The sequence below is a fragment of the Kosakonia sp. N21 genome, from assembly GCF_050587465.1.
Classification (GTDB): domain Bacteria; phylum Pseudomonadota; class Gammaproteobacteria; order Enterobacterales; family Enterobacteriaceae.
Map to the genome: position 1 here is coordinate 56678 of NZ_JBOBHR010000002.1, position 115343 is coordinate 172020.

Below are 115343 nucleotides of genomic sequence, written 5' to 3' on the forward strand. Positions count from 1 at the left end.
ACCTCTTCGTCGAACAACTCCACGCGCAGAGCAAGATCGTCCGATTCTGCGGGGAAAATATCGATCACCTCGCCGCGAACGCGAAACGTACCGCGCTGGAAAGCCTGATCGTTACGGGTGTACTGCAACTCCGCCAGGCGGCGCAGAATCGAACGCTGATCGATAATCATCCCATTGGTCAAATGCAGCATCATTTTCAGGTACAGATCCGGATCGCCCAGACCGTAAATCGCCGAGACCGATGCCACCACAATCACATCGCGCCGCTCCAGCAACGCTTTGGTTGCCGACAAGCGCATCTGCTCGATATGTTCGTTAACCGAGGCGTCTTTTTCGATAAATGTGTCCGAGCTGGGAACATAGGCTTCCGGTTGATAGTAGTCGTAGTAGGAGACGAAATACTCCACGGCATTGTCCGGAAAAAACTCCTTCATCTCACCGTATAGCTGCGCGGCCAGCGTCTTGTTGGGCGCCAGCACCATGGTGGGACGCTGCAAATCGGCAATGACGTTGGCGACGGTGAACGTCTTTCCTGAACCGGTTACCCCGAGCAGCGTTTGGTGCGCAAGACCGTCTTCCAGGCCTTCCTTGAGACGACGGATAGCTTCAGGCTGGTCGCCGGAAGGGCGAAAAGCGGAATTCAGTTTGAACGGTTTACTCATGGATGGCTACCTGGTGAAGGAATGAGCGAGCAGGTAACCTATTTTACTCACCCTGGTTACTTTTGCCAACACATAATACTGGATGAAAAAACAGTAGCGAATGACGCAATTTGTTCTACCCGGGGTCATGGCACACGTTCGCTCCTGAAATTTCTTCGCCAGCAAGATAAAACACCAGACCTTTGCGGTTATCCCCAGAACTTTTTCTCTTTTAACAATTGTCAAGCCAGTCGGTGAAAGTTTTGTGGCGGCCAGTGACACTTTTCTTACAGGCATTGCTTTTACATAACCAGCTGATATAAAAAAGAAATCACAAAAAGCCGTGTTTCGCACCAATTCAGGCGAAAGCCGCGTCCCTTCTCGCTTGCCGTGCGTTTTCTAACTCTAATACACAAGGTTATCCACAGGAATAGTGGATAACTGCCGCCAGGCCGGATACCCCGCCCTCCGCCCAATTCCCATTTCGTCCCAGCCGGGGGGGATTAAAAAATTTTTATCACTTCTTTTTGATTATTATCAGCTAACGAAACGCGAGATCTGCATGAGATCCTTCTCACACTTCGTGGCTTTGCTGCACCACAATTCGTCACTACAAGCACTGGCAAAGTGCAGGATTTTTCCCTGCGATCTCCCTTCCCGGCATTTTAAATACCACTGAGATCGGTCGTATCCGAAAAAAAAGCCTTTTTCACGTTCTGGCAAGCCTTTTGCAATATCCCTGTGTCACCAGATCCGGAAGAAGGAGCGGACCATGTTGAGCTTACGTGCAGTGAACCAGTATTACGGTAACCAGCATACCTTATGGAATATCGATCTCGATTTAACCCCCGGCGTCTGCACGTCCGTCATCGGGCTGCCGGGGATGGGCAAAACCACGCTGATAAACTGCATTACCGGCTATTTGCCCGTTGAGAGCGGCAGCATGATCTGGCAGGAAGCGGGCGCACCGCCGCGCGACCTGCTGAATGTGCAGGCTGAACATCGCTGCGCGATGGGAATGGGCTATGTGCCGCAAGACCGGCGGATATTTTCGCAACTGACCGTCGAGGAAAATCTGCATATTGCCATGATGGCCGGAGGCGCAGCACGCAATGCGGTGAGCCAGGATATCTACGATCTCTTCCCGGAGCTATACACGCTGCGCAAGACCCGCGGCGCGGGGTTGTCGGAAGATAATCAACAGCAACTGGCGATGGCGCGAGCGCTGGTGACGCACCCGCGGTTATTAATCCTTGATGAGCCAACGCGCGGGCTGGGCCAGGCCTTTGTGCATAAACTGGGCAATCTGATCGTGCGGCTTAACCAGGACTTCGGCATCACTATTTTACTGGCCGAGCAACAGCTTGCCTTTATCCGCCGGGTTGCTGACCGCTTCTGTCTGCTTCACCGGGGACGTAGCGTTGCCGAAGGGGAAGTTAAGCAACTGGACGATCGGATGTTGTCGCACTGGATGACACCGGATTCAACACGCTGAGATCAAGATAATGACCCGTTCTCTCTTTTTCCGGCGCGTGGGCAAACCAGGGGATTTCGCCAATCAGCGGAGCCTGCATCACGCGCCGAAGCGTCGCCAGATATTCAGCATGGCGCTTACCCGGCTTCACCACATCATTCGCAATCCAGCCTGCCAGCCTTAACCCCGACTGTCGTATCGCCTGCGCAGTCAACATCGCATGATTGATACAGCCCAGTTTCACCCCCACCACAAGGATCACCGGCAATTGCTCCTGCACGACCCAGTCGGCAAAGGTCAGCGTCTCCGACAACGGCGTAAACCAACCGCCTGCGCCCTCCACCAGCAGCCATTCAGCCTGCCCTGATAGATTGCGTAACCCGGCGGACATCACCGCCGCCTCGATCGGCTCGCCCACATCTGCGCTGACAATATGCGGCGATGTTGGCTCGGCAAAGGTGTAGGGATTAACGCTGTGGTAATCCAGCGGCAGACTACTGTGCAACTGTAGCGCTAACGCATCGCTATTACGCAGCCCTTTCGCGGTCATTTCGCTGCCGGACGCCACCGGCTTGTAACCGGCACTGCGTAAACCGCGCAGATTCGCCGCCTGCAACAGCGCACAACTGGCTACCGTTTTCCCTACTTCCGTGTCTGTTCCGGTGACAAAATACCGTTCACTCACGCGTGATCACTCCCCAAAAAAGATGGTACGTCAGAGGACATTTCCCCTGCTGTTGCGGCCAGGCCAGTTGTAAACGTTGCAGTTTGCTGCGCGTCAGCCCCTGCTGCCTGCCCGCATGTAAATGTGTCGCGCCAATACCTTTTAACGAACGCAACGCCTGGGTGGCATCTTCAAAACAGAGGGTGATGCGCTCCACGCCGCTGCGCAACCGCCAGCCCTGCAATGCCTGGTGGATAGCGGGTAAAGGCAAAAAACGGTTTGCGTGTGGATGGTGATCAACCGCGCGCCACGCCAGATTCAGCTCTGGCAATGAATCCTCCACCAGCGTGGTAAATGCAATGTGTCCGCCTGGGCGCGTGACGCGGTGCAGTTCGCCAATCGCCTGGCGCAAATCCTCACACCACTGCACCGCCAGGTTGCTCCACGCCAGCGAAAAAGAGGCATCCTCAAAGGGCAATGCTTCGATATCCCCGGTCACATAACGCTGTGCACTGTGCAGGCGACGGGCTTCATCCAGCATCGTCGGTGAGAGATCCAGCGCGGTGACCTCGCTGCCCTGCCCGCGCCAGTAACGGCTCATACTGCCGGGTCCACAGCCGGCATCCAACACATGCAATGGCGAGGTGTTATTCAGTTGCGCAAGCAGCACATCCGCACTCAAACGTTGCAGCTCGTCGTGCTGGCAATAGCTCTGCGCCGCCCGGCCAAAAGCGGCGGCGATAGCCTGTTTATTCACTGCCATCCAGCGCCTCCAGCAAGCGTTCGATATCTTCAGCCTGATGCGCCGCCGTCAGGGTTAAACGCAGGCGCGCCGTGCCCGGCGGCACTGTGGGTGGGCGAATAGCCGTCACCCAACACCCGCGCTGCCGCAAACGCTCAGCCAGGCGCAATGCACGGGCGTTTTCGCCGACGATCAGCGGCTGAATCGCGCTCTGCGAATCGGTCACGTCCATGCCAAGCTGCGCTGCGCCGTGGCGAAAGCGGGCGATCAGCGCGGCCAGGTGTTGCCGACGATGATTCCCTTCCGGGCTGCGGATCACCTGCAATGCGGCACTCAGCGCCATCGCCTGGGCAGGCGGCATCGAGGTGCTGTAAATAAGATGGCGGGCAAATTGCAGCAAATAATCAGCAACGCTATCGCTACAGAGCACGGCCGCGCCGCTCACGCCAAACCCTTTACCGAAAGTGACGATCAGGATCTCCGGCGTAATGCCATGCACATGGCAACTGCCTCTACCCTGCTCGCCGACCACGCCCGTTCCGTGTGCATCATCCACCATCAGCCACGCGTGGGCGTGCCGGGCAGCAGCGGCAAGGGTACGAAGCGGTGCGCTGTCGCCATCCATACTGAAAATGCCTTCGGTGACCACCAGTTGTTGCCCGGCAATGGGTTTTGCCAGCAACGCCGCCAGGTGATCGGCATCGTTATGGGCAAAGCGTCGGAGCTGCGCCGGGCTGTGGCTGGCGGCTTCCAGCAACGAGGCGTGGCTCAGTTTGTCAGCGACAATACGATCGTCTTTGCCGGTCAGCGCCGCAATCACCGCCTGGTTGGCGGAAAAACCGGAGATAAACAGCAGCGCACGCGCGTAGCCGAGCCAGTCCGCCAGTTCGCTTTCCAGCGCCTGATGCGCCACGGTATGACCGCTGACATGGCCTGAACCGCCACTGCCGACGCCATAGCGTTCGGCCCCCTGCTGCCAGGCATGAACCACCAAGGGATGCTGGCTTAAACCCAGGTAATCGTTGCTGGAAAAGTTACAAAAGCGCCGTTCACCCACCGTCAGCCAGCGCCCAGCCCCCTGGGCAACGGGATGTCGCGTGCGCAGGGCATCTGCCGCGCGGCGTTCAGCCAGCGCGACATCGATGCGTTGTTGCCAGGTCATACGGCAGCCGCGTTGTAATACTGGTCGGTATCCGCATGCAGAAGCTGCGCTTCAAGCTGCTGCTGTTGTTCGTTATCGCCGCTGCGCACTTCGGTTTGCTGCGGGTTCATCCCCAGTTTGCGGAACAGTTGCAAATCTTTGTCCTCTTCCGGGTTTGGCGTGGTCAGCAATTTGCAGCCGTAGAACACGGAGTTCGCCCCAGCCATAAAACACATCGCCTGGGTTTGTTCATTCATCTGCTCGCGACCGGCGGAGAGACGCACGTACGAAGTCGGCATCATGATCCGGGCCACGGCAATGGTGCGGATAAAGTCGAACGCATCGACATCCTCATTGTCCGCCAGCGGCGTACCTTTGACTTTCACCAGCATATTGATCGGCACGCTTTCCGGCGGTGTCGGCAGATTAGCCAGTTGCAGTAACAACCCGGCACGATCGTTCACCGTTTCCCCCAAACCGACAATGCCGCCGGAGCAGACTTTGATCCCGGCGTCACGGACCTTATCCAGCGTGTCGAGACGCTCCTGATAGGTACGGGTGGTGATGATATTGCCGTAGAACTCTGGTGAGGTATCAAGGTTGTGGTTGTAGTAATCCAGCCCGGCACTGGCAAGACGCTGTGCCTGACTTTCATTCAACGTCCCGAGCGTCATACAGGCTTCCAGCCCCATGGCTTTTACCCCTTCGACCATCTGCTCCAGATAGGGCATATCCCGGTCATGCGGGTTTTTCCAGGCCGCGCCCATGCAAAAACGGGTGGAGCCGGCCAGCTTCGCCTTGCGGGCGGACTCCAGCACCTGCTCCACTTCCATCAGGCGTTCGGACTCCAGCCCGGTTTTGTAACGGGCACTTTGCGGGCAGTATTTACAATCTTCCGGGCAGGCGCCGGTTTTGATCGACAGTAACGTACTGACCTGAACCTGGCGCGGATCGAAATGTTGGCGGTGAACCTGCTGCGCTTCAAACAGCAGCTCCAGCAAGGGTTTTTCGAACAGAGCGGTGACTTGCGACAAAGTCCAGCGTGCGTGGTGAGCCATCGGGCATCTCCAAAAGGTGTTGTTAAATCGTTATTCGGTGTAGACTTGTAAACCTAAAACTTTTTAATTTGGTTTACAAGTCAATTATGACAGCGGACGATTTAGCTTTTGACCAGCGCCATATCTGGCACCCTTATACTTCGATGACCTCCCCGCTTCCGGTTTACCCGGTGCGCTCTGCGCAGGGTTGCGAGCTGACGCTCGACAGCGGAGAACGCCTGGTGGACGGTATGTCGTCATGGTGGGCGGCCATCCACGGTTACGGTCATCCGGCGCTGAACGCCGCCATGAAAGCGCAAATCGACACCCTGTCGCACGTAATGTTCGGCGGTATCACGCATGCTCCCGCTGTCTCGTTGTGCCGCAAGCTGGTGGCGATGACCCCCGATGCGCTGGAGTGCGTTTTTCTGGCGGATTCCGGCTCGGTCGCCGTTGAAGTGGCGATGAAAATGGCACTGCAATACTGGCAGGCAAAAGGCGAAGCGCGGCAGCGTTTTCTCACCTTCCGCAACGGCTATCACGGCGACACCTTCGGGGCGATGTCGGTGTGCGATCCGGATAACTCCATGCACAGTTTGTGGAAGGGCTATTTGCCGGACAACCTGTTCGCCCCGGCACCGCAAAGCCGCTTTGATGGCGAGTGGGATGAGCGCGATATGGTGGCTTTCGCCCGTTTGATGGCGGCGCACCGCCACGAGATCGCCGCGGTTATCCTGGAGCCGATTGTGCAGGGCGCTGGCGGCATGCGTATGTACCATCCTGAGTGGCTTAAACGCATCCGTAAAATGTGCGACCGGGAAGGCATTTTGTTGATTGCCGATGAGATAGCCACCGGCTTTGGCCGCACCGGCAAGCTGTTTGCCTGTGAGCATGCGGGCATCTCGCCGGACATTCTGTGCCTCGGTAAAGCGCTGACCGGCGGCATGATGACGCTCTCCGCCACGCTAACGACCCGCAACGTCGCAGAGACCATCAGCAACGGCGAAGCGGGCTGCTTTATGCACGGACCAACGTTTATGGGCAACCCGCTGGCCTGCGCAGCGGCAACGGCCAGCCTGACATTACTGGAAAGCGGCGCATGGCAGGATCAAGTGGCGGCTATTGAAGCGCAGTTAACCGCAGAGCTTGCGCCCGCGCGCGACGCTGAAAATGTGGTGGATGTGCGTGTGCTGGGCGCGATTGGCGTAGTAGAAACCCGCGCACCGGTAAATATGGCCTTACTCCAGCGTTTCTTTGTGCAACAGGGGGTGTGGATCCGCCCCTTTGGTCGCCTGATTTATGTGATGCCGCCGTACCTTATTACCCCGGAGCAGCTCTCGCGCTTAACCCGGGCCGTTAACGCCGCCGTCGCACGTAACGACCTGTTCGTCTGAGGCATTTCGCCCTACAGTAGCGGGGATACACTACACTTCCCGTTACTGTATCGCGAACGAAAGGAGCGCAAATGAAACTACTCAGTCATGACTTACGCGATGGAGAAAAACTCCCGCATCGCCATGTGTTCAACGGTATGGGCTACGACGGCGACAATATCTCCCCGCATCTGACGTGGGATGACGTTCCCGCAGGCACCAAAAGTTTTGTGGTGACCTGCTACGATCCGGACGCCCCAACCGGATCGGGCTGGTGGCACTGGATCGTGGCCAATCTCCCTGCGGATACCCGCGTTCTGCCGCAGGGCGCGGGGTCAGGCCTTGCCGCGCTGCCGGATGGCGCCGTACAAACGCGCACCGATTTCGGTAAAGCCGGTTACGGCGGTGCTGCGCCGCCAAAAGGGGAAACCCACCGCTATATCTTCACCGTTCACGCTCTGGATGTAGCGCATCTGGATGTCGACGAAAACGCCAGCGGCGCAATGGTTGGCTTTAACGTGCACTTCCATTCCCTGTCCAGCGCCACCATCACCGCCCTTTTTAGCTAAAAAACACGGGTTTTGAAGCCGATTGTGCAAATCGGCTTCCCGTTTCGCTCAACTTAGTATAAAAAAGCAGGCTTTGACGTAACCTTTTCAACTTTGCATAGTCTGGAGCACCCCTTGAACACATCATCGGTTTCCCGTCTGGCGCTGGCGCTCGCTTTTGGCGTGACACTGACCGCCTGTAGCTCAACCCCGCCGGCAGAACGCCCTTCTGAACAAACTGCGCCTGGCACTTCAGCGCGCCCGATCCTCAGCGCAGGCGAAGCGAAAAACTTCGTGGCGGAGCGCTATTTCACCGCGATGACGCAAAATGGCGAGTCGTGGAAACCCTTCGCCATTCGTCTGCCGCAAAAAGCGGACTTCGTTGTCGGACCGGCGGGTACGCCTGGCGTGACCCACAACACCATTCAGGCCGCCGTTGATGCGGCAATTAACAAACACTCCAGCGATCGTCAGTACATCGCCGTGATGCCTGGCGACTACGAAGGCACGGTGTTTGTCCCTGCGGCCTCCGGCAGCGTGACCATTTACGGTACCGGTGAAAAAGCGCTGGATGTGAAAATTGGCCAGGCTATCGACTCCGAAATGGATCCGAATAGCTGGCGTCGTCTGGTTAACCCGTCAGGCAAATATATGCCGGGCAAACCTGCGTGGTATATGTTCGATAACTGCCAGAGCAAACGCAGCGCGACCGTCGGTGTGATGTGCTCTGCGGTCTTCTGGTCACAGAACAATGGTCTGCAACTGCAAAACCTGACCATCCAGAACACCCTTGGCGACAGCGTTGACGCAGGTAACCACCAGGCGGTGGCGCTGCGCAGCGATGGCGATAAAGTGCAGATCAACAACGTGAATATTCTGGGTCGCCAGAATACCTTCTTCGTGACCAACAGCAGCGTGGATAACACCCTGCGTACCGATCGTCAGACCCGTACGCTGGTGACCAACAGCTACCTCGAAGGGGATGTAGATATCGTGGCCGGTCGCGGCGCAGTGGTGTTTGATAACACCGATTTCCGCGTTGTGAATTCACGGACTCAGCAGGAAGGCTACGTGTTTGCTCCGGCAACGCAGTCAAACCTGTATTACGGTTTCCTTGCGGTCAACAGCCGCTTTAACGCAGCCGGCAATGGTGTCGCGCAGTTGGGCCGTTCACTGGATGTGGACAGCAACACCAACGGCCAGGTGGTGATCCGCGACAGCGTGATCAACGAAGGCTTTAACGTGGCGAAACCGTGGGCGGATGCCAGCGTGTCTGGTCGCGCTTACGCGGGCAATACCGGTACGGTAGACGATAAGGGCAACGTACAGCGCGAGCTGAACAACCCGCAGTTCAACCGTATGTGGGAGTTCAACAACCGCGGCGTGGGCAGCAAAGTGGTCGCAGTGCCGAAGAAGTAATGCGTCGCTGATGATAAAAAACCTCGCCATGGCGAGGTTTTTTATGTCCGAAATGCAGACTCAGTACGCGTTCACCACCACCCACATCGGCCCCTGGCCAACAGCATAGCGGCCTTTCTCGGTCAGCAAACCTTGCTCACCGGCGATTTCATACAGCGCAATGTGGTGTGATTTCTGCCCGGCAGCGATCAGGAATTTACCCGTGTGGTCGACGTTAAAGCCGCGCGGCTGGGTTTCCGTCGGCTGGAAGCCCTCAATCGCCAGCACGCTACCGTCTTCAGACACGCTGAAAATGGTTAACAGGCTGGAGGTCCGATCGCAGGCATACAGGTGGCGGCCATCCGGGGTGATATGAATATCCGCCGCCCAGCGGGTGTCGGAGAAATCTGCCGGCATCATATCCAGCGTCTGCACGCAGTCGATATTGCCGTGTGCATCGCTCAGTTGCCACACATCCACCGAGCTGTTCAGTTCATTAACGCAGTAGGCATAGCGTTGATTCGGATGGAAAGCGATATGACGCGGGCCTGCGCCTTCCACGGTGGTGACTTCCGCCGGTTCCTGCGCTGTCAGATTGCCATCCTCGCCCAGCGTAAACAGGCAGATGCGATCCTGTTTCAGCGCCGGAACCCACAATGTGCGGTTATCCGGGGAGATATTCGCGGAATGACAGCCTTCCAGCCCTTCCACCACGTCCACGGTTTGCGTCGGAATGCCGTCTTCCAGGCGAGTCACGCTCACACAACCGGCATTATAGGAGCCACTAAACAGCAAACGCCCGCTGCGATCGGTAGAAATATGCGTCGGGCTACCCGGCAGCGGCGCTTCAGCAGCGAATGTCAGCGCGCCGTTTTCCGGTGCGATGCGATAAGCAATAACGCGAAACTCCGGGCGTACGCCCACGTAGAGGTAACGCTTGTCCGGGCTGACGACCATCGGCTGTACCTGGCCGGGAACATCGACCACCTGGAGAAGCGTCAAAGCGCCTTCAGGATCCAAACGCCAGACGTGGATCTGCTGACTTTCCGGGCTGGCGGTATAAACGGTTTGTTTCATGAATACTCCTTTCCTCTTGAACTTCTTCTGCGTTAAGTAACCAGGATAGCCGTTTTTGCGCGTTGATGCTGAAAAGCGCCGGGAGATTTTGCGCATCCGTCCACCCGGTGTACCATCCCCGGACATGCCAATTTCAACATCGACCACGGAAAACGCCATGACTGCACGCGTTATTGCACTGGATTTAGACGGTACGCTACTCACCCCGAAAAAAACGCTTCTGCCCTCTTCCCTCGAAGCGCTGGCTCGCGCAAAAGCCGCCGGGCATCAGCTCATCATTGTGACCGGCCGGCATCATGTTGCCATCCATCCTTTTTATCAGGCACTGGCGCTGGATACACCTGCAATTTGTTGTAATGGCACTTATTTGTATGATTATCATGCAAAAAAAGTGTTAAAAGCGGACCCGTTGCCCGTTCCGCAAGCGTTGCAGCTTATTCATCTGCTGGAAGAGCATGACATTCATGGTCTGATGTATGTCGATAACGCCATGGTCTACGAAAAACCGACCGGGCACGTCCTGCGCACCAACAACTGGGCGCAGTCGCTGCCGCCGGAACAACGGCCTACATTCCAACAGGTGGACTCTCTGGCGGACACCGCGCAGCACGTGGATGCTATCTGGAAATTCGCCCTCACCGATGAAGACACGCAAAAACTGAAAGCGTTTGCCCTTCACGTAGAGCAGACGCTGGGACTGGAGTGTGAGTGGTCGTGGCACGATCAGGTGGATATCGCCCGCAGCGGCAACAGCAAAGGAAAATGCCTGGCCGAGTGGGTAGCCTCGCAGGGGCTGTCGATGCATAACGTCGTGGCATTTGGTGATAATTATAACGACATCAGCATGTTAAAAGCGGCGGGCGTAGGCGTGGCCATGGGCAATGCCGCAGACGAGGTCAAAGCCCATGCCAATGTGGTGATTGGCGATAATACCGTCGACAGTATTGCCGGGTTTATCTATAAAGAGCTGCTGTGATCAGGCGGTAATCGACACGCTTTTGATTTGCGCATACAGCCACTGGCCGGGTTTGATGCTCAGTTCATCCCTGGCCCAGGGGCTGATACGCGCCCACAAGGTGCGACCCGCCACATCCAGTTGCACCTCAACCTGCCCATCAACATCAAAGCACTCCACGACCTTCGCCCGCAGGCTATTACGGATACTGGTATTCATCAGAGGCTGTAGCGCCAGCGAAACATCTGTTGCCTGAATACGGATACGCAACGGAGTTTGCAGGGGGCTATCCACTTTGTTGACCCAGATATGCTGATCGCCCAATGCCAGCGCCGTCATCGAATAGTGTGGGTGGTGTTCAAGTATGCTGACTTTCAGAATGCTGCTCTGCTGATCCTGCGGCAACCACGGGTTCATCACGCTACTGCCCCAGACATCCTCCAGATTGCCGAACGCTTTTACCTCCCCCGCTTCCAGCACCATCACTTTATCCGCCAGATGGAGGATCTCTTCCAGCGAGTGGCTGACATAGAGCATCGGAATATTGATCTCCCGCGCCAGACGTTGCAGGTACGGCAACAGCTCGCGCTTACGGGGAATATCAAGCGACGCCAGCGGTTCGTCCAGCAGCAACAGTTCCGGCGCGGTTAATAACGCACGCCCGATGGCGACACGCTGCTTTTCGCCTCCTGATAGACTACCGGGTAAACGGTCAAGCAACGGTTCAATCCCCAACAGCGCCACCAGCTTATCAAACTGCCCGGCCATCGACTTCGCCATGCCATAACGCAGGTTTCCCCGCACTTTATAATGCGGGAACAGGCGCGCATCCTGGAAAACATACCCTACGCGGCGTTTCTCCGGCGGCAGGCAAATCTTGCTGGCGGTATCAAACAACACGCGGTTATTCAGTGCAATCCTCCCCTCTTGCGGATGGGTCAGACCGCCAATGGCGTTAATCAGCGACGTTTTCCCCGCACCGGATACACCAAAAATGGCCGTGATACCGCTCGCGGGCACGTTCTCAGCAATGCGTAATTGATGGGTTCCCAACGTTTGGGTGAAATTCAGTTCCAGCATGACTTACCTCCCTGTCCGTTCACGACTGATACGCGCCAGCCACTCTGAAATCAGCAACGACACCAGCGCCAGAACAATGGAGATGACACACAGCCGCGCCGCCGCGCTTTCGCCGCCCGGCATCTGGATAAGCGTATACATCGCAGAAGGGATAGTGCGCGTTTCGCCCGGGATGTTGGAAACAAAGGTAATGGTCGCGCCAAACTCCCCCAGCGAGCGGGCGAAAGCCAGCACCGTACCGACAATAATACCTGGCAGCGTCAGGGGTAACGTAATGGTCAAAAACACGCGCCAGCGTCCGGCGCCCAGCGTTCGCGCTGCCTGCTCCAGTTTGGTGTCGACACCTTCCAGCGCCAGGCGAATAGCCCGCACCATCAGCGGAAACGACATCACTGCCGCCGCCAGCACTGCGCCGCGCCAGCTAAAGGCAAAGGTAATCCCGAACCAGTCGTGCAGCCATTCGCCGATCGCGCCGCGTCGCCCCATGACGATCAACAATAAGTAACCGACCACCACAGGCGGCAAGACCAACGGAAGGTGAAGAAGACTATCGAGAAGCGCTTTGCCCGGGAACGTGCAGCGCACCAGTAACCAGGCAAAGAAGATCCCAAAGGGCAAACTGAAGACAACTGCCAGGGAAGAGACTTTAAGGCTCAGCAGAACTGCCAGCCATTCGGGATCCGTTAATATCATTAGTGCGTCGTAAATCCGTAACGTTTAAAGATTTCAGAAGCCTGCGGGCCTTTCAGGTAATCATAAAACGCGGTCACTGTCGCGTTTTTATGACCGTCGATAATCGCCAGCGGGTATTCCACTTTTTGGTGCGAATCTTCCGGGAAGGTCCCGACCACTTTAACCCCTTTGCCGGCGACAGCGTCGGAGCCATACACAATGCCTAAAGGCGCTTCATTACGCTCAACCAGCGCCAGTGCGCCACGCACATCTTCCGCCGGAGCCAGTTTCGGTGACAACGTTTCCCACGCGCCCAGCTTAGTCAGTGCTTCTTTCGCATAGATGCCCGCCGGAACATGGTCCGGGTCGCCCACGGCCAGACGTCCGCCTTTCAACAGGCTGTTCCAGTCTGTTTTGGCATTCACTGTAATGTTGCCCTGCGCGCTGTTTTTCGGTGCCACCACCACCAGGCTGTTGCCCAGCAAGGTTTCACGCGTCGCGGTGTCGATGGATTTTTTCTCTACCGCGTAATCCATCCACTTCTGGTCTGCGGAAATAAACAGATCCGCAGGCGCACCGGCTTCGATCTGGCGCGCCAGCGTCGACGAAGAAGCAAACGAGGAGACGACCTCAACGTTTTTCTCTTTTTTATAGACCGCCGCAATATCCTGCATTGCGTTGGTCAGTGACGCCGCTGCAAAAACGGTAATTTTTCCTTCTTCCGCCAGTGCGTGCCCGGCAACGGAAAACGTTAATGTCGCCCCGGCAAAAAGGCGTAACCATGTACGTGCCATTCGTAACTCCTGTGAGTGTCGTTATATAGAGTGAAACATAACGATAGTACCAGAGTTTACCGGTCAGAGGATAATACCCATCAAGAATGAGGGACATATGAAAAAACTATCGGCAGGGAGGGGACAATCTTGAGAGTAAAACGCCCACTTTCGTGGGCGTTTTAGCAAATGGATTAGCGCTGCTGGCTGGTACGGTCGCGGCGGCCAACGCCGGAAAAGACGTTAAACACTTCACCCAGACCATAAATCAATCCCAGGATGATCGCCATCACCACGGGGACCATGACTACGGCAAATACCAGACTTTTCAATAACTCTAACATGGTCAACTCCAGATATTGTGGATGACGCATTCTAGCCTGAACAGGGATAAAAACACTCGCCTTTTGTGCGATTGCATCCTCAACGCTGCCATCAATCTCCGGCGTCAGGCTAGGCTTAGCGGTGCTTTTCCTTCACAATAGTCTTTTTGCCAGGACATTGCGTAATGCAGGCTGAAATTCTCCTTACTCTCAAACTCCAGCAGCGCCTTTTTGCCGATCCGCGCCGTATCGCTCTTCTGAAGCAGATTGTAGAAACCGGCTCTATTAGCCAGGGCGCGAAAAACGCCAATATCAGTTACAAGAGCGCCTGGGATGCCATCAATGAGATGAACCAGTTGAGCGAACACACGCTGGTCGATCGCGCAACCGGGGGGAAAGGCGGCGGCGGCGCAGTGGTCACCCGCTACGGCCAACGTTTGATCCAGCTTTATGATTTGCTGGGGCAGATCCAGCAAAAAGCCTTCGACGTGCTGAGCGACGATGACGCACTGCCGTTAAACAGCCTGCTGGCGGCGATCTCCCGCTTCTCTTTACAGACCAGCGCGCGTAACCAGTGGTTTGGCACTATTACCAAACGCGATCGCCAGCAGGTTCAGCAACATGTGGAAGTCCTGCTGGCGGACGGTACTACCCGCTTTAAAGTGGCGATCACCGCGCAAAGCGCTGAACGCCTGTGCCTCGACGAAGGCAAAGAAGTGCTGGTGCTGTTAAAAGCGCCGTGGGTCAGCATCACTCAGGATGCGCAGCTGGCGGCACAAGCCGATAACCAACTGACCGGGCGCATCAGCCATATTGAGCGCGGCGAACAGCAGAGCGAAGTGTTGATGACGCTGCCGGATGGCCAGACCCTCTGCGCCACCGTGCCCTCGCAGGATGTGGATAATTTGCAGGAACAGAGCCAGGTGACGGCATATTTTAATGCCGATCGCGTGATTATCGCCACGTTGTGCTGATTGCGTTGACAAACGGCGGCATTGCACGTATCCCTGAACTTCTACGCTGCAAAAAATGGGATACAACATGTCATCATTGCAAATTTCGCAAGGCACGTTTCGTCTTAGCGATACCCGCACGCTGCACCTTGAACAATTAACCCTGCGCGCCGGTGAAAGCTGGGCGTTCGTTGGCGCAAACGGAAGTGGTAAATCGGCGCTGGCCCGCGCCCTCGCCGGAGACCTGACGCTTCTGAAAGGGGAGCGCCGCTGCACGTTTGACCGTCTGACGCGCCTCTCTTTCGAGCAACTGCAAAAGCTGGTCAGCGACGAGTGGCAACGGAATAACACCGATATGCTCAGTCCTGGCGAAGAGGACACCGGGCGAACCACTGCGGATATTATTCAGGATGAGGTGAAAGATCCGCAGCGCTGCGCGCGCCTGGCGGCGCAATTTGGCATCACGTCGCTTCTTGATCGTCGTTTTAAATACCTCTCAACCGGGGAAACCCGCAAAACCCTGCTCTGCCAGGCGCTGATGGCGGAGCCGGAGCTGCTGATCCTCGACGAACCTTTCGATGGGCTGGATGTCCACTCCCGTCAGCAACTGGCTGAACTGCTCGCACAACTGAATGCGGATGGTTATACCGTGGTGCTGGTGCTCAATCGCTTTGATGAAATTCCTGCGTTTGTCCAACATGCCGGAGTGCTGGTCGACTGTATGCTGACCGAAACCGGAGAAAAATCCGCGCTGTTGCAACAGGCGCTCATCGCCCAACTGGCGCACAGCGAGAAACTTGCCGGGATCGCATTGCCCGAGCCGGATGCACCGCCAGCCCGCAACACACTAGCGCCAGATGCGCCGCTGATCGTGCTCAGGGATGGAGTGGTCTCTTACAACGACCGCGCGATTATCAACCAGCTTTCATGGACGGTGAATCCCGGTGAACACTGGCAGATTGTCGGACCAAACGGCGCGGGTAAATCAACGTTGTTAAGCCTGGTAACCGGCGATCACCCGCAGGGTTACAGCAACGATTTGACGCTGTTTGGCCGCCGTCGCGGCAGCGGCGAAACAATCTGGGATATCAAAAAACACATCGGCTATGTGAGCAGCAGCCTGCATCTGGATTACCGCGTGAGCACCAACGTGCGTAATGTGATCCTGTCGGGTTATTTTGACTCGATCGGTATTTACCAGGCGGTGTCGGACAAACAGCACAAACTGGCGCAGCGTTGGCTTGATATTCTGGGTTTTGATGCCCGTACCGCAGAGGCGCCCTTCCATAGCCTCTCCTGGGGCCAACAACGACTGGCGCTGATTGTTCGCGCGCTGGTGAAACATCCGACGTTGTTGATCCTGGATGAGCCACTCCAGGGCCTGGACCCGCTTAATCGTCAGTTAATTCGCCGCTTTGTGGACGTACTCATCAGCGAAGGCGAGACCCAACTGTTATTTGTTTCCCACCATGCGGCGGATGCGCCGTCGTGTATTACTCACCGGCTGGAGTTTGTGCCGCAGGATGACGGATACCGTTATCACCTCTCAGCGCAATAATTGCAGGGGTGCGCGCACCCCTGGCAAACGTCTGGAATATACCTTTTTGCACCCTGGGCTGATTGCCTGGCCGTCGCTGATGACTTATAACCTGCACGAGGCGATTTCCGGCTTTTGCTGATATCGGCTGCTTTGCTGCACAGCAGTAAAGGGTTTTTCGGACTTATCACAATCACCGGGCAAAGCCAGTTATTGCGGGGTTTTTCCGGCGGTTGCCAGCGAAACCGGCGAACAGAGAGCGCAGTGTAAACGATTCCACTATTTTATCCCATGTCACAGTTTTCACCTCTCTGTTATGCTAAGGTTTGTTCATACCATATGCCTAATGGAGTTAAATATGCGAGTTTTGGTTACAGGTGGTAGCGGTTACATTGGCAGTCATACCTGCGTCCAACTGCTGCAAAATGGCCATGATGTCGTCATTCTCGACAACCTTTGCAACAGTAAACGTAGCGTACTGAAAGAGATCGAACGCTTCGGGGGTAAGACCGCGCTGTTTGTCGAAGGTGATATTCGCGATGAAGCCCTGCTGGCGGAAATTCTCCACGACCACGCCATCGAAGCCGTGATCCATTTCGCCGGGCTGAAAGCCGTGGGTGAATCCGTGGCGAAACCGCTGGAATATTATGACAACAACGTAAACGGCACGCTGCGTCTGATTAGCGCCATGCGCGCCGCCAACGTGAAAAACTTTATTTTCAGCTCCTCCGCCACCGTCTACGGCGACCAGCCGAAGATCCCTTACGTTGAAAGCTTCCCCACTGGCACACCGCAAAGTCCGTACGGCAAAAGCAAACTGATGGTCGAGCAGATCCTGACTGACCTGCAAAAAGCGCAACCGGACTGGAGCATCGCGCTGCTGCGTTACTTCAACCCGGTTGGTGCGCATCCATCAGGCGATATGGGCGAAGATCCGCAGGGCATTCCAAACAACCTGATGCCGTACATTGCTCAGGTGGCAGTGGGCCGTCGCGATTCGCTGGCGATTTTCGGCAGCGATTACCCGACGCCGGACGGCACTGGCGTACGTGATTACATTCACGTGATGGACCTGGCGGACGGCCACGTTGCCGCCATGCAGCAACTGGCGGGCAAACAAGGCGTGCATATTTATAACCTCGGCGCAGGCGTTGGCAGCAGCGTACTGGACGTGGTTAACGCATTCAGCAAAGCCTGCGGTAAACCGGTGGCATGGCACTATGCGCCGCGCCGGGACGGCGATTTACCCGCTTACTGGGCAGACGCAACCAAAGCGGATAAAGAGCTGAACTGGCGGGTCACCCGCACCCTCGACGAAATGGCAGAAGATACCTGGCGCTGGCAGTCCCGCCATCCGCAGGGCTATCCCGATTAAAGGAAAGGCAATGACGCAATTTAACCCGGTTGATCATCCGCATCGCCGTTATAACCCGTTAACTGGTCAGTGGATCCTGGTTTCACCGCATCGCGCTAAGCGCCCCTGGCAGGGGGCGCAGGAGACGCCGGCGAAACAGACGCTGCCCGCTCATGACCCGGACTGCTTCCTCTGTCCGGGAAATACCCGTGTGACCGGCGATAAAAACCCGGATTACACCAGCACCTACGTGTTTACTAACGACTTTGCCGCGTTGATGACCGACACGCCGGAAGCGCCGGAAAGCACCGATCCGCTGATGCGCACCCAGAGCGCGCGCGGCACCAGCCGGGTTATCTGTTTCTCTCCGGATCACAGCAAAACGCTGCCGGAACTGAGCGTCAGCGCCCTGGAAGAGGTGGTCACCACCTGGCAACAGCAAACGGCTGAACTGGGTCAGACCTATCCGTGGGTGCAGGTATTTGAAAACAAAGGTGCGGCGATGGGCTGTTCCAACCCGCATCCGCACGGTCAGGTTTGGGCAAATAGCTTCTTACCTAACGAAGCCGAACGCGAAGATCGTCTGCAAAAAGAGTACTTTGCCGAACATCACTCGCCGATGCTGGTGGATTATGCACAACGTGAGCTGAAAGATGGCAGCCGTACGGTGGTGGAAACGGCGCACTGGCTGGCCGTTGTGCCTTACTGGGCGGCATGGCCATTCGAAACCCTGCTGCTGCCGAAAGCGCATGTGCAACGCATTACCGGGTTAAGCGATGAACAGCGTAGCGACCTGGCGCTGGCATTGAAAAAGCTGACCAGCCGCTATGACAACCTGTTCCAGTGCTCCTTCCCTTACTCGATGGGCTGGCACGGTGCACCTTTTAACGGCGAGGAGAATCATCACTGGCAGCTTCATGCCCATTTCTACCCGCCGCTGCTGCGTTCCGCCACCGTGCGTAAATTTATGGTCGGCTATGAAATGCTGGCTGAAACCCAGCGCGATCTGACAGCAGAACAAGCCGCCGAGCGCCTGCGCGCCGTGAGTGACATCCATTTTCGCGAATCCGGAGAATAACAATGAGTCTGAAAGAGATCACCCAATCCCTGTTTGCTGAAAAATTCGGCTACCCTGCCACCCACACCATTCAGGCACCGGGCCGCGTTAACCTGATCGGTGAACACACCGACTATAACGATGGTTTTGTGCTGCCTTGCGCTATCGATTATCAAACCGTCATCAGTTGCGCCACGCGCACCGATCGCATGGTGCGGGTGATTGCCGCCGATTACGCGAACCAGAGCGACGAGTTCTCGCTCGATGCGCCGATTGTCGCGCATGACAACCAACAGTGGTCGAACTACGTGCGCGGCGTGATAAAACACCTGCAAAAACGGGATGCGAACTTTGGCGGCGCCGATCTGGTGATCAGTGGTAACGTGCCGCAGGGCGCAGGTTTAAGCTCTTCCGCCTCACTCGAAGTGGCAGTCGGCACCGTGTTCCAACAGCTTTATCACTTACCGCTGGATGGCGCGCAGATTGCGCTGAACGGCCAGGAAGCGGAAAACCAGTTTGTGGGCTGTAATTGCGGCATCATGGATCAGCTTATCTCCGCGCTGGGGAAAAAAGGCAGTGCGCTGCTGATCGACTGTCGTTCGCTGGGCACCAAAGCCGTTTCCATGCCGCAAGGCGTGGCGATTGTGATCATTAACAGTAACTTCAAACGTACACTGGTGGGCAGCGAGTACAATACCCGTCGCCAGCAGTGCGAAACCGGCGCGCGTTTCTTCCAGCAAAAAGCCCTGCGCGATGTCAGTCTCGATCAGTTTAATGCCGTTGCGCATGAGCTGGATCCACTGGTAGCCAAACGCGTGCGCCACGTGCTGACCGAAAACGCCCGCACTGTAGAAGCAGCAGACGCACTGGAGAAAGGCGATTTGCAGCGCATGGGCGTGCTGATGGCGGAATCCCACGCATCGATGCGCGATGATTTTGAAATCACCGTGCCGCAAATCGACACGCTGGTGGAGATTGTCAAAGCCACCATCGGCGATAAAGGCGGCGTGCGCATGACCGGCGGCGGTTTCGGCGGCTGTGTTGTCGCGCTGGTGCCGGAAACGCTGGTTCCGGCGGTGAAAGAGGCGGTGGAGCGTCAGTACGAAGCAAAAACCGGCATCAAAGAAACCTTCTATGTATGCAAACCTTCACAGGGAGCAGGACAGTGCTAAACGAATCCTCTGCGGCGGCCCCCGATGGGCTGCCCTTTCGTCTGATCACCCTGCGCAATCGCGCGGGGATGGTGGTGACACTGATGGACTGGGGCGCAACGCTATTATCCGCACGCGTTCCTTTACAGGATGGCTCGGTGCGCGAGGCGTTGCTCGGTTGCGCGACGCCAGAGCACTACCTTCAGCAGGCGGCGTTTCTCGGCGCATCCGTGGGGCGTTACGCTAACCGCATTGCGAAAAGCCGCTTTGAACTGGGTGGACGAACTTACGCGCTGACACCAAGCCAGGGCGAAAATCAGCTACACGGCGGCCCGGAAGGTTTTGATAAGCGCCGCTGGCGCATTGAGCGTCAGAATGATAACGAAGTGGTGTTCGTGCTGAACTCACCGGATGGCGATCAAGGGTTCCCCGGTAATGTCCATGCCAGAGCGCATTTCCGCCTCGGCGACGATCACCGTCTGGCTATCGAATATCGCGCGACGACCGATCAACCCTGCCCGGTAAACCTCACCAATCACGCTTACTTTAACCTTGATGGCGAACAGTCAGACGTGCGCAATCATACCCTGCAGATTCTGGCAGATGCCTATCTGCCGGTAGACAGCATGGGTCTGCCGACCGAGGGTCTGAAAAACGTGGCGCAAACCAGTTTTGACTTCCGGGAACCGAAAACCGTGGCGCACGATTTTCTGACCGATGACGATCAGCGTGCGGTCAAAGGCTACGATCACGCATTTTTATTGCAGGCTCGGGGCGATGTCAGTCAACCGGCGGCCCATGTCTGGTCAGCAGACAAGCAGCTGGAAATGGCGGTTTATACCAGCGCACCTGCGCTGCAGTTCTATTCCGGCAACTATCTCGACGGCACCCCCGCGCGCGGCGGTAAAACCTACACGGCCTGGCAAGGTCTGGCGCTGGAAAGCGAATTTTTACCCGACAGCCCTAACCGCCCGGATTTCCCGCAACCGGACTGTGTTTTACTCCCCGGCGATGTCTACGCCAGCCTGACGGAATATCACTTTATTCCGCATTGATCCCCCGCCCTCCCGATGGAGGGCTTTTTTTTCATCATCTTGCTGAAATAAACGCCAGTTATCGACAAAATCGCAACCCCTGATTCACAAGCACCTTACACTGAGCGGCTATTTTCGCTATGGTTAAGGGTAATCGTTGCCGTGGGTCTCGCCCCGGCAATATAATGAGAATTGTTATCATTCAATCAGGCTCACAGGAGTAAGTGTATGGCTGTTACTAAGCTGGTTCTGGTTCGTCACGGCGAAAGCCAGTGGAACAACGAAAACCGCTTCACCGGTTGGTACGATGTCGATCTGTCAGAGAAAGGTGTTGGCGAAGCGAAAGCAGCAGGCAAGCTGCTGAAAGAAGAAGGCTACACCTTCGATTTTGCTTATACCTCTGTGCTGAAACGTGCCATCCATACGCTCTGGAACGTTCTGGACGAACTGGATCAGGCATGGTTGCCGGTAGAGAAAAGCTGGAAACTGAACGAACGTCACTACGGCGCGCTGCAAGGTCTGAACAAAGCAGAAACCGCTGAAAAATACGGTGACGATCAGGTCAAACAGTGGCGTCGCGGTTTTGCCGTTACCCCGCCTGCGCTGACCAAAGATGATGAGCGTTTCCCGGGCCACGATCCGCGTTATGCGAAACTGACCGATGCAGAACTGCCGCAGACCGAAAGCCTGGCGCTGACCATCGATCGCGTGATCCCGTACTGGAACGAAACCATCCTGCCGCGTCTGAAAAGCGGTGAGCGTGTGATCATCGCCGCTCACGGCAACTCCCTGCGCGCGCTGGTGAAATACCTGGACAACATGAGCGAAGAAGAGATCCTCGAACTGAACATCCCGACCGGCGTACCGCTGGTGTATGAGTTCGATGAAAACTTCAAACCGCTGAAACACTACTATCTGGGCAACGCGGATGAGATCGCCGCGAAAGCTGCCGCTGTGGCCAATCAGGGTAAAGCGAAGTAAGTTTTCAGCCATAAAAAAAGCGTGGAGAGATCCACGCTTTTTTATTGGCTCAATGATTAGCGACGGCGCGCTTTCACGGCATCCGCTAACTGGCGCAGAAGCGCATCGGTATCTTCCCAGCCAATACACGCATCGGTAATGCTTTTACCGTACACCAGCGGCTCGCCGCTCTCCAGACTCTGATTGCCTTCCACCAGGTGACTTTCAATCATCACACCGATGATGGATTTTTCCCCACCGGCGATTTGCTGACAAACGTCAGTGCCTACGTCCATCTGCTTTTTAAACTGTTTGCTGGAATTGGCATGGCTGAAGTCAATCATCACCTGCGGTTCCAGACCCGCCTTACCAAGGCCAGTTTTCACCTCAGCAACATGTTTTGCACTGTAATTCGGCTCTTTGCCGCCGCGCAGAATAATATGGCAGTCGTTGTTACCGGCCGTATTCACAATGGCGGAGTGACCCCATTTGGTCACAGACAAGAAGCAGTGCGGCGCGCTGGCGGCATTGATCGCGTCGATCGCCACTTTGATGGTGCCATCGGTACCGTTTTTAAAGCCTACCGGGCAGGAGAGACCTGAGGCCAGTTCACGGTGCACCTGCGATTCCGTCGTACGTGCGCCAATCGCCCCCCAGCTCATCAGATCCGCCATGTATTGCGGCGTGATCATATCCAGAAACTCCCCTGCCGCCGGCAAACCAGCATCGTTGATTTCCAACAGTAACTTACGGGCAATTCGCAGGCCGTCGTTGATCTGGAAACTGTTATCCATATGCGGATCGTTAATCAGCCCTTTCCAGCCGACGGTGGTGCGTGGTTTTTCAAAATAAACACGCATGACCACTTCCAGCTCGCCCTTCAGCTCTTCACGCAGCGCCAGCAAACGTGAGGCGTACTCCTTCGCAGCAACAGGATCATGAATCGAACACGGGCCAATCACCACCAGCAGACGATCATCATTACCCCGCAGGATCTTGTGAATCGCTTTGCGGGCATGCGAAACCGTATTTGCAGCCTTTTCAGTGGCGGGGAATTTTTCAAGGAGTGCTACGGGGGGTAATAACTCATTGATCTCTTTGATACGTAAATCGTCGTTCTGATAATTCATGATCTTTCCAGTGTCGCCATACTTTTTGTAATGAATGCAATCTTTCCAATCTATCTCGTCAGCCATGAAGTGTAAACGTGATTTTACACTTCGGACGGATAATTCCTGGAATCGCGCAAAAAGACGTCAGAAAGTAGCGAGCCTCTACATCGGGGCTACACTTTTTAACGGTAAACACTTTATTTTTGCACTTTATCGCTATTCCATGCTGCCGTAACGGTAAGCATTGGCATGTTCGACCACTGAGCGTGATAACTCGTTCGCGCTGCTTTTACCGCCTTACGGCATGGTAAAAACGACCAGAACAGGAGCATCATGATGAAAATGAATAAATTAGCGACGCTTTTCCTCACCACGACATTGGCCCTGTCAGGCGGCGCCGCCTGGGCTGCGGATACGACATCAGGAACCACAGACAGCAGTAACGGGCAGGCGAATGCCGCAGCCGCGGCAGGTCAGCCAGCACCGGATGCGCACCAGAACCTTGTACCGAAGGAATCCGATAGCAGCAAAATTAATACCGGCGATAGCAACAGCGGCACGATGCTGCATCCCAACGGCGGCACCTCGTCGACTCAACATATGAGCAAAGACGAGGTGCATAAAAACTCTATGTGTAAAGATGGTCGCTGTCCGGACATCAACAAAAAAGTTGAAACCGGTAACGGCACCAATAATGACGTCAATACCAAAACGGACGGCACCACGCAGTAACGCATGAAGGGGTAAAAAAGGAGAGCTTCGGCTCTCCTTTTTTATCGCCACCGCGCAAAAATCTGCAATGATGTAAGTCGCTAAGAACAACAAGGAGACGGATCACAACCATGGCGCATTCACACTCGCACGCTCCGGCGGATGCTAATGTCCGCCGCTTATCGCTGGCCTTTGGCGTAACCGCTGTTTTTATGCTGATTGAGGTTGCAGGCGGCCTTTTTTCAGGCTCACTGGCGCTGCTCGCCGATGCGGGTCATATGCTGACCGACGCTGCGGCCCTGCTTTTTGCGCTGCTGGCTGTGCATTTCGCCCGTCAGCCACCCAGCACAAAACGTACCTTTGGTTGGCTACGCCTTACCACACTGGCCGCTTTCGTCAACGCGCTTGCACTGGTGCTCATCACCGTCCTTATTGTCTGGGAAGCGTTTCAGCGCTTTTCACATCCGCAGCCTGTTGCAGGGGCAACCATGATGGTGATCGCCATTGCCGGGCTGCTGGCGAATGTGCTGGCGTTTTGGTTACTGCATCGTGGAAGCGAGGAGAAAAACCTCAATGTTCGCGCCGCCGCGCTGCACGTGCTGGGCGATTTGCTCGGCTCCGTTGGCGCAATCATCGCCGCGTTGATTATTCTGTTCACCAACTGGACGCCGATCGATCCGATCTTGTCAGTGCTGGTTTCATTACTGGTGCTGCGCAGCGCATGGCGGTTGCTGAAAGAGAGCGTCAATGAGTTGCTGGAAGGCGCACCTGGCTCGCTGGACATTGGCGCGCTCAAACGCCATCTGCACCGGGCTATTCCGGAAGTGCGCGATGTTCATCATGTTCATGTCTGGCTGGTCGGAGAAAAACCGCTGATGACCCTGCATGTGCAGGTTATCCCACCGCGCGATCATGACAAACTGCTCGGCGATATCCAGCATTTCCTGATGCATCATTATGCTATTGAACATGTGACGATACAGATGGAGTACCAGCCCTGTAACGGGCCAGACTGCCATCTGGGCGAGACGCAGCCTGACCCACACCCTTCACACCACCATTAGTGAGAAAACGCGTGAGACCCGCGCTCACGCGCGCTGTTAATCCACATCCGGCTGCCATTAAGCGCGATAAAGGTCAGCAGCATATACTCCAGCGACATGGCCCATACGCCTTGCAGCGCGAAAATCACCACGCTAATCACGTTGATAATGACCCATAGCAGCCAGTTTTCGACGTATTTGCGGGTCATCAGGATCATCGCCACAATGGAAAGCACCATCATGCTGGAGTCCCAGAACGGGAACGCATCCGGTTGTAGCGTTGGCATTGCGACGTTAATCCCCACGGTTTGCATCGCAGCCACCGCAATTTTTGTCAGCACGGCAAATACCGGGTCGATAAAAAATGTCATTAACCCGATGGCCAGTACGCAGATCGCCAGCCAGGTGATTGCTTTTGATAAGGGCAGCCAGCGGATTTGCAGCGCCGCTTCGTTTTGCGATGTCTGCCGTGACCAGGCGTACCAGCCGTAGATGTTTGCAGCAAAGAAAAAGAGCTGCAGCAGCAGGCTGGCATAGAGTTGGATCTGGAAGAAGATGATGGCGAACAACGTTACGTTGATAAGCCCGAAGGCGTAATTACTGATTTTCTCCAGGCTTGCCAGCCAGATGCACAGCAAGCCCGCCAGCGTTCCTGTCGCTTCAATCCATGAGAGATCGTACCCACCGGCGCCAATCGGAATATGCACCAGGATATTCTGTGTACTAAAAAAATCCATTCTTTCCCCAGAGCGTAATACTACGCGTGACCATCATTCATTTTAAGAACGTAGTGTAGCTGCAAAATCAAGCATGCGGTTAAGTGGTAGCAGTGCGCCTTCCCGCAAGGCGGCATCAACGTGGATCTCGTGCGCTGCACCGCCGTTTTCCAGCCCTTCCGCAATCGCTTTCAGGCCGTTCATCGCCATCCACGGGCAATGCGCGCAGCTCCGGCAGGTCGCCCCCTCCCCGGCCGTTGGCGCTTCGAGTAACTCTTTCTCCGGCACGGCCTGCTGCATTTTGTAAAAAATACCGCGGTCAGTGGCGACGATCAGTTGCTGATGCGGCAGCGTTTTAGCGGCATTAATCAACTGGCTGGTCGATCCTACCGCATCGGCCAGGTTAACTACCGATTGCGGAGATTCCGGGTGCACGAGAATAGCGGCGTCCGGGTACAACGCTTTCATCCGCATCAGCGCCTGGGTTTTGAACTCGTCATGCACAATACATGCACCCTGCCAACACAGCACATCTGCGCCCGTTTGTTTCTGCACGTAGCTTCCCAGATGACGATCCGGTGCCCAGATAATCTTTTCACCGAGACTGTCGAGGTGCTCAATCAGCTCAACTGCAATGCTGGAAGTCACCACCCAGTCGGCGCGGGCTTTTACCGCCGCTGAGGTATTGGCATAGACCACCACGGTGCGATCGGGATGCGCATCGCAAAAGGCGGTAAATTCATCAATCGGACACCCCAGATCCAGCGAACACTCAGCATTGAGCGTCGGCATCAGGATGGTTTTTTCCGGACTGAGAATTTTGGCGGTTTCGCCCATAAAACGCACGCCTGCCACTAACAGCGTTGAAGCCGGATGTTTAGCACCAAAGCGCGCCATTTCCAGAGAGTCTGAAATACAGCCGCCGGTCTCTTCCGCCAGTTGCTGGATTTCCGGATCGGTATAGTAGTGAGCCACCATCACCGCGTTACGCTCTTTCAGCAGGCGTTTGATTTTTTCGCGGTAAAACGCTTTTTCATCCTGACGCAACGGCGCGGGTTTGGGAGGGAAAGGATAGATTGCAGCTTCGGGATCGAACATTACGCTCATCATGCTTACTCGTTTTGCTTGCTTAACTAAATAACCAGAACAACGGTTCATAATGGCGTCATCGCGCCACGCGTGTTTTGTATACTAAACAAGATAGCCGATTACACAAAAAATGTCGTGGGGAATTTTCAAAAGTACGCGGTTATCATCGGGCAAGATGCACCCGTAGCCTGTAGAAGTGCTAAGCGCAGCACGCATTCCTGGTGGAGGGGGGGTTGCACATTATCCGGATAACGGTTTTTGCGGAAAACAGAAAGCAAAAAAGCGCCTTTAGGGCGCTTTTTTACATTGGTGGGTCGTGCAGGATTCGAACCTGCGACCAATTGATTAAAAGTCAACTGCTCTACCAACTGAGCTAACGACCCCTTACGGGATTGTTCTTCGAAGTTAACCATCACTAGTCAAAGTGGTGGGTCGTGCAGGATGACTCGGCTTCGCCTCGCCCTACGGGCCGTTGCTCACGCAACGTTATCCTTCACGTTCTACCCTTTCACCGATCTTTAAAATTGGTGGGTCGTGCAGGATTCGAACCTGCGACCAATTGATTAAAAGTCAACTGCTCTACCAACTGAGCTAACGACCCATACGGGTAGTGACTTCGAAGATAATTTTACTTTGGCCCACATTACGTGGTGGGTCGTGCAGAATGAGTGCCTACAGGCTTGTGGCTGAAGCAACGCTATCCTTCACGTTTAACGTCATCACAGGACGTTAAATTGGTGGGTCGTGCAGGATTCGAACCTGCGACCAATTGATTAAAAGTCAACTGCTCTACCAACTGAGCTAACGACCCGAGTGGTGGGTGATGACGGGATCGAACCGCCGACCCCCTCCTTGTAAGGGAGGTGCTCTCCCAGCTGAGCTAATCACCCGATACTACGCTGGATACTGCTTTAAGTGGTGGGTCTTACAGGATGATTCAGCTTTCGCTTCGTCTTTCGGGGCGTCGCTACGCAACGTGGTCCTTTACCTTCTGCATTACCACTACTGTTCAAAAGTTGGTGGGTCGTGCAGGATTCGAACCTGCGACCAATTGATTAAAAGTCAACTGCTCTACCAACTGAGCTAACGACCCAACTTTTGCATTGCTTCCGGTTTATGTGATATCCCGTGGCAACGGCGGCATATATTACTGATTTAAGAATTCAGCGCAACAACAATTTCGATGTAACTCACTTAACTGCTTATGATTCAGGCGACAAGACCAGAAAAAACACGATTTCTGGTCATGCGCTATGCATTACATCGAACCAAGGCGTTTTTGCGCTTGTTTGGCGCCATCGGTACCAGGGTATTTACTGACCACCTGCTGGTAAACCGCTTTCGCTTTTGCGCTGTCCCCTTTGTCCTGCATGATCACGCCGACTTTAAACATCGCATCGGGCGCTTTCGGCGACTTAGGGTAGTTCTTCACCACAGAGGCGAAGTAGTAAGCAGCGTCGTCTTTTTTACCCTTGTTGTAATTCAACTGACCGAGCCAATAGTTGGCATTCGGGATATAGGTTGAATCCGGGTATTTTTTGACGAAATTCTGGAAAGCAGCGAGGGCATCGTCCTGGCGGGATTTATCCTGCACCAACGCAATCGCAGCATTGTAATCGGTATTGGCGTCGCCGCTCTGTACCGGTGCGCCAGAACTGGTCGCCCCCGTATTTGCTGCGCCGCTATCCGCCGCTGGAGCCTGAGCGGAACCACCCTGATCGCCAGAAGCTTGCTGCGTCTGACCCGCAGCAGCACCGCTACCAAGATTGTTCATTTGCAACAGGATTTGCTTCTGCTGCTCAACAACCTGATTCAGCTGATACTGGCTTTCCTGGATTTGCCCACGAAGCGTATCAATATCGGCCTGATTATCAGAGAGTTGTTGCTGAAGTTGGGTTAAAAGCTGGCTGTGAGCATTGGAAATACGCTCGAGTTGAGTGACACGGTCTTCGACCGAGCCTGAGCCGACACTACTGATTGGCGCCTGAGCATTAGCGGCCCAGGGGGCCGCTATGCCAACCAGTAACGACAGACTCAACAGATGATGTCTGAAGTTACTGCTCATGCAATTCTCTTAGTAAACCAGTACGGCGCGACGGTTTTTAGCGTAAGCCGCTTCGTCGTGACCCAGTACTGCAGGTTTTTCTTTACCGTAAGAAACGATGGAGATCTGGTCAGCGGAAACGCCTTTACCCTGCAGGTACATTTTAACGGCGTTAGCACGACGTTCGCCCAGGGAGATGTTGTATTCCGGAGTACCACGTTCGTCGGCATGACCTTCTACGGTGACTTTGTAGGACGGGTTGCTACGCAGGAAGTTTGCGTGTGCGTCCAGCATCGCAGCGAAGTCAGAACGGATGTCATACTTGTCCAGATCGAAGTAAACAATGTTGTTCTGCTGCAGCTGTTGCATCTGCAGACGAGCTTGTTCTTCGGAGGACATGTTGCCGTTACCGTTCATGCCAGTGCCAGCACCCATCATGCCTTCGCCGCTCTGGTCGCTTGCATTCTTGTGAGAAGAACATGCAGCGATTGCCATAACAGGCAGAGCCAGCATCAGGCCTTTCAGCACTTTGTTCAGTTGCATTTCCTTGATTCCTTTTATAATCAACTATTTATTATCACAGATACGGCGACCAGGCAGGGAATTTTACCTGTCCATCAGTTGCCGGAAGACGCGCTTTGAAACGCCCATCTGTAGAAACCAGATTCAGCACGGATCCCATCCCCTGAGAAGAGCTGTAGATTACCATTGTGCCGTTTGGTGCCAGACTTGGCGTTTCGTCCAGGAACGTTGACGACAGAACTTGTACGCCACCCGTTACCAGATCCTGCTTAGCGATGTGTTGCTGACCACCTTCGGAGCTCACCATCACCATAAATTTACCGTCGCTGCTGACGTCAGCATCCTGGTTCTGAGAACCCTGCCAGGAAATACGCTGCGCGCCACCACCGTTAACACTCACTTTATACACCTGCGGACGGCCGGCCTGGTCAGACGTAAAGGCCAGGTTCTGGCTATCCGGGAACCAGGTTGGTTCGGTGTTGTTGCTGCGGCCATCCGTTACCTGGCGAATCTGGCCAGAACCGATGTCCATCACATAGATATTCAGACTACCGCTTTTAGAGAGCGCAAACGCCAGCTTAGAACCGTCCGGAGAGAATGCAGGCGCACCGTTATGACGCGGGAATGACGCAACCTGACGGATGCTGGCATTCGCCAGAGTCTGAATAACCAGCGCGGAACGACCGCTTTCGAAGGTAACGTAAGCCAGTTTAGAGCCGTCCGGAGACCATGCAGGAGACATCAGCGGCTGCGGTGACTTGTGCACCAGGAACTGATTGTAGCCATCGTAGTCGGAAACGCGCAGCTCATACGGGAACTGGCTGTTTGCGGTTTGCACCACGTAAGCGATACGGGTACGGAACGCGCCTTTAATGCCGGTCAGTTTTTCGAACACTTCGTCACTGGCGGCATGGGCCGCGTAACGCAACCACTGTTTGTTCACTTTAAAGGAGTTCTGCGCCAGCACAGTACCCGGTGCGCCACCGGTATCAACCAGCTGATAAGCAACGTTGTAGCTGCCGTCAGGATTCGGGGTTACCTGACCAACGATCACTGCATCGATGCCCAGCGCCGACCATGCGGCAGGCTGAACTTCCTGAGCGCTGCCCGGCTGCTGCGGCAGACGGGAACGATCGAGTGGATTGAATTTGCCGCTGTTGCGCAGATCTGCTGCAACAATGCCGCCTGCATCTTCAGGCGCAGCGCCAGGGCCAGCCCACTGGAATGGCACAACGCCAATCGGGCGTGCCGAGTCCACCCCCTGGGTGATCTCGATACGTACTTCTGCATGCAGCACCGCTGCCCACAGCATCAGAAAACCAAATGCAACACGTAATGCCTGCTTCATCATATCTCCCTTATCCGGGCGGAAAACCCGCGATAATTTAGCAGAATTTTAACAAACTCAATAAGACAAAACTACCCGCGTCAGGACACCCTTCGCACGATTTCCCCTCGCAGGCCGCGAGGGAAAGTGTACCTTAAGGTTTGAAGTCCAGCGGCGCATTTTTGAACACTTCGTACACTGCCTGGCTTGGCGGCTTCGGCATTTTTGCCTGTTTTGCTGCGGCAAGCGCAGCCTGGCAAAGCGCCGGATCGCCACCTTCCGACTGAATATCTAACAGCATGCCATCAGGCGCCAGCTTGACGCGTAATGTACAGGTTTTCCCCGCATAGGAGGAAGCATCATAGAAGCGGCTTTCTATCGCCGATTTAATCTGCCCTGCATAGTTACTGATATCCGCGCCGGAAGCGCCGTTATTCTTAGTGTTACCCGAACCGGCTGGCGACGCGGTGTTTCCTTTCGCGCCTCCGCCCGTTTTCGGCGCATTCTTACCGGAACTTAAATCGCCAAACAGATCGTCAACGCCTTCGGCTGCAGCCGCTTTCTCTGCGGCGGCTTTCTTGGCGGCGGCGGCCTTATCTGCTGCTGCTTTTTTATCAGCGGCAGCTTTTTCGGCGGCAGCGGCTTTCTTCTCAGCGGCGGCCTTTTCAGCGGCTGCCGCTTTCGCCGCAGCGGCCTTCTCTGCCGCAGCGGCTTTTTCTGCTGCTGCTTTTTCAGCCGCGGCCTGTTTAGCTGCTTCAGCCTGCGCTTTCTTCTCGGCGTCAGCCTGAGCTTTCTTCGCCGCCTCAGCCTCTGCCTTTTTCTTCGCATCGGCGGCAGCTTTCGCGGCTTCCGCTTCTGCTTTTTTCTGTGCATCGGCAGCAGCTTTAGCCGCGTCGGCTTCCGCTTTTTTCTGTGCATCAGCAGCGGCTTTTTTCGCGGCTTCTTCCGCCGCTTTAGCCTGCGCGTCCGCTTTCGCTTTTGCATCTGCAGCCGCTTTCGCCGCCGCTTCTTCAGCCTGTTTCTGCTGCTGTTGTGCTTTCTTCGCGGCGTCCTCAGCCTGTTTCTGCTGTTCGGCCTGTTCGCGCGCCGCTTCCTGCGCCTGCAAACGCTCCTGCTCCAGCTGTTTCAGATGCTCCTGCTCGGCGGCCTGCTTTTCACGCAGCTCTTCCGCCTGCTGTTGCGCCTGTTTTTCACGCTGTTCTTTGGCTCGTTGCGCGCTGGCTTGCTGCTGCTGTTGGCGATTGTAATTGTCAACAACAGCACCCGGATCGACCATCACCGCGTCTATCGCTGAACCGCCACCGCCGCCCGCAGAAGCATCAATATGCTCATCGAACGAACTCCAGATCAGCAGTGCCACCAAAATCACGTGTAGCACGGCAGAAATGATTATCGCTCGCTTAAGCTTGTCGTTTTGTACGGTTGCCTTTGACACTCTCGGTTCCCAAAAACTGTCCGCCTGTTATGCCGGTGATCAGATAGGCTGCGTCATCAAGCCGACCGATTTCACACCCGCGCTATGTAACAGGTTCAGCGCTTTAATGATTTCATCGTACGGCACGTCTTTGGCGCCGCCGATCAAGAACACGGTTTTCGGATTGGATTGCAGGCGACGCTGCGCCTCTGCAATCACCTGCTCTGGCGGTAGCTGATCCATACGATCTTTCTCCACCACCACGCTGTATTGCCCGACACCGGAAACCTCAATAATGACCGGAGGATCATCGTTGGTGCTGACAGTCTGCGACTGCGTCGCATCCGGCAGATCGACCTCAACGCTTTGCGTGATAATCGGTGCCGTCGCCATAAAGATCAGCAGCAGCACCAGCAACACGTCCAGCAACGGTACAATGTTGATTTCGGACTTGAGGCCACGACTGCCCCGTCCACGCGATCTGGCCATGGCTTACTCCTTGTTGCTGTCGCTGCTGGCAAATGCCTGGCGATGCAGAATAGCCGTGAACTCTTCCATAAAGTTGTCGTAATTCAGTTCCAGCTTGTTCACGCGCTGGTTCAGGCGGTTGTACGCCATAACCGCCGGAATGGCCGCAAACAGACCGATAGCCGTTGCGATCAATGCTTCGGCAATACCCGGCGCAACCATCTGCAACGTCGCCTGTTTCACCGCACCCAGCGCGATAAAGGCATGCATGATCCCCCACACGGTACCGAACAGACCAATATAAGGACTGATAGAACCGACGGTGCCAAGGAAAGGAATGTGGTTTTCCAGATTTTCCAGCTCGCGGTTCATTGAGATGCGCATCGCACGCGAGGCGCCTTCGACAATGGCCTCCGGCGCATGACTGTTAGCGCGGTGCAAACGAGCAAACTCTTTGAACCCGCTATAGAAGATTTGTTCCGAACCGCTCAGATTATCCCGACGGCCCTGGCTTTCCTGATAAAGACGAGACAGTTCAATACCGGACCAGAACTTGTCTTCGAACGCTTCGGCTTCGCGCCCTGCTGCGTTGAGGATGCGCGTTCTCTGGATGATGATAGCCCAGGATGCGATTGAAAAACCAATCAAAATCAACATGATAAGTTTGACCAGAAGGCTAGCCTTCAGGAACAAATCAAGGATGTTCATGTCAGTCACTGCTTAAACTCCGCGACAATAGACTTGGGAAGCGCACGAGGCTTCATTAAGAGTGGATCAACACAGACAATCAGCACTTCAGCTTCGTTCAGCACTTTGTTCTCTGCGTTGACGATCCGCTGCACGAAAACCATTGAGGTGCCGCGCATTGATGTAACTTCCGTTTGGACTTCGAGCATGTCGTCGAGTCTGGCGGGTGCAAAATACTCCAGCGTCATTTTGCGTACCACGAAGGCGACGCGCTCAGCCAGCAGAGCCTGTTGGCTAAAGTGATGGTGGCGCAGCATCTCAGTGCGGGCTCTTTCATAAAAAGCAACGTAGCTGGCGTGGTAAACCATGCCACCGGCGTCGGTGTCTTCGTAATAGACCCGAACCGGCCATCGAAACAGCGTTGTATTCACTTTACATCCCGGTAATGCAAAAAAAGTTAGAGCTTTTAAACTTCGCTACTATACGCGCGGGGAAGGTGCTTTGGAATGGGTTCAAGTAAACGGAGAGTAAAAATTTATGGGCTTTTGCAAGCCCATGAGGATAGCGGATATTTCTTATTCAAAAGAAGAAAAAAATTAAACCAGCCAGCAACACCAGATCGGCAATCAGCGGGCAGAAAATCCCCTGCCAGTGAATCGCGCGTGGACGAAAGCCCACTCCGTGGATCACCCCGGCGCACACTGCCCACATCAACAGCAGCCCGTGCCAGATTTCCAGTTCGCTGGTTTTGGCCGCGAATCGCGAAGGATCCCAAAAAATGCAGCCCGCCAGCAGTAATGCCATCACTAAGGAAAGGGCCCGAAGCGGGCCCTTATCCATTACCGCATACAGTTTTGCGATAATTTTATCCATCAGTGTTCTTCTTTCCCGGCTTTGGTCGCTTCAACATGTTCCAGCGCCAGCGCGGTAATCACTCCAAAAGCACAGGCAAGAAGCGTTCCTAAAATCCATGCGAAATACCACATATTCTGCTCCTTACTTAGTACATAGAGTGGGTGTTGCTTTCAATGTGTTCTTTGGTGATACGACCGAACATTTTCCAGTAACACCAAATGGTGTAGAGCAGAACGATCGGCACGAACACCAGCGCCACATAGGTCATCAGGTTCAGCGTCATCTGCGTGGATGTCGCATCCCACATGGTCAGGCTCGCTTTCAGCATCGTGCTGGACGGCATGATGAATGGGAACATCGCAATGCCCGCAGTCAGGATGATGCATGCCAGCGTCAGTGAAGAGAACACAAACGCCCAGGCGGCTTTATCCAGACGCGCAGTCAGCACGGTCAGCAGCGGCAGCACAACGCCCAGCGCCGGCACCAGCCACAGCACAGGTGCATCTTTAAAGTTGGTCAGCCAGGCGCCAGCCTGCAACGCCACTTCTTTTTTCAGCGGGTTAGAGGCGGCATGGTGATCAATAACAGACGTCACCACATAACCGTCAATGCCGTAAATCACCCAAACCCCAGCCAGTGCGAAGCAAACCAGCGTAACCAGTGCGGTAATCTGCGACGTTGCGCGGACACGCAGATGCAGCTCGCCAACGGTACGCATTTGCAGATAGGTTGCACCCTGCGTCAGAATCATCGCCACGCTGACCACGCCAGCCAGCAGGCCAAACGGGTTCAGCAATTGGAAGAAGTTACCGGTATAGAACAGGCGCATATCGTTATCGAGGTGGAACGGCACGCCCTGCAGCAGGTTGCCAAACGCCACACCAATCACCAGTGGCGGCACGAAGCTACCAATGAAAATGCCCCAGTCCCACATGCCGCGCCAGCGATTGTCTTCAATCTTCGAACGGTAATCAAAACCGACCGGACGGAAGAACAAAGATGCCAGCACGAGGATCATCGCCACATAGAAACCGGAGAAGGCCGCAGCGTAAACCATCGGCCAGGCGGCAAACAACGCGCCGCCTGCGGTGATCAGCCATACCTGGTTGCCGTCCCAGTGCGGTGCGATGGAGTTAATCATCACACGGCGCTCGGTGTCGCTACGACCCAGGAAGCGGGTCAACATCCCCACGCCCATGTCGAAGCCGTCGGTGACCGCAAAACCAATCAGCAGAATGCCAACCAGCAGCCACCAGATAAAACGCAATACTTCATAATCAATCATTTGACGACTCCTGTCTTAGCGTGCCGGCTGAGAAGCCACGGTGGACTGCTCGTAGTGATAGCGACCTGTTTTCAGGCTGCTCGGCCCAAGGCGAGCAAATTTGAACATCAGGAACACTTCCGCCACCATAAACAGCGTATAGAGGCCGCAAATCAGAATCATTGAGAACAGCAGATCGCCAACGGTTAACGACGAGTTAGCGACAGCGGTCGGCAGAACCTCACCAATCGCCCATGGCTGACGACCATACTCGGCCACAAACCAGCCTGCTTCAATGGCGATCCACGGCAACGGAATACCGTACAGCGCGGCGCGCAGGAGCCATTTTTTCTCACCGATGCGGTTACGAATCACGGTCCAGAACGAGATACCGATAATCAGCAGCATCAGCACGCCACACGCCACCATCAGGCGGAAGGCGAAATAGAGCGGCGCAACACGCGGGATAGAATCCTTGGTTGCCTGCTGGATCTGCGCATCCGTCGCGTCAGTCACGTTCGGGGTATAGCGTTTCAGCAGCAGACCATAACCGAGGTCTTTCTTCACGTTATTGAACTGGTCGCGAACAGCCTGATCGGTTGAACCGGCACGCAGTTGCTCCAGCAACTGGTACGCTTTCATACCGTTACGGATGCGTTCTTCATGCTGCACCATCAGGTCTTTCAGACCAATAACCGGAGTATCTACCGAACGGGTGGCAATAATGCCCAGCGCGTAAGGGATCTGGATAGCGAATTTGTTTTCTTGCTTATCCTGGTCAGGAATACCAAACAGCGTAAAGGCCGCCGGCGCTGGTTGGGTTTCCCATTCAGCTTCGATAGCGGCCAGTTTGGTTTTCTGCACGTCGCCCATTTCATAACCGGATTCGTCACCCAGAACGATAACGGACAGCACCGCCGCCATACCGAAGCTGGCTGCGATAGCAAAGGAGCGTTTAGCAAATGCGATGTCGCGACCACGCAGCAGGTAGTAGGAGCTGATACCCAGAATAAAGATGGCGCCGCAGGTATAGCCCGAAGCCACAGTGTGAACAAATTTCACCTGCGCAACCGGGTTAAGCACCAGTTCGGCAAAGCTCACCATTTCCATACGCATGGTTTCAAAGTTGAAATCAGAGGCGATTGGGTTCTGCATCCAGCCGTTGGCGACCAGGATCCACAGCGCGGACAAGTTGGAGCCCAGTGCGACCAGCCAGGTTACTGCCATATGCTGCACTTTGCCCAGACGATCCCAACCGAAGAAGAACAGACCTACAAATGTGGATTCGAGGAAGAAGGCCATCAGACCTTCAATGGCCAGCGGCGCACCGAAGATATCCCCAACATAGTGAGAATAGTAAGACCAGTTAGTCCCGAACTGGAACTCCATAGTCAGACCGGTTGCCACGCCCAGTGCAAAGTTGATACCAAACAACTTGCCCCAGAACTTGGTCATATCTTTATAAATCTGTTTGCCGGAAAGGACGTAGACCGTTTCCATAATGGCCAGCAGGAACGCCATACCGAGCGTCAGTGGCACAAACAGGAAGTGGTACATCGCGGTCAAGGCAAACTGTAAGCGCGACAGTTCGACTATATCTAACATCATGACTCCTTGCTCATCGCATGAAGACTCCGAGAGTAAACCCCAAAGGTGAGGTCCACACGCATGCCCCAATACAAATTTGTTGCACCCTTTTAATCACCATCCTGAAAAGCGTGGACGATGAATGAAACAAGTTACAACCAGGTTAAGAAAAAAATCTAATTGATCTCTCGAATATATTACTCCGCAAAACCCTTACAATAAAAAGGTTTTTATTGCCTTTGTTTTACGTTTTTCGACAGTGATCAATTTATAGCGAATTTACCGGTTTTCAGCCAATTTGATCGGCGACAATTTAACGATTTTTGATGCTTTTTCCAAGCTTTTAAATATTGATTTAAATCAATATTATTCTTCATTGTTAATTTTGTATATATCGTGTCTGCGCGGTAAAAACCATGTTAACGACATGTTCATTTTAGCGTCATTAATAGTTATAAATTGACGAATAAAGATAAATATTGGCGAGGTAATTTAACGTTGGTCGGCAAAAGAGAACGAAGACGTTTCAGGCCTTAATTCATCGTCTGACGAAAATTAATCTTATTTACCGCCTCGCTTATTTCACAATTATTTTACCCACTTAATTAACATACTTAACACCGCGAGGTGATTATTTGCAGAGCCACGCATGCCGTTCCGGCAATAAAAAAGGCCGCTACGGGAGCGGCCAACCATGTCGAAATGGATTTTCTGCTCCTTGAGGGGAGCTATAGATTTTACTTAATAACAGATTTCAGCGCTTCGCCGATGTCAGCCAGGCTGCGAACGGTTTTCACGCCTGCGGCTTCCAGCGCGGCAAATTTCTCATCTGCCGTGCCTTTACCACCCGCGATAATTGCCCCTGCGTGGCCCATACGTTTGCCTTTCGGCGCGGTGACGCCAGCGATGTAGCCAACAACCGGTTTGGTCACGTGATCTTTGATATACGCCGCCGCTTCTTCTTCCGCGCTGCCGCCGATTTCACCGATCATCACGATGGCTTCCGTCTGCGGATCGTTCTGGAACAGTTTCAGGATATCGATAAAGTTGGAGCCCGGGATAGGGTCGCCACCGATGCCGACACAAGTGGACTGGCCGAAACCATAATCTGTGGTCTGTTTTACCGCTTCATAGGTCAGCGTACCGGAGCGGGAAACAATGCCCACTTTCCCTGGCTGGTGAATGTGGCCCGGCATAATGCCGATTTTGCACTCGCCCGGCGTGATCACACCCGGGCAGTTCGGGCCAATCATACGTACGCCAGCTTCATCCAGTTTCACTTTTACCGTCAGCATATCCAGCGTCGGGATACCTTCAGTAATGGTGATGATCAGTTTGATGCCCGCATCGATAGCTTCGAGGATCGAGTCTTTACAGAACGGCGCCGGAACGTAAATCACGCTCGCGGTTGCGCCCGTGGCTTCAACGGCTTCGCGCACAGTGTTAAATACCGGCAAACCCAGATGCGTGGTGCCGCCTTTACCCGGCGTTACACCGCCAACCATCTGCGTACCATACGCAATGGCCTGCTCGGAGTGGAAAGTCCCCTGGCTACCGGTGAAGCCCTGGCAGATAACTTTGGTGTTCTTATCAATCAAAACAGACATTATTTCCCCTCCACTGCGGCAACAACCTGCTGTGCTGCATCCGTCAGACTTTTCGCTGCGATAATATTCAGGCCGCTGTCCGCCAGACGTTTTGCGCCCAGCTCAGCGTTGTTGCCTTCCAGACGCACAACGACCGGTACGTTTACGCCAACCTCTTCAACCGCACCGATAATGCCGTCAGCAATCAGGTCGCAACGCACGATGCCGCCGAAAATATTCACCAGCACCGCTTTCACGTTCTCATCCGACAGGATGATTTTAAACGCCTCGGTAACGCGCTCTTTGGTCGCACCGCCACCCACGTCGAGGAAGTTCGCCGGTTCGCCGCCGTGCAGTTTAACGATGTCCATGGTGCCCATAGCCAGGCCCGCGCCGTTAACCATGCAGCCGATGTTGCCATCCAGCGCTACGTAGTTCAGTTCCCAGTGTGCTGCCTGCGCTTCACGCGGGTCTTCCTGCGACTGGTCACGCATTTCGCGCAGTTCCGGCTGGCGGAACAGTGCGTTGCCATCAGCGCCCAGTTTACCGTCGAGGCAAATCAGGTCGCCCTGTTTGGTGATAACCAGCGGGTTGATTTCAATCAGCGCCAGGTCGCGCTCAAGGAAAATGGTCGCCAGGCCCATGAAAATTTTGGTGAACTGCTGAACCTGCTTGCCTTCCAGACCCAGTTTGAACGCCAGATCGCGTCCCTGATACGGCATCGGGCCGGTCAGCGGATCAATCGCAGTTTTGTGGATCAGGTGCGGGGTCTCTTCCGCCACTTTTTCGATTTCCACGCCACCTTCTGTTGAAGCCATGAACACCACGCGGCGGGAGCTACGGTCAACCACCGCGCCCAGATACAGCTCTTTGCCGATATCGGTCGCCGCTTCCACCAGAATCTGGTTGACCGGCTGGCCATTCGCGTCCGTTTGGTAGGTCACCAGGCGTTTACCCAGCCAGTTTTCCGCAAATGCGCGAATATCTTCTTTGCTGTTGACGACTTTTACGCCGCCCGCTTTACCACGGCCGCCGGCATGAACCTGGCATTTTACAACCCAGGGGCCAGCGCCAATTTTGGAGGCCGCTTCTTCTGCTTCACGCGGGGTACTGCAGGCGTAACCAACCGGAGTCGGCAAACCTGACCGGGCAAAAAGCTGTTTCGCCTGATACTCGTGTAAGTTCATGTGTTCTATCCATCCTTCATTTAATTTGTCACGCCGGATGACGGCTTACAAAGCAGGTGTTTGTTATAAACCCGGTGAACGCGTCACCGGGCAAAGGACACTACACGTCCAGCAGCAGACGCGTTGGATCTTCCAGCAACTCTTTAATCGCCACCAGGAAGCCAACGGATTCGCGGCCATCAATCAGACGGTGATCGTAAGAGAGCGCCAGGTACATCATTGGCAGGATCTCAACCTTGCCATCCACCGCCATCGGGCGATCTTTGATGGCATGCATACCGAGGATTGCGCTCTGCGGCGGGTTGATAATTGGCGTAGACATCAGGGAGCCAAACACACCGCCGTTGGTGATCGTGAAGTTACCGCCAGTCAGGTCATCAACGGTCAATTTGCCGTCACGCCCTTTCACCGCCAGCTCTTTGATTTTCTTCTCGATGTCCGCCATACCCAGCGTATCCACATCACGCAGTACCGGTGTTACCAGGCCACGCGGGGTAGAGACCGCCATACTGACGTCGAAATAGTTGTGATACACAACATCATCGCCATCAATGGATGCGTTCACTTCCGGATAGCGTTTCAGCGCTTCAACAACCGCTTTCACGTAGAACGACATAAAGCCCAGACGGATACCGTGACGTTTCTCGAACGCGTCACCGTACTGCTTACGCAGATCCATAATCGGCTTCATGTTAACTTCGTTAAAGGTGGTCAGCATCGCGGTGGAGTTTTTCGCTTCCAGCAGACGCTCGGCCACGCGTTTACGCAGGCGCGTCATCGGCACGCGTTTTTCCGTACGACCAGCCAGTTGCGGTGCTGGCGCGCTTGCCGGAGCGGCGGCCGGTTTGCTCTCTTCTTTCTTCGCCGGGGCTTTCGCCAGATGTTTTTCCACATCTTCGCGAGTGATACGACCGCCCACGCCGGAGCCGGTGATTGCACTGGCTTCGAGGTTGTGTTCAGCCAGCAGGCGACGGATGGCCGGGCTCAGCGCATCGTTGGTTTGCTCTTCCAGCGATGCCTGCTGACGCTGCGCAGGGGTAGACTCTTTGGCTTCCGATTTGGCGCTGCTCTCTTTGCCTGAGCTGTTGCCTTCACGCAGGCGACCCAGGATCTGACGCGAGGTGACCGTTGTCCCCTCATCTTCCAGTACGGCATCCAGGATGCCGTCCGCCGACGCCGGTACTTCCAGTACCACTTTGTCAGTCTCGATTTCTACCAGTACTTCATCGCGTTGGACGCTATCGCCCGGTTTTTTGTGCCAGGTTGCAACAGTCGCATCAGCAACGGACTCAGGCAGGTCGGGAACAAGAATATCTACGCTACTCATTATTTATCCTTTATTTAATCGACGTTCAGCGCGTCATTTACCAGAGCTTGTTGCTGTTTCTGGTGAACGGACAGATATCCCACCGCCGGAGAGGCGGAGGCCGGGCGTCCTGCGTAACGCAGAGCCGCCCCAAACGGAATCACTTCACGGAAATGATGCTGGCTGCAATACCATGCGCCCTGGTTGAGCGGCTCCTCCTGGCACCAGACAAAATCATGAACGTGAGCATAAGGTTTCAGCGCTTCCTGCACCGACTGGTGCGGGAACGGGTAAAGCTGTTCGATGCGGACAATCGCGACATCCTTCTGATCGTTTTTACGACGCTGTTCCAGCAGATCATAATAAACCTTACCAGAACAAAGGATAACGCGCTTCACGCCCTGCGGATCAAGATCGTCAACTTCGCCAATCGCCGGCATAAAGGTGCCATTCGCCAGTTCATCAAGCGTAGACACGGCTTGCGGATGACGCAGCAGCGATTTTGGTGACATCACCACCAGCGGACGGCGCATACCGCGCAGTGCCTGACGGCGCAGCATATGGTAGACCTGCGCTGGCGTTGACGGTACGCACACCTGCATGTTCTGCTCAGCGCAAAGCTGCAAATAACGCTCCAGACGTGCGGAGGAGTGCTCCGGCCCCTGCCCTTCGTAACCATGCGGCAGCAACATCACCAGACCACACATACGGCCCCATTTCTGTTCGCCGGAGCTGATGAACTGGTCAATCACCACCTGCGCACCGTTAGCGAAGTCGCCAAACTGCGCTTCCCAGATGGTCAGGGTACGCGGTTCTGCGGTGGCGTAGCCGTATTCAAATGCCAGTACGGCTTCTTCAGACAGCACGGAGTCCCAAACACGGAACTGGCCTTGTCCATTATGCACGTGGCACAGCGGCGTATAGGTTGAGCCGTTAGCCTGGTTATGCACGACCGCATGGCGGTGGAAGAAGGTGCCGCGACCGGAGTCTTCACCCGAAATACGGATAGGAATGCCTTCATCCACCAGCGTGGCGTAAGCCAGCGTTTCCGCGCCGCCCCAGTCGAACAGTTTTTCACCGCTCGCCATTAACTGGCGATCGCCGTAGATTTTCGCCACGCGCGGCTGCATTTCGATCGCGTCCGGTACCGTGCTGATGCGTTTTGCCAGTTCTTGCAAACGCTTCATTTCGACCTTGTTCGGGTAGCTCTCATCCCACTCGTGGTTGAGGTACGGCGACCAGGTAAAGGAGTGCATATTCATCGGACGCCACTCGTCCACAACGCACTCACCGGCATCCAGCTTGTCGCGATAGAGGTTAACCAGCTCGGTCGCATCTTCCAGGGTGATGGTTTTGTCCTGCTCCAGACGGTCTGCGTAGATCTTGCGCGGCGTCGGGTGTTTTTTGATTTTCTGGTACATCAACGGCTGCGTTGCGCTCGGCTCATCGGCTTCGTTATGGCCATGACGGCGGTAGCACACCAGATCGATAAACACATCGCGCTTGAAGGTATTACGGAAGTCGAGCGCCACGCGGGTGACGAACGCAACGGCTTCCGGATCGTCCGCGTTAACGTGGAAGATCGGCGCCTGTACCATTTTACCGATATCCGTACAGTACGGCGTAGAGCGCGCATCCAGCGGGTTAGAGGTGGTGAAGCCCACCTGGTTGTTGATCACGATACGCACGGTGCCACCCACTTCGTAGCCACGCGCTTTCGACATGTTCAGGGTTTCCTGCACCACGCCCTGCCCGGCAACGGCGGCATCACCGTGGATGGTGATCGGCAGTACTTTGTTGCTGCTCGGTTCATCAAGGCGGTCGAGGCGTGCGCGTACGGAGCCAATAACCACCGGGCTAACAATCTCCAGATGCGACGGGTTAAACGCCAGCGCCAGGTGAACCAGGCCGCCTTCCGTTTCCACGTCGGACGAGAAGCCCATATGGTATTTCACGTCACCCGTACCGAGGTGCTCTTTATGTTTACCGGCAAATTCGTCGAACAGATCCTGCGGCTGTTTACCCAGTACGTTGATCAGCACGTTCAGACGACCGCGGTGCGCCATACCCAGCACCACTTCGCGCGTGCCGCTATTACCCGCATGGCGGATCATCTCTTTCAGCATCGGCACCAGCGCATCGCCGCCTTCCAGCGAGAAACGCTTCGCCCCCGGGAATTTCGCGCCCAGGTAGCGTTCCAGCCCTTCCGCTGCGGTCAGCTCGCTTAAGAAACGTTTTTTCTCTTCCGCACTGAAGCTGGATTTACCGGCAGCAGACTCAATTCGCTGCTGGATCCAGCGTTTCTCTTCCGTGCTGGTGATGTGCATATATTCCGCGCCGATAGAACCACAATAGGTCTCTTTCAGCGCCTGGATCAGCTCGCCCAGCGGCAGCGTGTCTTTGCCGATAGCAAACGAACCGACATTAAAGGTGTTTTGGAAATCGGCTTCGGTCAGATCGTGATACGCCGGGTCGAGATCGGCAACGCGCTCTTGCTGCCACAATCCCAGCGGATCCAGATTAGCGTGCTGGTGACCACGGAAGCGGTATGCGTTGATCAGTTGCAGGACTTTGACCTGCTTAGCATTGGTGTCAGGGTCGGAAATAGAGGAAGAGTAACGTGAGGCATCTTTCGCCAGTTGCCGGAAATAATCACGTGTTTTGGAATGGAATTGATCCGGTTTGACTCCGGTGCCTGGTAATTGCTGGAACATGGAACGCCAGTTAGCATCTACCGAGTCAGGGTCGGTTAAGAAGTCTTCATAGAGCTGTTCTATCCAGCTCTGGTTAGACCCAGAGAGGTAAGAAGAGTCCAGCCAGGCTTTCATTGCGCCGTTCTGCATCGTGATCCCTTAAGCATTGTATGCTTACTTCGCCGTGGATAACTACGACGTACACTTCTTAGCGCACGTCCCAGGGTTCACTGCGGGCTCTTGGCGGCCCGCGAAGGAACCTTTAAAAACCGTTGAATAATCTGCTTCGTTCAGGCTGCGACGGCGTTGCAGCCTCACTCACTCCGGTCACATAGTTCACTATGCTCCCGGAGATTCGCTCAGCCGCGCCTTGTCTCGCTCTGAACGTCTTGATTATTCTTAATAAGACAACAGTTTTTAAAGATTTCCTGCTTCTTACTCTGTCGCCAGATGGCGCTGCGCTTACCGGGCCTACAAATAGCGTAGGCCGGATAAGCGTAAACGCCATCCGGCACCGTTCACTTATGCACTGCGTTGCAACAACATCGACTTAATATGGCCGATGGCGCGCGTCGGGTTCAGCCCTTTAGGGCATACACTGACGCAGTTCATGATGCTGTGGCAGCGGAATACGCTGAAAGCATCGCTCAACCCTTCCAGACGGCTATCGGTTTCGGTATCGCGACTGTCGATAAGGAAACGATAGGCAGCCAGCAAGCCTGCCGGGCCGATAAACTTATCAGGGTTCCACCAGAACGACGGACAGGACGTAGAACAGCATGCACACAGGATACACTCATACAAACCATCGAGTTTTTCACGCTGCTCCGGCGCCTGCAGATGTTCCCTCGCCGGAGGATTTTGCCCATTATTCAATAAGTAAGGCTTAATCTTCTCATATTGGGCATAGAATTGCCCCATGTCCACCACCAAATCACGGATCACCGGCAGCCCCGGCAGCGGGCGAATAACGATCTTCTGCTTGCCGTTACCCAGCGCGGAAATGGGTGTGATGCATGCCAGGCCATTTTTACCGTTCATGTTCAGACCATCAGAACCGCATACCCCTTCGCGGCAGGAGCGGCGGAACGACAGTGTAGGATCCTTTTCTTTCAGCTGCATTAATGCATCCAGCAGCATCATGTCACGCCCTTCTTCCCCTTCCAGCGTGTAATCCTGCATGCGCGGAGCATCATCAACGTCCGGGTTATAACGATAAATTGAAAATTCAAGTTTCATTATCCTGTCTCCGCATTAATAAGTACGAATCTTCGGCGGGAACGCCGGACGCAGTTTCGGTTCCATATTGACGCTACGACGCGTCATAGACTCCGTTTCTGGCAGATACAGGGAATGGCACAGCCAGTTTTCATCGTCACGATCCGGATAGTCGAAGCGGCTATGCGCGCCACGGCTCTCAGTACGGAAGTTTGCAGAGACCGCCGTTGCATACGCGGTTTCCATCAGGTTATCCAGCTCCAGGCACTCAACGCGCTGGGTATTAAACTCGGTGGAGGTATCGTCCAGACGGGCATTTTTCAAACGCTCGCGGATCACTTTCAACTGCTCCAGACCCTTCGCCATCGCATCGCCTTCACGGAATACCGAGAAGTTGTGCTGCATGCACTCCTGCAACGCTTTGCGAATCGTAACCGGATCTTCGCCATCACGGTTGTTGTTCCAGCGGTTAAGGCGGTCCAGAGAAGCCTCAACGTCAGATTCGCCCGCATCACGCAGTGTGCCCTGCTCGGCGATGGATTCTTGTAAGTGCAGACCCGCCGCACGGCCAAATACCACCAGGTCAAGCAGTGAGTTACCGCCCAGACGGTTAGCGCCGTGTACCGATACGCAGGCGATCTCACCCACCGCGAACAGCCCCGGGATCACCACGTCTTCGCCTTTTTCGTTCACCGTCAGCGCCTGGCCGGTCACTTTGGTCGGAATACCGCCCATCATATAGTGGCAGGTCGGGATCACCGGGATCGGCTCTTTCACCGGATCCACATGGGCGAACGTACGCGACAGCTCCAGGATCCCCGGCAGGCGTGATTCCAGCACCTCTTTACCCAGGTGATCGAGTTTCAGCTTGGCGTGCGGTCCCCACGGGCCATCACAACCACGGCCTTCGCGGATTTCGATCATGATCGAACGTGCGACCACATCACGACCAGCAAGGTCTTTCGCGTTCGGCGCATAGCGTTCCATAAAACGCTCGCCATGTTTATTCAGCAGGTAGCCGCCTTCACCACGGCACCCTTCTGTCACCAGCACACCTGCGCCCGCAATACCGGTCGGGTGGAACTGCCACATTTCCATGTCCTGCACCGGTACGCCTGCGCGCAGCGCCATACCCACGCCGTCACCGGTGTTGATATGCGCGTTGGTGGTGGACTGGTAAATACGGCCTGCGCCACCGGTCGCCAGCACCGTTGCGCGGGCTTTGAAGTAAACCACTTCACCGGTTTCGATACACAGCGCAGTACAGCCGACTACCGCGCCATCCTGGTTTTTCACCAGATCCAGCGCATACCACTCGGAAAAAATCGTCGTGTGGTTTTTGAGGTTTTGCTGATAAAGGGTATGCAGCAGCGCGTGCCCGGTACGGTCCGCTGCGGCTGCGGTACGCGCCGCTTGTTCGCCACCGAAGTTCTTCGACTGGCCACCAAACGGGCGCTGATAAATACGGCCATCATCAAGACGGGAGAACGGCAACCCCATATGTTCCAGCTCAAGAATCGCTTCCGGGCCGGTTTTACACATATATTCAATGGCGTCCTGGTCACCGATATAGTCGGAACCTTTTACCGTGTCATACATGTGCCATTCCCAGTTATCTTCATGGGTATTGCCCAGCGCAACGGTAATACCGCCCTGCGCGGAGACGGTGTGGGAACGGGTTGGAAAGACTTTAGAGAGCAGTGCACAGGTTTGCCCGCTCTGGGAAATTTGCAGCGCAGCGCGCATACCTGCGCCGCCTGCGCCAATAACAACAGCATCAAATTCTCTGACTGGCAGTTTCATTACACACCCCACACCACAACGAATCCATAAATCACGTAAGCCGCAAGCACAACGACAATCACCAGTTGCAGCACCAGGCGAATAGCCAGCGGTTTAACGTAGTCGGTCAACACCTGCCACATGCCAATCCAGGCATGGATCAAAATCGAGAACAGTGCCAGCAGGGTGAAAACTTTGGTGAAGGCGGAGGAGAAAAACCCGGTCCAGACTTCCCATGTCAGATCGCCGGTAACGGCAAAAAAGCCGACCATGTAGATGATGTATAACGTCAGGACGATGGCGGTAGCACGGACAAGAATATAATCATGTACGCCGTTGCGTCCTAATGCGGAGGCGTTGCTTACCATACGAGGACTCCTGCGAGAATTGAAAGCACGACAGTGATCACAAAAGAAAGGTTAGCGGAACGTTTTCCTGCTTCAAAGGTTTCTTCCAGCCAGCCAAAGTCCATTAACATGTGACGAATACCACCGACGGCGTGATAAGCCAGCGCGGTCAGGATGCCCCAGATAATGAATTTCGCAAAGAAGCTGCCCATGATGGCAGAGGCGGTCAGAAAGCCTTCTTGAGATGAGAGCGACAACCCCAGCAACCACAGCAGAATACCGACCGCCACAAAGGTAATGACGCCAGAAACGCGGTGGAGAATGGAAGCTATAGCCGTAACAGGAAACCGAATTGTTGTCAGATCCAGATTGACAGGTCTTTGTTTTTTCACATTTTTTATCATGAATAACGCCCACATGCTATTCTTATAGTTTCCTTCCTCCGGTCTGCGTGCGGGTCAGACAGCGTCCTTTTCTATAACTGCTCGTCATGCAAAAAATTAGCTTCCAGATGCTAAACGACAGGTTACAACGCTGGGTGGCTCGGGATTGCAGGGTATTCCGGAGACCTGGCGGCAGTATAGGTCGTTCACAAAATCATTACAATTAACCTACATATAGTTTGTCGGGTTTTATGCAGAACAGTGACGCCCATCACGATAACAACATTTTTTTAAATTTTAATCATCTGATTTGACAAAAGTTAAACACTCTTGTTACAAACTACGCCATAAAGGGCTTATAATTCGTAAAAGTTATGGGGTCTACCTTTCACCTGAGATTTAGTTATGTAACAGTGTGACGGTATTGACCGATGTAATCAGGACAGTTATTAGTGGTATACAGGTTTGATAAATTCGGATTGCTAAGACACTGATTTGCTGTTGTTTCGCTGTATTTTCAATGTGTACTTGCACGCGCCCATCGCTCTGTACCCTGGTATCTCCTCTTCAACAGAGCAGCGAGCTAAATAACAAACGGGTAACGTTGACGCGCAGATGAATGCAGATCCGGTGACGAAGTAGTCTTAAGCAATAAGGCGCTAAGGAGACCGTAAATGGCTGATAAAAAAGCAAACATCACCTACAATGGTGACGCTGCTATTGAACTGGATGTGCTAAAAGGCACGCTCGGTCAGGATGTTATTGATATCCGTAGTCTTGGTTCAAAAGGTGTGTTCACTTTTGACCCTGGTTTTACCTCTACCGCATCATGCGAATCGAAAATCACCTTTATCGACGGTGATGAAGGCATCCTGCTGCACCGTGGTTTCCCGATTGATCAACTGGCTACCGAATCTAACTATCTCGAAGTTAGCTACATCCTGTTGTACGGTGAAAAACCGACGCAATCGCAGTTCGACGAATTTAAACTGACCGTTACCCGCCACACCATGATTCATGAGCAGATTACCCGTCTGTTCCACGGCTTCCGTCGCGACTCCCATCCGATGGCGGTACTGTGTGGTGTAACCGGCGCGCTGGCGGCGTTCTATCATGACTCGCTGGATGTGAACAATCCGCGTCACCGTGAAATCGCGGCGTTCCGCCTGCTGTCCAAAATGCCTACCGTGGCGGCGATGTGTTACAAATATTCCATCGGCCAGCCGTTTATCTATCCGCGCAATGACCTCTCCTACGCCGGTAACTTCCTGCACATGATGTTCGCCACACCGTGCGAACCTTATGAAGTGAACCCGGTGCTTGAGCGCGCGATGGACCGTATCCTGATCCTGCATGCGGATCACGAACAAAATGCGTCGACCTCCACCGTCCGTACGGCGGGTTCTTCCGGCGCTAACCCGTTCGCCTGTATCGCTGCGGGCATTGCCTCTCTGTGGGGGCCTGCGCACGGCGGCGCCAACGAAGCCGCGCTGCGGATGCTGGAAGAGATCAGCTCCGTGAAACACATTCCGGAATTCCTGCGTCGCGCCAAAGACAAGAACGACTCGTTCCGTCTGATGGGCTTCGGTCATCGCGTGTATAAAAACTATGACCCGCGCGCTACCGTAATGCGTGAAACCTGCCATGAAGTGTTGCGTGAGTTGGGTTCGAAGGACGATCTGCTGGAAGTGGCGATGGAGCTTGAGCATATTGCGCTCAACGATCCGTACTTTATCGAACGCAAACTCTATCCGAACGTTGACTTCTACTCCGGCATCATCCTGAAAGCGATGGGCATCCCGGCGTCGATGTTTACCGTGATCTTTGCCATGGCGCGTACCGTCGGCTGGATTGCCCACTGGAATGAAATGCACGACGACGGCATCAAAATTGCCCGTCCGCGTCAGCTCTACACCGGTTACGAAAAACGCGAGTTCACATCAGACCTGAAAAAAGGTTGATAGCAAGCCCGCATAAAAAAACGCGCCGACTGGCGCGTTTTTTATTGCCACTAACGCTGGCATCCCGGACACCCGTAAAAAGGCCGTGACGACAAGGTGTTTTTTTCAATGATTCCACCACAGCGCTCGCACGGCTCGCCCGCCCGGTGAAACACCTTAAAGCTGAACAACGCGCCGTGATGACGATGTTCATCCACCACGCCGCGCGTCTGGTATGACAGGCGCGGAATATCCAGCAGTGTATGCGCCAGGAGATCCAACTGTTCATCGGTCAGTTGCGCAGCGTTATGCTGCGGTGCCAGCCCACACTGCCAGAGGATCTCCACCCGCAGGTAATTGCCCAGTCCCGCCAGAAAAGCCTGATCGAGCAGCAAACCGGAAAACTGACGGCGGCGAAAACGCGCCGACAAAAGACGCGCTTTCACCTGCTCTGCGGTAAGCGCCATGTCGAGCACATCCGGACCGACACGCAGTAAAAACGGGTGTTGCGCCAGTTGCTCCGGCGTCAGCAGGGCGATATCCGATGCGCTGTACAGCAGAATGGCGCGATCCGCCGTTTCTAACCGGACACGCAGCACGCGATTCGTTTGCGGTGTTTCTCCCGCCGCCGCCACGCGCCAGACACCATAAAGCTGATTATGGCTGTACAGCGTCAGTCCGCCGGAAAAGTGCGTTAACAACGCTTTGCCACGCGTTTCGATCCGCGCAATACGCTGCCCCACCAGCCCGGCGGCGTGGGTTTGCAACGCAGGGAGCGCAAACCACGCATGGGTTAACGGTTTGCCCTGGATAGCGGCTTCAAGCGTGTCTGCCGCCCGGCGGATCTCCGGTCCTTCTGGCATAAAAACTCCTTCTGTTAACGGGCGGAAATGGCGACGCCACGCCGCGCGAATTCAGCCTGTAAACGGCGGGCAAACTGCAATGCGTGTTCGCCATCGCCATGCAGACAGACGGTTTGCGCCTGCACGCTGGCATACTCGCCGCTGACGCTTTTCACCCGACCGTCCAGCACCATGTCCAGCGTTTGCGCCAGCGCCTGGTCGTCGTCATCAATCAATGCACCCGGCTCACCGCGCGGCACCAAACGCCCATCGCGGCGATAACCCCGATCGGCAAACACTTCCTGACGCGTGGCAAGGTGGTAGCGCTCCCCGGCGCGGATCAGCTCGCTTCCCGCCAGCCCAACCAGCACCAGCGCCGGGTCAACATCATGCACCGCACGGGCAATGGCATCCGCCAGTACGGCATCGTCCGCCGCCTGGTTATACAGCATACCGTGGGGTTTAACATGTTGAAGCTGTGCGCCGCAGGCGCGCACCATCGCCGCCAGCGCCCCCGTCTGGTAAAGGATCTGCCCATAAACCACATCCGGCGGTAGCTGCATCGCCGTACGACCGAAGTTCGCCCGATCCGGGAACGAGGGGTGAGCGCCCACGGCGATACCGTTACGCACTGCTTCACGCACGCAGGTCAGCATCGTCTGCGCATCCCCGGCGTGGAAACCGCAGGCAATGTTGGCAGAAGAGACCAGTTGTAACAGCGCAGCATCATTCGCACAGCCTTCCCCGAGGTCGGCATTGAGATCAATCTTCATGATTCAGCCGCCATGCCAGTTGCTCAAGATAACGGTGTTGCTCACGACGTGCAGCCAGCGCCTCATCCAGCGAACACTGAACGAAATGTACCGGCTGCCCAAGGGGGATTTGCGCCAGATGGTACATATCTGCGTCGATAATGCAGGCAATGCGCGGGTAGCCGCCGGTGGTCTGCGCATCATTCATCAACACGATCGGCTGACCATTGGCCGGCACCTGCACCACGCCGGGCAGCAAACCGTGCGACAACAGGTCACGTTCGGTGGTGCGCACCAGCGGTTGTCCCTGCAAACGGTATCCCATGCGGTTACTCTGTGGGCTCAGTTGCCACGGCAAACGCCAGAACGCCTCTTGCGAGGCCTTATCAAACTCCTGATACTCCGGCCCTGGCAGTGCACGGATGCGGTTGTGCCACAAAAGCTGTTTTACGCCACGCGAGCCCGCAAAATGCCGGGTGGCTTCGCCGATCGGCAACGTATCGCCATCACGCAATAACCGCCCTTCCAGCCCGCCGATAGCGGTTTTCAGATCGGTGCTGCGCGAGCCCATAACGTCAGGAACGGCAAACCCGCCTGCCACCGCCAGATAACTGCGCACGCCGTGTAGCGGTCTTTTCAGCACCAGACGCTGTCCGCGCTTCACGGCATAGCGCCAACCGGTCCACACCGCCTTACCGTCTAACTTCGCCTCGCAGCCTGCACCGGTCAGCGCGAACCAGCCATCGCGCCGGAATTCGACTTCACACTGCCCGAGGGTGATTTCCAGCGCGGCGTCATCCGGCGAATTCCCCACCAGCGCATTGGCTATCTGCAACGCCGGTTCATCCAGTGCCCCGCAATAGCTGATACCCGCCTGGCGGAACCCGGTGCGTTTGCCGCCCTGCAACGTGGTGTAAATCCCGGAACGAATCACTTTCAACATATACCGTCCTTGCGGGGAATAAAGCGCAGCCGATCGCCAGGACGTAACAGTGTCGGCTCCGGTAATTGCGGGTTGAAGAGCGCCAGTTCAGTGCGCCCAATCAGGTTCCAGCCACCGGGGGTTTCCAGCGGGTAAATGCCGGTTTGCGCACCGCCAATCCCCACGGAACCGGCGGGCACCCGCACGCGCGGATCGGCGCGACGCGGCGTCGCCAGCGCTTCCGGCATGCCGCCAAGGTACGGGAATCCGGGCTGAAAGCCTAAAAACCACACCACATACTCAATGGAGGCATGCAGTTCGACCACCTGTTTTGGCGTCATCGCACAGTGTCGCGCTACCGCGTCGAGATCCGGCCCGGCCTCACCGCCGTACAATACCGGGATCTCAATCGCGCGGGACGCAGGCTCCAGCGCGTCACTCTCTTCCCACCAGCGCTGTAAACGGTCGAGGGCATCCAGCGCCAGCACGTCGGGATCGCGCAATACCACCGTAATGTTATTCATTCCCGGAATGGCTTCCACCACGTCAGGCACGTCCGCCAGACGCTGCGTCAGCCGCCAAATCCGCTTTTGCGTGGCCAGCGTAACCGGCGGTTCCAGTTCCAGCACCACCGCGGTTTCGCCTAACAAATAACAACGTGCTCGCTGCACCTGCCCTCTCCTTACGCCGGGTTAGGAATATCAATAAACGTCACATCGAGAGCGGTATTTTCCGTCAACCAGTTGCTCAGTGCGCGAATACCGCCGCGCTCGGTTGCGTGGTGGCCTGCCGCATAGAAATGCAGCCCCTGCTCGCGCGCGGAGTGAATGGTTTGCTCAGACACTTCACCGGTAATAAAGGCATCCACGCCAAAACTGGCGGCTTTATCAATAAAGCCCTGCCCGCCGCCGGTACACCAGGCAACGCGGGTGATTTTCTCCGGCCCGGTGTCGCCACACCACAACGGTTTACGCCCGAGGCGCGCTTCGATCCACGACGCCAGTTCAAGCCCCGGCACCGGCATCGTCAGCTCGCCCCACGGCACTAATGGTTCGATCTCCCCCATCACCGTGATCCCGAGCAGTTCCGCCAGTTGCACGTTATTACCCAGTTCCGGATGCGCATCGAGCGGCAAGTGCCAGCCATACAGGTTGATGTCATTGGCCAACAGGGTTTTCAGGCGCTGGCGCTTCATGCCGCGAATGATCGGGGTTTCATTTTTCCAGAAGTAACCGTGGTGGACGATCACGGCATCCGCTTCCTGGCGAACGGCTTCATCCAGTAATGCCTGGCTGGCGGTCACGCCGGTAATAATTTTCTGTACGGTTTCCCGTCCTTCGACCTGTAGCCCGTTCGGGCCGTAGTCGCTGAAAGCCGCACTGTTAAGCTTCTCGTTAATCAGTTTTTCCAGTTCGGTATTTTGCATCAAAGCTCCTTTACGCTTTCCGCGCGGCTTCATAGGCCGCCAGGGTCACTGTACGCGCCTGTTTATGGTCAACAATCGGACGGGGGTAATCAAGGCGGCGGCCCTGTTTATCCGCCCACGCCCAGGGTTGATGCAGGGCGCTATCCGGCACCGCGTTCAGCTCCGGTAGCCACTGGCGAATAAACGCCCCGGCGGCGTCAAAGCGCTCGCCCTGGGTGGTCGGGTTAAAAATACGAAAATAGGGCGCCGCATCCGTACCCGTTGAGGCCGCCCATTGCCAGCCGCCGTTGTTCGCCGCCAGATCGCCATCAATCAACTGTGAAATAAAATAACGCTCTCCGCAACGCCAGTCGATAAGCAAGTCCTTGACGAGGAAACTGGCGACGATCATCCGCAAGCGATTATGCATCCAACCCGTGGTGTTCAACTGGCGCATTGCTGCATCAACAATCGGATAACCGGTTCTCCCCTCCTGCCAGGCTTGCAGGTGCTGCGGGTTATCCTGCCACTGCACGTTGTCAGTCCAGCGAATAAAGGGACGATACTGGCAGAGCGACGGGTGGAAAGTGATCAGGTGGCGATAGAACTCGCGCCAGATCAATTCGTTCAGCCAGACGGCGCCCTTGCCGCCCTCCAGCGCCTGCGGTTGTTCCGCCAGCAAACGGTGCAAACACTGGCGCGGCGACAACGCGCCAATCGCAAGGCTGGCGGACAACCGGCTGGTACCTTCAATCGCGGGAAAGTCGCGCTGCTGCTCATACTCCCCCGCCAGTTGCTGGCAAAAATGGCGCAGCCGGGCTATTGCGCTCTTCTCATCCGCCGGGAACAGCGTGTTGTCAAAATCCTGTTGCGGGTAGTTCAGGACGATCGGTTCCGCGCTGATCGATCCGCTTTGCCGCACCGATGGCGCGGCGACGCAGACAGGTAAATCCTCTTTCAGTCGGCGCAGAAAGGCATTTTTAAACGGCGTAAACACCTTGTACATGTCGTGATTACCGGTCACCACGCTTCCTGGCGCCAGCATGACGCTGTCATCAAAGCCCTGGCAGGCAACGTCTGGCAGCGCCTTTTCGACTGCCGCATCCCGCTGGCGTTCATTAAGTTCATACTGGTAGTTGTAAAACAGATGCGTGACATTTTCGCTAGCGCAAACTGCAACAATTTCCTGCACGCTGGCGGCAAAATCATCCACTTCGCGATAAATCAGTTCAATGCCCTTGTCCGCCAGCGCCTGACGAAGCGCGTTCAGATGTGCATTGAGGTATGCCGCCTGGCGCGGCGCCATATGATGTTTCCGCCACTGTCCGGGGGTGGCAATAAAGAGGGCTTTAACAGCGGCTTGAGGGCTGCGGCAGGCGGCCGCCAGCGCAAGGTTATCATGCACGCGCAAATCCGCGCGAAACCAGACCAGATGGGTGGCCATAATGCTCCAGGTGTCCGTAATGTAAGCGCAGCGCCTCTGGCCTGGGGTCAAAATAGCGTTGCCCGGCCAGATACGCGTCGGGAAATGTCGTTCTATTGTGTTGGAGGAATGTCACCGGCGCAAGCCGCGGTTACATCGCCAAAAGAGGGATAAAAAAAACCACCGCAGTGGCGGTGGCGCGATCGGTTTGCTGTGTGTAGTCGATTATCTATTTGCTGTGTATTGCCGATCAGTAGAAGTCACAGGTCGCTTTTTCGGCCTGCGCCATCCATACCGGTTTGTCGCTGGTTTTTGCCCAAACGCGGTGCAGATAGCTGTAAAAACGTGCGCGATCTTTCCAGAACATCATCACCGGTAATGCCAGTACGCCGACCACAATGGCGAAAGCGCGACGCATTAACACAATATGTGCCGGAAACTCTTTGTATGTGTTCATAATCTCTCCCCTTTGTCAGGCCGGTAACACTCACCGGAAAAATATTCACCGCCGCTGAAAGCCAACTACGAAAAATCAGGGCTGCGCTGGAATCTGGTTAAAATAGTACCGTTTTGTTGGTAATTTTACTACTCATCCGACCACTTTTTTTTGTCAATAATCGCTTTATTTACATTCAGCCGGTAACTAAGTTACAAAACAGTTAAATTAATACTAACCATTAGTTAAATTGTGGCTTAACGGATCTTTATATTTTTTTTACACCCCTCCCGCCGATTTTTGCGAAATCTTTGCGCCAAAAATCCTACTTTTTCTGCACATCCTTAAATCACCCCGGAGGTGAATTGTGAGTGCAGGCGTGGTAATCGGCATCGTGCTGGTTTTCCTGTTATTGGGCTATCTGGTTTACGCCCTGATTAACGCGGAGGCTTTCTGATGGCAGGCCAGGCGTTTCTTCTGATCGCCAGCTTTTTGCTGGTGCTGTTTCTTCTCGCGCGCCCGCTGGGATCGCTGCTGGCGAAAATGATCGCCGGTCAGTCGTTACCCGGCGTTGCGGCGGTGGAAAATATCCTCTGGCGTGGGCTCGGGATAGATACCCGGGAAATGAGCTGGCGGCGTTATTTGCTCGCCATATTGCTGCTGAACGTCTTTGGGCTGATATTGCTGTTTCTGCTGCTGATGCTGCAAGGCATCCTGCCGTTGAACCCGCAAAACCTGCCGGGACTCTCCTGGCATCTGGCGCTCAATACTGCGGTCAGTTTTGTCTCTAACACTAACTGGCAATCCTATGCCGGTGAAAGCACCCTGAGCTATTTCAGCCAGATGGTCGGGTTGACGGTGCAAAACTTCCTCTCCGCCGCAACCGGTATTGCCGTTGCGTTCGCGCTGATCCGCGCCTTTTCACGGCGCAGCATGGAAACGCTGGGCAACTCCTGGGTGGATATCACGCGCATTACGTTGTGGGTGCTGTTGCCGCTGTCGTTGATCATCGCGCTGTTTTTCATTCAACAAGGCACACTGCAAAACGTTTTGGCCTACCAGCCCTACACCTCGCTGGAAGGTGTGCAGCATCTGTTGCCGATGGGTCCGGTCGCCTCGCAAGAAGCGATCAAAATGCTCGGCACTAACGGCGGCGGCTTCTTCAATGCCAACTCCGCTCATCCGTTTGAGAACCCGACCGCCCTGACCAACGTCGTACAGATGCTGGCGATCTTCCTGATCCCGGCGGCGCTGTGCTTCGCGTTTGGCGATGCGGTCGGCGATCGTCGCCAGGGCCATGCCCTGCTGTGGGCGATGTCGCTGATCTTCGTGGTGTGCGCCGCACTCGTAATGTGGGCAGAACTGCAAGGTAACCCGCACTTCCTGACGCTTGGCGGCGACAGCGCCATCAATATGGAAGGCAAAGAGAGCCGCTTCGGCATTCTGGTCAGCAGCCTCTATGCGGTCATCACCACGGCAGCGTCCTGCGGTGCGGTCAATGCTATGCATGACTCCTTTACCGCGCTGGGCGGCATGATCCCGATGTGGTTAATGCAGATTGGCGAAGTGGTGTTTGGCGGCGTGGGCGCCGGGTTATACGGCATGCTGCTGTTTGTGCTGCTGGCGGTATTTATCGCCGGGCTGATGATTGGCCGCACGCCGGAATATCTCGGTAAAAAAATCGACGTGCGGGAAATGAAAATGACCGCGCTGGCCATCCTTGTCACCCCGGCTCTGGTGCTGATCGGCACGGCGCTGGCAATGATGACCGATGCCGGGCGCAGCGGCATGTTCAACCCGGGGATCCACGGTTTCAGCGAAGTGCTGTACGCCGTCTCCTCCGCCGCCAACAACAACGGTAGCGCCTTTGCCGGCTTGAGTGCTAACACCCCGTTCTGGAACTGCCTGCTGGCGTTCTGCATGTTCTTTGGCCGCTTTGGCGTGATCGTACCGGTGATGGCCATTGCCGGGTCGCTGGTGGCGAAGAAAATTCAGCCTGCCAGCACCGGGACGCTGCCAACGTACGGCGCGCTGTTTATCGGCCTGCTGATTGGCACCATCTTGCTGGTTGGCGCATTGACCTTTATTCCTGCCCTGGCGCTTGGCCCGGTGGCGGAATACCTCTTATTTTGAGACAGGCGGAGACGCGTGATATGAGTCGCAAGCAACTGGCCCTGTTCGAACCGCATCTTGTTCGTCAGGCGCTCATGGATTCCGTGACCAAGTTAAGCCCAACGGTACAGTGGCGTAACCCGGTAATGTTTATTGTCTGGATCGGCAGCGTGTTAACCACCGTACTGGCGATTGCCATGGCCTCCGGTCATCTTGCCGGCAGCGCCTGGTTTACCGGCGCAGTCAGTCTGTGGCTGTGGGTAACCGTGCTGTTCGCCAACTTTGCCGAAGCGCTGGCGGAAGGCCGCAGCAAAGCCCAGGCCAATAGCCTCAAAGGGGTGAAGAAAACCGCTTTCGCCCGCAAACTGCGCGCACCGCAACACGATGCGCAGATCGATCACGTCCCGGCGTCGGACCTGCGCAAAGGCGACGTGGTACTGGTGGAAGCCGGGGATATTATCCCCTGCGATGGCGAAGTGATCGAAGGGGGCGCATCGGTGGATGAAAGCGCCATTACCGGCGAATCCGCCCCGGTGATCCGCGAATCCGGCGGCGACTTTGCCTCGGTGACTGGCGGTACACGCATCCTTTCTGACTGGCTGGTGATTCAGTGCAGCGTAAACCCGGGTGAAACCTTCCTCGACCGGATGATCGCCATGGTGGAAGGTGCACAGCGTCGCAAAACCCCCAATGAGATCGCCCTGACTATCCTGCTGGTGGCGCTGACGATTGTGTTCCTGCTGGCAACCGCCACCCTGTGGCCATTCTCGGTGTATGGCGGCACGGCGGTAAGCGTGACCGTGCTGGTGGCCTTGCTGGTGTGCCTGATCCCGACCACGATCGGCGGATTGTTGTCGGCGATTGGTGTCGCCGGGATGAGCCGTATGCTGGGGGCCAACGTGATAGCCACCAGCGGTCGTGCGGTCGAAGCCGCGGGTGACGTCGACGTCCTGCTGCTGGATAAAACCGGCACCATCACGCTCGGGAACCGCCAGGCGTCAGACTTCCTGCCTGCGCAGGGTGTGGATGAGAAAACCCTCGCCGATGCCGCGCAGCTTTCATCGCTGGCCGATGAAACGCCGGAAGGCCGCAGTATCGTTATTCTGGCAAAACAGCGCTTTAACTTACGCGAACGGGATGTGCAAAGTTTGCAGGCCACCTTTGTGCCGTTTACCGCACAGACCCGCATGAGCGGCATCAATGTGCAGGACCGCATGATCCGCAAAGGCTCGGTAGACGCCATTCGTCGCCATATCGACGCTAACGGCGGTCAGTTCCCGGCAGATGTTGAAGCACTGGTTGAACGCGTGGCTCGCCAGGGCGCGACCCCGCTGGTGGTGGCCGAAGGGGCAAAAGTGCTTGGCGTGATTGCCCTGAAAGACATCGTCAAAGGCGGGATTAAGGAGCGTTTTGCCCAGTTGCGTAAAATGGGCATTAAAACGGTGATGATCACCGGCGATAATCGCTTAACTGCGGCAGCGATTGCCGCGGAAGCGGGAGTCGACGACTTTCTTGCCGAAGCCACGCCGGAAGCCAAACTGGCGCTCATCCGCCAGTATCAGGCGGAAGGTCGACTGGTGGCCATGACCGGCGACGGCACCAACGATGCGCCCGCGCTGGCGCAGGCCGATGTGGCTGTTGCGATGAACTCCGGGACCCAGGCGGCGAAAGAAGCGGGCAACATGGTGGATCTGGATTCCAACCCCACCAAGTTGATTGAAGTGGTGCATATCGGTAAACAGATGCTGATGACGCGCGGTTCACTGACCACCTTCAGTATCGCGAACGATGTGGCGAAATATTTCGCCATTATTCCGGCAGCGTTTGCCGCAACGTACCCGCAGCTGAATGCCCTGAACGTCATGCATCTCTACTCCCCGGCGTCGGCAATCTTAAGCGCCGTGATCTTTAACGCGCTGGTGATTGTGTTTCTGATTCCGCTGGCGCTGAAAGGGGTAAGTTACAAACCGCTGACCGCGTCCGCCATGCTGCGCCGTAACCTGTGGATTTATGGGCTGGGTGGTCTGGTGGTGCCGTTTATCGGCATCAAAGCGATTGACCTGCTCCTCACACTGTTCGGCCTGGTATAAGAGGTATAAAAGATGGCTTTATTACGTCCCGCATTTCTGCTTTTGATACTCTTTACTCTGATTACCGGCGGGCTGTATCCGCTGGTTACCACCGCACTGGGGCAATGGTGGTTTCACGATCAAGCGAACGGTTCGCTGATCCGCGAAGGTGACGCCATACGTGGATCGCATTTGTTAGGGCAGGATTTTAGCGCGCCGGGTTATTTTCACGGTCGCCCTTCCGCAACCGCGGACGCGCCCTATAATCCCATGGCATCCGGCGGCAGCAATCTGGCGGGCAGCAACCCGGAGCTGGATAAAGAGGTCGCCCAGCGCGTCGCGCAACTGCGCGCCGCCAACCCACAAGCCGATGCGCATGTGCCGGTGGATCTGATCACCGCCTCAGCCAGCGGCCTGGATGGGCAAATCTCGCCGGATGCGGCACGCTGGCAGATCCCGCGCGTTGCTCAGGCGCGTAATCTGTCGGTGCAGGAAGTGACAAAACTGGTGGCAGAACACACAACAACGCCGCTGGTGAATTTTATCGGTCAGCCGGTGGTAAACGTGGTTGATCTTAATCTGGCGCTGGATGCGCTCAAGGACAAATAAAGCATGACTGATGAGCCTTTGCGCCCCAACCCCGATCGCCTGCTGGAGCATGCCGCCACCGCGCACCGCGGCAAGCTGAAAGTCTTTTTCGGCGCCTGCGCCGGGGTGGGTAAAACCTTTGCCATGTTACAGGAAGCACAGCGGCTGCGGGCGCAAGGGCTGGATATTCTGATTGGCGTGGTGGAAACCCACGGTCGTAAAGAGACCGCCGCACTGCTGGACGGGCTGGCGACACAGCCCGCCCGGCGGATCCACCATCGCGGTCGCTTAATTCAGGAGTTTGATCTGGACGCCGCCCTTGCGCGGCGTCCGGCGCTTATTTTGATGGACGAACTGGCGCACAGTAATGCTCCCGGTTCACGCCACCCGAAACGCTGGCAGGATGTGGAAGAGCTGCTGGAAGCGGGGATAGACGTTTTTACCACTGTTAACGTTCAGCATCTGGAAAGCCTTAACGATGTGGTCAGCGGGGTGACCGGCATCCAGGTGCGTGAAACGGTGCCGGATCCCTTTTTCGACAGCGCCGATGAAGTGGTGCTGGTGGATTTACCGCCGGACGATTTGCGCCAGCGACTGCACGAAGGCAAGGTGTATATCGGTGGCCAGGCGGAACGCGCCATCGAACACTTCTTCCGCAAAGGCAACCTGATTGCCCTGCGCGAGCTGGCGCTGCGGCGCACCGCCGATCGGGTGGACGATCAGATGCGGGCCTGGCGCGATCGCCAGGGCGAAGAAAAAGTCTGGCACACTCGCGACGCCATTTTACTCTGCATTGGCCACGGTGCGGGCAATGAGAAACTGATCCGCACGGCGGCAAGACTGGCGGCCAAGCTGGGGAGTGTCTGGCATGCGGTCTATGTTGAGACGCCCACGCTGCATAAACTGCCGGAGCCACAGCGGCGGGCCATCTTAAGTACGCTGCGCCTGGCGCAGGAGCTGGGAGCCGAAACCGCCACCCTCTCCGATCCGGCGGAAGATAAAGCCATTTTGCGCTACGCCCGCGAACACAATCTCGGCAAGATCCTGATTGGTCGCCGTAACAAACGGCAGCGCTGGAGCCGTGAATCGTTCGCCGATCGTCTGGCCCGTCGCGCGCCGGATCTCGACCTGGTGATCATTGCGCTGGAGGATGCGCCCGTCACCCTCCCCGCGCGCGCCGGCGATGTGCGTCCGTTTATGGAGCGTTGGGGCGTGCAACTGAGAGGGTGCGTGGTCGCCCTTGCCCTTTGCGCCGCCATTACCTTGATCGCCATGCAGTGGCTGACCGCATTTGATGCCGCCAACCTGGTGATGATTTATCTGCTTGGCGTGGTGCTGGTGGCGCTGTTTTTTGGCCGCTGGCCCTCCGCCTTTGCCACGGTGATCAACGTCGTCAGCTTCGACCTGTTTTTTATTGCGCCACGCGGCACGCTGGCCGTGTCGGATGTGCAATATCTGCTGACCTTTGGCGTGATGCTCACCGTCGGGCTGGTTATCGGTAATCTGACTGCGGGGGTGCGTTACCAGGCGCGCGTGGCGCGCTACCGGGAGCAACGCACCCGCCATCTGTATGAGATGTCCAAAGCGCTGGCGGTCGGGCGCAGCAACCGGGATATCGCCACCACCTGCGAAACGTTTATTCACTCCACGTTTAATGCCCGCAGCAAATTGTTGCTGCCGGACAGCACCGGGCATCTTGGCGCATTAACGCCCGCACAAGGCATGACGCCGTGGGACGATGCGATTGCGCGCTGGAGTTTTGATAAAGGCCAGCCAGCGGGAGCAGGCACTGACACGCTGCCTGGCGTGCCGTATCAAATATTGCCGCTGAAAAGTGACCAGAAAACCCACGGGCTATTGATTGTCGAACCGGCGAACCTGCGTCAGTTGATGATCCCCGAACAACAACGCTTGCTGGAAACCTTTACCTTGCTGGTGGCCAACGCGCTGGAGCGCCAGGCGCTGGCCACCAGCGAGGAGCAGGCAAGGCTTGCCAGTGAGCGGGAGAGTATCCGCAATTCGTTGCTGGCCGCCCTGTCCCATGATTTACGCACGCCGCTGACGGTGCTGTTTGGTCAGGCGGAAATCCTCACGCTGGATCTCGCCAGCGAAGGTTCTCAACACGCGCCGCAAGCCAATGAAATCCGCCAGCATGTACTGAATACCACCCGTCTGGTGAATAACCTGCTGGATATGGCGCGAATTCAGTCTGGCGGCTTTAATCTGAAGAAAGAGTGGCTGACGCTGGAAGAAGTGGTCGGTAGCGCATTGAAAACCCTCGAACCGGGGCTGGGCGGGCGGCATATTGCCCTCGAATTACCCGATCCGTTGATGCTGGTCCACGTGGATGGCCCGTTATTTGAGCGGGTGCTGATTAATCTGCTGGAAAATGCGGTGAAATATGCCGGCTGGCGGGCGGATATTGGTATTAATGCGTACAGCACTCCGGAGCAACTGACGCTGGAAGTCTGGGATAACGGGCCGGGGATCCCGGCAGGCCAGGAACAGGCGATTTTTGACAAGTTCGCCCGTGGCAGCAAAGAATCAGCCATTCCCGGCGTCGGGCTTGGGCTGGCGATTTGCCAGGCCATTGTGGATGTTCACGGCGGCACCATTAGCGCCCGTAACCGCCCGCAAGGCGGCGCACTGTTTTGTGTTACACTGCCGCTTGAAACACCGCCGCAACTGGATGAACTGGCAGAGGATCTGTGATTAACGTTCTGATTGTCGAAGATGAACAAGCTATCCGCCGTTTTCTGCGCACCGCGCTGGAAGCGGAAGGTCTGCGTGTGCACGAAGCGGAGACACTGCAACGCGGGTTAATTGAGGCAGCGACGCGCAAGCCCGACCTGGTGATCCTCGATCTGGGTCTGCCGGATGGCGACGGGCTCGATTTTATTCGCGATCTGCGCCAGTGGAGCCAGATGCCGGTAATCGTTCTCTCCGCCCGCGCGGAAGAGAGCGATAAAATCGCTGCGCTGGATGCCGGTGCGGATGATTATCTCAGTAAGCCTTTTGGCATCGGCGAACTTCAGGCCCGCCTGCGGGTAGCGCTGCGACGCCACGCCGCCAGCAGCCCGGATGAACCGGTGATCGTCTTTTCCGATATTCGCGTTGATCTTGCCAGCCGCCGTATTCAGCGCGGTGAAGAAGAGATCCATCTGACACCTATCGAATTTCGTCTGCTGGCGGTGCTGCTTAATAATCACGGCAAAGTGTTAACCCAACGCCAGTTGCTCAGCCAGGTATGGGGGCCCAACGCCGTGGAGCACAGCCATTATCTGCGTATCTATATGGGTCACCTGCGCCAGAAACTGGAAGTCGATCCGGCCCGCCCCCGCCATTTACTTACGGAAACAGGTATCGGCTACCGGTTTATGCTCTGACGGCGTATCCTTCTGATTTTTTGGAGGAGAACGATGAGCGCCTGGTTAATCTACGCCCTGTTATCGGCGGTCACCGCCGCGCTGGTGGCTATTTTCGGCAAAATCGGCTTGCAACACCTCGACGCCAATACCGCTACCGCTATTCGTGCGGTGGTGATGGCGCTGTTTCTGGTGGGTGTGGTGGTGGTTCAGGGCAAGCTATCGCTGGTGGCAACCGTGCTTGCCGATAAAAAAGCGCTGCTGTTTGTGGTATTAAGCGGCGTGGCGGGCGCACTGTCGTGGCTGTTCTACTTTATGGCCATCAAAAGCGGCAATGTGTCGCGGGTTGCGCCCATCGATAAATTAAGCGTGGTGTTTGCGGTGATCCTGGCGGTGGTGCTGTTTGGTGAGAAGGTGTCACTGGTTGCAGCGGCAGGTGTCGCGTTAATTACTGCCGGAGCGCTGATGGTAGCACTGGGGTAAGTGCAAGCGCGTTACCACGCCATCCAACGTAAAAAGGCTCCCGCAGGAGCCTTTTTCTTTTAAGCGCTGATGTAAGCACTTATGCGTTTTTCAGCACTTCGCTGACAATCTCTACCGCTTCTTTCTCAATCTGCTTACGGTGTTCAGCACCGAGGAAGCTTTCACAGTAGATTTTGTAGGCGTCTTCCGTGCCGGATGGACGCGCGGCAAACCAACCGTTGTCGGTCATCACTTTCAGACCGCCGATAGACGCGCCGTTGCCCGGTGCAGCAGTCAGACGCGCAGTGATCGGGTCGCCTGCCAGCGTGCTGGCACTGACCATTTCCGGAGAAAGCTTAGAGAGTGCCGCTTTCTGTGCGGAGGTGGCGCTGGCGCCCAGACGGTTATAGCTCGGCGCACCGAAGCGTGCAGCCAGTTCATCATAATGTTGCTGCGGGTTTTTCCCGGTGACAGCGGTAATTTCCGCCGCCAGCAGACACATGATGATACCGTCTTTATCGGTTGACCACGGCGTACCGTCGAAACGCAGGAAAGAAGCCCCTGCGCTCTCTTCGCCGCCGAAACCAAAGCTGCCGTCGAACAGGCCGTCAACAAACCATTTAAAGCCCACCGGCACTTCCACCAGCTTACGGCCCAGGTCGTTCACCACGCGGTCAATCATCGCGGAAGAGACCAGCGTTTTACCCACGGCAACGTCTTTGCCCCACTGCGGACGATGCTGGAACAGATAGTTAATTGCCACCGCCAGGTAGTGGTTCGGATTCATCAGACCCGCGGGGGTCACGATGCCGTGACGGTCATAATCCGGATCGTTAGCAAAGGCCAGATCGAATTTGTCACGCAGCGCCAGCAGACCCGCCATCGCAGACTCAGAGGAGCAATCCATGCGGATCACGCCATCTTTATCGAGGTGCATAAAGCGGAAAGTCTGATCGACCTGGTCGTTAACAATAGTCAGATCCAGCTTGTAATGCTCTGCAATGCGTTTCCAGTACTCAATACCGGAACCGCCGAGCGGATCGACGCCAAGTTTCAGACCAGCTTTCTGGATAGCCGCCATATCGACGATATCCGCCAGCCCTTCAATAAACGGCTGCACCAGATCTTTTTCAACAACGTGGCCCGAGGCCAGCGCAGCATCCAGCGTGATGCGTTTAACGCCTTTCAGGCTATCGGCCAGCAGAGCGTTAGCGCGGTCTTCAACCACTTTGGTCACGTTGGTATCCGCCGGGCCGCCATTGGGTGGGTTGTATTTGATGCCGCCATCTTCCGGCGGGTTATGCGACGGCGTAATCACGATGCCATCAGCCTGTGCGCCGCCGTTTTTGTTGTGCACCAGAATCGCGTTAGAAACCGCAGGCGTTGGCGTAAAGCCGTTGTTCTCCTGCACGATGACGTCAACGCCGTTCGCTGTCAGCACTTCCAGCACGGAGATAAACGCCGGTTCAGACAGCGCGTGCGTGTCTTTCCCCACATAGCACGGCCCGGTAATTCCGTTTTTAGCGCGCTCTTCCGCAATCGCCTGAGCGATAGCCAGAATATGCGGCTCGTTAAAGCTGTGGCGACCTGCGCTGCCCCGGTGTCCGGAAGTACCGAATTTCACCGCATGTTCTGAATTACCGACTTCCGGTTTCAGCACATAGTACTGCGCAGTAAGCTGAGCGACGTTAATCAAATCACTCTGTTGTGCAGGTTGCCCCGCACGTGGATGGTTTGCCATTGCCTGGTCCTTTCAATGCAAGGATTTAAATTGTGCCGCAAACTTTTTCAATCAATTCCGCAGGGAACTGCATCGACTGCATGATGTGCTCGATCATGCTGCATTTACGACCCGTATTGGTGTTGGTGATGACCCAGTAAGGGGTGTTCGGCACCTGTTTCGGCTTGGTCTGGTTGCCGCTCTGCAACAACGTTTGCTCATTCGCAGCAAAGTATACGCGCGTGCGCCCGTGCAGAGACTCGGTGGATTCCGTAAACCCTTTGTCATCGAGTGAATAGAGTGTAGACAGCACCAGCAGGAAACGATTAACGGCCTTTTTCTGCTCAGCGTATTCATCAGACAGCAGCAGTTCGCGGACGGCACGAACTTTGTCTTTGGCGGTGTTCGCCGGTTTAACCCCGTCAACGGTACTGACAGTACGCGTCTCTTTTACCGGCGTGAGGGAAGCGGCAGGTGGTGACTGTGACACGGCGGAAAATTTCAGCATGCGCCGTAAAATGTCGGATGCGCTCTCGCCAATATGCTTCGTGTGGCTGGCGATATAGGAGTAGAGCTCATCATCAACTTCGATCGTTTTCATCTTAATCCAGTGCGGTATCTTATCTGAATACAAGTGTTGGGATTATAAAGTGAAATCTCAACAGCGGATAGCGTCAAACCAGGGTCGCAGCAAAACTCAGAGTAATTCTGAACCTTGCAGCAGGGCGGCAGAATGTTCAACATAATAACCTAACCCGATAGAGTGAAAAAAAGAACTTTGCCATGAAATTGAATACGCGCGCGCAATCTGCGCAACAACCGCACAACAATTCTCCGGTCGTCCTTGTTCACGGCCTGTTTGGCAGTCTGGACAACCTCGGCGTGCTTGCCCGCGACCTGACGCAGGACCACGACGTGCTGCAAGTGGATATGCGCAACCACGGCCTTTCTCCCCGCTCGCCGGAGATGAACTACCCGGCGATGGCGCAGGATCTGCTGGACACGCTTGATGCCCACGACATCGGAAAAGCGACCTTTATCGGTCACTCCATGGGCGGTAAAGCCGTCATGGCGCTCACCGCGCTGGCACCTGAGCGCATCGACCAACTGGTGGCGATTGATATCGCGCCGGTGGATTACAACGTGCGCCGCCACGATGAGATTTTCGCCGCCATCAACGCCGTGAGCCACGCACACGCCGCCACACGCCAACAAGCCGCCGCGCTAATGCGCGAAGAGATAAAAGAAGAAGGCGTGATCCAGTTTCTGCTGAAATCATTTGTCGACGGCGACTGGCGCTTTAATGTCCCGGTATTGTGGGATCAGTATGCGCACATCGTTGGTTGGGAAAATGTCCCGGCATGGGATAAGCCTGCACTGTTCGTGCGCGGCGGTAACTCGCCGTATGTGACGGAAGCATACCGTGACGCCCTGCTGGCGCAATTTCCGCAAGCGCGGGCGCATGTGATAGCTGGAGCGGGCCACTGGGTGCACGCAGAGAAACCGGAAGCGGTCATGCGCGCTATCCGTCGTTATCTCTCTGAAAAGGCAAACTGATTAAAAAGACGGCGACCGGTCGTTTGAACGCGCCCGGTCGTTGGCGCGCCCGTTGCGCTGATGTATGATGGCGCGCTATTCAGCCCGGGGCAACGTCCCGATTGCTTGTCTTTCCCGTAGTATGCTGCTTAAACCATGGCTAAAGAACAAACGGACCGTACGACACTAGATCTGTTCGCGAATGAGCGTCGTCCGGGACGACCCAAGACCAACCCGCTCGCGCGCGATGAACAGTTGCGCATCAACAAACGTAACCAGCTAAAACGCGATAAAGTTCGCGGGCTCAAACGCGTTGAATTGAAACTGAATGTTGAAGCGGTAGATGCGTTAAACGAGCTGGCGGATGCCCGTGAAATGAGCCGTAGCGAGCTTATTGAAGAAATGCTGCTGGCCCAGCTCAACGCCTTACGCGGATAGCGAATCCTCCGAATCACCGCTTTTACGCCTTTTTTCGTGTGTCATAGAGTGCAGTCCGGCGCGATAGCTGTTTCCGCGCGCTTCCCTGTTCTGCTATGATTGCCCTTATCTGTGGGCTAAACGCCACCACCATCTCATTAAGTTTCAAGAGGTTATTTTACTCATGGCAATTACAGGCATTTTCTTCGGCAGCGATACCGGCAACACCGAAAATATCGCGAAAATGATTCAAAAACAGCTTGGTAAAGACGTTGCCGATGTTCATGACATTGCCAAGAGCAGCAAAGAAGATCTCGAAGGCTATGACATTCTGCTGCTCGGCATCCCAACCTGGTATTATGGCGAAGCGCAGTGCGACTGGGATGACTTTTTCCCGACGCTGGAAGAAGTGGATTTCAACGGTAAGTTAGTCGCCCTGTTCGGCTGTGGCGACCAGGAAGATTACGCAGAATATTTCTGTGATGCGCTGGGGACTATCCGCGACATCATTGAACCGCGCGGCGCCACCATCGTGGGCCACTGGCCGACTGCTGGCTACCATTTTGAAGCGTCTAAAGGCCTGGTGGATGATGATCACTTTGTGGGTCTGGCGATTGATGAAGATCGTCAGCCGGAACTGACCGCAGAACGCGTGCAGAAATGGGTTAAGCAGGTTTCGGAAGAGCTGCACCTGGACGACATCATTAATGCCTGATGTTTACGGCGCAGCCTGTGGGTTGCGCCGTATTAATAGGTACAAGCGATGGAAATAATTGCTACAAATTTTTAACTTTTTTATTCATCACTGTACAATAAGCCCTGCTAAACTTGGGCTGCCGCACGGGACTTTGTCGGCGACACCACGTTTTATAAGCTTACTTTACTTGAGGGCTTGCAGTTTTCATTTAGGCATGGCAGTTCTATAATGAGACGCATTATCCCAGGTGCATTCCTATAACTTCCGCTAAGGAAGTGAATCGTATAGCAACAGGACAGATTCCGCATGACTGACAACAATACCGCATTAAAGAAGGCCGGCCTGAAAGTCACGCTTCCTCGGTTAAAAATCCTGGAAGTTCTTCAGGAGCCGGATAACCATCATGTCAGTGCGGAAGATTTATACAAGCGACTGATCGACATGGGCGAAGAGATCGGCCTGGCTACGGTTTACCGTGTATTGAACCAGTTCGATGACGCCGGCATTGTGACCCGTCATAACTTCGAAGGCGGCAAGTCCGTTTTTGAACTGACCCAGCAACATCACCACGATCACCTGATTTGCCTCGATTGCGGCAAAGTGATCGAATTCAGTGATGATTCTATTGAAGCGCGTCAGCGTGAAATCGCCGCCAAACACGGCATTCGTCTGACGAACCACAGTCTCTACCTGTATGGCCACTGCGCTGAAGGTGACTGCCGCGAAGATGAAAGCGCGCACGACGCGAAATAATCCATTCTGATATGCAAAAGCCAACCTGACGGTTGGCTTTTTTTTTAGTTGCCGGATAACAGCAGCAGGCTGCGCCCTATCCGGCTTGCATAGCAATCACGCTTTGACACTGTCCACACGACTCACGCGTTTTCCGTCCGGGCTGGCGGTGCGCACCTGCACGTCCCCACTCACCTGCGGGCGGGCGCTATCGTTATAACGCTGCCAGTGTTTGCCGCCGTCGGTAGAGTACTCCACCACCATGCCAGGGAAGCTGGTGTTGGCTTCAAGCACGCCGCCCACCACGCGAGCACCCGGCACCGGCAGGCGGTAATGAATACCCGCTTTATCCAGTTTTGCCAGCTCGCGACTGCCTAACACGTTGGCAAAGCGCGTCCAGTCTTTATCCAGAGCACGAACATCGACCATGTGCGTTTCACCGCCTTTATACTCACGCCCGGCTTTGTAGTCCTGCTCCCAGGCCGCGCGATGCCATGCGCGCTCCGCCACCGCAACCAGACGCGGATAGATCATATACTCCATCTGGTTATCAGTGCGTACCACTTCGCTCCACAACTGTGCGGAGAGGCCATACGCCCCAGGCCACGGTTTATCTGACTTCGCGGTAAAGGGGTTGCCATCCCGGTCGACCGAGGTTTCGGCGTTTTGCGGCATATTGTCCGGCGCGAAACTGAAGATCTTACGTTCGTCGCTAAAGCGCGTGCCCCAGTAATAGCCGCTCTCTTGCGGGTTCACTTCATACGGGAAATCGAGATAGACATAATCCGGGTTGGAAACGATGACGCGGAACCCTTTGTTTGCCCAGTCATTAACCGAGTCAAAACCGCCCCAGTAGAGCGTGTCCCAGAAGTTAACGTTGACATGATCGGTGGCGAATACCGACGCGTCTTTGGCATCTTTCAGACCATCCTGCCAGGCCTGCATCGTATTAATGCCGCGGGCTTTCACCTGTTTGCTGACTTCAACGCCAAAATAGCTGGAAAGATGCTCAACATCCGTCACTTTTCCGTCTTTGATCATCGCCTGACACGCCTGCGACTTCGCCCACGGTTTGTCCTGCTTGCTCTTATCGATGATGCCCTTGCCCGCCTCCGGGTTCTTCTGATCGGTGTAGCCAACGCCGAGGTAAATATTTTTTGCCTCATCGCCGCCAAAATGCCAGGTTTGCAGCGGCAGGCCCGCTTCTTTATGCATCTGCTGGATTTCACCGATCACTTTGTCGACAAAATTGCGTGACGAGTCGAGGCAAGGGTTAAGGTAGCCGGTACGGTTATAAAACTGTACCCCGGTGGTGTTGGAGGTATCCGTTGGATCCAGCAAACGGAACTGCGCCGCGGCCTGCTCGTTGCCCTCTTTCATCAGTCGATCGTAACGGGCTTCCATAGAGATAACTGCCGCACGCGCATGGGCCGGCATATCGATTTCCGGAATGACCTCAATCTGCCGGGCTTTAGCATACTTCAGGATCTCGATGTAATCCGCGCGGGTAAAGAAACCGCTCCCGTTGTTGTTGCTGTCCGGGCCAGAACCCAGTTGCGGCAACAGGCAGGTTTTTTCGCTCAGATCGTGGCAACGTTTGCTACCAATATCGGTCAGCTCCGGCAGGCCGGGGATCTCAATACGCCAGCCTTCATCATCACTGAGATGAAAGTGGAATTTATTCAGTTTGTAGGCCGCCATCTGATCCAGCAGACGCAGTACTGCGTCCTTGCTGTGGAAGTTACGACCAACATCCAACTGAATTGCGCGGTAATCAAAGCGTGGCGCATCTTTGGCGTCCAGCGCAGCAATTTTCATTGCACCTGTCGTTGGGATCAGCGACAGCAGTGATTGTAAACCGTAGAACACCCCGGCCTGATCGTAACCGGTTACTACGGCTTCTTTCGCGCCAATATGCAAGGTATAAGCGCCAGATACCGCCTCGTCGTCGTTGAAATCACGGGTCGCAATGACGCTGCGAACAGGATAGCTCCCCGCTTTCACTCCCAGCAGCGCAAAACGGCTTTTCACCGCGTCCTGCGCATCACGACTCAGCGCAGAGAGATCCAGCTTCACACCGTTGCTCAGATCGACATCCTGCCCGTGGATTTTCACCGCCTGCGGCGTAGGGACAATCTGCCCGCGCAGGGTTTGCAGGTTCAGCGTTTTTACATCACTGTTTTTCTCAAAGCGCGCTTCAGCCGTCATCAGAACGTTTTTATCATCCGCCGTGCGCTTCCACTGCTCACCCAGCGGGCTGACAAACTGCGACAACGTTTCGGTGTCGGTATTGGCAATCACTTTTGCCGTTGCCCCGTTGGAGGCCACGTACCAACGCGGGATCACATCGGTAATAAACAACTGCCAGTACTCATTGATAATCGGGATCTCTACCGACTGTTTTGCCGGAAAACCGGTGAATTTCTCCGTTGGCTCCAGCTTGTGCAGATCGCCCATAATATGGGTGACTTTAAACTGATCATTCGCAACGTTGAGGATCTGTCGGATGCTGTGAAAATAGATCGCCCAGTCTTTATCCGTCACCGCAGCGCCGTTATTGGTCAGGGTGACCACGGCTTTGTTACACGATGCCCAGTCGGCGCCCAGTTTGGCGCAATCCACACCATTCTGCGCCGCGTGGTTATCCGTAATGGCGTAGTTAAGATGAAACTGGCTGATGGCATCAACAGTACGTTGATTCGCCAGCGCCGCCGGGCTGCTTAGGATCCCCAGTATCATACTGGCCAGTATCGTTAAGCGTACGTTTTTCATGACTTATTCCTTGTATTTTGCCGGGCTCCCCCGGCAAATAACGCATCAAAAAATGGTGAATGGGGCGATAACCATAAACTTCACGTCGCGCTCATCCTGGAAGATGTTGCCGTAACCGCCGGAGTAACTCGGGATATCGGAATGGTTGTCGTACTGGGTGAAGTGCAGTTTGAACATCGTGCCTTTTGCCCGGCCATCCTGAACGGTGTAGATCGCATCCAGGCTGTAGGCAGACTCTTTCAGACGGGAGTTCGGATCGTAGTACGCGTCCGGAGTGGCCATATCGGCAGGTTTAGCATCCCAGCCGTAGGCATAAGACGCACCGACCGCAAAACCAGGTAAATTCCAGCCTTTCAGGTCATACATCGCGCCGAAGAAGATGGCCTTTTCGCCGTTGGCGTTAAAGTCGGAGCGGTTGTCCCACCACACATCCAGACGACCGTTGGAGGAAGCATAGGTTGGGGTCATACGTTGCAGGAAGTAGCCCTGTTGGCCATCGGCTTTAACCCACGTGCCTTCAAGGCGGAGATCGACCGGGCCAACTTTATAACCGAAGGTCAATGCCTGCAGCCAGGCGGCGCCATCATAGATATCATTCACACCGCCATCGCTGACTTTATCGCGGGTACCGTAGAACTGGTAGCTGGTGGTCAGCGGGTTGCCGACTACATTGAATTTGTAGCTGGCTTTGGTGAAGTACTGGTCCACATACCCTTCCGCCTGACCGAATGCGGCCTCCAGAATCAGATCGTTTTTGAAGTCATACTTCGCGCCAACGGAGTGGAGATAGTCGACTTTGGTCTTTTTATCGTTCTGATAAAATTTGTCCATTTCGATATGCCACGGCGACTTGTACTCGTTGGTCCACATGTAGGAGAAGCTCAGCGAACCCGCGTTGCCATAATCAAACACCGCGCCGGCTTCCGCCCCCTGGTAAGTCCCCGGCATAAAGCTCCAGTGCGGCGCTAATAATGTCTGCCCGGTAGGCTGAATATAACCGGCGCGTGCCCAGACCGGGCCGTATTTAAATTTCGCCGCAGCTTTATACAGGCTGACCCCGCTCTTATCTCCTGACCAGTCTTCTTTGTAGGCTTTATTGCTGGAAGAGAAGGCAATTTCATTAGGGTGTGCGCTGTCGCCATTTTCCGCCATTTCAATGGCGGTGAAGGCGGCAATATCCAGGCCGAACATATCGGCGGCATAACCCGACTGGAAATCCAGGCTGCCATTCCACGTTGAGTGCGACAGGTTGGTTTTGTATTTGCTGTCCAGAACGTCTTTACGGTCACGTTCACGCTGCCAGTAATAAATACCGCCCGTGAGCGTGGAATCATCGATAAAGCCTGCTGCATGAACGTCTGAAGATGCAACCCAACCCGACATTGCTGTGATACCGGCGATAGCCAGCGCCAGCGTACTGCGTTTGCCACTAAATGTACGCATGTGTGATTCCTTATTGACGAATAGAAAATCGCCGTGATGGCGAGAAATGAAAACACCAATCATTACAGGTAGTTATAAAATACCCCCGAAGTAACTACCGTCTTAAGAGTATTTTTCGCGACGCGAATTATCAATGCCTTTAAGTGAGCAAAATGCAAGATTATGACGAAGTGCACATAATCAGACGCATTTTGTAACAGGATGCTTAATTTTTGAGAATAACTAAAAAATACTTATATTTTCTATAGTTAACTTAACAATGATAACGGTTACAGCAGCAAAATTGTGTGCTGTTATCTTTTTTCTGATAAAGGAAAGGTCAATAAGACGACATATTAATTCGCGACGCGAATGTTAATGGACGGTAACCAGCTAATCGATAAGCAAAAAAAAACGCCGCGGGACGCGGCGTTTGGAGGGGATTGTTCAGGGTTGACCGGATCAGTCGCCGATTTTAGCCCAAGTGTCGCGCAGACCAACGGTACGGTTAAACACCGCTTTGGTAGCGCTTGCATGGCGGCTGTCGAGGCAGAAATAGCCCTCACGCTCGAACTGGTAGGCTTTACCGGCTTCCGCCTCTTTCAGTGAAGGCTCGGCATACCCCTGTTTAATGATCAGCGATTCCGGGTTGATGGTCGCCAGGAAATCTTCCGCAGCGCCCGGGTTCGGAATACTGAACAAGCGGTCGTACAAACGGATTTCAACCGGCATTGCATGCGGAGCGCTGACCCAGTGGATCACGCCTTTCACTTTGCGACCGTCGGCCGGATCTTTGCTCAGGGTTTCCGCATCATATGAACAGAAAATCGTGGTGATATTGCCTTCCGCGTCTTTCTCCACACGCTCTGCTTTGATCACATACGCGTTACGCAGGCGCACTTCTTTGCCCAGCACCAGACGTTTGTACTGCTTATTGGCTTCTTCGCGGAAATCTGCGCGATCGATCCAAATCTCACCGCTGAACGGCACTTCGCGGGTGCCCATTTCTGGCTTGTTCGGATGATTCGGCATGGAGACGATTTCGCTGCTGCCCTGCGGGTAGTTTTCGATAATCAGTTTCACCGGATCGATAACCGCCATCGCGCGCGGGGCGTTTTCGTTCAGATCTTCACGAATGCAGGATTCCAGCGACGCCATCTCAATGGTGTTGTCTTGTTTGGTCACGCCAATGCGTTTACAGAACTCGCGCACGGAAGCAGCGGTATAACCGCGTCGGCGTAAACCGGAAATCGTCGGCATACGCGGGTCATCCCAGCCTTCCACGTGCTTATCGGTGACCAGCAGGTTCAGCTTACGCTTGGACATGACGGTGTATTCCAGATTCAGACGCGAAAACTCGTACTGACGCGGGTGAACCGGGATGGTGATGTTGTCCAGAACCCAGTCATACAGACGGCGGTTATCCTGGAATTCCAGCGTACACAGCGAATGGGTGATGCCTTCCAGCGCATCGCTGATGCAGTGGGTAAAGTCATACATCGGGTAGATGCACCACTTGTTGCCGGTCTGGTGATGCTCGGCAAATTTGATGCGATACAGCACCGGATCGCGCATCACGATAAACGGCGAGGCCATATCGATTTTCGCGCGCAGGCAGGCTTTACCTTCTTCGAAACCGCCGCTGCGCATTTTTTCGAACAGCGCGAGGTTATCTTCCACGCTGCGATCGCGGTACGGGCTGTTTTTACCCGGCTGCGTCAGCGTACCGCGGTATTCGCGGATCTCATCGGCAGAGAGTTCATCAACATACGCCAGGCCTTTGTTGATCAGCTCAATCGCGTACTGGTGCAATTGATCGAAGTAATCAGAGGAGTAGCAGATATTGCCGGACCAGTGGAAGCCCAACCATTGCACATCGTTTTTGATCGACTCAACGTACTCGATGTCTTCTTTTACCGGGTTAGTGTCATCGAAACGCAGGTTGCACTGCCCTTGATAATCCTGGGCGATACCGAAGTTCAGGCAGATAGATTTCGCGTGGCCAATGTGCAGATAGCCATTCGGTTCAGGCGGAAAACGGGTATGGACGGTGGTGTGCTTACCACTGGCCAGATCTTCATCAATGATCTGGCGAATAAAGTTAGTCGGGCGGGCTTCAGCCTCACTCATCACGGGTTCCTCAAAGCGTAAACAACATATAACGGTGCATGATCTAATAAGAGGACGCAGGAAACAACCTTTACTTATACAAATCAGCGATGCCCGCTGGAAATAGAGTCTGCATAATCCTCCGCATACCGGCAGCGCTCTGTTTGTGCAGCTGGCGTAAGGATCAGCGGGCTGCGGATCTCCTCACCCTCGCCGCTACGGGGCGCATAGCCCGGTGCGTCGATACACCAGCTCCAGCGATAAAAATGAGTGCCGTGAATAAAGAAAATGATCTTCTCCCACCGGGATTTTTTTTCGACGTGGATATGCCCCTGCGCGTCCGCCTGGAATGACTCCGGCGGCGGAAAATACCCCGGCGGTGAACGTCCGGTGCGCACCCACAGGGTGGCATTTGGGAGCGGCTCACCCTCGCGATTACGCACATCAATATCGTAACCAGGGCGAATCATCGCATAGCGCGGCAAACAACCGCTCAGCGTCAGCAGCAAGCAGAGTGAAAACAGCATCCGTTTCATCACACACCTCCATAAAAGCGAGGCACGAGTATGGCACTGATTAATATCGGGGTAAAAAAAAGCGGCGAGGTTTCCCCCGCCGCTTAAGGCATCAATGCTGACTCAGGAGCAACTACTTGCCTTTAATGTCATACAGAGGCGTCTGACCCGCCACAACGTGACCCTGCGCTTTAACGACCAGACCGGAAAAGTCGTCAATATTGCTGACCACAACCGGGCTAATCATCGAACGCGCATTGGCATTGAGGTATGCCAGATCCATTTCAAGGATCGGCTGACCTGCCACCACATCAGCGCCCTCTTCCACCAGCCGGGTAAAGCCCTGACCGCCCAGCGCGACGGTATCGATGCCCATATGAACAACGATCTCCGCGCCTTTTTCTGTTTCCAGGCAAAACGCATGGTTAGTGTTGAAGATTTTCACAATGGTGCCCGCTGCCGGCGAAACCACCACGCTTTCCGTCGGTTTCACCGCCACGCCGTCACCCACGGCTTTGCTGGCAAAGGCTTCATCCGGCACCTGATCCAGCGAGAACAGCTCACCTGTTATCGGCGATACCAACTCAGCGATTGTTGTCGCGTTCGGTACCGCCTGAGGCTTTACCGCAGCCGCCGGAGCCGCATTCGGCGCAGCCTGGCCAGCAGCCGGAACGTCGCCAGCGGAACGCATTGCGTCAGCGATTTTTTCCGCCACAAAGCCAACGATAATCTGCACGCCGGTTTTATTCAGACGGATCACGCCGGACGCACCCAGGCGTTTCGCCATGGATTCGTTCACCAGCGAAGAGTCTTTCACCGTTAAACGCAGACGAGTGATGCAGGCATCAATGCCGGTCAGGTTAGCGGAACCGCCGATGGCGGCAATGTACTGACGCGCCAGACCGCTCACATCCTGCTCGGTATTCGCGCTGACATTCACATCCTTACCGTCTGCTTCGTCACCCGCAACTGCCAGCTCACGGCCCGGCGTCAGCAGGTTGAATTTGGTAATGGTGAAACGGAAGATCGCATAGTAGATAACGAAGAACACCAGACCTTGTGGGATCAGCATCCACCAGTGGGTCGCCAGCGGGTTACGGGACGACAGCACCATATCCACCAGACCGGCGCTGAAGCCGAAACCGGCAATCCACTGCATACTCGCCGCGATAAATACGGAGATACCGGTTAACACCGCATGGATCACATACAGTACCGGCGCGACGAACATAAAGGAGAATTCCAGCGGCTCGGTAATGCCGGTGAAGAAGGCAGCAAATGCGCCCGCCATCATAATACCCAGCACTTTGGCTTTATTTTCCGGACGTGCGCAGTGGTAAATTGCCAGCGCTGCGCCAGGCAGACCGAACATCATGATCGGGAAGAAGCCCGCCTGATAACGCCCGGTAACGCCAACGACCGCTTTACCTGCTTCGATGGACTGTGCGCCGCCAAGGAAGTTAGGAATATCATTAATACCCGCCACGTCGAACCAGAACACGGAGTTCAGCGCGTGGTGCAGACCCACCGGGATCAACAAGCGGTTGAAGAAGGCGTAAACGCCAGCGCCAATTGAGCCGAGTTTCTGGATATGTTCACCAAAGCCCACCAGACCGCTAAACACAACCGGCCAGATGAACATCATGATGAATGCCACCACGATCATCACAAACGAGGTGAGGATCGGCACCAGACGGCGGCCGCTGAAGAAAGAAAGCGCTTTTGGCAGCTCAACGCTGCTGAAGCGGTTATAGAGTTCCGCAGCAATAATACCGACCAGAATACCCACGAACTGGTTTTTGATTTTGCCGAACGCAGCCGGCACCTGATCCGCCGGGATTTTCTGGATCATGGCGACCGCAGCAGGCGAACAGAGCGTGGTCAACACGAGGAAGCCAACGAACCCTGCCAGCGCCGCAGCGCCATCTTTATCTTTAGACATACCGTACGCGACACCGACCGCAAACAGCACGCCCATGTTGTCGATAATGGCGGAGCCGGACTGAATAAAGAACGCCGCCAGCGCGTTTGAACCGCCCCAGCCAACCGGGTCAATCCAGTAACCGACCCCCATCAAAATTGCTGCTGCAGGCAGCGTGGCCACGGGCACCATCAGTGCGCGACCAATCTTTTGCAGATAACCTAGGATACTCACTTTTATTCCCCCTATGAACCCGACGAGAGCTCACTGAAACAGTCGTTTTTTATTGTGTAACTAACCTGAAATCACGGCTATTTTCTCACTACACTGCAGAGTGTGTGAAAAATTAATTCGCCTCGCAAATTAAATGCGTACTTTTTGTGATAAAAATCACTAAGTATCGTCAATAACCCTCCTTTTCGCTGGCAAACAATCAAAACTTATTTTAAGATTCAAAATATCAAGACGGATTGCTCCCTTCTCTGTCACGAAACCAGGTTAGGCTTAACGCTGAGCTCGCATGCACTCCGTCACTGTTTTTCGTTTAACTTTCAGAGGTGAATAATGAGACTGATTCCACTGGCGACAGCAGACCACGTCGGCAAATGGGCGGCCCGCCATATCGTTAACCGCATCAACGCATTCAAACCCACCGCGGATCGTCCGTTTATTCTTGGTCTGCCGACCGGCGGCACGCCTCTTACCGCATACAAAGCGTTAGTTGAAATGCACAAAGCGGGCCAGGTTAGTTTCCAGCACGTTGTCACCTTCAACATGGACGAATATGTCGGTCTGCCGAAGGATCATCCGGAAAGCTACTACAGCTTTATGCACCGCAATTTCTTTGATCACGTTGATATTCCGGCGGAAAACATTAACCTTCTCGATGGCAACGCGCCGGATATTGACGCAGAATGCCGCCGTTACGAAGAAAAGATTCGCGCCTACGGCAAAATTCATCTGTTTATGGGCGGTGTGGGCAACGATGGCCATATCGCCTTTAACGAACCGGCCTCTTCACTGGCATCACGTACGCGCATTAAAACCCTGACCCATGACACCCGCGTGGCAAACTCACGTTTCTTCGATGGTGATGTCAACCAGGTGCCGAAATATGCGCTGACCGTCGGCGTGGGCACCTTGCTTGATGCAGAAGAAGTGATGATTCTGGTGCTGGGCGGTGTAAAAGCGCAAGCGCTGCAAGCGGCTGTTGAAGGCAACGTTAACCACATGTGGACTATCAGCTGCCTGCAACTGCACCCGAAAGCGGTGATCGTCTGCGACGAACCGTCCACCATGGAACTGAAAGTTAAGACGCTGAAATACTTCAACGAGTTAGAAGCGGAAAACATCAAAGGTCTGTAATTCAGTTTCCGCTCCGTATGGGAAGCCCTGCGGAGCGGCGCACATTTGTTACCCGGGGGTCGTTATGTATGCTTTAACCCATTGCCGGATCTACACCGGCCATGAAATCCTGGATGATCACGCACTGGTGGTCGCCGATGGGATGATTGATCGTCTTTGCCCGCTGGCTGACTTGCCGGCCGGAATCGAACAACACTCGCTGAATGGCGCCATTCTTGCCCCCGGTTTTATCGATGTCCAGCTTAACGGCTGCGGCGGCGTACAGTTCAACGATACCGCTGACGCAGTGACCGTGAAGACGCTGGAAATTATGCAACAAGCCAATGAAAAGTCCGGCTGCACCAGTTACCTGCCAACGCTTATCACCAGCAGCGACGCATTAATGAAACAGGGCGTGCAGGTTATGCGCGACTACCTGGCGAAACACCCGAACCAGGCGCTGGGTCTTCATCTGGAAGGACCGTGGCTGAACATCATTAAAAAAGGCACCCACAACCCTGACTACGTGCGTAAGCCGGATGCCGCGCTGGTGGACTTCCTGTGTCAGAACGCCGACGTGATAACCAAGGTGACACTGGCTCCAGAAATTGCCGGAGAAGCGGTCATTCGCCAGTTGGCTAACGCCGGGATTGTCGTGTCCGCCGGGCATTCGAACGCCACGCTGAAAGAAGCCAAAGCCGGTTTCCGCGCCGGGATCACCTTTGCCACCCACCTTTATAACGCCATGCCGTACATTACCGGTCGCGAACCGGGGCTGGCTGGCGCGGTACTTGATGATGCAGATGTTTATTGCGGCGTTATTGCAGATGGCCTGCATGTCGATTACGTTAATATTCGTAACGCTAAACGTCTGAAAGGTGACAAACTTTGCCTGGTGACGGACGCAACAGCGCCTGCGGGTGCACATATTGACCAGTTCATTTTTGCTGGTAAAACAATATACTACCGTAATGGACTGTGTGTGGATGAAAACGGAACGCTGAGCGGCTCCGCCCTGACGATGATCGAAGGGGTACGGAATCTGGTGGAACATGTTGGCGTCGCGCTGGATGAAGCGCTGCGCATGGCAACCCTCTACCCAGCTCGCGCAATCGGTGTTGCCACAACACTTGGCAGCATCGCCGCCGGAAAAGTGGCGAACCTGACGGCATTCACGCACGATTATAAAATCATCAAGACCATCGTTAATGGTAACGAGGTCGTCACTGAGTAAATAAACGGTATGACATCAGGCGGACAAGCTCAAATCGGTAACGTTGACCTCGTTAAACAGCTTAACAGTGCGGCGGTGTACCGCCTGATTGATCAGCATGGACCCATTTCGCGCATACAAATTGCCGAACAGAGCCAGCTTGCACCTGCCAGCGTGACGAAAATCACGCGCCAACTGATTGAACGCGGGCTGATCAAAGAAGTCGATCAGCAGGCCTCTACCGGAGGCCGCCGCGCCATCTCTATTGTCACCGAAACCCGCAATTTTCAGGCGATTGGCGTACGGCTTGGCCGTTATGACACCACCCTGACGCTCTACGATCTGAGCGCCAAAGTGCTGGCGGAAGAGCACTACCCGTTACCGGAGCGCACCCAGGAAACGCTGGAACATGCGTTACTCAACACCATCGGTCTGTTTATCGAAAGCTGCCAGCGCAAAATCCGCGAGTTGATTGCCATTTCCGTGATCCTACCGGGGCTGGTGGATCCGGAAAGCGGCGTCATTCGTTATATGCCGCATATTCAGGTAGAGAATTGGGGGCTGGTTGAAGCGCTGGAAAAGCGGTTTAAGCTCACCTGTTTTGTTGGCCACGACATCCGTAGTCTGGCGCTGGCTGAGCACTACTTTGGGGCAAGCCAGGATTGCGAAGACTCCATTCTGGTGCGCGTGCATCGCGGTACGGGCGCAGGGATCATCTCCAACGGGCGCATTTTTATCGGCCGTAACGGCAACGTTGGCGAAATTGGGCATATTCAGGTTGAACCGCTCGGTGAGCGCTGCCACTGCGGTAACTTCGGTTGTCTGGAAACCATTGCCGCCAACGCCGCAATTGAACAACGGGTTCGCTATCTGCTGGAACAGGGTTACCAGAGTCGCCTGACGCTGGATGACTGCACCATCAAAGCTATCTGTAAAGCCGCCAACAAAGGCGATGCGCTGGCTTGCGAAGTGATTGAGCACGTCGGTCGCCATCTTGGTAAAACCATTGCCATCGCCATCAACCTCTTCAACCCGCAAAAAGTGGTCATCGCCGGGGAAATCGTCGAAGCGGAGAAGGTGCTGCTGCCTGCCATTGAAGGCTGCATCAACACCCAGGTGCTGAAAGCGTTTCGCAAAAACCTGCCGGTGGTGCGCTCAACGCTGGATCACCGCTCCGCGATTGGCGCATTTGCGCTGGTGAAACGCGCCATGCTGAACGGTTTGCTGCTGCAACGTTTGCTGGAAAATTAACAACGTTTATAGTTAATACTTATTTTTTCATCCGGACAGTCCATGACCATTCAGAATGTTATCTGTGATATTGACGGCGTGCTGATGCACGATAATGTTGCCGTACCGGGCGCCGCCGAATTTGTGACCCGCATCCTTGAGAAAGGCATGCCGCTGGTACTGCTGACCAACTACCCTTCGCAAACCGGCCAGGATCTCGCCAACCGTTTCGCCTCTGCGGGCATTGATGTACCCGCCAGCGTCTTTTACACCTCGGCAATGGCAACTGCGGATTTTCTTAAACGTCAGGAAGGGAAAAAAGCCTATGTTGTGGGTGAAGGCGCGCTGATCCACGAATTGTATAAAGCAGGCTTTACCATTACCGACATTAACCCTGATTTTGTTATCGTCGGTGAAACCCGCTCCTATAACTGGGAGATGATGCATAAGGCCGCCTTCTTCGTGGCGAATGGCGCGCGGTTTATCGCCACCAACCCGGACACCCACGGTCGTGGCTACTACCCGGCCTGTGGCGCGCTCTGCGCCGGAATTGAAAAAATTTCCGGTCGTCAGCCTTTTTATGTGGGCAAACCCAGCCCGTGGATCATCCGCGCCGCCCTCAACACCATGCAGGCGCACTCAGAGCAAACCGTTATTGTCGGCGATAATTTGCGTACCGATATCCTGGCAGGCTTCCAGGCCGGTCTGGAAACAATCCTTGTGCTCTCCGGCGTATCGCGGCTCGACGATGTCGACAGCATGCCGTTCCGGCCTTCGTGGATTTACCCCTCCGTCGCTGAAATCGACGTTATTTGATCATCACCACGTCTTCGGGCGTGGTTTTTTATTTTTACCCCGCCCAAAAACAACACCATTCAATAAAAACCGCGTTATTTTGATGATTCATCAATAATGCTGCGCAATACATAATCTTTTTTCAGCATTCGGCAATGGTCATTGCGCTTTTTGATTTATCGACGGTAAAAGGCTTGCGCCCCTTTGCCCTTTGCGGCATTTTTGAAGGCACGCGATAAGACAATGCGATGACGCAGCGTCTGCAACTACACAACACTGCATGCCCTGAAAGGTTAACGGAGAAGTCTATGTGTTCAATTTTTGGCGTACTGGATATTAAAACCGACGCGGCCGAGTTACGTAAAAAAGCGCTGGAATTATCCCGCCTGATGCGCCACCGCGGCCCTGACTGGTCCGGCGTTTACGCAAGCGATAAAGCCATCCTGGCCCATGAACGTCTCTCTATTGTTGACGTTAACGCCGGTGCTCAGCCGCTGTATAACGAGAAAAAAACACATGCGCTGGCCGTGAACGGCGAAATCTACAACCACCAGGCGCTGCGCGCAGAATATGGTGACCGCTACGCCTTCCAGACCGGTTCTGACTGCGAAGTGATCCTCGCGCTGTATCAGGAAAAAGGCCCGGATTTCCTCGACGATCTGCAAGGGATGTTCGCTTTCGTTCTGTATGACAGTGAAAAAGACGCCTACCTGATTGGCCGCGACCATATTGGTATTATCCCGCTGTATATGGGCCATGATGAGCACGGTAACTTCTATGTCGCATCCGAAATGAAAGCGCTGGTGCCGGTTTGCCGCACCATCAAAGAGTTCCCGGCGGGCAGCTATTTGTGGAGCAAAGACGGTGAAATCCGTTCCTACTACCAGCGTGACTGGTTCGAATACGACGCCGTAAAAGACAATGTGACGGACAAAGCGGAACTGCGTCAGGCGCTGGAAGACGCTGTGAAAAGTCATCTGATGTCAGACGTGCCTTACGGCGTGCTGCTTTCGGGTGGCCTGGACTCCTCGGTGATTTCCGCCATTACCAAGAAATTTGCCGCGCGCCGCGTTGAAGATCAGGAGCGTTCGGAAGCCTGGTGGCCGCAGCTTCACTCCTTTGCCGTTGGTCTGAAAGGTGCGCCGGACCTGAAAGCCGCGCAAGAAGTGGCAAACCATCTTGGTACCGTGCACCATGAAATCCACTTCACCGTGCAGGAAGGTCTGGATGCGATTCGCGACGTGATCTATCACATCGAAACCTATGATGTGACCACCATTCGCGCCTCTACGCCGATGTACCTGATGTCACGTAAGATCAAAGCAATGGGCATCAAAATGGTGCTCTCCGGCGAAGGTTCCGATGAAGTGTTTGGCGGTTACCTCTATTTCCATAAAGCGCCGGATGCCAAAGAATTGCACGAGGAAACCGTGCGTAAACTGCAGGCTCTGCATATGTTTGACTGCGCCCGTGCGAACAAAGCGATGTCGGCCTGGGGCGTGGAAGCACGCGTACCGTTCCTGGATAAGAAATTCCTCGACGTGGCTATGCGCATTAACCCGGAAGATAAGATGTGCGGCAGCAACGGCAAAATGGAAAAACACATTCTGCGCGAGTGTTTTGAATCCTACCTGCCGGCAAGCGTGGCATGGCGTCAGAAAGAGCAGTTCTCCGACGGCGTAGGCTATAGCTGGATTGATACGCTGAAAGAAGTGGCGGCACAGCAGGTGACGGATCAGCAACTGGCCACCGCCAGCTACCGTTTCCCGTACAACACGCCGGCATCGAAAGAAGCCTATCTGTACCGTGAGATCTTTGAAGAGCTGTTCCCGGTACCGAGCGCTGCAGAATGCGTACCTGGCGGCCCGTCTGTCGCCTGCTCTTCCGCAAAAGCATTTGAGTGGGACGAAGCGTTCAAAACCATGAACGATCCGTCAGGTCGCGCCGTCGGTATTCACCAGTCCGCTTATTAATAAGTCATGGTTATTCTTACAGGTCCTGCGGGGCCTGTATTTTTTTTGTCGCACTGATTTAACGCATAAAATCGAATTTTGCTGAATAAAGCGTCATGCTGTTCGCAACCTAACCAAACAGTCACATTCCGGCAATTTTCGATGAAAAAGGTATTGACGCTGTAAGGCCCAATACGCATAATGCGCCCCGCAACGCCGATAAGGTAACGCGAAAAAAGATGGCTACGTAGCTCAGCTGGTTAGAGCACAGCACTCATAATGCTGGGGTCACAGGTTCGATTCCCGTCGTAGCCACCATCTTTTTTGCGGGAGTGGCGAAATTGGTAGACGCACCAGATTTAGGTTCTGGCGCCGCAAGGTGTGCGAGTTCAAGTCTCGCCTCCCGCACCATTCCCAGACAGGCGTTGCACGGATGGGGTATCGCCAAGCGGTAAGGCACCGGTTTTTGATACCGGCATTCCCTGGTTCGAATCCAGGTACCCCAGCCATCTCTTCTTCGACTCCTGCGTTCATTCGCGTCAGTCGTTGGGGTATCGCCAAGCGGTAAGGCACCGGTTTTTGATACCGGCATTCCCTGGTTCGAATCCAGGTACCCCAGCCAGTCGATGACTGGGTAAGCAGTAAAATTTGGCTACGTAGCTCAGCTGGTTAGAGCACAGCACTCATAATGCTGGGGTCACAGGTTCGATTCCCGTCGTAGCCACCATATTCAGGATCTGACGTTATCTGAAACGTTAAATCCTAAAACGTGTTGTTGGGGTATCGCCAAGCGGTAAGGCAGTGGATTCTGATTCCACCATCCCGAGGTTCGAATCCTCGTACCCCAGCCATCTTAAAAGACGTTTGCTTTTGCGAACGCACTTTTGGGGTATCGCCAAGCGGTAAGGCAGTGGATTCTGATTCCACCATTCCGAGGTTCGAATCCTCGTACCCCAGCCACACAATGCAAAAAAGCTCGCTTCGGCGGGCTTTTTTGTTTTTTCGCGCATCCCCGGAGTTGGTAGTTAATCACGGCATAAACCGTGTGGTAATTTACCCGCCTTACTCCTCTGAGCCCGCATGATGAACTATCAAAACACTGCCCTGTTAATTTATGCCCCGCTGTATGTGCTCTTTGTGGTCATCGGTTTCGGTCTTGCTTTTATGGGCCTCTCCGCGCCAATCTTCTATGGCCTCTGTATGGGATTGATCTTCCCGGTTGCTATATCCATGCGTCTGCATACGCTGAGCGAAAGCGGCCAGGCCCTGCTGCTGAAAGAGACAACTCACTGGACGGTGTACGTGCAGGGCATTCCGGTGCAGGAAACACGTTCGTCGCTGAAAAATCCCTGCTTCTCTACGCCACAGCGCCTTCAGCAGTTCTTTATGCGGACACTTATCGCCAGGCTCGCTCTGCAAATTGCGTCCGTGGCACTGCTGGCGCAACAGGCCAGTGCAAACCCGCTCTCCATTAGTTATGGGGTGGCGGCCTTAGTCGCACTGATTATTCTGCTGGTGCCGCTTTACCGCACGGTGCTACTGCTGCGCAAAATGCGCAATGGCGAATGGGCGCTGCAACAGGTTGAAGGGGTTGAGGGGTATCAGGCCTTTTTTATCGACAAAAAAGGCGCGCACACGGCACTGGATACGTTGTTGGCAATCATATGAGTACTGCGGGCGCAGCGCCCGCAGACCCTTTACAATCCTAATGCGTACTTCAGCGCCTGCCGTTTCAGCACACCGGCGCGATCCGCCGCCATCAGACCGATATTGCGCAGCAGGCGCACCGGGCCAAGCGTATTGCTGAACCCGGCATAAAAAAGATCCATCCCGCTTTGCATAATAAAGTTATCCGCCATACGCCGCGTCTGGTAGCGTTTTAGAATCTGCTGACTGGCCCAGGCTTCACCGTGCGTACGCGCACTTGCCAGCACATCCAGCAGCGCATCCACATCGCGATACCCCAGATTCACCCCTTGCCCGGCGAGCGGATGGATAGTGTGCGCAGCATCGCCAACCAGCGCTAATCCTGGGCGTACATACTGCAATGCATGGCGACGCGCCAGCGGGAACGCTGCGGCCACCACTGGTGTAACATGGCCCAGACGCGGCGGGAAGTGCCGGGCAATCTCTTGCTCTAATTGCGCCATGCTCATCGATTGCAACTGACGGATACGCGCGGGTGTGTCGTACCACACCAGCGATGCCCAGCCGTCAAACAGCGGTAAAAACGCATGCGGTCCGTCAGGGGTGAAATGTTGCCAGGTGCTGTCTCCTGCGTCCTGCTCGCATTTAACGGTAATCAACATGCAGGATTGCTGATACTGCCAGGCATGAATACCGATGCCGGAAGCTTGTCGTACGCGGGAATTCGCGCCGTCGGCGCCGACCACCAGTTTAGCGGTTAACGTACTGCCATCTTCAAAGGTCAATTCATGCTGTTCGTTCAGGGCATGCATTGCACTTAATGCAGCGGGCGTGCGCAACGTGACTTGCGGATGCGCCTCCAGCGCCTCCCACAGCGCGCGCTGCAGGACAACGTTTTCAACCATATAGCCCAGCAGCGGCAGTTTCAGTTCACGGGCATCGAATTCAACGTGCGCGTTTTCCCACTCCCAGGTTTCCAGCCGTCGGTACGGGTGGCAGCGCATGTGCTGAATGCTCTCCCATACGCCCAGCCCGCGCAGCAACGCCACCGATGCCGCACTGATCGCAGAGATCCGCACATCCGGCTGCGCCGCCGCATCAAACAGCGGCGGCGCCTGCTGCTCAATCACCGTTACTGCAAACCCGTGTTGCGCCAGCCCCAGCGCCAGCGCCCCGCCGACCATGCCGCCGCCGACGACCGCGACCTCAGTGGATTGATTTGTCATCGCTAACTATCCTTAAACGAGAATCCGTTAAGTTTACCGGATTTTTTACGTCTTGAGACTGACATCCGTCAGACTGGTCAGCACGCGACCAAAGCATTACAATACGCGCCCTGCAATCCTGGCTTATATCCGTTATTTTAGGGTATACGAACTTAAGCAAGAGCAAGTCGATGACAAAAAAACTCCACATAAAAACCTGGGGCTGTCAGATGAACGAATACGATTCATCGAAGATGGCCGATCTGCTGGATGCCACGCACGGGTATCAATTGACAGAAGAAGCGGAAGAAGCCGATGTACTGCTGCTTAATACCTGTTCCATCCGCGAAAAAGCACAGGAAAAGGTGTTTCATCAATTAGGCCGCTGGAAGTTGCTGAAAGAGAAAAAGCCGGATCTGATCATTGGCGTTGGCGGCTGCGTGGCCTCACAGGAAGGCGACCATATTCGTCAGCGCGCGCACTATGTCGACATTATTTTCGGGCCGCAAACCCTGCACCGTCTGCCAGAAATGATCAACGCTGTACACGGCAACCGCAGCCCGGTGGTCGATATCAGCTTCCCGGAGATTGAGAAGTTCGACCGCCTGCCGGAACCGCGCGCTGACGGCCCAACCGCCTTTGTTTCCATTATGGAAGGCTGCAACAAATATTGTACTTACTGCGTGGTGCCTTATACCCGCGGTGAAGAAGTGAGCCGCCCTTCCGACGATATCCTGTTTGAAATCGCCCAACTGGCGGCGCAGGGCGTGCGTGAGGTGAACCTGCTGGGCCAGAACGTTAACGCCTGGCGTGGCGAAAACTTCGATGGCAGCACCGGCACTTTCGCCGAGTTGCTGCGTCTGGTGGCGGCAATCGACGGTATCGACCGCATCCGTTTCACCACCAGCCATCCGATTGAGTTCACCGATGACATCATCGAGGTTTACCGTGATACGCCGGAGCTGGTGAGCTTCCTGCATCTGCCGGTGCAAAGCGGTTCTGACCGCGTGCTGAACCTGATGAGCCGTACGCACACCGCACTGGAATACAAAGCCATTATTCGTAAACTGCGCGCGGCGCGTCCGGATATCCAAATCAGTTCCGACTTTATTGTCGGCTTCCCCGGCGAAAGCACCGACGATTTCGAAAAAACCATGAAGCTGATTGCCGATGTGAATTTCGACATGAGCTACAGCTTTATCTTCTCCGCCCGCCCGGGAACGCCCGCCGCCGATATGGTGGACGATGTACCGGAAGAGGAGAAAAAACAGCGTCTGTACATTCTGCAGGAGCGTATTAACCAGCAAGCCATGGCCTGGAGCCGCCGCATGCTCGGCACCACCCAACGCATTCTGGTCGAAGGCACCTCGCGCAAAAACATCATGGAGCTCTCCGGTCGCACGGAGAACAACCGCGTGGTGAACTTTGAAGGCAAGCCGGAGATGATCGGTAAATTCGTTGATGTCGAAATCGTCGACGTCTACACCAACTCCCTGCGTGGCGTGGTGGTGCGTACCGAAGAGGAAATGGGCCTGCGCGTTGTCGAATCGCCGGAGTCCGTTATTGCTCGTACCCGCAAAGAGAATGACATCGGCGTCGGGATGTATCAGCCCTGATGCGAAAGGCCTGCCTGTTCCGGCAGGCCTTGCTTTTCCCCTTACCCACCCCAACATCAACCGCTATGCTTGCGACTTCTCTCTCTGCCGTGAATAATTCCCTAATGGGCGCTACGGCGACACACCGAAAAGAGGAACAGTTTGAACATAGATACGCGTGAAATTACCCTTGAGCCGGCGGACAACGCTCGTCTGCTAAGTCTGTGCGGCCCGTTTGATGACAATATCAAACAACTGGAGCGGCGACTGGGCATCGAAATCAACCGCCGCGATAACCACTTCAAACTCACCGGGCGCGAAATTTGCGTCAACGCTGCTGCAGATATTCTGCGCACGCTGTATGTCGACACCGCCCCGATGCGCGGGCAGACTCAGGACATCGAGCCAGAGCAGATCCACCTGGCGATCAAAGAAGCGCGCGTGCTGGAACAGAGCGCCGACAGCGTGCCGGACTATGGCAAGGCTATCAATATCAAGACCAAACGCGGCGTCATTAAACCGCGCACGCCAAACCAGGCGCAGTACATCGCCCATATTCTCGATCACGACATTACCTTCGGTGTTGGCCCCGCCGGTACAGGTAAAACCTACCTTGCGGTTGCCGCCGCGGTGGATGCGCTGGAGCGTCAGGAAGTTCGTCGTATTCTGCTGACCCGCCCGGCGGTTGAAGCCGGTGAAAAGCTCGGTTTCCTGCCCGGCGATCTCAGCCAAAAGGTGGATCCGTACCTGCGCCCGTTATATGACGCGCTGTTCGAGATGCTCGGTTTTGAGCGCGTTGAAAAGCTGATTGAGCGTAATGTGATTGAAGTTGCGCCATTAGCTTATATGCGCGGCCGAACGCTGAATGACGCGTTTATCATTCTTGATGAGAGCCAGAACACCACCATCGAGCAGATGAAGATGTTCCTGACGCGCATTGGTTTCAACTCCAAAGCGGTGATCACCGGCGACATCACGCAGATTGACTTACCGCGCAACACCAAATCCGGTTTACGTCACGCCATTGAAGTGCTGGCAAACGTTGACGAAATCAGCTTTAACTTCTTCCACAGCGAAGACGTGGTGCGCCATCCGGTGGTTGCCCGCATCGTTATCGCCTATGAAGCCTGGGAAGAAGCCGAACAGAAACGTAAAGCAGAACTGGCCGCCGAGCGTAAACGCGAAGCCCAGGAGCAGGAGCAAAAATGAGTCAGGTGATCCTCGATTTACAACTGGCCTGTGAAGATAGCAGCGGCCTGCCGGAAGAAGCGCAGTTCCAGAAATGGCTGGACGCGGTGATCCCGCAGTTTCAGGAAGAAGCAGAGGTCACCGTCCGGGTGGTCGATAATGCCGAAAGCCACGAGCTGAACCTGACCTACCGCGGCAAAGACAAGCCCACTAACGTGCTCTCCTTCCCGTTTGAAGCACCGCCGGGCATTGAATTGCCGCTGCTGGGCGATCTGATCATCTGCCGCCAGGTGGTAGAACAGGAAGCGCAAGAACAAGGTAAACCGCTGGATGCCCACTGGGCGCACATGGTGGTGCACGGGAGTCTACACCTGCTGGGTTACGACCATATTGCAGATGATGAAGCCGAAGAAATGGAAGGGATCGAGACAGAGATAATGCTTGCTCTGGGCTATGAGGATCCGTACATTTCCGAGAAAGCGTAGTCGGTGCGCGGCCTGGCCGCGTACCAAAATAATACCGTCAGGCGCTGAGTTTACGCGTAACGAGCGATAATTTAACCAACACGAGAACCCACACGACGCCATGAGCGACGATAACCCACACAGTAGCGACAACACCAACAGCAAGAAGGGATTCTTCTCCCTTTTACTGAGCCAGCTTTTTCACGGCGAACCCAAAAACCGTGATGAACTTCTGGCGCTGATCCGAGACTCCGGACAGAACGAGCTTATCGACGAAGATACGCGCGATATGCTCGAAGGGGTGATGGACATCGCAGACCAGCGCGTTCGCGACATCATGATCCCCCGTTCACAAATGATCACCCTGAAACGTAACCAGACGCTGGACGAATGCCTCGATGTCATCATTGAGTCCGCCCACTCACGTTTCCCGGTGATCAGCGAAGACAAAGATCATATCGAAGGGATTTTGATGGCTAAGGATCTGCTGCCGTTTATGCGCAGCGATGCCGAAGCATTCAGCATGGAAAAAGTGTTACGCCCGGCAGTGGTGGTACCGGAAAGTAAGCGTGTGGATCGCATGCTGAAAGAGTTCCGTTCCCAGCGCTACCATATGGCTATCGTTATTGATGAATTCGGTGGTGTCTCTGGCCTGGTCACAATTGAAGATATTCTGGAGCTGATCGTCGGCGAAATCGAAGATGAGTACGACGAAGAAGAGGATATCGACTTCCGCCAGCTCAGCCGTCACACCTGGACGGTGCGCGCGCTGGCGCCGATTGAAGATTTCAACGAAACCTTCGGCACCCACTTCAGCGATGAAGAGGTGGATACCATTGGCGGGCTGGTGATGCAGGCGTTTGGCCATCTGCCTGCACGCGGCGAAGCCATTGAAATTGATGGTTACCAATTCAAGGTCGCGATGGCCGACAGTCGACGTATTATTCAGGTTCATGTCAGAATGCCGGACGATTCTCCGCAACCGAAACTGGATGATTAATGTAAATGGTATTTGCCTCACTGCTTGAGCGCCAGCGCGTGCGTTTGCTGCTGGCGTTACTTTTCGGAGCCAGCGGAACGCTGGCTTTTTCTCCTTATGACATCTGGCCCGCAGCAATCATTTCGCTAATGGGGTTACAGGGCTTAACCCTCAATCGTCGACCGGTGCAATCCGCCTGGATTGGCTATTTCTGGGGGCTTGGCCTGTTCGGTAGCGGTATCCACTGGGTCTATGTCAGCATCGCGCAGTTCGGCGGCATGCCAGACCCTGTCAACGTCTTCCTCGTTGTACTGCTGGCGGCGTATATGTCGCTGTATACCGGTTTATTCGCTGGTATCCTGTCACGCCTGTGGCCAGCCACGCACTGGCTGCGTGTGGCGGTTGCCGCACCGGTCATATGGCAAATCACCGAGTTTCTGCGCGGCTGGGTTTTAACCGGTTTCCCGTGGCTGCAATTCGGCTATAGCCAGATTGACGGGCCGCTGAAAGGTCTGGCGCCCATTATGGGGGTCGATGCCATTAGCTTCCTGCTTATGGTGGTCAGTGGCTTGCTGGTGCTGGCGCTGATAACGCGCAACTGGCGCCCGCTGGTTGCCGCCGTGGTGCTGTTTGCTCTGCCCTTCCCGCTGCGCTATATCCAGTGGTATCAACTGCTGCCAGAACGGGCCACGCAGGTCTCGCTGGTACAGGGGAATATTCCGCAGGCGCTGAAGTGGGATGAGAGCCAACTGGTCAACACGCTGAAAATCTACCTCGATGCCACACAGCAAGTGATGGGTAAATCGCAACTGATTATCTGGCCGGAGTCTGCCATTCCGGATCTGGAAATCAATCAGCAACACTTCCTTGGCATGATGGATGACCTGCTGCGTTCGAAGAACAGCACGCTGATCACCGGGATTGTCGATGCGCGGCTGAACCAAAAGAACCGCTACGACACCTACAACACCGTGATTACGCTGGGTAAAGACAGCCCCTACAGTTACCAATCCAGCAATCGCTATAACAAAAACCATCTGGTGCCGTTTGGCGAATTTGTACCGCTGGAGTCGATTCTGCGCCCGCTGGCGCCTTTCTTCGATCTGCCAATGTCGTCGTTCAGTCGCGGCCCTTATGTGCAACCGCAGTTGCAGGCGCACGGTTTTAAACTGACCGCGGCTATCTGCTATGAAATTATTCTGGGTCAGCAAGTCAGGGATAATTTCCGCCCGGATACCGATTTCCTGCTGACTATCTCTAACGATGCCTGGTTTGGTAAATCCATCGGGCCGTGGCAACATTTCCAGATGGCGCGGATGCGTTCGCTGGAACTGGCGCGCCCGTTGCTGCGTAGCACCAATAACGGCATCACCGCCGTGATTGGGCCGCAGGGCGACATCCAGGCGATGCTGCCGCAGTTCACCCGTGACGTCCTCACCACTGAGGTCACGCCAACCCGTGGTTTAACGCCGTATGCCCGTATGGGTAACTGGCCAGTGTGGATCATCTCTGCCCTGCTGGGCTTTGGCGCACTGGTGATGAGCCTGCGTCAACGCCGTCGTTAATCCCCTCTCCCTGCCCGGTGGTATTGGCTACCGGGCTGCTTCCCATCATCCTGTCCAACAGATAAGCACACGCTAACCGGCCTGGCGCACCTGTCGTATTGGCATGCCGTTTGCTTATAGATATCAGGCAACTATGAAAACTGCTTATGCGCCAAAGGGTCGCACCGGCAGCGAACATTAGATGCACCAGCCTGGTGCGATGGAAGATTTTTGCCTCTTATCGGTGCGGCGCACCTCGCAAAAATAAACAATATCACAGCAAAATCTTTACATTAAGCCAGACTGAATGTAACAAACACACACGACGCTGCACGAATATGTTGCAGAAGATAAAAACAACACAACGTACACACAACGGGTATCCCTGTGCTTTCGCACTGACGATAAAGGAGTCTGGAAATGCAATTACGTAAACTGGCCGCCGCGATGCTGGTGATGGGACTGTCAGCCGGTCTGGTCCACGCTGAAGATGCTAAACCGGCGGAGGCAGCAGCCCCGGCGGAACAACAGCAAACGACGCTGGATAAAATTGCCAAAAACGGCGTTATCGTCGTCGGTCACCGTGAATCTTCCGTACCGTTCTCCTATTACGACAACGAACAAAAAGTGGTGGGTTATTCTCAAGACTACTCCAACGCTATCGTTGAAGCGGTGAAGAAGAAACTCAACAAGCCAGACCTGGCGGTGAAACTGATCCCAATTACCTCTCAGAACCGTATTCCGCTGCTGCAAAACGGCACGTTCGATTTTGAATGCGGCTCCACCACCAACAACGTTGAACGCCAGAAACAGGCCGCGTTCTCCGACACCATCTTCGTCGTCGGCACCCGTCTGCTGACCAAAAAAGGCGGCCCGATCAAAGATTTCGCCGACCTGAAAGGGAAAGCCGTGGTGGTTACGTCCGGTACCACCTCCGAAATTCTGCTGAACAAGCTGAATGACGAGAAAAAAATGGATATGCGCATTATCAGCGCCAAAGACCACGGCGACTCGTTCCGTACGCTGGAAAGCGGTCGTGCTGTGGCCTTTATGATGGATGACGCCCTGCTGGCTGGTGAGCGCGCCAAAGCCAAAAAAGCGGATAACTGGGACATTGTCGGCACGCCGCAATCCCACGAAGCTTACGGCTGTATGCTGCGCAAAAACGATCCGGAGTTTAAAAAACTGATGGATGACACCATCGCTCAACTGCAAACCTCTGGCGCGGCTGAAAAATCCTACGATAAGTGGTTTAAAAACCCGATTCCGCCAAAAAACATGAACCTGAACTTTACGCTCTCTGATGACATGAAAGCGCTGTTCAAAGAACCGAATGACAAAGCTCTGAACTAATTAAAACCATTAGGGGCGGGGTATCCTGCCCTCTCGATTGTCGAAGCAGCACGGACAGACTATACGCTGAAGGGTCGTTCCCCTTTCGGCACGAAAACTCGCTCTTCACACAATCTTCGAGGGTAGCGCTGCTACCCTTTTTTTTCCGGAGTAGATTTATGTCCATAGACTGGAACTGGGGAATATTCCTGCAACAAGCCCCGTTCGGCAACACCACCTATCTTGGCTGGCTATGGAGCGGTTTTCAGGTCACCATCGCGCTTTCTGTGACGGCCTGGATCATCGCTTTTCTGGTTGGCTCTCTGTTTGGCATCCTGCGAACCGTACCGAACCGTTTCCTGTCCGGCATTGGCACCTGCTATGTCGAGCTGTTCCGTAACGTACCGCTGATCGTGCAATTCTTTACCTGGTATCTGGTGGTACCGGAACTGCTGCCGGAAGACATCGGCATGTGGTTTAAGTCAGAGCTGGATCCCAACATTCAGTTCTTCGTCTCCTCGATGGTCTGCCTGGGGTTGTTTACCGCCGCCCGCGTTTGCGAGCAGGTACGCGCCGCCATCCAGTCGCTGCCGCGTGGGCAGAAAAACGCCGGTCTGGCAATGGGGCTAACGCTGCCGCAGACCTACCGTTACGTTCTGCTGCCAAACGCCTATCGCGTGATCGTGCCGCCAATGACTTCCGAGATGATGAACCTGGTCAAAAACTCCGCCATCGCCTCCACTATCGGTCTGGTGGATATGGCGGCGCAGGCGGGGAAACTGTTGGATTACTCCGCGCACGCGTGGGAATCCTTTACCGCAATTACCGTAGCGTACGTGTTGATTAACGCCTTCATTATGTTGGTGATGAACCTGGTGGAACGCAAAATTCGCCTGCCAGGCAATATGGGAGGCAAATAACCATGTACGAATTTGACTGGAGTTCTATCGCCCCTTCTTTCCCGTACCTGGTGGCCGGGCTTATCGTCACGCTGAAAATCACCGTGATTGCGATCGTGGTCGGTATCGTCTGGGGAACACTGCTGGCGGTGATGCGTTTGTCGACCTTTGGGCCGTTGCGCTGGTTTGCGAAAAGCTACGTGAACGTCTTCCGCTCCATTCCGCTGGTGATGGTGCTGTTGTGGTTCTACCTGATCGTGCCCGGTTTTCTGCAAAACGTACTTGGGCTGTCGCCGAAAACCGATATCCGGCTGATCTCCGCCATGGTGGCGTTCTCCATGTTCGAGGCGGCTTACTATTCAGAGATTATCCGCGCCGGGATCCAGAGTATCTCCCGCGGGCAGTCCAGCGCCGCACTGGCGCTGGGGATGACCCACTGGCAGTCGATGAAATTGATTATCCTGCCGCAGGCGTTTCGCGCCATGGTCCCGTTGCTGCTCACACAGGGGATCGTTTTATTCCAGGACACCTCACTGGTGTATGTCCTGAGCCTCGCGGACTTTTTCCGTACGGCGTCTACCATTGGCGAGCGTGACGGCACGCAGGTTGAAATGATCCTGTTTGCCGGCGCTGTCTATTTTATTATCAGTCTCAGTGCTTCGCTGTTGGTCAGCTGGCTGAAGAAAAGGACCGTTTAATGATTTCCCTGAAAAATGTTTCGAAATGGTATGGCCACTTTCAGGTGCTGACCGAGTGCTCCACGGAAGTGAAAAAAGGTGAAGTGGTGGTGGTGTGCGGCCCGTCGGGTTCCGGAAAATCCACGCTGATTAAAACCGTGAACGGTCTGGAGCCGGTACAGAAAGGCGAAATCATCGTCAACGGCACCAAAGTCAATGATAAGAAAACCGATCTGGCGAAGCTGCGTTCTCACGTGGGCATGGTGTTCCAGCATTTTGAGCTGTTCCCTCATCTGTCGATTATCGAAAACCTGACGCTGGCGCAGGTAAAAGTGCTGAAGCGTGATAAGGCCGCCGCGCGGGAAAAAGGGCTGAAGCTGCTGGATCGCGTAGGTTTATCGGCGCATGCCAATAAATTCCCGGCGCAGCTTTCCGGGGGGCAGCAACAGCGCGTCGCGATTGCCCGCGCCCTGTGCATGGATCCGGTAGCGATGCTGTTTGATGAACCGACGTCAGCGCTCGATCCGGAAATGATCAACGAAGTGCTGGACGTCATGGTAGAACTGGCGAACGAAGGCATGACGATGATGGTGGTCACCCACGAAATGGGCTTTGCCCGCAAAGTGGCGAACCGCGTGATCTTTATGGATGAGGGCAAAATTGTTGAGGACTCTGAAAAAGAGGCCTTCTTCGCCAACCCGCAATCCGACCGTGCGAAAGATTTCCTCGCCAAAATCCTGCACTAAGTCCGTTTATGCCAGCCCCGATAACGGGGCTGGCGTTTTGCTGTTACGGCTCAAAAGGACGGCGTTGAAACTGATCGTGACCGCATTTCGGGCAGAGCGGTAACACGTCTGGCGTATACACGGCCAAATGAAAATGGCATTTCTCACACACCAGATTCCCCAGCCCCACCACTTCACCGCTGTGATAGACGCCGTGATGATTGAGATCCTGGAACACTTCACGCCACTCCAGCTGCGTTTTATCGGTGATGTCCGCCAGCTCCTGCCAAAGACTCTCTTTGATCACCCGCATAAATACGCTGTCGGTGACTTCATCCTGGCTTTCGTTGTAACTGCGGGCAAACTCTTCCAAATCGCGGCGAATGGCACGCATCAATTCGTCGACTTCCGTACGGGTTAATTCACCGGTCTGCGAGACACGCTGACGCGCCTGCCCGACTAATGCATCAATATCGCGCTCCCCGTTGCGTAAGCGTTCGGTTAACGCTGCAACCAGTTCACGGTAAAAATGAGCAACCTTGTTCATCGCTTCGCCTCCCGGTTAAGTAACTCTCTCTAATGGTAGACGTTATTTCTCCGTCGCAGTGCCGACTCGCCCACAGCGCGGACAAAAAGCCCCCCGAAAAAAGGCGCGGCTATTTCGCCGCCGGGTCGCGGAAAGGCTGTTTTGAGGCGGGCGTTTGGGCTATGCTATGCCGATCTGAAAAACCACGTAACAACGCTACATTCGTAGCGGTATCAAAAACAGGACTACTGGTGCCATGCAAGAGCAATACCGCCCGGAAGAGATAGAATCCAACGTACAGCGCCACTGGGAAGAAAAGCGCACATTCGAAGTTACTGAAGACGAGAGCAAAGAAAAATACTATTGCCTGTCAATGCTCCCCTATCCTTCTGGCCGACTACACATGGGCCACGTTCGTAACTACACCATCGGCGATGTGATTTCACGTTACCAGCGCATGCTGGGTAAAAACGTCCTGCAGCCCATCGGCTGGGACGCGTTTGGCCTGCCCGCTGAAGGTGCTGCGGTGAAAAATAACACCGCGCCGGCACCGTGGACCTACGACAACATCGCCTACATGAAAAACCAGCTCAAAATGCTGGGCTTTGGCTATGACTGGAGCCGCGAGCTGGCAACCTGCACCCCGGAATACTACCGCTGGGAACAGAAGTTCTTTACCGAGCTGTATAAAAAAGGCCTCGTGTACAAGAAAACCTCTGCGGTGAACTGGTGCCCGAACGACCAGACCGTACTGGCAAACGAACAGGTTATCGACGGCTGCTGCTGGCGCTGCGACACCAAAGTTGAGCGTAAAGAGATCCCGCAGTGGTTTATCAAAATCACCGCCTATGCCGATGAGCTGCTGAACGACCTGGACAATCTGGACCACTGGCCGGATACCGTTAAAACCATGCAGCGCAACTGGATTGGCCGTTCCGAAGGCGTGGAAATCACTTTTGACGTCCAGAACAGCGACCAGAAACTAACCGTTTACACCACCCGTCCGGACACCTTTATGGGCGCCACTTACCTGGCTGTCGCTGCGGGCCACCCGCTGGCGCAACAGGCTGCGGCGAGCAAACCGGAACTGGCCGCCTTTATCGATGAATGCCGCAATACCAAAGTGGCGGAAGCCGATATGGCGACGATGGAGAAAAAAGGCGTCGACACCGGTCTGAAAGCGATTCACCCGCTGACTGGCGAAGCCATTCCCGTCTGGGCGGCAAACTTTGTGCTGATGGAGTACGGTACTGGCGCAGTGATGGCTGTTCCGGGCCACGATCAGCGCGACTACGAGTTCGCCACCAAATACAACCTGACCATTAAGCCCGTTATTCTTAACGCCGATGGCAGCGAGCCGGATCTTTCCGCGCAGGCGCTGACCGAAAAAGGCGTGTTGTTTAACTCCGGTGAGTTTAACGGTCTTGATTTCACCGCGGCTTTCAACGCCATCGCCGATAAACTGGCAGCCAAAGGCGTGGGCGAGCGCAAAGTCAACTTCCGCCTGCGCGACTGGGGTGTTTCCCGCCAGCGTTACTGGGGCGCGCCGATTCCGATGGTCACCCTGGAAGATGGCACCGTGATCCCAACACCGGAAGACCAGTTGCCGGTGATCCTGCCGGAAGATGTGGTGATGGACGGGATTACCAGCCCGATCAAAGCAGACCCGGAGTGGGCGAAAACCACCGTTAACGGTCAGCCAGCGCTGCGCGAAACCGACACCTTCGACACCTTTATGGAGTCCTCCTGGTACTACGCGCGTTATACCTGCCCGCAGCACAGCGAAGGCATGCTGGACCCGAAAGCAGCTAACTACTGGTTGCCGGTAGATATTTACATTGGCGGTATCGAACACGCCATCATGCACCTGCTCTACTTCCGCTTCTTCCACAAACTGATGCGCGATGCAGGTATGGTCAACTCCGACGAGCCGGCTAAACAGCTGCTGTGTCAGGGGATGGTACTGGCGGACGCCTTCTATTACGTGGGCGAAAACGGCGAACGTAACTGGGTGTCGCCGAAAGACGCTATCGTTGAACGCGACGAGAAAGGCCGCATCGTTAACGCCAAAGATCCGGCAGGTCATGAGCTGGTGTATACCGGCATGAGCAAAATGTCCAAGTCGAAAAACAACGGTATCGACCCGCAGGAAATGGTGGAACGTTACGGCGCGGACACCGTACGTCTGTTTATGATGTTTGCCTCTCCGGCGGACATGACGCTGGAATGGCAGGAATCCGGCGTGGAAGGCGCAAACCGCTTCCTGAAACGCGTCTGGAAACTGGTTTACGAGCACACAGCACAGGGCGCCGTCTCCGCGCTGGATGTGGCTACACTGAACGACGAGCAACAAGCGCTGCGTCGCGACGTGCATAAAACCATCGCCAAAGTGTCCGATGATATCGGTCGCCGTCAGACCTTCAACACCGCGATTGCGGCGATTATGGAGCTGATGAACAAACTGGCGAAAGCACCGCTGGAAAGCGCGCAAGACCGTGCACTGATGCAGGAAGCGCTGCTGGCAGTAGTGCGTATGCTGAACCCGTTCACACCGCACGCAAGCTTCACCCTGTGGCAAGAGCTGGGCGGCGAAGGCGATATCGACAACGCGCCATGGCCGGTTGCGGATGAGCAAGCCATGGTGGAGAACACCACGCTGGTCGTCGTACAGGTGAACGGCAAAGTGCGCGGTAAAATTACCGTCGCCGTCGATGCCACCGAAGAACAGGTGCGTGAACGCGCAGGCCAGGAGCATCTGGTCGCGAAATATCTTGATGGCGTTACCGTACGTAAAGTGATTTACGTACCGGGTAAACTGCTCAATCTGGTCGTTGGCTAAGCGCGGGAGGAAGCGTGCGATATCTGGCTACATTGTTGTTATCACTGGCGGTGTTGATCACCGCTGGTTGCGGCTGGCATCTGCGTAGCTCTACGCAAGTGCCTGCTGAGATGAAAACGATGATCTTCGATTCCGGAGATCCGAACGGCCCGCTGAGCCGCGCCATTCGCAGCCAGCTGCGTCTGAATGGCGTTGAACTGCTGGAAAAAGAGTCGCTGCGTCAGGATGTGCCTTCATTGCGCCTTGGCGCCGTGACGTTTGCCCGTGACACGGCGTCCATTTTCCAGGATGGCCGCACGGCGGAATACCAAATGGTGCTGACGGTCAACGCCAGCGTGCTGATCCCGGGTCATGACATTTACCCAATCAGCACGAAAGTGTACCGTTCGTTCTTTGATAACCCGCAAACAGCGCTGGCGAAAGATGCCGAGCAGGACATGATCATTCGCGAAATGTACGACAAAGCGGCGGAACAGTTGATTCGTAAGCTGCCAAGCGTTCATACAGCAGATGCATCACAATCGCATGCTGACGGCGCATCTTCCTCCTCCGTTTCGGCTAAACCGGGTAGCTAATGCTCAGGTTGTATCCGGAACAACTCCGCGCGCAGCTCAATGAAGGGCTGCGCGCGGCGTATCTGCTCCTCGGTAACGATCCGTTATTGCTGCAAGAGAGCCAGGACGCCGTACGCCAGATTGCTGTGGCGCAGGGCTTCACTGAACATCACACTTTCACTCTGGATGCCAGCACCGACTGGGACGCGATCTTTTCCATCTGTCAGGCACTCAGCCTGTTTGCCAGCCGCCAGACCTTACTGCTGCAATTGCCGGAAAATGGCCCCAATGCGGCCATGAATGAACAACTGGCTAAGCTGGTGGCGTTACTGCATGACGATCTGCTGCTAATTGTTCGCGGCAACAAGCTAACAAAAGCGCAGGAAAACGCAGCCTGGTTAACTCAACTGAACAACCATGCCGTGCAGATCAGTTGCCAGACGCCGGAGCAAGCGAATCTCCCCCGCTGGGTTGCCGCCCGGGCAAAGCAGAACAAACTGGAGCTGGACGACGCCGCCAATCAGCTGCTCTGCTATTGCTATGAAGGCAATCTGCTGGCACTGGCGCAGGCGCTGGAGCGACTGGCTCTGCTGTGGCCGGATGGCAAACTCACCCTGCCGCGTGTGGAACAAGCGGTTAACGATGCGGCGCACTTTACGCCATTTCATTGGGTGGATGCGCTGCTGGCAGGCAAAAGCAAACGCGCGTTGCATATTCTTAGCCAGTTACGGCTGGAAGCCTGTGAACCAGTGATCCTGCTGCGCACCGTGCAACGCGAGCTGCTGTTGCTGGTGACGTTAAAACGGCAATCCGCGCATACGCCGTTACGCGCACTGTTTGATAAACATCGTGTATGGCAAAACCGTCGCGGTGTGACCGGCGAGGCGCTGAATCGCCTGAGCGCCGATCAGTTGCGTCAGGCCGTTCACCTGCTGAGCCGTATTGAGCTGGTGGTGAAACAGGACTTTGGTCAATCGGTGTGGGCCGAGCTGGAAAGCCTTTCTCTGCTACTCTGTCATAAGGCACTGGCAGACGTTTTTATTGATGGTTGATATGAATCAGTTGCAGGCCATGTTTGGCGGTACGTTTGATCCTGTTCATTACGGGCACCTGAAACCCGTTGAAGCGCTGGCGAATCAGATCGGCCTTTCGCGGGTCATAATCATGCCTAATAATGTGCCCCCACACCGCCCACAACCGGAAGCCAGCAGTCAGCAGCGTAAGACCATGGTTGAACTGGCGATTGCGGACAAGCCGCTGTTTACCCTTGATGAGCGGGAACTTCGCCGCGACACGCCGTCTTATACGGCGCAGACATTGCAGGAGTGGCGCGAAGAGCAAGGCCCGCAGCGCTCGCTGGCGTTTATCATCGGTCAGGACTCCCTGCTCACCTTCCCTGGCTGGCACCATGCCGACACCATTCTCGATAATTGCCATCTGATTGTCTGCCGTCGCCCCGGCTACCCGTTAACCATGGAACAGGAAGCGCATCAGCAATGGCTGGAGTCCCACCTCACCACCGATGCGGAAATGCTTCATACCTTGCCCGCGGGGAAAATTTACCTCGCGGAAACGCCGTGGTTCAATATTTCTGCGACACTTATCCGCGAGCGGCTGGAAAAAGGCGAGCAGTGTGACGATCTGCTGCCCACCCCGGTGCTGGACTATATCAAAGAACAGGGTCTGTACCGCTAAGCACCGAGCCCATCGCAGCGATAAGCCGGTCGTTTTCCTCTTCACTTCGTACCGCCACACGATAATAATGGCCGTCCAGACCTGGATAATTGGCACAACTGCGGATCAGGATGTGCCTCTCCAGCAGCGCTCGCTGCAACGCACTATCCGGCGCATCGCAGCGCAGAAAAAGATAGTTTGCCACACCGGGCCAGACGGTCAGCGCGGATAACGCAGCCAGTGCCGCCCGCAAACGTGGTCGCTCCTGTTCCAGCCACCGCCAGCTGGCCTGCTGATAGGCGGTATCCTGCAAAATCACTTCTCCCGCCAGCGCCGCGAAGGCATTGATTGACCACGGCATTTGCATCGCGCGCATACGCGCAACCCTTTGCACATCGCTGCCCACGACATAGCCAAGACGCAGGCCGGGAATGGCGTAAAACTTGGTCAACGATCGCAACACCCACAGATGCGGGTTATCCGCAAGGTGCGGAATAAACCCCGAACGATCGCGAATAAAATCCATAAAGGCTTCATCAAGAACCAGTGCGATACCGAGGGTTTTACAGCGTGCAGTAATGGCATGCAGCAGCGTATCGTCCGGCAGTAACCCGGTAGGGTTATTGGGCGTGCAAAGGAACAGACAGTCCAGATCGGGCGTCAACGCGTCCAGCACCCGCCCGGTCAGTTGCCAGCCCTCTTCTTCCCGCAGGTGAAATTCGGCAATATCGCACCCCACCTGCGTTAGCGCACGGCGGTATTCGGCAAAACCGGGCGTCACTAACATCGCCTTGCGCGGCGCCAGTGCATTGACCAGGGCAAAGATGGCTTCCGTTTCACCATTACCCGCCAGGATCCATGACGCCGGTATCTGATGGTGCGCAGCCAGCGCCTGGTGCAGGCGTTGGTACTCAACGTCCGGATAACGCTCAGCCAACGCCAGGTTGTTTTGCAACGCGCGTTTGAGCGATGCCGGCATACCGGCCGGGTTAATATTGGCACTGAAATCGAGGAGTTGCTCCGGGGCAATGCCCAGCAGTGCTGCCGCCTCACGGGTATTGCCGCCATGCGCGCTATGAAACAAAGCCATCTTCCGCTCCGGTCAAAAACGACAATCTTAAACGAAAAAGACAAGTGGATTCAGGATGCAGTGTTAAACTTTGCGCAGAAATCGGGACGGGAGACCATTATGCGACTCTGGCTGATACGCCATGGTGAAACGGAAGCGAATGTAGCAGGCCTCTACAGTGGCCATTCGCCAACACCATTGACAGCAAAAGGGCTGGCCCAGGCACAGACACTTCATGGTTTGCTGCAGGCGGTTCCCTTCGATCATGTGTTATGCAGCGAGCTTGAGCGGGCACGGCACACCGCGCAATGGGTGCTGGAAAACCGTGATATCACGGTGCACACCACGTCGCTGCTCAATGAGATGTTTTTCGGTGATTGGGAGATGCGCCATCACCGCGATTTAACACGCGAAGATCCGGAGAGTTATGCCGCCTGGTGTACGGACTGGCAGAATGCGGTTCCGACGAACGGCGAAGGTTTTCAGGCCTTCTCCCTGCGCGTCGAGCAGTTTATTGCCACGCTTACCGATCTCCGTCAGCAGCAGAATGTGCTGGTGGTCAGCCATCAGGGCGTACTCAGTTTACTGATTGCCCGGCTGTTAAACATGTCGGCTTCCTCGCTGTGGCATTTCCGCGTTGATCAGGGGTGCTGGAGTGCAATTGATATTCATGATGATTTCGCCACGCTTCGCGTATTAAATAGCCGCGCCATCTGGCAAACGGACGAGACATAGCGTTTTTTTTCATCATCCCATTCGTGGCGGTAATTAGGTCATTGACACGCCACGGCAGGCTGATATTCTCCGCGCGCAGAAATTGTTTTACAAAAATGACAATGCAATCCCACGGCCGTGATGGGATGATAGCCCGCTTCGAAATTGCCAGGACCCGACATTTATCCCGACAATCGATGCACTTCAGGTATAATGTCAGGCCGCTTATTAATAGCTCACTTTTTGTTCACTCAGGGGGAACACTTGCAGGGTAAAGCACTCCAGGATTTTATTATCGACAAAATTGATGACCTGAAAGGTCAGGACATCATCGCCATCGACGTACAGGGTAAATCCAGCATCACAGATTGCATGATTATCTGCACCGGCACTTCCACCCGCCATGTTGTCTCCATCGCGGATCACGTGGTGCAGGAATCGCGCGCAGCAGGCATGATGCCGTTGGGTGTGGAAGGCGAAAGCGCCGCTGACTGGGTTGTGGTCGATCTGGGCGATGTCATTGTCCATGTCATGCAGGAAGAGAGCCGTCGCCTGTATGAACTGGAAAAACTCTGGAGCTAATGCGTGAAGCTGCAACTGGTCGCCGTCGGCACAAAAATGCCGGACTGGGTACAGACAGGTTTTAGTGAATATCTGCGCCGTTTTCCCAAAGATATGCCCTTCGAACTGGTGGAAATTCCCGCGGGAAAGCGCGGTAAAAACGCAGATATCAAACGTATTCTCGACAAAGAGGGTGAACTGATGCTGGCGGCAGCGGGCAAAAACCGTATCGTCACCCTCGATATCCCCGGCAAGCCCTGGGATACGCCGCAACTGGCTATCGAACTGGAACGCTGGAAGCAGGACGGGCGTGACGTCAGCCTGCTGATCGGCGGGCCGGAAGGGTTATCCCCCGCCTGTAAAGCCGCGGCAGAACAAAGTTGGTCGCTCTCTGCGCTGACGCTTCCTCACCCGCTGGTGCGCGTGCTGGTTGCGGAAAGCCTTTACCGCGCATGGAGTATTACCACCAACCATCCTTACCATCGTGAGTAATGACAAGTCTTAGGCAGATTAAGCAGCGGATGAAATTACAGAATTCTTTTCGCGACTATACGGCTGAGTCCGCGCTGTTTGTGCGCCGGGCGGTGGTCGCCTTTACGGGGATTTTGCTGCTTTCCGGCGTGCTGGTCGCCAACCTTTATAATCTGCAAATCGTCCGTTTTGCGGACTATCAGACCCGCTCCAACGAAAACCGCATCAAACTGGTACCCATTCCGCCAAGTCGCGGCATTATTTACGATCGTAACGGCACGCCGCTCGCACTTAACCGCACCATCTACCAGGTCGAAATGATGCCGGAGAAGGTCGATGACGTGCAGCAAACGCTGGATGCGCTTCGCGACGTGGTCGATCTGAACGATGACGATATCGCCAACTTTAAAAAAGAGCGCTCACGTTCACACCGTTTCACCTCGATTCCGGTAAAAACCAACCTGACCGAAGTCCAGGTCGCACGCTTTGCGGTTAACCAGTACCGCTTTCCCGGCGTTGAAGTAAAAGGCTACAAACGCCGTTACTACCCCTATGGTTCCGCGCTGACCCATGTCATTGGCTATGTTTCGAAGATTAACGATAAAGACGTCGACCGGCTGGATAAAGAGGGCAAGCTGGCAAACTATGCCGCGACCCACGATATCGGCAAACTCGGTATTGAACGCTATTACGAAGACGTCCTGCATGGCCAGACGGGTTATGAAGAAGTGGAAGTCAACAACCGTGGTCGCGTCATCCGTCAGTTGAAAGAAGTGCCGCCGCAGGCCGGTCATGACATCTACCTGACGCTGGATTTAAAACTGCAGCAGTACATTGAAACACTGCTGGCTGGCAGTCGCGCCGCCGTCGTGGTCACCGATCCGCGCAGCGGCAGCATTCTCGCGCTGGTCTCAACACCAAGCTACGATCCGAACCTGTTCGTCGACGGGATTTCCAGCAAGGACTACGCCTCGTTGCTTAACGATCCGAATACGCCGCTGATCAACCGCGCAACGCAGGGGGTCTATCCGCCAGCCTCTACAGTGAAGCCGTACGTGGCGGTCTCCGCGCTCAGCGCAGGCGTTATTAACCGCAATACCAGCCTGTTTGACCCGGGCTGGTGGCAGTTGCCGGGCTCAGACAAGCGTTACCGTGACTGGAAAAAATGGGGCCACGGCCACCTGAATATCACCAAATCGCTGGAAGAGTCCGCCGATACCTTCTTCTATCAGGTTGCCTATGACATGGGTATCGACCGTCTTGCTGAGTGGATGGGCAAATTTGGTTACGGGCAGTATACCGGCGTTGACCTCTCTGAAGAGCGCTCCGGTAATATGCCAACGCGCGAATGGAAACTGAAACGCTTTAAAAAACCCTGGTATCAGGGTGACACCATCCCGGTCGGGATTGGCCAGGGTTACTGGACTGCCACCCCGTTGCAGATGAACAAGGCCATGATGACCCTGATTAATGACGGTATCGTCAAAGTGCCGCATCTGCTGATGAGCACCGTGGAAGATGGCAAGCAGGTCCCGTGGAAACAACCCACGCAGCCACCGGTAGGCGACATCCATTCCGGCTACTGGGAAATTGCCAAGGACGGGATGTATGGCGTGGCTAACCGCGCTAACGGTACCGGCCATAAATATTTCGCCAATGCGCCGTACAAGGTTGCCGCAAAATCCGGTACCGCGCAGGTATTCGGCCTGAAAGCTAACGAAACGTATAACGCGCACCGCATTGCGGAACGCCTGCGCGACCATAAACTGATGACCGCATTTGCGCCTTATGACAATCCCCAGGTCGCCGTTGCGATGATCCTGGAGAACGGCGGCGCTGGCCCGGCCGTCGGGACAATTATGCGTCAAATCCTCGACCATATTATGCTGGGCGATAACAACACCGACTTGCCAACGGAAAACCCGTCAGCGGCGGCGACGGAGGACCAATAATCATGACGGACAATCCGAACAAAAAATCGTTCTGGGATAAAATCCATATCGATCCGACACTGATGCTCATCGTTCTCGCGCTGCTGTTTTACAGCGCGATCGTTATCTGGAGCGCCAGCGGCCAGGACATTGGCATGACCGAACGTAAAATCGGGCAGATTACGATGGGCCTGATCATCATGGTGGTCATGGCGCAGGTTCCGCCGCGTGTGTATGAAGGCTGGGCGCCCTACCTCTATATCTTCTGCGTGATTCTGCTGGTGGCGGTAGATGCTTTCGGTGCGATTTCGAAAGGCGCGCAACGCTGGCTGGACCTGGGTATCGTGCGTTTTCAGCCGTCGGAAATTGCCAAAATTGCCGTGCCATTGATGGTCGCGCGTTTTATTAACCGCGATGTTTGCCCGCCGTCGTTGAAAAACACCGGCATCGCACTGGTACTGATCTTTGTGCCAACGCTGTTAGTCGCCGCACAACCGGACCTGGGTACCTCGATTCTGGTGGTGCTTTCCGGGCTGTTTGTGCTGTTCCTTTCCGGCCTGAGCTGGCGGTTAATCGGTATTGCCGTGGTGCTTATCGCCGCCTTTATTCCGGTGCTGTGGTTCTTCCTGATGCATGATTATCAACGCCAGCGCGTGATGATGCTGCTCGATCCGGAAACCGATCCGCTGGGCGCGGGCTATCATATTATTCAGTCAAAAATCGCCATTGGTTCCGGCGGGCTGAGCGGCAAAGGCTGGTTGCATGGTACCCAGTCGCAGCTAGAATTCTTGCCAGAGCGCCATACTGACTTTATTTTTGCCGTGCTGGCGGAAGAACTGGGTCTGGTGGGGATTTTGATTTTGCTGGCGCTTTATCTGCTGTTAATTATGCGTGGGCTATGGATTGCCGCCCGGGCGCAAACCACCTTTGGCCGGGTCATGGCCGGGGGTTTGATGTTGATTTTGTTCGTTTATGTGTTCGTAAATATTGGTATGGTGAGTGGTATCCTGCCGGTTGTGGGCGTACCGTTGCCACTGATAAGTTACGGGGGGTCCGCCCTGATCGTACTCATGGCCGGGTTTGGTATCGTTATGTCGATCCATACTCACAGGAAAATGTTGTCCAAAAGCGTCTAACGATAAGAGGTGCGCAATGCGTAAGCAATGGCTTGGGGTCTGCATAGCAGCAGGATTACTGGCGGCATGTTCAAATGATAATGGTCAACAGCAAACGACCGTTGCGCCGCAACCTGTCGTGTGCAACGGCCCTGTCGTTGAAATCAGCGGTGCTGAGCCTCATTACGAGCCGCTCAATGCCACGGCGAATCAGGATTATCAGCGCGATGGCAAAAGCTACAAAGTGGTTCAGGATCCCTCCCGCTTCAGTCAGGCAGGCCTGGCTGCCATTTACGATGCCGAACCGGGCAGCAACTTAACGGCTTCCGGCGAAGCGTTCGACCCGGCGCAACTGACCGCGGCGCACCCTACTCTGCCGATCCCGAGCTACGCCCGTATCACCAACCTCGCCAACGGGCGGATGATTGTGGTGCGTATTAACGATCGCGGCCCGTATGGCAACGACCGTGTTATTTCTCTGTCTCGCGCGGCGGCAGATCGCCTGAATACGTCCAACAACACCAAAGTGCGTATCGATCCGATTATTGTCGCGCAGGATGGTTCTCTTTCCGGCCCAGGCATGGCCTGCACCAAGGTTGCTCAGCAGACCTACGTTCTGCCGGATCGTCCCGATCTTGGCGGCGGACTGGGCAGCGTCTCATCAGCGCCTCAAGCCGCGCAGCCACAGGGGAATGTTCAGGCCATCAGCAATGATACGTTGAAAAGCGACGATGCTGCCGGCGCACCGGTAAAAAGCGGTGGCTTCCTGGGCGCGCAAACGCCGCTGGCCGCGGGCGTGTTGGAAGGGAGCGACACGACGACGCAAAGCGCCGTCACACCGTCGACCACCACCACATCCATGATGTCGGCCAGTCAGAACACATCGGCAGTGCAAACCACCGCACCTGCCGCGACCCGCACCGCGCCGGTGACTGCACCGGGTTCTGTGCAGGGGCATGTGGCAACCACCAGTACAAGCGCCGCAACTACACGCACCGCCGCAACCACTGCGACCGCAACGGCAACCAGCGGGTATATGGTGCAGGTCGGTGCGGTGAGCGATCAGGCACGCGCGCAGCAGTATCAGCAGCGCCTGGCGCAGCAATTCTCCGTTCCGGGCCGTGTTGTGCAAAACGGCGCGGTCTGGCGGGTACAGTTAGGGCCGTTCAGTAATAAAGCCGATGCCAGCGCCCTGCAGGGGCGTTTGCAAAATGAAGCGCAGTTACAATCGTTTGTTACTGGCGCGCAGTAACCGGGTAAGGCATCTGATTCTGTCAACTTCTGTAAGCATCATTCACAAAGTCATGCGGAAAGTCAGATGCCTGCCGATATAGCTTTTGCTATAGTAAGGCACTTTTTTTAACTCCATCACGGATGTCGTAGTTCGACCATGAAGACCACTCTCTCCGTTCGTTTTGTGCAGCGCCTTGCGCTCACCACGGCGCTGACCGCAGCCACACTTTCTGCTGCTCACGCCGATGACCTGAATATTAAAACCATGATCCCTGGCGTGCCGCAAATCGATGCGGAGTCCTATATCCTGATCGATTACAACTCCGGCAAAGTGCTGGCGGAACAAAACGCTGACGCGCGTCGCGATCCGGCCAGTCTGACCAAAATGATGACCAGCTACGTTATCGGTCAGGCGATGAAAGCGGGCAAGTTTAAAGACAGCGACCTGGTGACGATTGGTAACGACGCATGGGCGACCGGTAACCCGGTGTTCCGCGGCTCTTCACTGATGTTCCTGAAACCTGGCATGCAGGTGCCGGTTTCCCAGCTTATCCGTGGGATTAACCTGCAATCCGGTAACGATGCGTGCGTGGCGATGGCGGACTATGTCGCGGGTAGCCAGGACGCGTTTGTTGGCCTGATGAACAACTATGTGCGCGCCCTTGGCCTGCAAAACAGCCATTTCCAGACCGTACATGGCCTGGACGCTGATGGTCAGTACAGCTCCGCACGCGATATGGCGCTGATTGGCCAGGCGCTGATCCGCGATGTACCGAACGAGTACTCCATCTATAAAGAGAAAGAGTTCACCTTCAACGGCATCCGCCAGACCAACCGTAACGGTCTGCTGTGGGACAACAGTCTGAACGTTGATGGCATTAAAACCGGTCATACCGACAAAGCGGGTTACAACCTGGTGGCGTCGGCGACTGAAGGTCAGATGCGTTTGATCTCGGCGGTGATGGGCGGTCGTACCTTTAAAGGCCGTGAAACCGAAAGCAAAAAATTGCTGACCTGGGGCTTCCGCTTCTTCGAAACCGTGAGCCCTCTGAAAGCAGGTAAAGAATTCGCTTCTGAACCGGCCTGGTTCGGCGACAGCGATCGCGCATCGCTGGGCGTGGATAAAGACGTGTATCTGACTATCCCGCGCGGCCGCATGAAAGATCTGAAAGCCAGCTATGTGCTGAACAACAGCGAGCTGCATGCGCCGCTGCAGAAAAATCAGGTTGTCGGTTCCATTAACTTCCAGCTTGATGGCAAAACGATCGAGCAGCGCCCGCTGGTCGTGCTGCAGGAAATCCCGGAAGGCAATTTCTTTGGCAAAATCATTGATTACATTAAATTGATGTTCCATCACTGGTTTGGTTAAGAATTGAACACTTGAAAGTGTGATTTTCGTCCCCATATACTACGTATCCAAAAAACTCCTGCCCCTGCGGCAGGAGTTGTTCTTTTTTACGCCGGAGCTGACATGAAAACCAATCTCAAAGAACTGCTTGAATTCCCGACACCCTTTACTTACAAAGTGATGGGTCTGGCGAAACCAGAGCTGGTTGATCTGGTGGTTGAAGTGGTACAGCGCCATGCGCCAGGTGATTACTCTCCGCAGGTAAAACCGAGCAGCAAAGGCAATTACCACTCGGTCTCTATCACCATTAATGCAACGCACATCGAGCAGGTTGAGATTCTTTACGAAGAACTCGGCAACATCGAAATTGTTCGCATGGTGCTGTAATGCCAGCAGACGTTGCCCGGAAGCATTCGGGTAACGTCTTCGCTGTGATATACTCCCCCCACTCTTTTCTCCCCCGGAGATGCCGTTTTGTCTCAGGATACAATCCTCATCCGCAATCTGGGCTTACAGCCTTACGATCCCGTGTCCCGGGCGATGCATGAATTCACCGATACCCGTGACGATACAACGCCTGACGAAATCTGGCTGGTCGAACATATGCCGGTCTTTACCCAGGGTCAGGCCGGCAAAGCTGAACACCTGCTGGCAACCGGCGATATTCCAGTGATCCAGAGCGATCGCGGTGGCCAGGTCACCTACCACGGACCGGGTCAGCAAGTGATGTACGTTTTAATAAATCTTAAGCGTCGCAAAATTGGCGTGCGTGAACTTGTTACATTGCTGGAAAATACGGTCATCAATACGCTGGCAATACTGGACATCCCGGCGCAGGCTCGCGCCGATGCGCCGGGCGTGTATGTCGATGGTAAAAAGATCTGTTCGCTGGGGCTGCGCATTCGTAAAGGGTGCTCATTTCATGGCCTGGCGCTGAATATCGCCATGGACCTGGCCCCCTTTATGCGCATCAATCCCTGTGGATATGCCGGGATGGAAATGACCCAGATCAGTCAGCTTTCACAAAAAGCGGATATGGATAAAATAAGGACAATTCTTATCCGGGAATTTTTAGCGTTACTAAACAATCCACCACATCAATATATGAGCGCTTAATATATGATGTATTACGGCCCGCATTTTGTGCGGGTCGTTATTTATTTGGCCTGTTAGCGCTTTACAATAGGTGCCATATTCTCTATTTTCAACCTACCTGCCTTGTCGGGTTAATAAGCATTGCGATGCTTTCCCGGGCTTCGTATTCGTGCTTATGGCCAATCGTCTTTTGAGTGCTTGTCCGCCATCGCGATGAAAAATCTACGTAATGCTGATATGTGACAGGACGTTAACTCAAATTAATAATCAACAAAAAAAACAAATTCAACTATCATTCATATTGCGAATGATTACGGAGCACTAGCGTGGAGAATAATAACCTGCCGGCAAAGCGAATAACCGGGCGCCCCGAGGACGACAAGCCGCAAATCTTCCGGACACTGCGCAATATTGATCTCAACTTATTGACTATTTTTGAGGCGGTATATGTCCATAAAGGGATTGTTAACGCGGCAAAAGTGCTCAACCTCACCCCTTCCGCTATTAGCCAGTCAATTCAGAAACTGCGCTCAATATTTCCAGATCCGCTTTTCATTCGAAAAGGCCAGGGCGTCACGCCTACGGCTTATGCCTCTCATCTGCATGAATATATCAGCCAGGGGCTGGAATCTATCCTCGGCGCGTTGGATCTCACTGGCAGCTACGATAAACAGCGCACGATTACCGTCGGCACAACGCCGTCTATTGGCGCGTTAGCCCTTCCGGTTATCTATCAGGCGATAAAAGCCAATGCCCCGCATCTGATGATGCGCAATATTCCGGTCAAAGATGGGGAAAGCCAGCTCAGTCAGTTTCAGACGGATTTAATTATTGATACTCACCTCCCCTCATCGCGCGCGCTCAATAGCCATGTGCTGTATACCGACCGCCTGATGTTGGTGTGCCGTAAAGGGCATCCTTGTCTGAACGGGCCAATCAACGAAGAGGTTTTGCAGCAGTACGAGCACACGATGGTGATGCTGGAAGCGCAAAATCTGAGCGGCTTACGTCAGCGCGTGCAGGATCTCTTTCCAGAGCGCCAGATCAGTTTCAGCAGTTACAATATGTTTACTATTGCAGCACTGATCGGCAACACTGACCTGCTGGGACTGATGACAACGCGTTTGTTCAAATTGTTTAGCGATTGCTGGCCGCTGGTGGAAATTGATTACCCGCCAATCAGCAACGAGCGGCTGGATATCTCGCTGTATTACAATAAATTGAGCCTGCGAGATCCGGTGCTGGAAAACGTTATCAATGTTATCCGACGGGCTTTTTAAAGCCCGTTCTCACCTGGCGAATGTGCTAACCCTTACTGGGCATTTGGCACAAAACAACAACTATTTTACAAATAGCCCCGTTGTCAGGCTGCTTTCTGCCCTCCATCAATGGTATACTGCGCGCAAGTTAATTCAAAAATAGTTGATAAATACAACATTCCCTTGAATTGAAATGCTTACTTCGTTATCCGCAACTGGAACACGCACGCTATGAGTAAACCCATTGTGATGGAACGCGGTGTTAAGTACCGCGATGCCGATAAAATGGCTCTTATCCCGGTTAAAAACGTGGCCACAGAGCGCGAAGCCCTGCTAAGAAAACCGGAATGGATGAAAATCAAACTTCCGGCTGACTCTTCCCGTATTCAGGGTATCAAAGCGGCCATGCGTAAAAACGGCCTGCATTCTGTTTGCGAAGAGGCGTCCTGTCCGAACCTCGCTGAGTGTTTCAACCATGGTACCGCCACGTTTATGATCCTCGGCGCGATCTGCACCCGTCGCTGCCCGTTCTGCGATGTGGCCCACGGTCGTCCGGTGGCGCCAGACGCTAACGAACCGCAAAAACTGGCGCAAACTATCGCAGATATGGCATTGCGTTACGTGGTCATCACTTCGGTTGACCGTGATGACCTGCGCGACGGCGGCGCACAGCATTTTGCTGATTGTATTACCGCTATTCGCGAGAAGAGCCCGACGATTAAAATCGAAACGCTGGTACCTGACTTCCGTGGACGCATGGATCGTGCGCTGGATATCCTCACAGCAACCCCGCCAGACGTGTTTAACCACAACCTGGAGAACGTGCCGCGTATTTACCGTCAGGTTCGCCCGGGAGCGGATTACAACTGGTCACTGAAGCTGCTGGAGCGTTTTAAAGAAGCGCATCCGGAGATCCCGACGAAATCCGGTCTGATGGTCGGTTTAGGCGAAACCAATGCCGAAATCATTGACGTTATGCGCGACCTGCGCCGCCACGGCGTGACGATGTTAACGCTGGGTCAGTATCTGCAACCGAGCCGTCATCACCTGCCGGTGCAGCGCTATGTCAGCCCGGATGAGTTTGATGAGATGAAAGAAGAAGCGCTGGCGATGGGCTTTACCCACGCAGCATGCGGTCCGTTCGTTCGCTCCTCTTACCATGCGGATTTGCAGGCAAAAGGCATCGAAGTGAAGTAATACTTCCTTACACAACCTACAAAAAAACCGGCTCAGTGGCCGGTTTTTTTTCGCCTGTCGGGGCGCTATTACTCTTTGTGAGAGAGTTTCTCTGCAGTGACTTCGCCTTCGGCTTCTTTCTTCGCTGCATCATCATCGTTCATCGCTTTTTTAAAGCCTTTGATGGCTGCACCCAGATCGCCGCCCAACGTGCGCAGTTTCTTGGTCCCAAACAGCAGGACAACCAGTGCGGCCACGACCAGCAGTTTGGTAATACTAATCTCACCCATAGATACCTTCTTTCGTAAAACAGGCTGCATAAAACGTCATTATAACCCGATTTCATTAACGGTCATTCGACGCGCGCACACAATAGCAATCTGTAACGAGATGGATCAAGTGTTGTTTAAAAAAACATCACAACAATCGTGGTGCAGCGAAGCGCCGGTTACGTAACACGGGCAACGTATCCCGCGTTTGCGCTACACGTTCCTCGCTGACCTCCGCAACGATCAGCGCAGGCGCTTCTGCTGCCGCAGCCAGCGTTACGCCTTGTGGGTCAACAATCCGGCTTTGCCCGATATTTTTGTTACCGCACTCCCCGGCCGCCACCACATAGCATGTGGTGTCGAGCGCCCGCGCCGACAGCAACGTTGCCCAGTGCTGTTCTTTGAGTGGACCACGCACCCAGGCCGCAGGCAACACCAGCAACTGTGCGCCATCAAGCGCCAGCTTCATTGCCAGCTCAGGAAAACGCAAATCGTAGCAGGTCATCAGACCCACCTTCATCCCCTCAATGTCGATTAACGGCGCAACGTCATCTCCGGCATCCACCCGCGCCGATTCCTGAATATTAAACGCGTCGTACAGATGCAGCTTGGCATACTGCGCGATCACCTTACCGCCGCGCAATACCACCAGCGTATTAAACGCCCGCCCTTCGGTAGAAGGCACATGCACCGTCAGCACCGTCGTCAGGGTATTGCGTCGACTCTCCTCGCAAAGCAGCGTCAGGAAGCCGCCATCGAGCCGCTGAGCGGATTTTACCGACAGGTGAGGGTCATTATCATCCCGCGCCAGCAAAGCCTCTGGCAGCACCAATAGCGACGCCTGCTGAGAAGCGGCCTGCGCCATTAACGCCACACAGGTTTGCGCGTTGGTGCGCCAGTCAGGCGTCACCACAAATTGTCCCGCCGCAACAATCATCTCGTTATCCTCTCGCTTCACCGCGATAGCCAGAAAATGGCGGCGGCGCTACACTCATCCACTCTAACAAATCAAATAGCAGGATTTCACCGTGTTACAACTTCTTTTAGCGGTATTTATCGGCGGGGGCACAGGCAGCGTGGCGCGCTGGCTGTTGAGTATGAAGCTTAACCCAACGCATCAAATTATCCCTCTCGGTACGCTGACGGCCAACCTGCTTGGCGCATTTATCATTGGCATGGGGCTGGCGTGGTTCAACCGCATGACGCATATCGATCCGCTGTGGAAAGTCTTGCTGACCACCGGTTTTTGCGGCGGGCTGACCACCTTTTCCACATTTT

At 55.0% G+C, this 115343-nt stretch carries 108 protein-coding genes, 12 tRNA genes and 1 pseudogene (2 of these 121 running past the window's edge); 65 read left to right on the forward strand and 56 right to left on the reverse strand.

Annotated features, from left to right (window positions below; genetic code table 11):
• On the reverse strand, positions 1-662 hold the beginning of the coding sequence (gene uvrB, locus ACQ3G7_RS04020; RefSeq protein ID WP_263097452.1) for an excinuclease ABC subunit UvrB. 1360 nt of this gene lie to the left of the window's left edge; 662 of the gene's 2022 nt are visible here — the first part of the coding sequence; the start codon lies at positions 660-662; its stop codon lies beyond the left edge, outside the window.
• 751 nt (positions 663-1413) lie between these two features.
• Here uvrB and ACQ3G7_RS04025 point away from each other — a divergent pair.
• Positions 1414-2136, forward strand: a complete 723-nt coding sequence (locus ACQ3G7_RS04025; protein ID WP_263097453.1) for an ABC transporter ATP-binding protein — start codon at positions 1414-1416, stop codon at positions 2134-2136.
• On the opposite strand, the gene bioD is transcribed toward ACQ3G7_RS04025, so the two are convergent.
• Genes bioD through bioB form a run of 4 tightly spaced genes read right to left on the reverse strand, consistent with a single transcriptional unit; the run spans position 2078 to position 5720 of the window.
• On the reverse strand, positions 2078-2800 hold the full coding sequence (gene bioD / locus ACQ3G7_RS04030) for a dethiobiotin synthase (RefSeq protein WP_430888940.1): 723 nt from the start codon (positions 2798-2800) through the stop codon (positions 2078-2080). The two genes, ACQ3G7_RS04025 and bioD, sit on opposite strands and share 59 nt — an antisense overlap.
• Entirely contained in the window at positions 2793-3542 is a 750-nt protein-coding gene (bioC, locus tag ACQ3G7_RS04035; RefSeq protein ID WP_430888941.1) for a malonyl-ACP O-methyltransferase BioC, read from the reverse strand. The genes bioD and bioC overlap by 8 nt, the downstream gene beginning before the upstream one ends.
• On the reverse strand, positions 3529-4683 hold the full coding sequence (gene bioF / locus ACQ3G7_RS04040) for an 8-amino-7-oxononanoate synthase (RefSeq protein ID WP_430888942.1): 1155 nt from the start codon (positions 4681-4683) through the stop codon (positions 3529-3531). Before bioF ends, bioC begins: the two co-directional genes overlap by 14 nt.
• Entirely contained in the window at positions 4680-5720 is a 1041-nt protein-coding gene (bioB, locus tag ACQ3G7_RS04045; protein WP_263097457.1) for a biotin synthase BioB, read from the reverse strand. Before bioB ends, bioF begins: the two co-directional genes overlap by 4 nt.
• A gap of 86 nt (positions 5721-5806) precedes the next feature.
• Here bioB and bioA point away from each other — a divergent pair, with 86 nt between their 5' ends.
• The 3 genes from bioA (at position 5807) to ACQ3G7_RS04060 (ending at position 9039) form a co-directional block, all read left to right on the forward strand.
• A complete protein-coding gene (gene bioA / locus ACQ3G7_RS04050; protein WP_430888943.1) occupies positions 5807-7093 on the forward strand; it encodes an adenosylmethionine--8-amino-7-oxononanoate transaminase in 1287 nt (428 codons plus the stop codon).
• Positions 7094-7164: 71 nt separating this feature from the next.
• Entirely contained in the window at positions 7165-7641 is a 477-nt protein-coding gene (locus ACQ3G7_RS04055) for a kinase inhibitor (protein WP_263097459.1), read from the forward strand.
• Positions 7642-7755: 114 nt separating this feature from the next.
• A complete protein-coding gene (locus ACQ3G7_RS04060) occupies positions 7756-9039 on the forward strand; it encodes a putative acyl-CoA thioester hydrolase (RefSeq protein WP_430888944.1) in 1284 nt (427 codons plus the stop codon).
• 60 nt (positions 9040-9099) lie between these two features.
• On the opposite strand, the gene pgl is transcribed toward ACQ3G7_RS04060, so the two are convergent.
• Positions 9100-10095, reverse strand: a complete 996-nt coding sequence (gene pgl, locus ACQ3G7_RS04065; RefSeq protein WP_430888945.1) for a 6-phosphogluconolactonase — start codon at positions 10093-10095, stop codon at positions 9100-9102.
• 157 nt (positions 10096-10252) lie between these two features.
• On the opposite strand from pgl, the gene ACQ3G7_RS04070 reads away from it, so the two are divergent.
• On the forward strand, positions 10253-11071 hold the full coding sequence (locus ACQ3G7_RS04070) for a pyridoxal phosphatase (RefSeq protein ID WP_430888946.1): 819 nt from the start codon (positions 10253-10255) through the stop codon (positions 11069-11071).
• Here the strand turns inward: ACQ3G7_RS04070 and modC are convergent, their stop codons facing one another.
• From modC to ACQ3G7_RS04090, 4 genes are all read right to left on the reverse strand, one after another.
• Positions 11072-12130, reverse strand: coding sequence for a molybdenum ABC transporter ATP-binding protein ModC (gene modC, locus ACQ3G7_RS04075; protein WP_263097463.1), 1059 nt, complete (start codon positions 12128-12130; stop codon positions 11072-11074).
• 3 nt (positions 12131-12133) lie between these two features.
• Positions 12134-12823, reverse strand: a complete 690-nt coding sequence (gene modB, locus ACQ3G7_RS04080) for a molybdate ABC transporter permease subunit (protein WP_430888947.1) — start codon at positions 12821-12823, stop codon at positions 12134-12136.
• Positions 12823-13596, reverse strand: coding sequence for a molybdate ABC transporter substrate-binding protein (gene modA, locus ACQ3G7_RS04085; RefSeq protein ID WP_430888948.1), 774 nt, complete (start codon positions 13594-13596; stop codon positions 12823-12825). Before modA ends, modB begins: the two co-directional genes overlap by 1 nt.
• Before the next feature lie 173 nt (positions 13597-13769).
• On the reverse strand, positions 13770-13919 hold the full coding sequence (locus tag ACQ3G7_RS04090) for an AcrZ family multidrug efflux pump-associated protein (protein WP_263097466.1): 150 nt from the start codon (positions 13917-13919) through the stop codon (positions 13770-13772).
• Positions 13920-14083: 164 nt separating this feature from the next.
• Here ACQ3G7_RS04090 and modE point away from each other — a divergent pair, with 164 nt between their 5' ends.
• From modE to gpmA, 7 genes are all read left to right on the forward strand, one after another.
• On the forward strand, positions 14084-14872 hold the full coding sequence (gene modE, locus ACQ3G7_RS04095) for a molybdenum-dependent transcriptional regulator (protein ID WP_430888949.1): 789 nt from the start codon (positions 14084-14086) through the stop codon (positions 14870-14872).
• A gap of 67 nt (positions 14873-14939) precedes the next feature.
• Positions 14940-16409, forward strand: coding sequence for a molybdate ABC transporter ATP-binding protein ModF (modF, locus tag ACQ3G7_RS04100; RefSeq protein WP_430888950.1), 1470 nt, complete (start codon positions 14940-14942; stop codon positions 16407-16409).
• A gap of 337 nt (positions 16410-16746) precedes the next feature.
• The gene (gene galE, locus ACQ3G7_RS04105) at positions 16747-17763 is read left to right on the forward strand and encodes a UDP-glucose 4-epimerase GalE (protein WP_430888951.1); all 1017 of its coding nucleotides are present in this window, start codon (positions 16747-16749) and stop codon (positions 17761-17763) included.
• Positions 17764-17773: 10 nt separating this feature from the next.
• Positions 17774-18820 carry a galactose-1-phosphate uridylyltransferase gene (gene galT / locus ACQ3G7_RS04110; protein WP_430888952.1) on the forward strand — a complete coding sequence of 349 codons (1047 nt, stop codon included), beginning with the start codon at positions 17774-17776 and terminating at the stop codon, positions 18818-18820.
• A gap of 2 nt (positions 18821-18822) precedes the next feature.
• Positions 18823-19971 (forward strand): galactokinase, encoded by a 1149-nt coding sequence (gene galK / locus ACQ3G7_RS04115; protein WP_263097471.1) that lies wholly within the window; start codon positions 18823-18825, stop codon positions 19969-19971.
• On the forward strand, positions 19965-21005 hold the full coding sequence (gene galM / locus ACQ3G7_RS04120; protein ID WP_263097472.1) for a galactose-1-epimerase: 1041 nt from the start codon (positions 19965-19967) through the stop codon (positions 21003-21005). The genes galK and galM overlap by 7 nt, the downstream gene beginning before the upstream one ends.
• 207 nt (positions 21006-21212) lie before the next feature.
• Positions 21213-21965, forward strand: coding sequence for a 2,3-diphosphoglycerate-dependent phosphoglycerate mutase (gpmA, locus tag ACQ3G7_RS04125; protein WP_263097473.1), 753 nt, complete (start codon positions 21213-21215; stop codon positions 21963-21965).
• Positions 21966-22021: 56 nt separating this feature from the next.
• Here the strand turns inward: gpmA and aroG are convergent, their stop codons facing one another.
• Positions 22022-23074, reverse strand: a complete 1053-nt coding sequence (aroG, locus tag ACQ3G7_RS04130; protein ID WP_263097474.1) for a 3-deoxy-7-phosphoheptulonate synthase AroG — start codon at positions 23072-23074, stop codon at positions 22022-22024.
• A gap of 318 nt (positions 23075-23392) precedes the next feature.
• Between aroG and ACQ3G7_RS04135 the strand changes: the two genes are divergently transcribed.
• Positions 23393-23788 (forward strand): protein YbgS, encoded by a 396-nt coding sequence (locus ACQ3G7_RS04135; RefSeq protein WP_430889331.1) that lies wholly within the window; start codon positions 23393-23395, stop codon positions 23786-23788.
• 110 nt (positions 23789-23898) lie between these two features.
• Positions 23899-24831: a CDF family zinc transporter ZitB gene (zitB, locus tag ACQ3G7_RS04140; protein ID WP_263097475.1), complete on the forward strand. Its 933-nt coding sequence runs from the start codon at positions 23899-23901 to the stop codon at positions 24829-24831.
• Here the strand turns inward: zitB and pnuC are convergent.
• The 26 genes from pnuC to sdhC all read right to left on the reverse strand — a co-directional run bounded on the left by pnuC (position 24828) and on the right by sdhC (position 47321).
• Positions 24828-25547, reverse strand: coding sequence for a nicotinamide riboside transporter PnuC (pnuC, locus tag ACQ3G7_RS04145; RefSeq protein ID WP_430888953.1), 720 nt, complete (start codon positions 25545-25547; stop codon positions 24828-24830). The two genes, zitB and pnuC, sit on opposite strands and share 4 nt — an antisense overlap.
• Positions 25548-25589: 42 nt before the next feature.
• Positions 25590-26633: a quinolinate synthase NadA gene (nadA, locus tag ACQ3G7_RS04150; RefSeq protein ID WP_263100936.1), complete on the reverse strand. Its 1044-nt coding sequence runs from the start codon at positions 26631-26633 to the stop codon at positions 25590-25592.
• Between the two features lie 289 nt (positions 26634-26922).
• Positions 26923-26998, reverse strand: a tRNA-Lys gene (locus tag ACQ3G7_RS04155).
• Between the two features lie 142 nt (positions 26999-27140).
• A tRNA-Lys gene (locus ACQ3G7_RS04160) sits at positions 27141-27216 on the reverse strand.
• Positions 27217-27350: 134 nt separating this feature from the next.
• Positions 27351-27426 (reverse strand) — tRNA-Lys (locus tag ACQ3G7_RS04165).
• A gap of 3 nt (positions 27427-27429) precedes the next feature.
• Positions 27430-27505: transfer RNA gene (locus ACQ3G7_RS04170), tRNA-Val, on the reverse strand.
• A gap of 127 nt (positions 27506-27632) precedes the next feature.
• Positions 27633-27708 (reverse strand) — tRNA-Lys (locus tag ACQ3G7_RS04175).
• Positions 27709-27873: 165 nt separating this feature from the next.
• Positions 27874-28680, reverse strand: a complete 807-nt coding sequence (gene cpoB, locus ACQ3G7_RS04180; protein WP_430888954.1) for a cell division protein CpoB — start codon at positions 28678-28680, stop codon at positions 27874-27876.
• A 9-nt stretch (positions 28681-28689) separates the two neighbouring features.
• The gene (gene pal, locus ACQ3G7_RS04185) at positions 28690-29202 is read right to left on the reverse strand and encodes a peptidoglycan-associated lipoprotein Pal (protein WP_061494503.1); all 513 of its coding nucleotides are present in this window, start codon (positions 29200-29202) and stop codon (positions 28690-28692) included.
• Between the two features lie 34 nt (positions 29203-29236).
• Positions 29237-30529: a Tol-Pal system beta propeller repeat protein TolB gene (tolB, locus tag ACQ3G7_RS04190; protein ID WP_430889332.1), complete on the reverse strand. Its 1293-nt coding sequence runs from the start codon at positions 30527-30529 to the stop codon at positions 29237-29239.
• 133 nt (positions 30530-30662) lie between these two features.
• The gene (tolA, locus tag ACQ3G7_RS04195; RefSeq protein WP_263097478.1) at positions 30663-31943 is read right to left on the reverse strand and encodes a cell envelope integrity protein TolA; all 1281 of its coding nucleotides are present in this window, start codon (positions 31941-31943) and stop codon (positions 30663-30665) included.
• Between the two features lie 39 nt (positions 31944-31982).
• Positions 31983-32411, reverse strand: a complete 429-nt coding sequence (tolR, locus tag ACQ3G7_RS04200) for a colicin uptake protein TolR (RefSeq protein ID WP_061494500.1) — start codon at positions 32409-32411, stop codon at positions 31983-31985.
• A gap of 3 nt (positions 32412-32414) precedes the next feature.
• Positions 32415-33107: a Tol-Pal system protein TolQ gene (tolQ, locus tag ACQ3G7_RS04205; protein WP_088237114.1), complete on the reverse strand. Its 693-nt coding sequence runs from the start codon at positions 33105-33107 to the stop codon at positions 32415-32417.
• Positions 33104-33508, reverse strand: a complete 405-nt coding sequence (gene ybgC / locus ACQ3G7_RS04210) for a tol-pal system-associated acyl-CoA thioesterase (protein ID WP_061494499.1) — start codon at positions 33506-33508, stop codon at positions 33104-33106. The genes tolQ and ybgC overlap by 4 nt, the downstream gene beginning before the upstream one ends.
• A 148-nt stretch (positions 33509-33656) precedes the next feature.
• Entirely contained in the window at positions 33657-33950 is a 294-nt protein-coding gene (gene ybgE / locus ACQ3G7_RS04215; RefSeq protein ID WP_263097479.1) for a cyd operon protein YbgE, read from the reverse strand.
• On the reverse strand, positions 33950-34063 hold the full coding sequence (cydX, locus tag ACQ3G7_RS04220; protein ID WP_004100325.1) for a cytochrome bd-I oxidase subunit CydX: 114 nt from the start codon (positions 34061-34063) through the stop codon (positions 33950-33952). The genes ybgE and cydX overlap by 1 nt, the downstream gene beginning before the upstream one ends.
• Positions 34064-34077: 14 nt before the next feature.
• Complete coding sequence (gene cydB / locus ACQ3G7_RS04225) at positions 34078-35217, reverse strand: cytochrome d ubiquinol oxidase subunit II (protein ID WP_430888955.1); 1140 nt, start codon at positions 35215-35217, stop codon at positions 34078-34080.
• Positions 35218-35232: 15 nt separating this feature from the next.
• Positions 35233-36801, reverse strand: coding sequence for a cytochrome ubiquinol oxidase subunit I (cydA, locus tag ACQ3G7_RS04230; protein WP_263100938.1), 1569 nt, complete (start codon positions 36799-36801; stop codon positions 35233-35235).
• 719 nt (positions 36802-37520) lie between these two features.
• The gene (gene sucD, locus ACQ3G7_RS04235) at positions 37521-38390 is read right to left on the reverse strand and encodes a succinate--CoA ligase subunit alpha (RefSeq protein ID WP_430888956.1); all 870 of its coding nucleotides are present in this window, start codon (positions 38388-38390) and stop codon (positions 37521-37523) included.
• Complete coding sequence (gene sucC / locus ACQ3G7_RS04240; RefSeq protein ID WP_263097481.1) at positions 38390-39556, reverse strand: ADP-forming succinate--CoA ligase subunit beta; 1167 nt, start codon at positions 39554-39556, stop codon at positions 38390-38392. Before sucC ends, sucD begins: the two co-directional genes overlap by 1 nt.
• Before the next feature lie 100 nt (positions 39557-39656).
• The gene (gene odhB, locus ACQ3G7_RS04245; protein WP_263097482.1) at positions 39657-40883 is read right to left on the reverse strand and encodes a 2-oxoglutarate dehydrogenase complex dihydrolipoyllysine-residue succinyltransferase; all 1227 of its coding nucleotides are present in this window, start codon (positions 40881-40883) and stop codon (positions 39657-39659) included.
• A 14-nt stretch (positions 40884-40897) separates the two neighbouring features.
• Positions 40898-43705 (reverse strand): 2-oxoglutarate dehydrogenase E1 component, encoded by a 2808-nt coding sequence (gene sucA / locus ACQ3G7_RS04250; RefSeq protein ID WP_430888957.1) that lies wholly within the window; start codon positions 43703-43705, stop codon positions 40898-40900.
• Between the two features lie 372 nt (positions 43706-44077).
• Positions 44078-44794, reverse strand: a complete 717-nt coding sequence (gene sdhB / locus ACQ3G7_RS04255; protein WP_061494491.1) for a succinate dehydrogenase iron-sulfur subunit SdhB — start codon at positions 44792-44794, stop codon at positions 44078-44080.
• A 15-nt stretch (positions 44795-44809) separates the two neighbouring features.
• The gene (gene sdhA, locus ACQ3G7_RS04260; protein WP_263097484.1) at positions 44810-46576 is read right to left on the reverse strand and encodes a succinate dehydrogenase flavoprotein subunit; all 1767 of its coding nucleotides are present in this window, start codon (positions 46574-46576) and stop codon (positions 44810-44812) included.
• The gene (gene sdhD / locus ACQ3G7_RS04265; RefSeq protein WP_430888958.1) at positions 46576-46923 is read right to left on the reverse strand and encodes a succinate dehydrogenase membrane anchor subunit; all 348 of its coding nucleotides are present in this window, start codon (positions 46921-46923) and stop codon (positions 46576-46578) included. The genes sdhA and sdhD overlap by 1 nt, the downstream gene beginning before the upstream one ends.
• The gene (gene sdhC / locus ACQ3G7_RS04270) at positions 46917-47321 is read right to left on the reverse strand and encodes a succinate dehydrogenase cytochrome b556 subunit (protein ID WP_430888959.1); all 405 of its coding nucleotides are present in this window, start codon (positions 47319-47321) and stop codon (positions 46917-46919) included. The genes sdhD and sdhC overlap by 7 nt, the downstream gene beginning before the upstream one ends.
• A gap of 370 nt (positions 47322-47691) precedes the next feature.
• Here sdhC and ACQ3G7_RS04275 point away from each other — a divergent pair.
• Positions 47692-47754: pseudogene (locus tag ACQ3G7_RS04275) on the forward strand (hypothetical protein); the annotation flags it as partial.
• Positions 47755-47959: 205 nt separating this feature from the next.
• Positions 47960-49246 (forward strand): citrate synthase, encoded by a 1287-nt coding sequence (locus ACQ3G7_RS04280; protein WP_263097487.1) that lies wholly within the window; start codon positions 47960-47962, stop codon positions 49244-49246.
• 50 nt (positions 49247-49296) lie between these two features.
• Here ACQ3G7_RS04280 and nei read toward each other — a convergent pair whose 3' ends face one another.
• The 7 genes from nei to ACQ3G7_RS04315 all read right to left on the reverse strand — a co-directional run bounded on the left by nei (position 49297) and on the right by ACQ3G7_RS04315 (position 55026).
• Positions 49297-50088: an endonuclease VIII gene (nei, locus tag ACQ3G7_RS04285; RefSeq protein WP_430888960.1), complete on the reverse strand. Its 792-nt coding sequence runs from the start codon at positions 50086-50088 to the stop codon at positions 49297-49299.
• Between the two features lie 14 nt (positions 50089-50102).
• Positions 50103-50840 (reverse strand): 5-oxoprolinase subunit PxpA, encoded by a 738-nt coding sequence (gene pxpA, locus ACQ3G7_RS04290; RefSeq protein WP_430888961.1) that lies wholly within the window; start codon positions 50838-50840, stop codon positions 50103-50105.
• Positions 50830-51762, reverse strand: a complete 933-nt coding sequence (pxpC, locus tag ACQ3G7_RS04295; RefSeq protein WP_430888962.1) for a 5-oxoprolinase subunit PxpC — start codon at positions 51760-51762, stop codon at positions 50830-50832. Before pxpC ends, pxpA begins: the two co-directional genes overlap by 11 nt.
• On the reverse strand, positions 51756-52412 hold the full coding sequence (gene pxpB / locus ACQ3G7_RS04300; protein WP_430888963.1) for a 5-oxoprolinase subunit PxpB: 657 nt from the start codon (positions 52410-52412) through the stop codon (positions 51756-51758). Before pxpB ends, pxpC begins: the two co-directional genes overlap by 7 nt.
• 11 nt (positions 52413-52423) lie before the next feature.
• A complete protein-coding gene (locus ACQ3G7_RS04305; RefSeq protein ID WP_430888964.1) occupies positions 52424-53167 on the reverse strand; it encodes a type 2 GTP cyclohydrolase I in 744 nt (247 codons plus the stop codon).
• A 10-nt stretch (positions 53168-53177) separates the two neighbouring features.
• Complete coding sequence (gene phrB / locus ACQ3G7_RS04310) at positions 53178-54590, reverse strand: deoxyribodipyrimidine photo-lyase (protein WP_430888965.1); 1413 nt, start codon at positions 54588-54590, stop codon at positions 53178-53180.
• Positions 54591-54819: 229 nt separating this feature from the next.
• Positions 54820-55026 carry a YbfA family protein gene (locus ACQ3G7_RS04315; RefSeq protein ID WP_263097494.1) on the reverse strand — a complete coding sequence of 69 codons (207 nt, stop codon included), beginning with the start codon at positions 55024-55026 and terminating at the stop codon, positions 54820-54822.
• 346 nt (positions 55027-55372) lie between these two features.
• Between ACQ3G7_RS04315 and kdpF the strand changes: the two genes are divergently transcribed.
• Genes kdpF through ACQ3G7_RS04350 form a run of 7 tightly spaced genes read left to right on the forward strand, consistent with a single transcriptional unit; the run spans position 55373 to position 63622 of the window.
• Complete coding sequence (gene kdpF, locus ACQ3G7_RS04320) at positions 55373-55462, forward strand: K(+)-transporting ATPase subunit F (RefSeq protein ID WP_020457044.1); 90 nt, start codon at positions 55373-55375, stop codon at positions 55460-55462.
• Positions 55462-57138, forward strand: a complete 1677-nt coding sequence (gene kdpA / locus ACQ3G7_RS04325; RefSeq protein ID WP_430888966.1) for a potassium-transporting ATPase subunit KdpA — start codon at positions 55462-55464, stop codon at positions 57136-57138. The genes kdpF and kdpA overlap by 1 nt, the downstream gene beginning before the upstream one ends.
• 20 nt (positions 57139-57158) lie before the next feature.
• Complete coding sequence (gene kdpB, locus ACQ3G7_RS04330) at positions 57159-59207, forward strand: potassium-transporting ATPase subunit KdpB (protein WP_430888967.1); 2049 nt, start codon at positions 57159-57161, stop codon at positions 59205-59207.
• A 12-nt stretch (positions 59208-59219) separates the two neighbouring features.
• The gene (kdpC, locus tag ACQ3G7_RS04335) at positions 59220-59795 is read left to right on the forward strand and encodes a potassium-transporting ATPase subunit KdpC (protein ID WP_263097497.1); all 576 of its coding nucleotides are present in this window, start codon (positions 59220-59222) and stop codon (positions 59793-59795) included.
• 3 nt (positions 59796-59798) lie between these two features.
• The gene (kdpD, locus tag ACQ3G7_RS04340) at positions 59799-62486 is read left to right on the forward strand and encodes a two-component system sensor histidine kinase KdpD (protein WP_430888968.1); all 2688 of its coding nucleotides are present in this window, start codon (positions 59799-59801) and stop codon (positions 62484-62486) included.
• Complete coding sequence (gene kdpE / locus ACQ3G7_RS04345; protein ID WP_061494475.1) at positions 62483-63160, forward strand: two-component system response regulator KdpE; 678 nt, start codon at positions 62483-62485, stop codon at positions 63158-63160. Before kdpD ends, kdpE begins: the two co-directional genes overlap by 4 nt.
• A 33-nt stretch (positions 63161-63193) precedes the next feature.
• Entirely contained in the window at positions 63194-63622 is a 429-nt protein-coding gene (locus ACQ3G7_RS04350) for an EamA family transporter (protein ID WP_263097500.1), read from the forward strand.
• Between the two features lie 79 nt (positions 63623-63701).
• On the opposite strand, the gene pgm is transcribed toward ACQ3G7_RS04350, so the two are convergent.
• A complete protein-coding gene (gene pgm, locus ACQ3G7_RS04355) occupies positions 63702-65342 on the reverse strand; it encodes a phosphoglucomutase (alpha-D-glucose-1,6-bisphosphate-dependent) (protein ID WP_430888969.1) in 1641 nt (546 codons plus the stop codon).
• Between the two features lie 25 nt (positions 65343-65367).
• The gene (seqA, locus tag ACQ3G7_RS04360) at positions 65368-65922 is read right to left on the reverse strand and encodes a replication initiation negative regulator SeqA (protein WP_430888970.1); all 555 of its coding nucleotides are present in this window, start codon (positions 65920-65922) and stop codon (positions 65368-65370) included.
• A 182-nt stretch (positions 65923-66104) separates the two neighbouring features.
• Here seqA and ybfF point away from each other — a divergent pair, with 182 nt between their 5' ends.
• The 4 genes from ybfF (at position 66105) to fur (ending at position 68724) form a co-directional block, all read left to right on the forward strand.
• A complete protein-coding gene (gene ybfF / locus ACQ3G7_RS04365; protein ID WP_430888971.1) occupies positions 66105-66878 on the forward strand; it encodes an esterase in 774 nt (257 codons plus the stop codon).
• A gap of 135 nt (positions 66879-67013) precedes the next feature.
• A complete protein-coding gene (gene ybfE / locus ACQ3G7_RS04370; protein ID WP_263097504.1) occupies positions 67014-67295 on the forward strand; it encodes a LexA regulated protein in 282 nt (93 codons plus the stop codon).
• Positions 67296-67458: 163 nt separating this feature from the next.
• Entirely contained in the window at positions 67459-67989 is a 531-nt protein-coding gene (gene fldA, locus ACQ3G7_RS04375; protein WP_263097505.1) for a flavodoxin FldA, read from the forward strand.
• Positions 67990-68277: 288 nt separating this feature from the next.
• The gene (fur, locus tag ACQ3G7_RS04380) at positions 68278-68724 is read left to right on the forward strand and encodes a ferric iron uptake transcriptional regulator (RefSeq protein ID WP_061494468.1); all 447 of its coding nucleotides are present in this window, start codon (positions 68278-68280) and stop codon (positions 68722-68724) included.
• 96 nt (positions 68725-68820) lie between these two features.
• Here fur and ACQ3G7_RS04385 read toward each other — a convergent pair whose 3' ends face one another.
• The 5 genes from ACQ3G7_RS04385 to nagE all read right to left on the reverse strand — a co-directional run bounded on the left by ACQ3G7_RS04385 (position 68821) and on the right by nagE (position 77676).
• A complete protein-coding gene (locus ACQ3G7_RS04385; protein WP_430888972.1) occupies positions 68821-71475 on the reverse strand; it encodes a beta-N-acetylhexosaminidase in 2655 nt (884 codons plus the stop codon).
• A gap of 45 nt (positions 71476-71520) precedes the next feature.
• A complete protein-coding gene (chiP, locus tag ACQ3G7_RS04390; RefSeq protein WP_430888973.1) occupies positions 71521-72918 on the reverse strand; it encodes a chitoporin ChiP in 1398 nt (465 codons plus the stop codon).
• Positions 72919-73359: 441 nt separating this feature from the next.
• A complete protein-coding gene (gene glnS, locus ACQ3G7_RS04395; protein ID WP_430888974.1) occupies positions 73360-75027 on the reverse strand; it encodes a glutamine--tRNA ligase in 1668 nt (555 codons plus the stop codon).
• A gap of 83 nt (positions 75028-75110) precedes the next feature.
• A complete protein-coding gene (locus ACQ3G7_RS04400) occupies positions 75111-75542 on the reverse strand; it encodes a hypothetical protein (protein WP_430888975.1) in 432 nt (143 codons plus the stop codon).
• A 112-nt stretch (positions 75543-75654) separates the two neighbouring features.
• The gene (gene nagE, locus ACQ3G7_RS04405; RefSeq protein WP_430888976.1) at positions 75655-77676 is read right to left on the reverse strand and encodes an N-acetylglucosamine-specific PTS transporter subunit IIBC; all 2022 of its coding nucleotides are present in this window, start codon (positions 77674-77676) and stop codon (positions 75655-75657) included.
• A 330-nt stretch (positions 77677-78006) separates the two neighbouring features.
• On the opposite strand from nagE, the gene nagB reads away from it, so the two are divergent.
• The 13 genes from nagB (at position 78007) to ACQ3G7_RS04470 (ending at position 85644) form a co-directional block, all read left to right on the forward strand.
• Positions 78007-78807 carry a glucosamine-6-phosphate deaminase gene (gene nagB, locus ACQ3G7_RS04410; protein ID WP_430888977.1) on the forward strand — a complete coding sequence of 267 codons (801 nt, stop codon included), beginning with the start codon at positions 78007-78009 and terminating at the stop codon, positions 78805-78807.
• 64 nt (positions 78808-78871) lie between these two features.
• Positions 78872-80020 carry an N-acetylglucosamine-6-phosphate deacetylase gene (nagA, locus tag ACQ3G7_RS04415; protein ID WP_430888978.1) on the forward strand — a complete coding sequence of 383 codons (1149 nt, stop codon included), beginning with the start codon at positions 78872-78874 and terminating at the stop codon, positions 80018-80020.
• 9 nt (positions 80021-80029) lie between these two features.
• The gene (gene nagC / locus ACQ3G7_RS04420) at positions 80030-81250 is read left to right on the forward strand and encodes a DNA-binding transcriptional regulator NagC (protein WP_430888979.1); all 1221 of its coding nucleotides are present in this window, start codon (positions 80030-80032) and stop codon (positions 81248-81250) included.
• A 42-nt stretch (positions 81251-81292) separates the two neighbouring features.
• A complete protein-coding gene (locus tag ACQ3G7_RS04425; protein WP_263097512.1) occupies positions 81293-82045 on the forward strand; it encodes an HAD-IIA family hydrolase in 753 nt (250 codons plus the stop codon).
• A gap of 287 nt (positions 82046-82332) precedes the next feature.
• Positions 82333-83997: an asparagine synthase B gene (asnB, locus tag ACQ3G7_RS04430; RefSeq protein ID WP_061494459.1), complete on the forward strand. Its 1665-nt coding sequence runs from the start codon at positions 82333-82335 to the stop codon at positions 83995-83997.
• 220 nt (positions 83998-84217) lie between these two features.
• Positions 84218-84294: transfer RNA gene (locus ACQ3G7_RS04435), tRNA-Met, on the forward strand.
• A gap of 8 nt (positions 84295-84302) precedes the next feature.
• A tRNA-Leu gene (locus tag ACQ3G7_RS04440) sits at positions 84303-84387 on the forward strand.
• Between the two features lie 23 nt (positions 84388-84410).
• Positions 84411-84485, forward strand: a tRNA-Gln gene (locus ACQ3G7_RS04445).
• A 38-nt stretch (positions 84486-84523) separates the two neighbouring features.
• Positions 84524-84598: transfer RNA gene (locus ACQ3G7_RS04450), tRNA-Gln, on the forward strand.
• Between the two features lie 28 nt (positions 84599-84626).
• Positions 84627-84703 (forward strand) — tRNA-Met (locus ACQ3G7_RS04455).
• Between the two features lie 49 nt (positions 84704-84752).
• A tRNA-Gln gene (locus ACQ3G7_RS04460) sits at positions 84753-84827 on the forward strand.
• Between the two features lie 34 nt (positions 84828-84861).
• Positions 84862-84936: transfer RNA gene (locus ACQ3G7_RS04465), tRNA-Gln, on the forward strand.
• Positions 84937-85056: 120 nt separating this feature from the next.
• Positions 85057-85644, forward strand: a complete 588-nt coding sequence (locus ACQ3G7_RS04470) for a hypothetical protein (protein WP_430888980.1) — start codon at positions 85057-85059, stop codon at positions 85642-85644.
• 29 nt (positions 85645-85673) lie between these two features.
• Here ACQ3G7_RS04470 and ubiF read toward each other — a convergent pair whose 3' ends face one another.
• On the reverse strand, positions 85674-86849 hold the full coding sequence (gene ubiF / locus ACQ3G7_RS04475) for a 3-demethoxyubiquinol 3-hydroxylase (RefSeq protein WP_430888981.1): 1176 nt from the start codon (positions 86847-86849) through the stop codon (positions 85674-85676).
• 170 nt (positions 86850-87019) lie between these two features.
• On the opposite strand from ubiF, the gene miaB reads away from it, so the two are divergent.
• The 9 genes from miaB (at position 87020) to ACQ3G7_RS04520 (ending at position 96252) form a co-directional block, all read left to right on the forward strand.
• Complete coding sequence (gene miaB / locus ACQ3G7_RS04480) at positions 87020-88444, forward strand: tRNA (N6-isopentenyl adenosine(37)-C2)-methylthiotransferase MiaB (RefSeq protein ID WP_430888982.1); 1425 nt, start codon at positions 87020-87022, stop codon at positions 88442-88444.
• Positions 88445-88585: 141 nt separating this feature from the next.
• On the forward strand, positions 88586-89632 hold the full coding sequence (locus ACQ3G7_RS04485) for a PhoH family protein (protein WP_263097516.1): 1047 nt from the start codon (positions 88586-88588) through the stop codon (positions 89630-89632).
• A complete protein-coding gene (gene ybeY, locus ACQ3G7_RS04490) occupies positions 89629-90096 on the forward strand; it encodes an rRNA maturation RNase YbeY (protein WP_430888983.1) in 468 nt (155 codons plus the stop codon). Before ACQ3G7_RS04485 ends, ybeY begins: the two co-directional genes overlap by 4 nt.
• A 100-nt stretch (positions 90097-90196) precedes the next feature.
• A complete protein-coding gene (gene corC, locus ACQ3G7_RS04495; protein ID WP_061494453.1) occupies positions 90197-91075 on the forward strand; it encodes a CNNM family magnesium/cobalt transport protein CorC in 879 nt (292 codons plus the stop codon).
• A gap of 5 nt (positions 91076-91080) precedes the next feature.
• Complete coding sequence (gene lnt / locus ACQ3G7_RS04500; RefSeq protein ID WP_430888984.1) at positions 91081-92619, forward strand: apolipoprotein N-acyltransferase; 1539 nt, start codon at positions 91081-91083, stop codon at positions 92617-92619.
• 399 nt (positions 92620-93018) lie between these two features.
• Positions 93019-93951 (forward strand): amino acid ABC transporter substrate-binding protein, encoded by a 933-nt coding sequence (locus ACQ3G7_RS04505; protein WP_263097518.1) that lies wholly within the window; start codon positions 93019-93021, stop codon positions 93949-93951.
• Between the two features lie 158 nt (positions 93952-94109).
• A complete protein-coding gene (locus tag ACQ3G7_RS04510; RefSeq protein WP_263097519.1) occupies positions 94110-94850 on the forward strand; it encodes an amino acid ABC transporter permease in 741 nt (246 codons plus the stop codon).
• A gap of 2 nt (positions 94851-94852) precedes the next feature.
• Entirely contained in the window at positions 94853-95527 is a 675-nt protein-coding gene (gene gltK, locus ACQ3G7_RS04515) for a glutamate/aspartate ABC transporter permease GltK (RefSeq protein ID WP_430888985.1), read from the forward strand.
• A complete protein-coding gene (locus ACQ3G7_RS04520; RefSeq protein ID WP_263097521.1) occupies positions 95527-96252 on the forward strand; it encodes an amino acid ABC transporter ATP-binding protein in 726 nt (241 codons plus the stop codon). Before gltK ends, ACQ3G7_RS04520 begins: the two co-directional genes overlap by 1 nt.
• A 43-nt stretch (positions 96253-96295) precedes the next feature.
• Here the strand turns inward: ACQ3G7_RS04520 and ACQ3G7_RS04525 are convergent, their stop codons facing one another.
• Positions 96296-96778 carry a zinc ribbon-containing protein gene (locus ACQ3G7_RS04525; RefSeq protein WP_263097522.1) on the reverse strand — a complete coding sequence of 161 codons (483 nt, stop codon included), beginning with the start codon at positions 96776-96778 and terminating at the stop codon, positions 96296-96298.
• Between the two features lie 235 nt (positions 96779-97013).
• Here ACQ3G7_RS04525 and leuS point away from each other — a divergent pair, with 235 nt between their 5' ends.
• Genes leuS through nadD form a run of 4 tightly spaced genes read left to right on the forward strand, consistent with a single transcriptional unit; the run spans position 97014 to position 101845 of the window.
• Positions 97014-99596 carry a leucine--tRNA ligase gene (gene leuS / locus ACQ3G7_RS04530; protein WP_430888986.1) on the forward strand — a complete coding sequence of 861 codons (2583 nt, stop codon included), beginning with the start codon at positions 97014-97016 and terminating at the stop codon, positions 99594-99596.
• Between the two features lie 14 nt (positions 99597-99610).
• Positions 99611-100171, forward strand: a complete 561-nt coding sequence (gene lptE / locus ACQ3G7_RS04535; RefSeq protein ID WP_430888987.1) for an LPS assembly lipoprotein LptE — start codon at positions 99611-99613, stop codon at positions 100169-100171.
• Entirely contained in the window at positions 100171-101202 is a 1032-nt protein-coding gene (gene holA, locus ACQ3G7_RS04540) for a DNA polymerase III subunit delta (protein WP_061494444.1), read from the forward strand. Before lptE ends, holA begins: the two co-directional genes overlap by 1 nt.
• Positions 101195-101845, forward strand: a complete 651-nt coding sequence (gene nadD, locus ACQ3G7_RS04545) for a nicotinate-nucleotide adenylyltransferase (protein ID WP_430888988.1) — start codon at positions 101195-101197, stop codon at positions 101843-101845. The genes holA and nadD overlap by 8 nt, the downstream gene beginning before the upstream one ends.
• Here the strand turns inward: nadD and cobD are convergent.
• Positions 101820-102914, reverse strand: coding sequence for a threonine-phosphate decarboxylase CobD (cobD, locus tag ACQ3G7_RS04550; RefSeq protein WP_430888989.1), 1095 nt, complete (start codon positions 102912-102914; stop codon positions 101820-101822). The genes nadD and cobD overlap by 26 nt on opposite strands.
• Before the next feature lie 99 nt (positions 102915-103013).
• On the opposite strand from cobD, the gene ACQ3G7_RS04555 reads away from it, so the two are divergent.
• From ACQ3G7_RS04555 to lipA, 11 genes are all read left to right on the forward strand, one after another.
• Positions 103014-103628 (forward strand): adenosylcobalamin/alpha-ribazole phosphatase, encoded by a 615-nt coding sequence (locus tag ACQ3G7_RS04555; RefSeq protein WP_430888990.1) that lies wholly within the window; start codon positions 103014-103016, stop codon positions 103626-103628.
• Between the two features lie 243 nt (positions 103629-103871).
• Entirely contained in the window at positions 103872-104189 is a 318-nt protein-coding gene (gene rsfS, locus ACQ3G7_RS04560) for a ribosome silencing factor (RefSeq protein ID WP_061494441.1), read from the forward strand.
• 3 nt (positions 104190-104192) lie between these two features.
• Positions 104193-104660 carry a 23S rRNA (pseudouridine(1915)-N(3))-methyltransferase RlmH gene (rlmH, locus tag ACQ3G7_RS04565; RefSeq protein WP_061494440.1) on the forward strand — a complete coding sequence of 156 codons (468 nt, stop codon included), beginning with the start codon at positions 104193-104195 and terminating at the stop codon, positions 104658-104660.
• Between the two features lie 29 nt (positions 104661-104689).
• Positions 104690-106591 carry a peptidoglycan DD-transpeptidase MrdA gene (gene mrdA, locus ACQ3G7_RS04570; RefSeq protein ID WP_263097528.1) on the forward strand — a complete coding sequence of 634 codons (1902 nt, stop codon included), beginning with the start codon at positions 104690-104692 and terminating at the stop codon, positions 106589-106591.
• A 2-nt stretch (positions 106592-106593) separates the two neighbouring features.
• On the forward strand, positions 106594-107706 hold the full coding sequence (mrdB, locus tag ACQ3G7_RS04575; RefSeq protein WP_430888991.1) for a peptidoglycan glycosyltransferase MrdB: 1113 nt from the start codon (positions 106594-106596) through the stop codon (positions 107704-107706).
• A gap of 16 nt (positions 107707-107722) precedes the next feature.
• Positions 107723-108937 (forward strand): endolytic peptidoglycan transglycosylase RlpA, encoded by a 1215-nt coding sequence (gene rlpA / locus ACQ3G7_RS04580; RefSeq protein WP_430888992.1) that lies wholly within the window; start codon positions 107723-107725, stop codon positions 108935-108937.
• Between the two features lie 138 nt (positions 108938-109075).
• On the forward strand, positions 109076-110287 hold the full coding sequence (gene dacA / locus ACQ3G7_RS04585; protein WP_263097531.1) for a D-alanyl-D-alanine carboxypeptidase DacA: 1212 nt from the start codon (positions 109076-109078) through the stop codon (positions 110285-110287).
• 102 nt (positions 110288-110389) lie between these two features.
• Positions 110390-110653 carry a DUF493 family protein YbeD gene (gene ybeD, locus ACQ3G7_RS04590; protein WP_263097532.1) on the forward strand — a complete coding sequence of 88 codons (264 nt, stop codon included), beginning with the start codon at positions 110390-110392 and terminating at the stop codon, positions 110651-110653.
• A gap of 87 nt (positions 110654-110740) precedes the next feature.
• Entirely contained in the window at positions 110741-111382 is a 642-nt protein-coding gene (lipB, locus tag ACQ3G7_RS04595) for a lipoyl(octanoyl) transferase LipB (RefSeq protein ID WP_430888993.1), read from the forward strand.
• 305 nt (positions 111383-111687) lie between these two features.
• On the forward strand, positions 111688-112641 hold the full coding sequence (locus ACQ3G7_RS04600; RefSeq protein ID WP_263097534.1) for a YbeF family transcriptional regulator: 954 nt from the start codon (positions 111688-111690) through the stop codon (positions 112639-112641).
• A gap of 210 nt (positions 112642-112851) precedes the next feature.
• Entirely contained in the window at positions 112852-113817 is a 966-nt protein-coding gene (lipA, locus tag ACQ3G7_RS04605; protein WP_061494432.1) for a lipoyl synthase, read from the forward strand.
• A gap of 68 nt (positions 113818-113885) precedes the next feature.
• Here lipA and tatE read toward each other — a convergent pair whose 3' ends face one another.
• On the reverse strand, positions 113886-114086 hold the full coding sequence (gene tatE, locus ACQ3G7_RS04610) for a twin-arginine translocase subunit TatE (protein WP_061494431.1): 201 nt from the start codon (positions 114084-114086) through the stop codon (positions 113886-113888).
• Between the two features lie 127 nt (positions 114087-114213).
• Positions 114214-115002 (reverse strand): deaminated glutathione amidase, encoded by a 789-nt coding sequence (locus ACQ3G7_RS04615; RefSeq protein WP_430888994.1) that lies wholly within the window; start codon positions 115000-115002, stop codon positions 114214-114216.
• 91 nt (positions 115003-115093) lie between these two features.
• Here ACQ3G7_RS04615 and crcB point away from each other — a divergent pair, with 91 nt between their 5' ends.
• A protein-coding gene (gene crcB / locus ACQ3G7_RS04620; RefSeq protein WP_430888995.1) for a fluoride efflux transporter CrcB crosses the window boundary here: on the forward strand, positions 115094-115343 show its 5' portion. The gene runs 134 nt beyond the window's last position; 250 of the gene's 384 nt are visible here — the first part of the coding sequence; it begins with the start codon at positions 115094-115096; the stop codon falls past the right edge of the window.

Coding starts and splice junctions, on each gene's coding strand:
- ACQ3G7_RS04025 (WP_263097453.1), top strand. CDS start 1,414: ATGTTGAGCTTACGTGCAGTGAACCAGTATTACGGTAACCAGCATACC.
- bioC (WP_430888941.1), bottom strand. CDS start 3,542: ATGGCAGTGAATAAACAGGCTATCGCCGCCGCTTTTGGCCGGGCGGCG.
- bioF (WP_430888942.1), bottom strand. CDS start 4,683: ATGACCTGGCAACAACGCATCGATGTCGCGCTGGCTGAACGCCGCGCG.
- bioB (WP_263097457.1), bottom strand. CDS start 5,720: ATGGCTCACCACGCACGCTGGACTTTGTCGCAAGTCACCGCTCTGTTC.
- bioA (WP_430888943.1), top strand. CDS start 5,807: ATGACAGCGGACGATTTAGCTTTTGACCAGCGCCATATCTGGCACCCT.
- ACQ3G7_RS04055 (WP_263097459.1), top strand. CDS start 7,165: ATGAAACTACTCAGTCATGACTTACGCGATGGAGAAAAACTCCCGCAT.
- pgl (WP_430888945.1), bottom strand. CDS start 10,095: ATGAAACAAACCGTTTATACCGCCAGCCCGGAAAGTCAGCAGATCCAC.
- ACQ3G7_RS04070 (WP_430888946.1), top strand. CDS start 10,253: ATGACTGCACGCGTTATTGCACTGGATTTAGACGGTACGCTACTCACC.
- modC (WP_263097463.1), bottom strand. CDS start 12,130: ATGCTGGAACTGAATTTCACCCAAACGTTGGGAACCCATCAATTACGC.
- modB (WP_430888947.1), bottom strand. CDS start 12,823: ATGATATTAACGGATCCCGAATGGCTGGCAGTTCTGCTGAGCCTTAAA.
- modA (WP_430888948.1), bottom strand. CDS start 13,596: ATGGCACGTACATGGTTACGCCTTTTTGCCGGGGCGACATTAACGTTT.
- ACQ3G7_RS04090 (WP_263097466.1), bottom strand. CDS start 13,919: ATGTTAGAGTTATTGAAAAGTCTGGTATTTGCCGTAGTCATGGTCCCC.
- modE (WP_430888949.1), top strand. CDS start 14,084: ATGCAGGCTGAAATTCTCCTTACTCTCAAACTCCAGCAGCGCCTTTTT.
- modF (WP_430888950.1), top strand. CDS start 14,940: ATGTCATCATTGCAAATTTCGCAAGGCACGTTTCGTCTTAGCGATACC.
- galE (WP_430888951.1), top strand. CDS start 16,747: ATGCGAGTTTTGGTTACAGGTGGTAGCGGTTACATTGGCAGTCATACC.
- galT (WP_430888952.1), top strand. CDS start 17,774: ATGACGCAATTTAACCCGGTTGATCATCCGCATCGCCGTTATAACCCG.
- galK (WP_263097471.1), top strand. CDS start 18,823: ATGAGTCTGAAAGAGATCACCCAATCCCTGTTTGCTGAAAAATTCGGC.
- gpmA (WP_263097473.1), top strand. CDS start 21,213: ATGGCTGTTACTAAGCTGGTTCTGGTTCGTCACGGCGAAAGCCAGTGG.
- aroG (WP_263097474.1), bottom strand. CDS start 23,074: ATGAATTATCAGAACGACGATTTACGTATCAAAGAGATCAATGAGTTA.
- ACQ3G7_RS04135 (WP_430889331.1), top strand. CDS start 23,393: ATGAAAATGAATAAATTAGCGACGCTTTTCCTCACCACGACATTGGCC.
- zitB (WP_263097475.1), top strand. CDS start 23,899: ATGGCGCATTCACACTCGCACGCTCCGGCGGATGCTAATGTCCGCCGC.
- pnuC (WP_430888953.1), bottom strand. CDS start 25,547: ATGGATTTTTTTAGTACACAGAATATCCTGGTGCATATTCCGATTGGC.
- nadA (WP_263100936.1), bottom strand. CDS start 26,633: ATGAGCGTAATGTTCGATCCCGAAGCTGCAATCTATCCTTTCCCTCCC.
- cpoB (WP_430888954.1), bottom strand. CDS start 28,680: ATGAGCAGTAACTTCAGACATCATCTGTTGAGTCTGTCGTTACTGGTT.
- pal (WP_061494503.1), bottom strand. CDS start 29,202: ATGCAACTGAACAAAGTGCTGAAAGGCCTGATGCTGGCTCTGCCTGTT.
- tolB (WP_430889332.1), bottom strand. CDS start 30,529: ATGAAGCAGGCATTACGTGTTGCATTTGGTTTTCTGATGCTGTGGGCA.
- tolR (WP_061494500.1), bottom strand. CDS start 32,411: ATGGCCAGATCGCGTGGACGGGGCAGTCGTGGCCTCAAGTCCGAAATC.
- ybgE (WP_263097479.1), bottom strand. CDS start 33,950: ATGGATAAAATTATCGCAAAACTGTATGCGGTAATGGATAAGGGCCCG.
- cydX (WP_004100325.1), bottom strand. CDS start 34,063: ATGTGGTATTTCGCATGGATTTTAGGAACGCTTCTTGCCTGTGCTTTT.
- cydB (WP_430888955.1), bottom strand. CDS start 35,217: ATGATTGATTATGAAGTATTGCGTTTTATCTGGTGGCTGCTGGTTGGC.
- cydA (WP_263100938.1), bottom strand. CDS start 36,801: ATGTTAGATATAGTCGAACTGTCGCGCTTACAGTTTGCCTTGACCGCG.
- sucD (WP_430888956.1), bottom strand. CDS start 38,390: ATGTCTGTTTTGATTGATAAGAACACCAAAGTTATCTGCCAGGGCTTC.
- sucC (WP_263097481.1), bottom strand. CDS start 39,556: ATGAACTTACACGAGTATCAGGCGAAACAGCTTTTTGCCCGGTCAGGT.
- odhB (WP_263097482.1), bottom strand. CDS start 40,883: ATGAGTAGCGTAGATATTCTTGTTCCCGACCTGCCTGAGTCCGTTGCT.
- sucA (WP_430888957.1), bottom strand. CDS start 43,705: ATGCAGAACGGCGCAATGAAAGCCTGGCTGGACTCTTCTTACCTCTCT.
- sdhB (WP_061494491.1), bottom strand. CDS start 44,794: ATGAAACTTGAATTTTCAATTTATCGTTATAACCCGGACGTTGATGAT.
- sdhA (WP_263097484.1), bottom strand. CDS start 46,576: ATGAAACTGCCAGTCAGAGAATTTGATGCTGTTGTTATTGGCGCAGGC.
- sdhD (WP_430888958.1), bottom strand. CDS start 46,923: ATGGTAAGCAACGCCTCCGCATTAGGACGCAACGGCGTACATGATTAT.
- sdhC (WP_430888959.1), bottom strand. CDS start 47,321: ATGTGGGCGTTATTCATGATAAAAAATGTGAAAAAACAAAGACCTGTC.
- ACQ3G7_RS04280 (WP_263097487.1), top strand. CDS start 47,960: ATGGCTGATAAAAAAGCAAACATCACCTACAATGGTGACGCTGCTATT.
- nei (WP_430888960.1), bottom strand. CDS start 50,088: ATGCCAGAAGGACCGGAGATCCGCCGGGCGGCAGACACGCTTGAAGCC.
- pxpA (WP_430888961.1), bottom strand. CDS start 50,840: ATGAAGATTGATCTCAATGCCGACCTCGGGGAAGGCTGTGCGAATGAT.
- pxpC (WP_430888962.1), bottom strand. CDS start 51,762: ATGTTGAAAGTGATTCGTTCCGGGATTTACACCACGTTGCAGGGCGGC.
- ACQ3G7_RS04305 (WP_430888964.1), bottom strand. CDS start 53,167: ATGCAAAATACCGAACTGGAAAAACTGATTAACGAGAAGCTTAACAGT.
- phrB (WP_430888965.1), bottom strand. CDS start 54,590: ATGGCCACCCATCTGGTCTGGTTTCGCGCGGATTTGCGCGTGCATGAT.
- ACQ3G7_RS04315 (WP_263097494.1), bottom strand. CDS start 55,026: ATGAACACATACAAAGAGTTTCCGGCACATATTGTGTTAATGCGTCGC.
- kdpA (WP_430888966.1), top strand. CDS start 55,462: ATGGCAGGCCAGGCGTTTCTTCTGATCGCCAGCTTTTTGCTGGTGCTG.
- kdpB (WP_430888967.1), top strand. CDS start 57,159: ATGAGTCGCAAGCAACTGGCCCTGTTCGAACCGCATCTTGTTCGTCAG.
- kdpC (WP_263097497.1), top strand. CDS start 59,220: ATGGCTTTATTACGTCCCGCATTTCTGCTTTTGATACTCTTTACTCTG.
- kdpD (WP_430888968.1), top strand. CDS start 59,799: ATGACTGATGAGCCTTTGCGCCCCAACCCCGATCGCCTGCTGGAGCAT.
- ACQ3G7_RS04350 (WP_263097500.1), top strand. CDS start 63,194: ATGAGCGCCTGGTTAATCTACGCCCTGTTATCGGCGGTCACCGCCGCG.
- pgm (WP_430888969.1), bottom strand. CDS start 65,342: ATGGCAAACCATCCACGTGCGGGGCAACCTGCACAACAGAGTGATTTG.
- seqA (WP_430888970.1), bottom strand. CDS start 65,922: ATGAAAACGATCGAAGTTGATGATGAGCTCTACTCCTATATCGCCAGC.
- ybfF (WP_430888971.1), top strand. CDS start 66,105: ATGAAATTGAATACGCGCGCGCAATCTGCGCAACAACCGCACAACAAT.
- ybfE (WP_263097504.1), top strand. CDS start 67,014: ATGGCTAAAGAACAAACGGACCGTACGACACTAGATCTGTTCGCGAAT.
- fldA (WP_263097505.1), top strand. CDS start 67,459: ATGGCAATTACAGGCATTTTCTTCGGCAGCGATACCGGCAACACCGAA.
- fur (WP_061494468.1), top strand. CDS start 68,278: ATGACTGACAACAATACCGCATTAAAGAAGGCCGGCCTGAAAGTCACG.
- ACQ3G7_RS04385 (WP_430888972.1), bottom strand. CDS start 71,475: ATGAAAAACGTACGCTTAACGATACTGGCCAGTATGATACTGGGGATC.
- chiP (WP_430888973.1), bottom strand. CDS start 72,918: ATGCGTACATTTAGTGGCAAACGCAGTACGCTGGCGCTGGCTATCGCC.
- glnS (WP_430888974.1), bottom strand. CDS start 75,027: ATGAGTGAGGCTGAAGCCCGCCCGACTAACTTTATTCGCCAGATCATT.
- ACQ3G7_RS04400 (WP_430888975.1), bottom strand. CDS start 75,542: ATGAAACGGATGCTGTTTTCACTCTGCTTGCTGCTGACGCTGAGCGGT.
- nagB (WP_430888977.1), top strand. CDS start 78,007: ATGAGACTGATTCCACTGGCGACAGCAGACCACGTCGGCAAATGGGCG.
- nagA (WP_430888978.1), top strand. CDS start 78,872: ATGTATGCTTTAACCCATTGCCGGATCTACACCGGCCATGAAATCCTG.
- nagC (WP_430888979.1), top strand. CDS start 80,030: ATGACATCAGGCGGACAAGCTCAAATCGGTAACGTTGACCTCGTTAAA.
- ACQ3G7_RS04425 (WP_263097512.1), top strand. CDS start 81,293: ATGACCATTCAGAATGTTATCTGTGATATTGACGGCGTGCTGATGCAC.
- asnB (WP_061494459.1), top strand. CDS start 82,333: ATGTGTTCAATTTTTGGCGTACTGGATATTAAAACCGACGCGGCCGAG.
- ACQ3G7_RS04470 (WP_430888980.1), top strand. CDS start 85,057: ATGATGAACTATCAAAACACTGCCCTGTTAATTTATGCCCCGCTGTAT.
- ubiF (WP_430888981.1), bottom strand. CDS start 86,849: ATGACAAATCAATCCACTGAGGTCGCGGTCGTCGGCGGCGGCATGGTC.
- miaB (WP_430888982.1), top strand. CDS start 87,020: ATGACAAAAAAACTCCACATAAAAACCTGGGGCTGTCAGATGAACGAA.
- ybeY (WP_430888983.1), top strand. CDS start 89,629: ATGAGTCAGGTGATCCTCGATTTACAACTGGCCTGTGAAGATAGCAGC.
- corC (WP_061494453.1), top strand. CDS start 90,197: ATGAGCGACGATAACCCACACAGTAGCGACAACACCAACAGCAAGAAG.
- lnt (WP_430888984.1), top strand. CDS start 91,081: ATGGTATTTGCCTCACTGCTTGAGCGCCAGCGCGTGCGTTTGCTGCTG.
- ACQ3G7_RS04505 (WP_263097518.1), top strand. CDS start 93,019: ATGCAATTACGTAAACTGGCCGCCGCGATGCTGGTGATGGGACTGTCA.
- ACQ3G7_RS04510 (WP_263097519.1), top strand. CDS start 94,110: ATGTCCATAGACTGGAACTGGGGAATATTCCTGCAACAAGCCCCGTTC.
- gltK (WP_430888985.1), top strand. CDS start 94,853: ATGTACGAATTTGACTGGAGTTCTATCGCCCCTTCTTTCCCGTACCTG.
- ACQ3G7_RS04520 (WP_263097521.1), top strand. CDS start 95,527: ATGATTTCCCTGAAAAATGTTTCGAAATGGTATGGCCACTTTCAGGTG.
- ACQ3G7_RS04525 (WP_263097522.1), bottom strand. CDS start 96,778: ATGAACAAGGTTGCTCATTTTTACCGTGAACTGGTTGCAGCGTTAACC.
- leuS (WP_430888986.1), top strand. CDS start 97,014: ATGCAAGAGCAATACCGCCCGGAAGAGATAGAATCCAACGTACAGCGC.
- holA (WP_061494444.1), top strand. CDS start 100,171: ATGCTCAGGTTGTATCCGGAACAACTCCGCGCGCAGCTCAATGAAGGG.
- nadD (WP_430888988.1), top strand. CDS start 101,195: ATGGTTGATATGAATCAGTTGCAGGCCATGTTTGGCGGTACGTTTGAT.
- cobD (WP_430888989.1), bottom strand. CDS start 102,914: ATGGCTTTGTTTCATAGCGCGCATGGCGGCAATACCCGTGAGGCGGCA.
- ACQ3G7_RS04555 (WP_430888990.1), top strand. CDS start 103,014: ATGCGACTCTGGCTGATACGCCATGGTGAAACGGAAGCGAATGTAGCA.
- mrdA (WP_263097528.1), top strand. CDS start 104,690: ATGAAATTACAGAATTCTTTTCGCGACTATACGGCTGAGTCCGCGCTG.
- mrdB (WP_430888991.1), top strand. CDS start 106,594: ATGACGGACAATCCGAACAAAAAATCGTTCTGGGATAAAATCCATATC.
- rlpA (WP_430888992.1), top strand. CDS start 107,723: ATGCGTAAGCAATGGCTTGGGGTCTGCATAGCAGCAGGATTACTGGCG.
- dacA (WP_263097531.1), top strand. CDS start 109,076: ATGAAGACCACTCTCTCCGTTCGTTTTGTGCAGCGCCTTGCGCTCACC.
- ybeD (WP_263097532.1), top strand. CDS start 110,390: ATGAAAACCAATCTCAAAGAACTGCTTGAATTCCCGACACCCTTTACT.
- lipA (WP_061494432.1), top strand. CDS start 112,852: ATGAGTAAACCCATTGTGATGGAACGCGGTGTTAAGTACCGCGATGCC.
- tatE (WP_061494431.1), bottom strand. CDS start 114,086: ATGGGTGAGATTAGTATTACCAAACTGCTGGTCGTGGCCGCACTGGTT.
- ACQ3G7_RS04615 (WP_430888994.1), bottom strand. CDS start 115,002: ATGATTGTTGCGGCGGGACAATTTGTGGTGACGCCTGACTGGCGCACC.